Source organism: Amycolatopsis sp. NBC_01307 (assembly GCF_035975215.1).
In the GTDB taxonomy this organism is placed as follows: domain Bacteria; phylum Actinomycetota; class Actinomycetes; order Mycobacteriales; family Pseudonocardiaceae; genus Amycolatopsis.
In genome coordinates this window covers 1483201-1593320 of record NZ_CP108403.1, presented here as the reverse complement: position 1 = coordinate 1593320, position 110120 = coordinate 1483201, and the positions used below count along the sequence as shown (strand labels likewise).

Sequence of the window (110120 nt, the reverse complement as noted above, 5' to 3'; positions counted from 1 at the left end):
GTGCTCGTCGTCACCGAGGGCACCGGCTACGTCCAGCGCCGGGGCGACCCGGCCCAGCTGATCCGGGCCGGCGACACCGTCCGCGTCGCTCCTGGCGAATGGCACTGGCACGGTGCCACCGACACCACGTCGATGACGCACCTCGCCATCGAGGAACTCCCCGAAGACGGGACCACGGCGGAGTTCGCCGAGCCGGTGAGCGCCGCCGAACCCGTGGCCGTCCCGGCCGAGCCCGTCACGCGCACGCTCGTGCTGCAGCAGCGGCTCCCGGAACCGCGCGTGGTCGACTACGTCGAGCTGCGCCGCATCACCATCGCGCCGGACTTCGGCACCGGGCTGCACGTCCACAATGGACCCGTCTTCGGCAGCATCGAAACCGGCTCGGCCGTCTACCAGATCGACGGCGAGCCGGAATCGGTGCTCACGCCCGGGGACGTCTTCTACGAGCCCGAAGCGGCCCGCATCGCGCGCTTCGACGCGCAGGAGGACGGCGTCACGTTCCTGGCCTGCTTCCCCGTCGGGCCGGGCGAAACCCCCAGCCTGACCCCGCTCGGGAGCTGACCCGACGAACGGCGGGCCCGCACCCGGCTGCCGGTATACAACCGGGCGAAACACCCGTTAGCCTCCGCGCGTGAGGATCATGAGTGCGCTGCTCACCGCGTTGCTGGCCACCGGCGTCGCCGCCCCGATCTCCGCGCTGGCGCCGGATCCCGCCCACGCGGATCCGGCGCCCTGGGCCGGCCCGCTCAGCACCCGCGGCCGCTACATCGTCGACGCGGCGGGCAACCGGTTCAAGCTGAAGGCCGCCAACTGGCACGGCGCGAGCGGTACGTGGACCGGGTCGGGTGACGTCAGCGATCCGGCCAACCACCACGCCGGCGAGATCGCCTACCAGACGCCGCTCGGGCTGGACCGCGCGTCGATCGACACCGTCATCGACGGGCTCGCGCAGCTGGGTCTCAACAGCGTGCGGCTGCAGTTCTCCAACGCGATGATCCACGACGCGACGCCGGTGCCCGACCTGCCGGCCAACCCGGATCTGCGCGGCAAGACGCCGCTGCAGGTCTACGACCGCGTCGTCGAACGGCTGACCGCGCGCGGGTTCGCCGTGATCCTCAACAACCACACCACGACGTCGCGCTGGTGCTGCGGTCTCGACGGCAACGAGCGCTGGAACACCGCGCAGACCGAGCAGCAGTGGCAGGACGACTGGCTGTTCATGGCGCGGCGCTACGCCGCGAACAAGCGGGTGGCCGGCGCCGACCTGTACAACGAGGTCCGCCGCAACACCTTCGACGACCCCAACTGGGGCTGGGGCAACGACAAGGACTGGCAGCGCGCGAGCCAGCAGGTCGCCGACCGCATCCTGACCGAGGCGAACCCGGACCTGCTGATGATCGTCGAGGGCATCAACTGGACCGGCCTGCCGATCGACGGCTTCGCGCACGGACGGCCCACCCTCGAGCCCGCCCGGACGCTGTCGCACACGCTCGTGGACTCCGGGAAGCTGGTCTATTCCGCGCACTTCTACGGCTACACCGGGCCGAACCACTCCGGCGCGACCGGCATCGGCGAAACCCACGACCCGCGCTACCGCGACCTCTCGCCCCAGGACCTGCGTGACACCCTGTACCGGCAGGCGTTCTTCGTCGAGCAGGACACCGGCAAGCACTACACCGCGCCGCTGTGGATCAGCGAGTTCGGCGAGGGCCGCAACACCACCGACCCCGCGTCCCGCGCGTTCTTCGAGACCTTCGTGAACTACCTCGCCGAGACCGACACGGACTTCGCCTACTGGCCCGCGGTCGGCTTCCAGACCGGCGGCACGGGCGACGGCTGGTCGCTGCTCGCGTGGGACAGCGCCGGGAACCGCATCGACGTGCTCGACGGCCGGGACTGGCGCGGCCCGGCGTGGCAGCGGCTGGTGAGCGCGCCGTCGCGCACCGGGCCGATCCCGCAGGCCGACCACTGGTCGATGCTGAACCTGGACTACGGCGACTTCCAGGAATCCCGCGCGGTCCGCGCGCTACCGGACTGGAATCCCGGCGCGCGCAAGGGCGTCTGCCCCGACGGCCAGCGCCTCACCGGTCTCGCCCACACCGGCAACCGCGGCCTGTGCACGGGCACGCTCCCGGTGCCGTCCGGGTACGTCGTGACCCGCGACGAGTCCTTTGTGGACACCGACTGGGCGTCCGGCTACACCAAGCTGCAGTGCCCGGCCGACCACGCGGTGGTCGGCTACAGCGTGAAGGGTGCGGCGGTTTCGGCCGTGCTGTGCGGCAAGTCGGCGACCCCGCTGGGCCGCACCGGCCGCACGGTCTGGTTCGACCGCGGCGACAACCGCCCCTCCGGCGACCTCGGGGGCGACTTCGCCTCGGGCAGCTACAAGGGCCAGTGCGCCCCGGGCGAGTACGTCGCCGGGGTGGCCTACACCGGCCGCGTCGGCTCGAACCGGACGCCGGACGCGCTGCTCTGCCGCTCCTGAACCGGGGCCGGCTCAGTCGCCGTCGGGCACCGGTACCGGCTGCGCGTGCGGCGGCCGGAGGACGGCCCAGACGATCTTCCCGCCGGACTGCTTCGGCGACCAGCCCGCGGCGTGCGCGAGGTGCGCGACGAGCGGAAGCCCGCTGCGCGGCTTCGGCGTCCTCTTGCCGACCTGGGGCAGCGACACCGGACGCACGTCGTCGTCGGCGACCGCGACGGTGAGCCGGCCCAGCCGCAGCTCCAACCGCAACCGCGCCGGCGAATGCGCGTGTTCGGCGGCGTTCGCCACGAGCTCACCCGCCACCGTGACCGCCGGCTCCCCCAGCGAATCGATGTCCCAGTTGCCGCAGGTGTCGGTGACGAACGGGGCCGCCGCGCCCACACTGCGCGGTGAGGAGGGCAACCACAGTTCCGTGCGGCGACGCGGCGGCGGGTCGCCCAGCCCGGCCAGTGCGTCGAGCACGGTGGGCCGGACCGTCACGAAGCGCCGCATCGGGCCGTGCCGCGCGAGGGCCGCGTGCGCCGAGCCCGGGACGACCACCAGCGCCACCGTCGACCACTGCGAGATCCGCAGCCACACGGCGACGAAGACGCTGGTCAGGTGATCCTTGGTGATCGCGAGTGCCTCGAGGTCGACGATCACCGCACGGGGCTGGTCGGCCGCGCACTTGAGCAGCGCGTCCCGCAGCACCCCGTAGGTGCCGACGTCCAGTACCCCGGACGGGCGAATGATCGTCGCCCCTTGCCACTCGGACAGGTCCCAGTCGAGCGGGCTGTCCGCCTGCATGCCGTAGCTCGCCGCCTTGGATTGGTAGAGCCCGGAACGCACACCGTCCGTCCGTGCTCGACGGCTCGGATCGGAGGTGCGGAAACAACAACCGTACGTCGCCGCCAGCCGTCCGTGACCGCGAACGCCGCGGATTCACTCGATTCAGTGGTTGCAATTCTTGAATGCGTCTTTCTGTAACACCTGGGCGGCACCAATGGGCGTAATCCGGTGAGTGCCGCTCGGTAGGCTGCCGGAATGGGGTTCGGCGAGCGAGCACGCAGAGTGCGGGACGGCCGGCTGGCCCACGGTCAGCGCGTCGCGGCACTGTGTTCGTGCGTGCGCCTCTACCACCCGATCGGCCACCGGGCGACGTTGAGCTTCCTCGCCGAGCTCGCCGGCCCGTACCAGCGGCACGAGCGAGCCCTCCTGGACGCGTTGGCGGCGCTGGAAGCCGGCCGGGCGCAGTGGCGTAGCGCCGGTGCCGCCTACGCGGACTCGCGCGTGAAGCAGAAACGGCTCGGCCGCCGAGTGCCCACCGATCCGCCGCCGGGCAAGACCGGCCACTGGTACGCGGCGACGCCGGGCCTGTCACGCCGCGCGGCCGTGCACGCGCTGAAGCTGTGGGAGCCCGAACACGCCGCGGCGGACGAGGAGACGCGTTCCCTGGTGCGCCAGTGCGTCGCCACCGGCGGCCGCCTCACCGGCGAGCAGCTGGACACCGTGCTGCGCCGCCGGACCCGGGACGAGCCTTACGACGTCCGCTGGCCGATGACCCTCATGGCGTCCGCGGCCGGTGCACACCGGTTCGGCGCGCACTAGGAAACGTCCGTCAGCCGGAGGTGTGGCCGGCCTGCTTCTGGTTCATCTGGTGCGGGGCGGAAAGCCAGTCGTGCTGTTCGAGGCGCGCGTCCACCGGTTCTTCTCCTCGCCGCAGGGCTTCGATGTAGGCGCGGTCGGCGGCGAGGCGGCCCGCCACCTCGGCGCCCTCGGCGACGGCGCCGTGCCCGGGGACCACGACGTCGACCTGCCGGGACGCCTCGGCCAGCCGGTCGAGGGCCGCCTCGTAGGCGTTCAGCTGGTCGGGGCGGCGGGGGTCGAGCAGCGGGATCAGCACGTCGGAGAGCATGTCGCCGGCGAGCAGGACGCCGCGGTCCGCGAGCAGGATCGCGGCGTGGCCGATGGTGTGCGCCTGGTGCTCGAGGATCTCGCCCGGCACCGGGCCGCCGTCCGCGGGCAGCGGCGTGAGGAGCCCGATCAGCTCGAGCGGGATGCCCGTGGCGCTCTCCTCCGCCATCTTCTGCGCCCGCTCGCGGGCCTCACCCGCGACCTGGGCGCCGGCGGCGGTGGCGTAACGCGGGACGTCGCCGAAGCGGGAGTGCCAGAGCAGGTGGTCCCAGTGGGGGTGGGTCGAGAACCCGGCGACCACCGGCACGCCGAGCGCGTCCACGTCGTCGGCGAGCTGGTTCAGGTCGGCGCCGTCGATGCCCGGATCGACCAGGACCAGCCCGGTGTCCCCGCGCACGACGACGGCTTTGCTCCAGACCCACTCGCTCTGCCGGACCCAGACCCCGTCGGCCACCTGCTTCAGCATCGGGCCACTTTGTCAGATGTCCCCGGCCGGCGCGAGAAGCGACACCCTCCGGCGGTGGCAAACTGCCGAGGTGGACCTGGACGACGTGCGCGTGCGGCTGGTGGACCGGTTCGGTCCCGGGGCCGCGGGGTGGCTCGCCGACGTCCCCGCCCTCGCGGCCCGGCTGGCCGCCCGGTGGGGTCTCGGGCCCGGCGAGGTGTTCGCGAGCGGGGCCGCGTCCGTCGTCTTGCGCTGCCGATGGCCGGACGGGACACCCGCGGTGCTCAAGCTCAGTCCGGATCGGACACTGCTGACCAAGCAGGCGGAGATGCTGCGCGTGTTCGCGGCCTCGGGCCGGGTGCCGGCCGTGCTGGCCACCGACCCGGGAGCCGGGGCCATGGTGCTGGAGGAGATCCGGCCCGGCACCGAGGCCGAAGACCTGCCGCAGACGTCACTGCCCCGGTTGTGGGGCGAGTTGCTCGCCGCGCTGCACGCCGTGGCCCCGCCCGCGGACTGGCCGTGGGACCTGCGCGGCCGGTTCGACGAGTCCTTCGCCCGGATCGGCCGGAAACTGGCCGACCCGGCGATCGGCGCCCGGATCGGCCAGGCCACCTGGCACCGCGCGATCCGGCGCTGCGGGGAACTGCTGGACACGCAGCACACCGTCGTGTTGCTGCACGGCGACCTGCACCTCGGCAACGCCCTGGACGGCGGCCCGTCGCGCGGTCTGGTCGCGATCGACCCGAAGGCGTGCCTCGGCGATCCGTGCTTCGACGCCGTGGACTACGTGGTCGCCGGCGCCGGGCTCGAAGGGGTCGAGACCCGGTGCCGGCGGGTGGCGGCCGCCTGCGGGCTCGACGGCGACCGGCTCTACGCCTGGAGCCGCGTGGTCGCGCCGATGTTCGCGATCGCGCACCTCACCCACGACGGTCCGGAGCCGGTGATCGACGAGCTGCTCGCCTTGACCCGGTGAACCGGGCCGGTCAGAAGCCGGGGAACACGCGGCGCAGGTCGTCGAGCGTGACGCCGCCCTCGACGGTGACGCCCTTGTCGTAGGGCGCCTTGAGCCGGCCGTTGATCAGCCGGACGAACGCTTCCGCCGGGCCGTCGAACGTCGCGGTCGGTGCCTCCAGGTGATCCACCAGGGTGACGGCGTCGTCGATCACCAGCGCGCCGCCGGGGACCGCGACCGACACCGGGTCCGCGAGTTCGGCCGGCTTCGCGAGGAAGCCCAGCAGGAAGCCCACCGGCCCGGACAGGAGCTCGACGAGCACCTCGGCCGAGCCGGGGTCCACGCCGGTGTCCGGCTCGAAGGCCACGCGCACGTCCCACGAGTGGTTGGCCACCTCGTTGAACCGCATGCCCAGCGCGGTCAGCAGCGGGACCGGCTCCGGCCAGAAGCCGAGGTCGACGGTCAGCGACGAGCGCTGCTCGGGCGTGAGCGCCTCGACCGTGTCGAGCCAGCGGGCGTTGTGCTCCAGGAAACCCTCGGCCTGCGCTCGCGGCGCGGACGCGTCCCAGCGGGCCCAGATCGTCTGGTTGTCTTCGGCCGCCACGGTCTCCCCGGCGGCGCGGGCGATGGGCCCGCGGCCGATCTCCGCGCCGCTGCCGAGGTGGGAAAGCGCCTGGGCGACGGTCCACTCGGAGGCACCGCTGGTGGTGGCGAGCTGGTCGTCGGTGAGGCCGCCGACGAGGCCGGCGAGCGTGTCGTGCTCGGAGCGGAGGGCGGCGATGGTGCGGTCCACGAGTTGACTCATGCCACGCTCAACTCCCGAGGGGACGTGTGTGTTCCACTGATCACCGTTTCCGGTGAGGAAGCGCCGCTCGCCCGAGGAGGACGCGTGACAACGGGACGTGTGCTGGTGGTCGGACTCGATCCGGCCAAGCTCGACGGCTGGGACCCGGCGCCGGTCCAGGCGGCGATCGCCCGTGGCCGGGCGCGCTTCGTCGAGCACGGCGTCGAGGCCGACTGGTGCCTGCTGACGCTCGGCGACAACGCCGAAGAAACGCTCGTGACTGCTCTGACCGGCGCAGACTACGGCTGCGTGGTGATCGGGGGCGGCATCCGCACCCACGAACCGTTGCTCGGGTTCTTCGAGAAGGTGATCAACCTGGTCCGGCTGCACACTCCCGGCGCGGCCATCGCCTTCGACAGCACCCCCGAGGACTGCGTCGACGCCGCGCTGCGGTGGCTGCGCCGGCCGTGAAGTCCGGGGAGGCCGGTCAGTGCCGCTCGGCCGGCAGGCGGTCGCGTTCGGCCAGCATGATCGGGCGGACCTTGCGCATCCGGAGCCGGGTGTAGGCGATCATCGCCACCAGCACCGCGATCAACGGCACCTGCGACAACAGCAGCGAGTCCGTGATCTCCGCCGGTGAGAAGCTGTACACGATGATCACCCGCAGCACCGCGTCCAGCAGGAAACCCACGCCCCACACCAGCGTCACCGCGCGGATCGCCGCGCGGAAGGGCTCGGACACCGCCCAGCTGCGGTCGTAGGCCTCGACCGTTCGCGGGTCGCCCCGGGTGGCGAACGGCTTTCCGGCCTCGAACACCAGCGGGCGGCCCACGAACAGGCTGCCCAGCGCGTACACCCCGGCGACGCCGACGTAGAACGCCGGCTTCAGCAGCAGCACCCGCGGGTCGTCGCTGACGAACAGCAGGACCACCGACAGCGCCACCTCGACGACCACCAGGATGCCGAAGCCGTCGAGCTTGCCCCGGCGCACGGTCGTGATGATCGCGTTCACCATCGTGGCCAGGCCGCCGATGCCCAGCGCCCAGAACGGGCTGAGCCCGAACACCGTGTGCAGCAGCCAGTAGGCCACGACCGGCAGCACCAGGTCCAGTGCGAACGGTGCCAGTACGCGGATTCTCCCCTTCATCGGTTCTCCCCCGTTTTCACTCCGGCGAGCTGGTTGCTGCGGCGCACCACGGCCGTGGCGTACTCCCGCATTTCCGTTTCGTACGCGGCGATCGCGGTCAGCGGATCACCGCCGGCCAGCCCCGCCGCCAGCAGCGCCGCGTCCCGCAACGCCGTGTTCGCGCCGACCCCGCCCGACGGCGGCATCACGTGGATCGCGTCGCCGAGCACGGTGATCCGCCCGGCCGGCCATTCGGGGACCGGTGGCGACGTCCGGATCGGCGTGCGGAACGTCGCGGGCACGTCGGCGTGCTCCACGATCCGCACCAGCTCCGGGTGCCAGCCCCGGACGACGTCCTGCGCGAACCGGTGCAGCGCAGCGGGTTCCCGCTCCTGCGGCGCCGCGCCGACGACCGCCCACATCAGGTAGTCGTCGACGGGGGTCAGCTCCGGCGGGAAGACCGGGGTGCGCGCCCGGAACGCGGCGAGGGCCAGCGTCGCCGGGCCGCCGGCCACCGCGGTGAAGCCGTCGAAGAACCGGGCGGCCAGGTCCGGCAGCGCGGCCAGGGGCGTCCGGCCGTAGATGCAGCGCAGCCCGGTGTCGATCGGCGCGCTGCCGGGGGCGACCGCCGCCCGGACCGCGGAGTGCACGCCGTCGGCGCCGACCAGCACGTCGCCGCGGACCTCCCGGCCGTCGTCGAACCGGACGCGCACGCCGTGCTCGTCCTGGTCCGCGGCCGTTACCCGGTGTCCGAAGTGGACGTCCTGCTCGAGTCCGGTGAACAGGATCTGGCGCAGGGTCCGGCGGTTGACGGCGCTGTGCTCGCCGCCGGTGCCGACGTCGAACGTCGAGAGCACGGTCAGGTCGGTGCCGAGCGTGCTGATCCGGCCCGCGCCCGGCACCGACGACGTCGCCAGGTAGCGCCGGTACAGGTGCTCGGGCAGGCAGCGTCGCAGCGCTTCGCCGCCGTGGCCGTCGATGTGGATCCGGTAGCCCTGGTCGCGTTCGCCGAGGTCCGGGTCGCGCTCGAAGACGCTCACCCGCACCCCCGCCGCGCGCAGTCCCTGGGCGAGGCACAGGCCGCCGACGCCGGCCCCGGCGATCAGCACGTGCACGTCACTCGCCCCCGGTCCGCTGCTGCCACGGCCGGCCACCGGGCCGCTGGGTGCGGCGCTTGGCCTCGTCGACCGAGGTCTCAAGCCGGGTGAGCAGGCGGCCGAGCGTCCGCACGTCTTCGGCGTCCCACCCGGCCATGAAGTCGGCGAACCGGTCCAGCCCGATCCGGGTCAGCGCGCGGACCTCGTCCCAGCCGGCCTCGGTGAGCGAGATCAGGCAGGAACGCCGGTCGGCCGGGTCGGCCTCGACCGCGATGAGACCGTCGTCCTCCAGCGACCGCGTCTGCCGGGTGATCGACGACGGGTACAGGTCGAGCTCGGCGGCCAGCTCGGACGGCCGCACCTGCTGCTTGACGGCCGCCTGCTGCAGGATCGCCTGCCGGGTCGGGTCGATGGCCTTGTTCTGCGCGCGGCGCATCGTCTGGCCGATCCGCATCAGCGGGTAGACCACCTGCTCGAGGTCCTCGTAGTCGTGGGGCATGACCCCACGGTGCACTATTTGCGCCACGCAAACAAGTGGTTCGTGAGAAGTTCAGGAATGCCCCTGATCCGCTATCAGGGGCTTCAGGGCAGCCGCACGGCTTCGATCTCGACGTCGCTCAACAGCGCTTCGACCAGGGCCGACGGGCCGGCGACCTTGGTGGCCCACAGGTCGTAGTCGGTGCAGAGGCACCATGAGCGATCCTCGGCCCAGAGGTTGGCCGGACTGAAGTCGACCTCGGAATCGTCGTACAAACTCTCGGCGTCGCCGAGCGTTCCTGCCCGCACGTGAAGGTGCTCGAAGTCGGTCGCCCCGAGTGTCAGCGGGCTGTAGTAGGCCAGGCAGCGGGTGTTCGGGCCCGCGGGAGTGTGTTCGATGAGGATGCCGATCAGCCGCGTCCAGGTCTCGCGGTCCAGGCTGCCCTCGGCAGGCGGGATGATGCCGAGCGGCCAGCTGCCGTCCTTCCTGACCGAGGGGAAACAGCGGTACGACGGCAGCAGCCCCTCGGGGACGACGGGGTCGCCGGTGCGCTGCGCGAGTTCCGCCCAGCGCAGCCGCCGCCACCCGGCGCCGGGATGCTCGGCGCGACCCAGTCCGCCGCCGGTGGCCACACTCCCGGCTTCGAGGTCGACGCCGCCGATGACGCGGGGCCGGACGCTGCCGTCCGCGAGCCGCGCCTGGCGGTACTCGTGGTACGACGTCTCGGTCGGCCCTCGCTCGTGCTCGTACATGGCGTTGAGCACCCAGGCCGCGTCGGGCATCGCCGGCGGCATGAACCCGGTCAAGCCGTCGCCGCACCGCTCCCGCAACCAGTCGGTGGTGCCGGACGGGGCGAGCGGCCACGGGTTCACGTCCTCGGGCACGCAGTCACCCTACGGCTGCTCCGTCGGCCGGCTGGGCCTCACTCCTCGGCGAGGCCGTCGATCCGCCAGCCGGCCGGGGCCAGGTCGCGACGGGCGCGTTCCAGGCACTCCAGGTGCGCCTCCGCCTCAGTCTGCGGCGCGTCGTCCGCTGCGCCGGCTCGGCGAGACCCGTTCATGACCTCCGGCATCCGGCACCCCTTTTCGTTGCCCGACAAGGCCTTCCGATCACAGCACAGAGCACCGTAGCGCCCGGGTCTCACTATGAGACAGGGGGCACTGGCGCCGGCGTCGCCTGTTTAGCTATAGTGCTAGTCACCTAGTTAAATGGAGTTGCCGATGATCGAATTCCACCTGGACGCCCGGTCGGGCCTGTCCCCCTACCAGCAGCTGGTCCAGCAGGTGCGGCACGCGCTGCGCCTGGGCCTGCTGAACGAGGGAGACCAGCTCCCGAAGGTCAAGGACGTGGTCGCGAGCCTCGCGATCAACCCCAACACCGTGCTGAAGGCCTACCGGGAGCTGGAGCACGACGGCCTCGTCTCGGCGCGGCCCGGCGTCGGCACGTTCGTGACGGCGACGCTCGGCAACGGCGTGTCGTTCGCGGCGATCGGGCCGCTGCGCCGCGACCTCAACCGCTGGCTCTCCCAGGCCCGCAAGGCCGGTCTCGACGAAGAGAGCATCGAGGCCCTGTTGATGTCCACGTTTCGCGACTCCGCAAGAGAGGACATAGCGTGATCGTCCTGCGCGCCCAGGGACTGGGCAAGAAGTACAAGCGCGAATGGGCGTTGACCGGCTGCACGCTCGAGATCGAGGCCGGCCACGTCACCGGGCTCGTCGGCCCCAACGGCGCCGGCAAGTCGACCCTGCTGAACATCGCCGCCGGCATGCTCGAGCCGACCACCGGCACGATCGAGGTGTGCGGCGGGGTGCCCGGCAGCGGGCCCGACCAGCTGGCCAAGGTCGGGTACGTCGCCCAGAACACGCCCGTCTACCCGGGCCTGTCGATCGACGAGCACCTGCGGTTCGGCGCCCACCTCAACCCGCGCTGGGACGCCGCGCTCGCGACGAAGCGGATCGAACGGCTCGGGCTGGACCCGAAACAGCCCGCGGGCAAGCTGTCCGGTGGCCAGCGCGCCCAGCTGGCGCTGACCCTCGGCCTCGCGAAACGCCCCGAACTGCTGCTGCTCGACGAGCCGGTCGCCGCGCTCGACCCGTTGGCGCGCCGGGAGTTCCTGCAGGTCCTGATGGAAGCCGTCGCGGAGGACGGGCTGTCGGTCGTGATGTCCTCGCACCTGGTCAACGACCTCGAACGGGTCTGCGACCACCTCGTCGTGCTGGTGGCGTCCCAGGTCCGGGTGATGGGTGACGTCGACGAGCTGCTCGCCTCGCACCACCGCCTGTCCGGGCCGCTGCGCGACGTCGAGACCCTGCCCGCGGACCAGCACGTCGTCTCCGCGACGCACACCGACCGCCAGACCACGGTGCTCGTCCGCACCGAAGCGCCCATTCTCGATCCCGTGTGGACGGTCGGGCAGCTCAGCCTGGAGGACCTCGTCCTCGAGTACATGAGCAACCCGGCCGCCGCCCGTCCCGCCCTGGAGGTGCTCCGATGACCTGGTTGGCCTGGCGCCAGATCCGCGTCCCCGCGCTGGCGGTGTTCGCCGCTCTGCTCCTGATCGCCGTGATCCTCGCGATCACCGGTCCGGACCTGGTGGGCCGCACGAACTTCTCGGACCAGGACACGCTGTTCGGCGGCACGGTCCTCGCGCTGTACCTGCTGCCCGCGGTCATCGGCCTGTTCTGGGGCGCGCCGATGATCACCCGCGAGCTGGAGCACGGCACGCACAACCTGGTCTGGAACCAGACCATCACCCGCAAGCGGTGGCTCACGACCAAGCTGGTGGTCGGGGTGCCGGCCGCGATGGTGGCGGCCGGGGTGCTGAGCCTGGCGGTCACGTGGTGGGCGTCCCCGATCGACGCGCTCGCGAGCTCGGCGACCAACGGCGAAACGCTGTCCCGCATCTCGCCGGTGGTGTTCGCCGCGCGCGGCGTCGTCCCGGTCGGGTACGCGGTCTTCGCGCTCGTCCTCGGTGTCGCCGTCGGGATGGTGCTGCGGCGGACCGTCGCGGCCATGGCCGTCACCCTCGTCGTGCTCGCCGCCGTGCTGCTCGCCGTCCCCTTGTACGTGCGCCCGTACCTCCTGCCCGCGGTGCAGCAGGAGGTCTCGATCGGGAACTCGGCCATCAGGAACATCAGCGGGAACGGGTCCGGGGTGATCGAGGAGATCGGGGTGGAGACCCCGGCCGGCGTCTGGCTGCTGGCCGACGAAACCGTGGACCCGGCCGGGAACGTCGTCACGCCACTGCCCGACTTCGTGCAGAACTGCGTGCCGAAGCCGGGCGACCGGGGCGGCCCACCGGACCCGCGCGGCGTCGACGCCTGCATGGCCCAGCTGGACACCCGGGGCTACCACCAGCGCCTGACCTACCAGCCGGGCTCCCGGTTCTGGCCGCTGCAGTGGCTCGAACTGGCGTTGCTCCTCGCCCTGTCCGCGTTGCTCACCTGGTTCTGCTACCGGCGCATCCGCCACCTGTCCTGATCCGATCCTGCTGGGGGAACCATGCGCACACTCGTTGTCGCCACCGCTCTGGGCCTCGCGTTGTCCGCGACACCCGCCGCGGCGAGCACGACACCGCACCTGCCCAGACCGACCGGGTCACAGCCGGTCGGTGTCACCTCACTGTCGCTTGTGGACACTTCACGGCCGGACCCCTGGGTGCCGTCGGTGCCCTACCGGGAGCTGATGGTCTCCGTCTTCTACCCGGCGGCCTCGGCGCACGGGCCGACGAAGCCGTACATGACGCCGCTGGAGTCCGAACGCAACCTCGAGCGGGAGGGCATTCCCGGCCTGTCGCTGGACGCCCTGAGCACCGTGCGGACCAATGCCGTCGTCGACGCGCCGGCGGCCGGGCGGCGCCACAGCCTGCCGATGGTCGTGCTGTCACCGGGCTGGACGCAGCCCCGGGCCGTGCTCAGCGGCCTGGCCGAGGACCTGGCGAGCCACGGCTACGTCGCCACCGTCATCGACCACACCTACGAGAACCGCGCCACCACCTTCCCCGACGGCCACGTCACCGGCTGCGCCGCCTGCGACGTCGACGACCAGCCGGGGATCTGGGAGAAGGTGGCGGCGATACGGTCGGCCGACACGTCGTTCGTGCTGGACGAGCTGATCGGCCCGCACCCGAAGTGGCGTGGCAGCGCGCTGATCGACCCGCAGCGGGTCGGCATGGCCGGGCACTCCGCCGGCGGCGCCAACACCCTGCAGGCGATGCTCGCCGACCCGCGCGTCCGGGCCGGGATCGACATCGACGGCTCGACCCACGTCCCGCTGCCCGCGTCCGGGCTGTCCCGGCCTTTCCTGTTCCTGGGCAGCATGGACAACTACACCCCGGGCACGCCGAACCCGTACGACGACTGGGAAACCGACTGGCCGAACCTGACCGGCTGGAAGCGCTGGCTCATGGTGTCGGGCACGGTGCACAGCTCGTTCACCGACCTCGGTGTGCTGGCCGACCAGCTGGGCGTCGACATCGGCGCGTCGATCGAGGGGACCCGCGCGCTGGCGATCACGCGGGCCTACGTCGAGGCGTTCTTCGAGCAGCACCTGCGCTGCCGGCCCCAGCCCCTGCTGGCCGCGCCGTCGCCCGCCTTCCCGGAGGTGAGTTTCATCCGCTGACGGGGAGCGAGGGCCGGCCCCGGGCCTGGGGGCCGGGGCCGGCCCTGGCGGAGCTCAGCCGCCCAGCGCCGGGCCGAGCCAGCGGCGTACGAGCGCGCGCAGCTCATCGTCGGTGAGCGCGGGGGTCGAGGGGTACTGCAGGAACGACAGGAACAGCCGCATCAGGATCTCGGCCAAGCCTTGGAGGTCGTCGTCGGACCCGACGCCGGCGGCGGCCCAGTCGACCGGGACGTTGCGCAGGATCCCCGCCCCGGCCGAGAAGGCGAGCTGCGAGGTGACGCCGGCGGTGAAGTACTCGCCTTCGCCCGCCTGCAGGAGCAGGCCGAGGTAGGGCTCGCCGGGGACCGTCCGGACGGCGAACACCACCGCCTCCACGGCGGCTTCGGCGGCGGTCCCGAACGAGGCCAGGTGCCGCGCCATCCGCCCGGCGAACTCCTCGACGCCGGCCAGGCCCACGGCGCGGAGGATGTCCTTCAGGCCCGGGAAGTAGCGGTAGACGGTCTGCCGCGTCACCCCGGCCTCGGCGGCGACGTCGGAGAGGCTGGTCTTGGCGAGCCCGGCCCGGTCGAGGCAAGCCGTCGCCGCTTCGACGATCCGGCGGCGTGCCTCGTCTTCGGTGCCGGGCGGGTTGCCCCGCCAGCCGTGGTACCCCATGCGGTCCATCTTCCCCGAGCCGGAAGTCTCAGACGGGAGCAGGTCGGCGGGCGCGGTGGAGCGCGGTCAGCAGCAGGCCGGCCGCGGCGAAGCAAGCGAGCGCGTAGAGCCCGCTGCCGATCGGGGTGCCGTCGCCGGTGACGCCGCCGGCCGCGGCGAAGTACGCCGGCAGCGCGCGGATCCAGCACACGGCCAGGCCGCCCAGGTAGACGGCGGGGTAGATCCGGACGAAGGCGGACAGCGGCTCCGGCTCCCCCTGGCGCGTGAAGAGAATCCAGGCGCCCGCGGCCCAGAGCAGGGCCAGCTCGACGCCGAGGACCCAGGCCTGCGCGGTGACGTTCCCGGTGAACAGGCTCGACGGGAGGCCGCCGAGCGCCATCGTCAACGGCGTCAGGACGCCGGCCACCAGCACCCGCCACGCCAGCGACCATCCTCGTCGCGGACCGGTGCCGGCCAGCCGCACGACGAGGTAGGTCAGCCCGCCCATCGAGACCGAGGCGAACAGCAGCATGCTGGTCATCGGCACCGACGCCAGCGCGGGGTGGTTGACGAGGTCGTTGCCCGGGTTCCACGCCCACCACCTCAGCTGCGGGCCGAGCTGGTCGAAGACCTCGTAGAACAGCTGGCACACGAACGCGACGGCCACCGACGCGACCAGCGGGCCGCGGCGCCGGAAGACGCCGAGCGACCGCACCACTTCGTAGGCGAGCTGGCTGATCACCGGGTAGAACGCGACGATGTAGAGCGGCAGCCGGTCCCCCATGAACTGCACGGTGAACAGGTTGTGGGCGAAGATGAAGCCGTACACCTTGTCGAGGCCGAACCACTCCGGGAAGTACAGCGGCGGTTCCGTCACGAAGAGGTAGACCAGCGAAGCCCACCACAGCGCCAGGTTGACCGGGTCGCCGCCGCGGTACCGGCGCAGCGCGTGCACCAGCGCGAACACGGCGCCGCCGACGACGAGCACCTCCAGCAGCGGCATCGTCGGATCGGCGAGGTCCCAAGGCGCGCGCACCGAGACCACCGGCGAGACGTCGTGGCAGTCGAAGCCGAGGGCGCGGGTGACGGCCTCGGCGTCCGGTCCGCAGCCGTCGCTCACCGGGCGCCGGCCGGTGCCGCGGCCGGCGAGTAGTCCGTGGCCGGCGGCTCGGCCTGGGGGTCGAACCCGAAGGGCACCCGGTGCCGCCCGAGCGCCGCGCGGAGGCGGTAGCGCACGAGGCCGGCGAGCACCCGCGGGTTCCGCAGCATCTCCCCCAGCGACTCGTCGAGGTTGAACACCTTGGCGAAGTGCTCGTCGACCACTTCGTACTCCCGGGCGGCCCCGACGATGAGGCTGAACGCGGGCGCGGACAACGCCGCGACGATGCGCCGCCGCCACTCCGGCGGTTTCTCCGTGCCGACCGCGCACGCGTAACCCTGGTCCCGCGCCATGGCCAGGGACCACGGCACGCCGAGCAGCTTGCGCTGCGCGGCCAGGAACCCCGCCACGAACCCGGCGTCGAGCGTTCCGGCGCGGGAAAGGTGTTCGCGCAGCAGCAGGGCCGAGCCCGCCGCGGAGCTGATGCCCTGCGCGTAGAACGGGTTGAACGCGCAGATCGAGTCCCCGACGGACACCAGCCCCCGCGGCGGGCCGGGCAGCCGGTCGTAGCGGCGCCACTTGTTGCCCGTCGAGCGGGTCAGGTGCACCTCCGAGGTGGGCGCGCACCGGTCCATCGCGGCGGCGAACAACGGCGTCCGCACGCGGCGCGCCGTCTCGACGAAGGCGTCGGTGGTGCGCGGCATCTCGAGCCCCCACGAGCCCATGCACGCGATGACGCGGTCGCCCTCGATCGGGAAGAAGTTGACCAGGAAGTCGTGCTCGGCGGGGTGGTCGCCCTGGTCCGGCGTCGGCATGATCACCAGGTGCTGCCACCACCAGGACGCGGGCCGCTCGGCGGGCAGGTCGTACCAGCGTGAGGTGTAGGTGACCTTGGCGTCGAGCGTCCGCACCTCGACCTCGGGCCAGCCCGCCGCCACCAGCCACGCGCTGACGGAGGAGCCGCGGCCCAGCGCGTCGACCACGAGGTCGGCGGGCTCCTCGCCGCCGGCGGTGAGGGTGACCCCGGTGACCGCGCCGTCGTGGGTGGTCAGGCCGCTCACGGTGACGCCTTCGCGGATGACGACGTTCGCCAGGCCGCGCACCTTGTCGCGCAGCACGCGTTCGATGAGGATCCGCGAGCTGTAGATCATCGTCATGGCACTGCGCTTGCGGGCCGACCAGCCCGCGCCGTCGAGGTAGGCGGCGTCCAGGGACGGCATCAGGTGCAGTCCCCCGGCGGCGACGAGGTCGTCCTCGAAGCCGGGGAACAGCGCCCCGATCGCGCGCCGGCCCGAGTTCAGCAGGAAGTGCGGGTGCTTGCTCTGCGGCACGCCCCGGCGGTGCTCGGCCTCGGCGGGCAGCTCGTCGCGCTCCAGCACCAGCACCTGGTCGAAGTAGGGGGCGAGCGCCCCGGCGCTGCACAGACCGGCGGCGCTGCCACCGAGGACGACGGCCGTCTTGCCGAGCCGCATGCGGATCAACTCCCAGCGTCATTCATACAGATGGACGTCGAATGTATGAATGACGCCGGGTGCGTGTCAAGGGACCGGCGAACCCTCGACGTCGCGGCAGAAACGCAGCATCGCGTCCGCGAGCCGCTCGGGTGCCGCCATGGCCACGTAGTGCCCGACGCCGTCGAGCGTCACGGTCGTCACGTCCGTGGCGACCTGCCGCATCGTCGACGACAGGAACTCGCCCGGCCGTCCGCTGACGGTGAGCACCGGGATCCCGAGCTTCTCTTTCGCCAGCTCACGGATCTCGTCGCCTTCGCGGAGCATCGACCGGTAGAGACCGCTCGCACCCCGGAACGCGCCGGGCCGCTTGTACGTGCGGGCGAGCTCGTCGATGTCGGCGTCGGTGAACGCGTCCGGCGTGGCGTTGAGCGCGGGAATGGCGTACTCGGCGAGGAACTCCCGTTCGCGCCCGGCCAGCAGCAGCTCGGGGATCCCGGGCGCGACGAGCACGCCGATGTGCCAGGCGCCGCCGTGGGTGACGTCGGCCAGCGCTTCGACGCCGAACCCGGGCAGGCCGGTCTCGATGGCCGTGTAGCTGCGCACCAGCTCCGGACGCGTGGCCGCGAGCCGGAACGTCGTGCCGCCGCTGACGTCCTGCCCGGTCAGGTGAACGGGACCGAGGTCCAGTTCCGTGATCAGGGCGGCCAGGTCGTTCGCGGCGGTGACGCTGTCGTGGTCGTCGCCCGCGACGTCTGAGTCGCCGAACCCGCGGAGGTCGACCGCGAACACCCGATGGTGCGCGGCGAGCAGCGGGATCAGTTTGTGGAAGACCCACCAGGACTCGGGGAAGCCGTGCACCAGGAGGACGGGCGAACCGGTCGCCCCCGCGGTGACGTAGTGCAGTTCGGTGCCGTTGACGCGCACGCGGTGGTGGTCGACGCCGGGGAGGTTCATGGGGCTCCTTCATTGATGGACAAGCTGCTTGTCCAAGCTACAGATAGACAAGGCTCTTGTCCATGACGTCGGCTGTCTATGCTTTGCCCATGGAGCGATCCTCGGGTGCCGAGCTGGCGCTCCTGCTGCTGCGCGGGTTCCGGTCGATGGTGGACGACGTCTCGATGGAGCTGGCCGACCACGGGCACCCGAGGGTCCGCCCCGCCGACGAGTTCGCCCTGCGCGCGGTCGACAACGGCGCCGACACGGCGTCGGAGCTGGCGCGACACCTGTCGGTCACCAAGCAGGCGGCGGCGCAGCGGATCGCCATCCTCGAGGAGCTGGGCTACGTCGAGCGCGAAGCCGACCCGGCCGACGCCCGCCGCAAGCGCCTGCGGGTCACCCCCCACGGCCACGAGATGATGCGCATCGGCGGCACCCTGCTGGACGAGGTCCGCAACCGCTGGGCGGCGGAGATCGGACCGGCGGAGCTGGCGACCCTCGAAGCGCGCCTGACCCGCCTCACCGCGGGAACGACACCGGTCGTCGACGCGCCCGACTGAGGCGCCCGGACACCGCGGCGACGGAGCCGCACCAGAAGATCGCGATCGGTCCCAGGGCGCTTGCCGGGACGGACTCCGCGGTCGGCCATGGAGCGTGGCACGTTCACCATGTATCGCTGGACGGAACGAACTCCGGGTCGCGCGCGAAAGTGCTACTATTACGCCCGAAATCGTTCCTGTCAGCGAAACGATCCGGAATTCGAGGTCTCTCGGCTTGGCCGTCAACAGTACCGCCGGGCGCAAGCCCGCCGCCGCGTCGGACAACACTGGTACCGAGGCCGCCGCGCGGGTGGCCGATGTGTTGCTGCTCTTCACCGGCGGGCCCCGGTACCTGGGCGTCAGTGCGATCAGCCGCGAGCTGGATCTCTCCAAGGCCGTCGTCTACCGGATCCTGCAATCGCTCGTCTCGCGCGAGATGCTCGCCACCGATCCTGGCGTCGCCGGCTACCGGCTCGGGCCGGCGGCCGTCGCTCTCGGGGCTAGTGCTCTGCGCCGGTTCGACGCGCGTGTTGCCGCCACGCCCGTGCTGCGGCGGCTGCGCGAGGAGACCGGGGAAACCACCACGCTGTCCGGCCTGGTCGGTGACGAACGGGTGTACCTCGACCAGTTCGAGAGCCCGCGCGAGATCAAGATGACCGTGGAGCTGGGCCGGCGGTTCCCGCTGCACGCCGGTTCCTCCGGCAAGGTCATCCTCGCGTCGCTGGCCGAAGACCGCCGGGAAGCGTTGCTGCACCGGGAACTCCCCGCGCTGACCGAGCACACGATCACCACCGCCGAACAGCTGCGCAAAGCCCTCGCCGAGGTGGCCCGTGACGGCGTCGCCGTGTCGCTCGGGGAACGGCAGCCCGGCGCGGGGTCCGTCGCCGCTCCCCTGTTCGGGCCGGACGGCGAGGTGCACGGCTCCATCAGCATCTGCGGCCCGCAGTACCGCTTCACCCCCGACGCCGTGAGCCGCTACCGCGACCTCGTGCGCGAAGCCGCGGCGGAGATCCGGCAGAGCTGGGCCTGGCTGCAGGAGTCCGGCGGCCGGTAGGGAACCCACCGGCCGCCTCCGATCACTTGCCGCGCTTGAGGTAGCGGCCCACCGGGTCGCCCGCGATCTTGCCGTCGGCGAACACGTGGTTCCCTCGGACGAACGTGTCGGTCACCTTCGCCGTCATGTCGAAGCCCTCGAACGGCGTGTACTCCTGCGTCGACTCCGACTCCGCCGCGCGCACCGTCCAGCGGACGTCCGGGTCGACCAGCGCGAAGTCGGCGTCGAAACCCTCCGCGATCGTGCCCTTGTTCAGCAGGCCGTAGCGGCGTGCGGGGTTAAGCGACGTCAGCTGCGCGATCCGTTGCAGCGAAAGGCCCCGCTTGGTGCCCTCGCCGACCAGGCCGGGCAGCAGGTACTCGGCGCCACCGAAACCGGACTTCGCCAGGAACACGTCCTCGCGGTCCGAACCGAACTTCAGCTCGTCGCGGCAGCACGCGTGGTCGCTGACGACCCAGTCGACGTCGCCGGCCAGCACGTGCCGCCACAGTGCCTCGACGTCGTCGCGCTCGCGCAGCGGTGGGTTGACCTTGCCGCCGATGCCGGACGCGGTGTCGACGTCGGCCAGCAGGTGCCCGATCGTCACCTCGCGGCGGAAGTCGATGTGCGGGAACGCCTTCCCCATCGTCAACGCGGCCGAAAGCGCCTTCTCCGACGACAGGTGCAGCAGGTTGATGTTGGGCAGCCCGGTCTCGTGCGCCAGGTACGACGCGATGGTGACGGCGAGGCCTTCCGAGTGCGGCGGCCGCGACGCGCTGTAGGCCCGCAGGCCCGACAGCGAACCGTCCTGCTCCACCAGTTTTGTGTACGCCGTCATGATCTCGGCCGTCTCGCAGTGCAGCGAGAGCGACAGGTGCGGCGCGTACTCGGTCAGCACCTCGCGCGCCTGCTGGACCCCGCGCATCACGAACTCGAAGTGCGCGATGTCGTAGCGCTCGTCCGGCGGGATCATCAGGAAGTCGCTCTGGCTGGTGGAGCGCCCGTGCAGGCCGTGGCTGCCGTAGAACATGAAGATCTTGAACGACGTGACGCCGAATTCTTCGACCAGGTAAGGGATTTCGGAGATGTGCTGCGAGCTCATCGGTGCGAGGTGGAAGGCGTAGTCGACGTAGGCGTTGCCCTCGGACGCGCTGAGCACCTCGGGGAAGAAGTCGCGGTAGCTGCCGCCCTTGTTCAGGTAGTACTGGCCGGTGCGCATGTACGTCAGCGACGTCGTGACGCCGCCCTGCGCGCTCGCGCGGCTCTCGGTGCGGGTGTCGGTGGCCAATTCGTTGTAGATGCCCCAGTGCTGGTGCGCGTCGACGACGCCGGGGAAGGCCAGCAGCCCGCGGCCGTCGACGACGTGGGCGGCGTCGCCCGCGGGCAGGTCCGGCGCCACACGCGTGATCGTGCCGTCGTTCACGGCGATGTCCAGCAGTTCCGGCTCGGCCCCGTCGGCGTCGTCGGGCCGCACGACCCGGACGTTCTTCACGAGCAGTTCCGTCGTTGCCATGTCTCTCCTCAGCTTGCGGGGTCGGGGGTGCGGCGCCGGGCGACGTCGCCGGCGGCCAGGTAGGCCAGGCCGAACGCGGGCAGCAGGCCGTTGCCCGGCAGGTAGCCGGCAGCTCCGTGGCCGGAGATGCTCGCCGCGGCGCCACCGGCGGCGTACAGCCCGGGGATCGGGCGGTCCTGGGGGTCGACGACGTTGGCGTGCTCGTCGACCAGCAGCCCGCCCTGGGTGTGGAACAGCGCGGGCACGACGCGCACCGCGGCGTAGCGGCCCGACAGCGGACGTTCCCAGTTCGTGCGGCCGTGCTCGTCGTCGCGTTCGCCGCGGGCGATCGCGGCCGCGGTGGCGAGTTCTTCGGCCAGCGCGCCAGGTGGCAGGCCGGTTGCTTCGGCCAAGCCGGCGACGTCGTCGGCCCAGACCAGCGCGCCGGAGGCGACCGTGTCCCGGAAGTCCTGGAACGGCTGGCACTGCTCGAAGATCGTCTCGTCGAGCACGATCCAGCCGGTTGAGCCGGGACGCGCGGCCAGCTCGGCGGCGTACTCGGAATAGCCGCGAGTCTCGTTGCCGAAGCGGCGGCCTTCGAGGTCGACCAGGACCGCGCCGTGGATGATCGTCGCCCAGCCGACGAGCGTCCCGGCGTTGGCCGCGACCGCGCCGTGGCCCTGGTACGCGTCGAGGAACCCGGTGGCGGCGCCCAGTTTCCCGCCGATGCGCAGCGCGTCGCCGAGCGACTGGTCACTCCCCTGGTACAACGCCCCCGCGATCTCCGGCAGGTGCCGTTCGACGAGGTCCGCGTCGGCGCCGAAGCCATTGGTGGCCAGCAGGACCGCCCGGGTCGGGATCTCCTCCTCGGTCCCGTCGGGGTACCGGACGACGACCGCGCGGACACCGTCCACATCGGACAGAACGTCGGTCAGCCGGGCGGGCGCGAGCAGTTCGACGTTCTCGTGCTCGGTCACGCGCCGGGCGAGGTGGTCGATGACGCCGGAGCCGTGCCGGCCCGGGATCGAGTGGCAGCGGGGCACGGCGTGGCCGGGGTAGTTGAAGTCCGTGACCAGCGACAACGGCAGCCCGGCCGAGTCCGCGAGCCACTCGACCAGCGGCGCGCTCACCTCGGCCAGCGTCCGGGCCAGCCGTGGGTCGGCCTGGCCGTGCGTCTTGGCCATGATGTCGGCGACGAACTTCGCGGGTGAGTCGTCCACGCCCTCCGACGCCTGCCAGCGGGAGCCGGCGCCGGGGAACATCGCCGTGGACATCGAGGTGTTGTTGCCCCGCCGGAAGTGCTCACTCGCCTCGACCACGAGGACGGAGAGCCCGAGTTCGGCCGCGCGCAGGGCCCCGGCGAGGCCGCCGCCCGCGCCGGCGACGACGAGGTCGGGTCCGTCGGTCACGGCTGCTCCTCGACGGCCAGCAGCCGCATCGCCAGCGCCGTCGGGTCGACGATCCGCGCGGGCAGGTCGGCGGGTTCGACGTCGACGGCCGAGCAGCCGTTGATCACCGCCGTCGCCCCCAGTTCCGCCAGTTCGCGCACGGCGGTGCCGAGCGCGGCGTTCCAGGTCTCGGTCTCGGCGATGGCGGAGAACGGCAGGTCCAGCACGCGGATCCCGGCGAGGTACTCGGTCAGCCGGTAGGCGGCGATGCGCTTCGAAAACTCTTCGGCGATCGCCTCGTTGCGCACGACCGCGCCGAAGCGGACGCCCTTGGCGGCCAGGTAGGTGGCCGACAGCTTGAGCAGGCCGTGCACCGGCAACGCGGGTTCGGCGACGGCGTCGGGTACCGCGGGGTCCAGCACGCAGTCCGGGAAGGCCAGGTCCCAGCCGTCGCCGGCGGTCGCGAGCACGGCGGCGACGGCGTTCTCCGAGACGCGCATGGACGCGTCCGTGTCCAAGGTCTTCGGCGCCGCCGGGCCGACGTCCCGCAGCTCGATCTCCAGGCCCGGCGGCGCGAGCCGGTCGTAGCGTTCCTGGCGCCGCCGGATCTCCTCGGGCGGCAGGTGGATGGGCGTCACCGCGAGGGCACGCATCAGCTCAGCTCCTTCTCGTCGGTCCCGGCCAGCTCGCGCAGCGCCGCGCCGACGCGGGGCAGGCCGGGCAGGGCGTGGCCCAGCGCCGCGGCCCGTTCCACGACGTGCGCGGGCAGCCATGACTCGAGCAGACCGGCCAGGTCGGGCTCGGTCAGCGGGTGGTGGTCGGCGTCGCCGACCGGGTTGGGCACCTCGCAGGTCAGCGAGGCGCCGTCGTCGAAGGCGACGGTCACGCGGGCGGCGCGCTCGTCCGGCAGGCGCGCGGTGAGGTCGGCCGCCTCGACCAGGCGTACGCGGCTCGCCAGGGCCCGCACGTCGGCGTCGTCGAGCGGGCTGGCCGGCCCGACCTCGCCGGTCAGCGCGGCGGTCGCCACCACGAACGGCGTGGAGAACATCGCCGAGAGCCGGTTGGACCAGTCCACATCGGACAGTCCGGCGCCCAGGACGTGGGTCTCCACCAGGACGTGCGTGATCCCGTCGGCCCGGAACGCCGGGTGCGCACGCAGTTCGAGCACGGCGTCGGCGGCGGGGTGGGTGAAGGAGCACGACGCGTGGCGCTTGAAGTAACCCCGCGAGATGTCCCAGCGCGTGCCGAGGTCCGCGGTCAGCTCGGCCGGCTCGAACTCGCCCAGCACCGTGCCGAGGGAGAGCGCGGCCGTGCCGGTGGTGCGGGCCATCCCGGCCACGGCCATCCGGGCGGCGGCGAGCCCGGACGTCGCCGAGGCGCCGAGCCACGCGTTGCGCACGGGGTTGCCCTGGGTCGCCGAGTCGAAGTGCCCGGCGATGCCCATTCCGGCCGCGGTGTCGATCGCGGCCGCCACCGCGCCGGGCGGGAGGCCGAGCAGCCGGGCACAGCCCGCCGCCGCGCCGGGCACGCCCCAGCTGCCGTGCGGGTGCGCGCCCGGGCGCAACGTGGTCGCGCGGCCGAACCGCGCGGCGACCTCGTAGGCGGCCAGCAGCGCCGCCGCCGTGTCCGGGCCCGTGCTGTCCAGTTCGGCCGCCAGCGCCAGCACCGCGGGGAAGCCGTGGGCGGCGGGGTGGCCCTTGGCGTACTTGTGGCCCTCGTCCAGTTCCAGCGAGACGAGCGCCACGGCGTTGAGCCAGGCCGCCGCGTCCGTCGTCACCAACCGTCCGCCGCCGATCAGCGGCGCCGGGCCGGGCGGCGCGTTCCAGGCGTCGGCCAGCGCCCGCTGTTCCGGCAGGGAAGCACCCAATGCGGTGACGCCGACGACGTCGAGCAGGACGAGGGAAAGCCGGTCCAGCACCGCGGCCGGGACGCCCGTGACGTCCAGTTCGGACACCCAAGCACCGAGGTCCGCGGTGGCGGAAGCGGCTCGTTCACGGTTCACAGTCCCAGGTACGCCTTCCTGACCCGGTTGTCGCCGGCGAGCGCGGCGCCGGTGCCTTCCAGCACCGTCGATCCGCTCTCCAGCACGTACGCGCGGTCCGCGATGGCCAGCGCCTGCTTCGCGTTCTGCTCGACCAGCAGCACCGCCACCCCGCTGTCCCGGATCCGCCGCACCGCCTCCAGCACGGTCCAGGTCAGTTTCGGCGAAAGCCCGGTCGACGGCTCGTCGAGCATCAGCAGCCGCGGCCCGGCCATCAGCGCGCGGCCGATCGCGAGCATCTGCTGCTGGCCGCCGCTGAACGTCTGCGCGGTCTGCGTCCGGCGCTCGGCGAGCACCGGGAACAGCTCGTAGACCTCGGCCAGCGACGTCGCGGCCTGCGCGGGCGTGCGGGTCCACGCGCCCATCCGCAGGTTCTCCTCGACGGTCAGCGTGCCGAACAGCGCCCGGTCCTCGGGCACGTGCACCAGGCCGTCACGCACCAGCTGGTCCGGGCGGCGACCGGCGGTCGGCGCGCCGTCGAGCGTGATGGTGCCCGACAACGGCTTGAGCTGGCCGCAGATGCTCCGCAGCGTCGTGGTCTTGCCGGCGCCGTTCGCGCCGACGAGCGCGACGATCTCGCCGGCGTCGAGGCGCAGGTCGACGTCGTGCAGGATCCGCATCCGGCCGTACCCGGCGCACACCTTCTCAAGCGTCAGCATGGGTCGGCTCCTCACCCAGGTAGGCGTCGATGACGCGCGGGTCGCTGGTGACCTCGGCGGGCGAGCCGACGGCCAGCACGCGGCCCTGGTCGAGCACGAGCACCCGGTCGGCCAGCCGCATCACCGCGGCCATGATGTGCTCGATGAACACCAGCGTGACGCCCTCCTGCTCGCGCAGGCCGGCGAGCAGGTCGAGCACCGGCTCGCGCTCAGCCGGGACCAGCCCGGCGAGCACCTCGTCGAGCAGCAGCACCTTCGGCCGCGTCGCCAGCGCGCGGGCCAGTTCGAGGCGCTTGAGCCCGGCGGTCGGCAGGTCGGTCGCGGCGCGGTGGGCCCACGGCCCGAGGCCGACGCGCTCGACGACGTCCAGGGAGTGCTCCCGCAGCGCCTTGGCGCTCAGCCGGTGGTGCTGCGCGGCCAGGCTGACGTTCTGCGCCACCGTCATGCTCGCGAACGGCCGCATCAGCTGGAAGGTGCGCACCATCCCGGCGCGGGCGATCCGGTCGGGCGCGAGGCCGGTGACGTCGTCGCCCGCCAGCCGCACCCGGCCGGTGTCCGGCGGCAGCGCCCCGGAGATCACGTTGAACAGCGTGGTCTTGCCCGCGCCGTTGGGCCCGATGACGCCGAGGATCTCGCCCTCGGCCACCTCGACGTCCACATCGGACAGTGCGTGCACCCCGCGGAACGCCTTGCCGACGCCGCTCACCTCGACGATGCTCATCGTCGCCACCTCGCCGCGAGAGTGCCGACGATCCCCTTGGGCAGCAACCGCACGATGAGGATCACGAGCACGGCGTACAGCACGACGTCCAGGCCGCTGCGGCCCTGCAGGAAGTCCAGGAAACCCGGTGGGGTGCGCAGCAGCGTCGCCGTGACGTCGGTGAGCGAGCCGATGATGATCGCGCCGACCACCGGGCCCCACACCGTGCCGATGCCGCCGATGACCACGGGCACGATCGCCTGGATCGAGATCGCCGAGCCGAACCCGAGATCGGGGTTCACGAACAGGTAGTACTGCGTGTAGAACGCGCCGGCCACGGCGGTGATCGCGGCCGACAGCGCGACCGTCATCAGCTTGTGCCGCAGCACCGGGGCGCCGAGGGACGCGGCGGCCAGCTCGTCGTCGCGGATCGCCGTGACGTACCGGCCGGCGCGGGAGTGCAGGAAGCCGATGCTGATCGCGACCGCCGCCCCGGCCAGGAAGAGCGCCACCCAGAAGTACGCGGGCGAGTCGGCCGGGAACTGGATCTGCCACAGCGACGAGCCCTGGATCAGCGGCACGCTGTAGCCGACGGACTTGTTGGCGAACGCGCTGCTCGTGACGATCAGCCGCAGCATCTCCGCGAACGCGAAGGTGGCCAGCGCGAAGTACGCGCCCTGCAGCTTGTAGCGGAAGGAAAAGTAGCCGATGACCACCGCGACCGCGGCGGCCACCGCCATCCCGGCCAGCATCCCGATCCACGGCGACACGTTGTGCTTCACCAGCAGGTACGCGCTGGTGTAGGCACCGAGGCCGAAGTAGGCGGCGTGCCCGAAGCTGAACATCCCGCCGAAGCCGCTCATGATGTTCCAGCCGACGGCCATCAGCAGGAAGATCAGGATCCGCACGGCGACCGCGCCCTGCGCGGCGGGCAGGATCAGCGGCAGCGGGATCGCGACCACCACGAGGATGGCGAGGATCGCGAACTGCCGGTTCTGCGGCCGCAACGGCGGTGCTTTGACGACTTCCGCGTTGCTCGGCGGGGCGATCGTGATGGTGCCGACAGCGGATGATTCGCTTGCAAGCTCGCTCATGCGCGCCTCCCGAACAAACCTTGCGGGCGGAGGAACAGCACCAGCACGAACACCACGAACACGCCGAGCAGGGAACTCTGGCCACCGAGGTAGATCGTCGTGAGCTGTTCGACCAGCCCGATCAGCAGGCCGCCGACGAGCGCGCCCGCGACGTTGCCCATGCCGCCGAGCACCACGACGACGAACGCGGTGATGTTGAACTGGTCCCCCAGCGTCGGCGTCACCGTGACGAGCGGGCCGGCGAGCACCGCCGCGGCACCCGCGCACGCCGTGCCGATCGCGAAGGTCAGCGTGTGCATCCGGCGGACGTTGATGCCGACCAGTGCCGCGCCCGGAGCGTTCGCGGCGACCGCGCGGATCGCCGTGCCCAGCCGGGTGCGCCGCAGCAGCCAGTACAGCAGCCCGCCGAGCACGACGGCGCCGAGGAACGCGTACAGCCGCGAGCCCGCGACCACCGCGCCCAGCAAGGAAAACTGGAAGTCTCCGGGCAGCGTGATGGTCTTGGGCTCGGCGCCGAAGAACATCTGCAGCCCGTTCTCCAGCAGCAACGACAGGCCGAGCGTGATGAGCAGCTGGTTCTCCAGCGACCGCCCGCCCGCCCCGGACAGCAGCCCGCGGTGCACGGCCGCGCCGAGCAGGAACAGCACCGGGACGGCCACGACGATCGTGAGGTACGGGTGCAGTCCGGTGGCCTGCACCACGCCGAAGGAGATGAACATCGCGACCGCGAGGAACGCGCCGTGGGCGAAGTTCACGATGTCGAGCACGCCGAAGATCAGCGTCAGCCCCATCGCGATCAGGCCGTAGAGCCCGCCGGTCAGGATGCCGGTGACCACCGACTGCCAGACGACCAGGCCGCTGCCGGACTGCAGCAGCGCGACGACGACCGCGAGCACGAGGATCGCGGCGACGATGCCGGCGCGGCGGAGGAAACCCTTGTCCACCTGGGCTTTCCGGTCGGGAGGTGCGGTTTCGGGGACGACGGCCGCCCCGGTGCCGAGTTCGGTCATGGGCGCCACGCCACCCTGTAGTCGGGCCGGGATTCGGCTTTTTCGGGGGGATAGACCTGCTGGACGCGCCCGTCCCGGACCTGCATCAGCACCGGGAAGGCGTTGCGGTTGTCGCCGTTGGGGGCGAACTGGATCGGCCCGCGGCCGACGGTCAGCGGCGACACCTGGGCGGCGGCGATCGCGTCCCGGACCTTCTCCGGGTCGGTGCTGCCGGCCTGCTCGACGCCGTGCGCGATCACCTGGACCGCGTCGTAGGACAGGACCGCGCCGGTGCGCATCGGGTCGCCGTACTGCTTCTGGTACTGCTCGCGCAGCGCGACGGTCTCGGGGTTGGTCGCGTCGTAGTGGTAGTTGGTGCTGAAGTAGAGGTTGCCGAGCGCGGCCGCGTCGGTGACGAACTTCGGCTGGTCGTACGCGCCGTTCGAGACGCCCCAGACCGCGTTGAGGTCCGGCTTCACCGAGGCGATCGCCTTGGCCGCCAGCAGGCTGTCGCGGTAGTAGCCCGCGACGGCCAGCACGTCCGCGCCGGACGCCTTGACCTGGGTGATCTGCGCGGTCAGGTCGCTGACGGTGGTGGCGTCGTAACTGATGTTCGGCCCGACGCCGATGCCGAGCTGCTTCGCGGCCGCGGTGAAGGCGTCGGCCGCGCCGGTGCCGAAGTCGCTCTGCTCGTGCAGGAACGCGACCTTGCGGACGGGCTTCCCGGCCTGCTCCGAAACCGCTTTCAGGTACTGGGCGGCGGCCGTCGCGATCGCGTTGCTGCCCGGCTGGACGCGGAACGAGTACTGGTAACCGTGGGCGAAGATCGCGTCGGAGGCGGTCACGTCCATCACGAACGGCACCCGGTTGCGTTCGGCCACGACGGCGACGTTGGTGCTCACGGCGCTCTGGTAGGTGCCGACCAGGCTCACCGCGCCGGCCGAGATCAGCCGCTGCGCCTCGCTCTGGCCGATGTCGGCCTTGCCCTGGGTGTCGCCGGTGACCAGCTCGACCTTGCGGCCGCCGAGCGAGGAGATGCCGCCGGCGGCGTTGATCGCGTCGACCGCCAGCTGCGCGCCGCGGCGCATCTGCAGGCCGTCGACCGCGTTCGAGCCGCTGACCGGGTGCAGCGCGCCGATCTTCACCGGGCCCTCGTCCCGCCCCGCGGCCGCGCCGCCGGCCCCCATCGGCGCCGAGCCCCCGCACCCGGTCGCGAGCAGGGCGCACGCGCCGAGCGCCGCGACGAGTTTTCGTGCGGACATGTCACCTCTTCCCGCTGGAAGGGCTGTCGTTCCGCTAAGCGAAACGCCAGATTTGCTGTCGGTCATCGTGACACCCGGCCCGACGTCTGGTCAACATCTGCGCATAACTTGACGTACGCGCGTGATCAGTGCGAACTTGGAGAACACGGAGAGACGTCACCACGAAACACGACGTTCACAGTTGTTCCCCCCGGCGAAACGGGCACCCACTCCCGGGCCGCCGGACGAGAAAGGCAGGTACGCCCCATGACGGGCGCTTTGTCAGGGATCCGGGTGCTCGACACCGCCACCCTGTTCGCCGGCCCGCTGGCCGCGACGCTGCTGGGCGACTTCGGCGCCGAGGTGATCAAGATCGAGCACCCGAAGGGCGACCCGGTCCGCAGCCACGGCGCGCAGCGTGACGGCGTCGGCCTCTGGTGGAAGATGCTCGGCCGCGGCAAGAAGGCGATCACCCTCTACCTCGGCTCCCCCGAGGGCCAGGAGATCTTCAAGAAGCTGGTGGCCGACGCCGACGTCGTCGTGGAGAACTTCCGCCCGGGCACGCTGGAGCGCTGGGGCCTGGGCTACGACGTGCTGCGCGAGATCAACCCCGGCCTGGTGCTCACACGCGTGACCGGGTTCGGCCAGATCGGCCCGTACGCCAAACGCCCCGGCTTCGGCACGCTCGCCGAGGCGATGAGCGGGTTCGCCGCGATCACCGGCGAGCCCGACGGCCCGCCGACGCTGCCGCCGTTCGGCCTGGCCGACGGGATCGCCGCGCTGACCACCGCCTACGCCGTGCTGACCGCGCTGCGGGCCCGCGACCAGACCGGCCGCGGCCAGGTCGTCGACCTCGCCATCATCGAGCCCATCCTCACCCTGCTCGGGCCGCAGATCATCGCCTACGACCAGCTCGGCACGCTGCAGCCGCGCACCGGCAACCGCTCCACGAACAACGCGCCGCGCAACACCTACCGCACCCGCGACGGCAGCTGGGTCGCCATCTCCACCAGCGCCCAGTCCATCGCCGAACGCGTGATGCGGCTGGTCGGGCACCCGGAGCTGATCGACGAGCCGTGGTTCGCGTCCGGCTCGGAACGCGCGCAGCACGCCGACCTGCTCGACGACGCCGTCGGCTCGTGGATCGCCGACCGCGACCGCGACGACGTCGTCAAGGCGTTCGAGGAGGCCCAGGCCGCCGTCGCGCCGATCTACACCGCCGCCGACGTCATGGCCGACCCGCAGTTCGCCGCGCTGAACAGCATCGCCACCGTGGAGGACGACGAGCTGGGGCCGGTGAAGATGCAGAACGTCCTGTTCCGGCTGTCGGAGACGCCCGGGCACCTCACCTCGGCCGGGGCGCCGCTCGGCGCGCACACCGCCGAGGTCCTCGGTCGCTACGGCGTCGGCGAGCCGGAACTGGCCGCGCTGCGCGAAAAAGGCGTCATCAAGTGATCCGCAGCTGGCTCTACGTCCCGGGTGACCGGCCGGACCGGATCACGAAGGCCCTGGCCGGCCCGGCGGACGCCGTCATCATCGACCTCGAGGACGCCGTCGCCGCGGCCGCGAAGGACGACGCCCGGCGGAACACGCTGGCCGCGCTGGACGACGGCGCGACCGCGTTCGTCCGGATCAACGCGCCGGGCACCCCGGCCGGTGAGGCCGACATCGCGGCGCTGGCCGGGTCCACCCCCGCGGGCGTCCGGGTGCCCAAGTGCGAGGACCCGGGCGAGCTGCGCCGGGTCGCCGACGCGCTCGGCGTGCCGGTGTACCCGGTGCTGGAATCGGCGCTGGGCGTGGAGAACGCGCTGGTCATCGCCACCGCGCACCCGCTCGTCGCCGGGATCTCCCTCGGTGAAGCCGACCTCGCCGCGGATCTGCGCGTCGCCGGCGGGGACGCGTTGACCTGGCCGCGGTCCCGGGTGGTCGTCGCCGCGCGGGCGGCCGGGCTGCCGAGCCCGGTGCAGAGCGTCTGGACCGCCGTGCGCGACCTCGACGGCCTGCGCGCGAGCACCGAAGCCGGGCGGCGAGCCGGGTTCTTCGGCCGCTCGGTGATCCACCCCGCCCAGATTCCCGTGGTGCACCAGGCTTTCGCGCCCGACCCGGCCGAGACGGCGTGGGCGAGCGAGCTGCTCGACCGGCTCTCGGAGGCCGGGACGGCCGCCTGGATCGACCACAACGGACAGTTCGTCGACGCCGCGATCGTGGCGCGCGCCCGGTGGGTGCTCGCGCTCGCGGAGGCGGAAGAAAAGGAAGGCCAGCACTCATGACACGACCCCAGGATCCGCTGCTGTCGGCGATCGCCGGCGGGGTCCGGCTGATCGAGCTCGGGCAGCCGTTCTTCACCGGCATGCCCTGCTCGCCGAACCACCCCGGGTTCCGGATGACGCTGATCCGCCGCCACGGCGACATGCGCCGCCCGGACGGCGGGTCGGCCGCCAACGAGATCATCGTGACCGGCGGGCACGTCGGCACCCACATCGACGCGCTCTCGCACGTCAGCCACGACGGCAAGCTCCACGGCGACGTCGACGCAGCCGTTGCCCAGCAGGGCGGCGTGTTCCGCACGCACGGCGCGGAAAACCTGCCCGGCCTGCTGCGGCGCGCGGTGCTGCTGGACATCGCCGCGGTGCACGACGTCCCGACGCTGGAGCCGGGGTACGGCGTCACGGCCGAGGACCTGGACGCGGCGGCGAAACGCGCCGGCACCGAGCCGGGCGCGGGCGACGTCGCGCTGATCCGCACCGGCTGGGCGCGGAACTTCGATGACGCGACGACGTACATGGGCAAGGAGACCGGCGTTCCCGGCGCGACGACGTCGGCGGCGGAGTGGCTGGCGGCACGCGGCGTTGTCGCGACCGGCGCGGACACGACCGCCTACGAGCAGATCCCGGCCGGGGCCGGGCACGCCGTGCTGCCGGTGCACCGGATCCTGCTCGTCGAGTCGGGCATCTTCATCCTGGAGCACCTGAACCTGGAGGCCGTCGCGGCCGAAAGCCTGCACGAGTTCGCGTTCGTGCTGGCGCCGCTGCGGATCGTCGGCGGCACCGGCTCCCCCGTGCGTCCCCTCGCGGCGGTGACGGCGTGAGCGCGACGATCGTCCAGCAGCTGGCCTCGTTCGCGACGTCGGTGCGGGCCAAGGGCCTGCCGCCGGAGCTGCGGGACGACGCCGCGCGGCGCGTCCTCGACGTCCTCGGCAACAGCCTGGCCGCGACGTCGGAGCGTCCCGCGGCGGCCGTCGGCGCGCTGGTCCGGGAGTGGGGCGGCACCGGCCGGGCGACGGCGATCGGCACCGGCGACCGGCTGCCGGAACCGAGCGCGGCGCTGCTGAACGGCACCCTCGCGCACTCGCTCGACTTCGACGACACGCACCTGCCGTCGGTGCTGCACCCGTCGGCGACGGTGGTGCCGGCCGCACTGGCCGTCGCGGAGTCACGCGGGGCGACCGGGGCCCAGCTGCTCGACGCGATCGGCGTCGGCGTCGAGATCACCGTCCGGCTCGGGATGGCGGGCTACGACGAGGAACTGGGCAACTCCGTGTTCTTCGAACGCGGCCTGCACGCGACGGCGATCTGCGGCGCCCTCGGCGCGGCGGCGGCCGCGGCGATGCTGTCCGATGTGGACTCCGAAGGGATCACGGACGCCATCGGCATCGCGGCCAGCATGGGCTCGGGCCTGCTGGAGGCGAACCGCACGGGCGGCACGGTGAAGCGGATCCACTGCGGCTGGGCGGCTCACGCGGCCGTGGCGGCGGCGGGCCTGGCCCGCCACGGCATCACCGGCCCGCCGACCGTCCTCGAAGGCCGGTTCGGCCTGCTGCAGGCGTTCTGCGGCGATCAGTCCGATGTGGACGCGATCGTCGACGGCCTCGGCGAGCGCTGGGAGCTGCCGGGGATCTTCTTCAAGCCGTACCCCTGCAACCACTTCACGCACGCGGGCATCGACGCGGCCCGGCGGCTGCGTTCTCTGGGTGTCGACCCGGCCGAGATCGTCGCTCTGGAGCTGGGCGCGCCGACGTCGGTGCTGCGCACGATCGCCGAGCCGCGCGCGGACAAGATCCGCCCGAAGTCGGGGTACCACGCGGCGTTCTCGGGCCCGTACACGATCGCGGCGGGCCTCCTGGGCGGCGGCGGGCTGGGCGTCTTCCACGACGACTTCACCGACGAGGCCGCGGCGGACCCGGCACGCCTGGCCCTGGCGGCGAAGGTGGAGTGCGTCCCGGACGCGAGGTGCGACGAGATCTTCCCCCACCAGTTCCCGGCGGTCCTGCGGGTACGCCTGCGTGACGGCCGCGAACTGGAGGAACGGGTCGACGCCAACCGCGGCGGCCCGCAAAACCCGCTGTCGGCGGAAGAGCTGGCAACGAAGTTCCGCCTGAACGCGGCCCGAGTGCTCCCGGAGGAGGTCAGCACGCGCGTCACCGAGCTGACGTACGGCCTGGCGGAGCTGGCCGACCTCGGCGAACTGACCGCACTCCTGCGCACCTGACGGTCGTGAGTGGTAATGAGGGTTCTAACCCGCATTACCACTCACGACGGGTCTGGGTCAGCGCCAGCCGAGCGCCGGGGCCACGTGGGTCAGGATGCTCTCCAGCACGTGGGCGTTGTAGTCGACGCCGAGCTGGTTCGGGATGGTCAGCAGCAGCGTGTCCGCGGCCTGGACGGCTTCGTCCTCCTTCAGCTCGCGGATCAGCTCGTCCGGCTCCGCGGCGTACGAACGGCCGAAGATCGCGCGGGTGTTCTCGTCGATCATGCCGACCTGGTCGCGGGAGTTCCGGTCACGGCCGAAGTAGGCGCGGTCCAGGTCGTTCGTCAGCGCGAAGATGCTGCGGCTGACCGACACCCGCGGCTCCCGCGCGTGGCCGGCTTCCTTCCACGCCTCGCGGTAGACCTCGATCTGCTTGCGCTGCTGGACGTGCAGCGGCTCGCCCGTCTCGTCGTCCTTCAGCGTGGAGCTCTGCAGGTTCATGCCCAGCTTCGCGGCCCAGACGGCCGTCGCGTTCGAGCTCGAACCCCACCAGATGCGCTCGCGCAGACCCTCGGAGTGCGGCTCGAGCCGCAGCAGGCCCGGCGGGTTGGCGAACATCGGACGCGGGTTCGGCTGCGCGAACCCCTCGCCTTCGAGCAGCTTGAGGAAGACCTCGACGCGCTCCCGGGCCATGTCGGCTTCGGTCTCGCCCTCGGCCGGGGCGTACCCGAAGTAGCGCCAGCCCTCGATCACCTGCTCGGGGGATCCCCGGCTCACGCCGAGCTGGAGCCGGCCGCGCGAGATGAGGTCGGCGGCGCCGGCGTCCTCGACCATGTACAGCGGGTTCTCGTAGCGCATGTCGATCACGCCGGTGCCGATCTCGATCTTCGACGTCCGCGCGCCGATCGCCGAGAGCAGCGGGAACGGGCTGCCCGCCTGCTGCGCGAAGTGGTGCACGCGGAAGTACGCGCCGTCGACGCCCAGCTCCTCGGCCGCGACCGCCAGGTCGATCGACTGGTGCAGGAAGTCGGCGGCCGACCGGGTCTCGGAGTGCGCGCTCGCCGACCAGTGGCCGAACGAGAGAAAGCCAATCTTCTTCACGCAGCTCCAAGCGTTCGAGAGCCCGGTTTGATTCCCCCGGGTAATCTGCGTCGCATGACTGGTGACGCCGAGACCCGCGCCCGGATCGAGGAGCACTGGACGGCCTCCGAGCGCGGGGACGTCGACACCGAGCACGCGATCTACGCCGTCGACGCGGTCCTCGACTACCCCCAGTCCGGCGAACGCTTCCGAGGCCGCGCCAAGATCCAGGCGCAACGCGGCGGCCACCCCGCCGAACGGCACTTCACCATCGGCCGGATCTCCGGCGGCGGCGACTTCTGGGTGAGCGAGTGCGTGATCACCTACGACGGCGCGGCCACCCATTCGGTGAGCGTCATGGAGTTCACCGGCGGGTTCGTGACGCACGAGACGCAGTACTTCGCCGACCCGTTCCCGGCGTCACCCGCCCGGGCCGAGCTGGCCGAGCCCATCCCGGGCCGCGGCTGACGTCCGGGCCCGGACGTGGGCGCGTTCGCCCTGCGGTCCGAACAGGACGAGCGTCTCGACGGCCCGGCCGTCGGCCGAGCCGAGCCAGTGCGGCAGCGCCGTGTCGAACTCGGCGGCCTCGCCGGCGGGCAGGACCAGGTCGCGGTCGCCGAGCACCAGCCGCAGCCGGCCGTCGAGGACGTAGACCCACTCGTAACCGCCGTGCGTCTGCGGTGCCGGCTCGGCGGGTTCGCCGCGAGCCGGGATGAGCATCTTGAACGCCTGCAGTCCGCCGGCCCGGCGGGTCAGCGGGACGAACGTCATGCCGTGGCGGCGGATCGGCCGCAGGTGGATCCGCGGGTCGCCGGTGCGGGGCGCGCCGACCAGGTCGTCCAGCGGGACGCCGTAGGTGCGCGCCAGCGGCAGGAGCAGCTCCAGGGTCGGCCGGCGGCCGCCGCTTTCCAGCCGCGACAACGTGCTCTCCGAGATCCCGGTCGCCGCCGTCAGGTCGGCCAGGGTGAACCCGCGTTGCCGGCGCAGCACCCGCAGCCGCGGACCGACCGCGTCCAGCACCTCGTCGTCGATGTCGGCCATGATCGCCATCTTGCCGGAACGGCAAGTTTTCGTGCTCCCGGCGGCACCGCCGGGTGACGGTGGGGGCATGAACGTACGTTTCTGGGACGACCACTACCGGACACCGCAGGCGGAGCGCGTGAACCCGCTGCTCGCCGAGATCGCCGGCCCGCTGCCCACCGGTGACGCGCTGGACCTGGGCTGCGGCGCCGGCGGCGACGCGCTCTGGCTGGCCCGCCGGGGGTGGCGGGTGACGGCCGTCGACCTGTCCGGCGTCGCCGTCGAATCCCTGCGGGACCGGGCCGAGGGCCTGTCCGTGACGGCGGTGCGCGTCGACCTGGCCGAAGCGTTCCCCGAGGGCACCTTCGACCTCGTTTCCGCGCAGTACCTGCACACGCCGTTCCCGCTGCCGCGTGAGCGGGTGCTGCGCCGGGCCGCCGAGGCACTGCGGCCCGGCGGGCGGCTGCTGGTCGTCGACCACGGGTCCGCCGCGCCGTGGTCGTGGAGCCGTGAGGCGGGCGTCCGGACCACGCTCGACCTCGACCCGGCGCGGTGGTCGGTCGAGCGCGCGGACAGTCCCGAGCGCCTGGCGACCGGGCCCGCCGGCGAGACCGCGACCGTCACCGACCACGTGCTGCTCGTCCGGCGGACGCGATGACGCGCGACGCCGGGCCACCGGCCACCGGGGCCACGGAAGTCCAGGTGCTGGTGGGTTTCCTCGACTACCTGCGTGCCGCCGTGGCCGCCAAGGCCGAAGGCGTGCCCGAACCGCAGGTCCGCTCCCCCGGCGTCGCGTCGGGCACGAACCTGCTCGGCCTGGTCAAGCACCTCACGCACGTCGAGGCCCACTGGCTGCTCGGCGTCGCCGTCACCGACTGGCCGGCGACCTTCCGGCCGAAGCCGGCCGAAACCGCCGGAGAGATCCTCGCCGCCTACCGCGCGACCACGGCGCGGGCGAACGCGGTGATCGCCGGCTGGGACGACCTCGGGGCGCCGGGGCCACGCCGCGCGTCCCGGCGCTGGACGTTGACCCATCTGGTCGAGGAGACCGGCCGCCACGCCGGGCACGCCGACATCCTGCGCGAGCTCGCCGACGGCACGACCGGCCGTTGAGCCTTGTGGTCCGGACCACACCACCCCTACGGTCGGAAACTCACCGGCAACTCTGGAGGGTCCCGTGCGGGTGTTCGGCGCAGTCCTGATGGTGAGCGCGCTCCTGCTGTCCGGGGCCGCCGCGGCGGACGCGAGCCCGTCGCCGATCACCTGGGGCGCCTGCCCCGACGACCCGGACAGCCCGGCGCCACCGGACGGCGAGTGCGGCACGCTGCGGGTGCCGCTCGACTGGAACCGGCCCCACGGCCCGTCGATCGACCTGGCGGTGGCCCGGCACCGGGCCACCGACCCGGCGCACCGGATCGGCGTGCTGCTGGCCGACGCCGGCGGTCCCGGCTCGTCGGGCGCGGAGTTCGCGCTGGCCACGAGCTACTTCAGCCCCGAGGTCCGGGCCCGATTCGACACCGTGGGCCTCGACCTGCGGGGCACCGGGCGCAGCGCGTTCATCCGGTGTGACGACACGGGCACCCCGCCGAGCGACGAGCCCGCGAACCGGGCCGAGTTCGACGCCCTGCGCCAGTACAGCCGGCAGGCGGTCGCGGACTGCCGCGCCGCCAACCTGCCGGTCTTCGACCACGCCGACACCTCCGTCAACGCCCAGGACCTGGACGCCCTCCGCCGCGCCCTCGGCGAGGACAAGATCAGCTTCCACGGCATCTCCTACGGCACGCTGCTCGGCCAGCAGTACGCCGAGAAGTACGGCGAGCACGTCCGCGCCCTGGTGCTGGACAGCTCCATCGACCACAGCGTCGACCTCCGGCACTTCGTGGGCGACCGCGCCACCGCCGCGGACGAGCTGTTCGGGCAGTTCACCGCGTGGTGCGACCGGACGGAAACCTGCGCCTTGCACGGCCAGGACGTCCGGGCGACCTGGGAACGGGCCTTCGCCAATGCCGGGACGCCGTTGCGCGACGGGGTGTTCTCGGACATGTACGGCCCGAACTGGGACGACGCGGCGCAGCTGATCGCCGACGCGGCCGCCGGCCGGCCGGCGATGACGACCCAGTTCGAGTACAACTACCGGTCGATCCGGCCGGCCGTGGTCTGCCAGGACTTCGACCTCCGGATCCGGGACTTCGCGCAGTACTCGGCGGTGCGCGCCGAAGAGCTGCGCCGGGGGCCGATCATGCGCGGCAGCCCCCTGGGCCACGAAGAGGCGACCGCGTGCCTCGGCGTCACCGGCCCGCCCGCGAACCCGCCGCACCGGCTGGACATCGCGCGGGCGCCCCAGGTCCTGCTGCTGAACGCCCGCTACGACCCGGCGACGCCGTACGCCTGGGCGCGCAACATCCACCGCCAGGCTCCGGCGAACACCACGCTGGTGACCTACGAGGGCTCGGGCCACGGCGTCTACCCGCGCAACGCCTGCACGCGGTCGGTGACGGACGACTACCTGCTGACGCTGAAGACGCCGCGGCACGACGTCAGCTGCCCGGCCTGATCGGTCATTCCGGGCGGCAGGCGTGGTCGCACGGCGCCTCGGCGTTCGCGATGACGGTGTCGAGCTTGTCCCGGGCCCGCGCCAGCTCGGTCAGCTGCCGGTCGATGCGCTCCCGTTCGGCGACGAGCATGTCGAGCGCCTCGGGCGTCGTCTTCCCGGTCTCGACGCACGGCAGGATCGTGAGGATCGACTTGCTGGACAGCCCCGCGGCGTAGAACTGCTGGATCAGCCAGACCAGGTCGGCCCCGCGGTCGGAGTAGTGGCGGTGGCCGCCGGAGCTGCGTTCCGGCACGAGCAGGCCCTGCTCCTCGTAGTACCGCAAGGCCCGGATGCTCACGCCCGCCTTCGCGGCCAGTTCCCCGATCCGCATCGCCGCTCCCTCCCGGAGTGATCTGCCGCACTCGACGTTGAATCTCACGTCCACGTGAGGTTCTAGCGTAACAGGGAACCTCACGAAGGAGAGCGATTCCTGTGACGCACACCCTGTCCCGCCCGCTCGTGCTCGGCGACCTCACCGTCCCGAACCGCGTCGCGATGGCGCCGATGACCCGCGCGCAGTCACCCGGCGGCGTACCGACCGAGCAGCTCGCCGCCTACTACGCCCGGCGCGCGGCCGGCGGCACCGGGCTGATCATCACCGAAGCCAGCTACGTCGGGCACCCGTCGTCCGGCGAGCACGACCAGGTGTCACGCCTCTACGGCGACGCGGCCCTGGCCGGCTGGACCCGGGTCGTCGACGCCGTCCACCAGGCCGGCGGCGTGATCTTCCCGCAGCTCCAGCACGTCGGGATGACCCGCAAGGGGGCCGCGGTGCCGCACCCGGACGCCCCCGCGATCGGCCCGTCCGGCGTGCCCGTGTCCGGGGACGGCAGCCCCGGCGAGCCGGGCCGGACGATGACGCAGGGCGACATCGACGACGTCGTCCGGGCGTTCGCCGAGGCCGCCGTCACCGCCGAGCGGCTCGGCTTCGACGGCGTCGAGCTGCACGGCGCCCACGGCTACCTGATCGACCAGTTCCTCTGGGCGGGCACCAACCACCGCACCGACGCCTACGGCGGCGACCTGCGCGCCCGGACCCGGTTCGCCGCCGAGGTCGTCGGCGAGATCCGCCGCGCGGTCTCCCCCGGTTTCCCGATCGTCGTGCGGCTGTCCCAGTGGAAGATGAACGACTTCACCGCCCGGATCGCCGAGAGCCCCGAGGAGTTCGGCGTCATCCTCGGCGCGCTGGCCGACGCGGGCGCGGACGCCTTCCACGCGTCGACCCGCCGCTACTGGCAGCCGGCCTTCGACGGTTCCGACCTCAACCTCGCGGGCTGGGCCAAGAAGCTGACCGGCAAACCGGCCATCACGGTCGGCTCGATCGGTCTGGACACCGAGTTCACGTCGAGCGCCTCGGCGTCCGCGACCGGCATCAAGGACGTCCTGCACCGCTTGGAGGCCGACGAGTTCGACATGATCGCCGTCGGCCGCCCATTGCTGGGGGACCCGGAGTGGGCGACGAAGATCGTGACCGGCCGCGAGGAGGCCATCACGCCGTTCTCGCCGGCGGCGCTGGGCGTACTGCACTAGCCGACAGGCGCCCCGATGGTGGTGAAGGTGCTGAGCGTGCCGAGCCCGTCCTTCCGGCCGCGCCGGCCGGTGAGCGCTTGGTTGCGCGCGTTCGGGTTCGGTGCCGCCGAGGTGATCATCGGCGGGCCGATCGGGTCCTCGGTCTCCGAGAACGTGTTCTCGTGCATGACGTTCTCCCCTTCGAAGTGACCTTCGGGAACGCCTCGGGCACGGCCGGCCCCGCGGCGTCGAGCGTGCGGCGCTAGTCGGCGCGCAGGCTGATGGTGGGCAAGGTGGTGAGCGTGCCGAGCCCGTCGTTGCGGGTCCGCCAACCGGCGAGCGCCTGGTTGCGGGCGTCCGGGTTCGGCACCACCGGGCCGATCATCGGCGGGCCGATCGGGTCCTCGGTCTCCGAGAACGTGTTCTCGTGCATGACGTCTCGCCTTCCTCGGCCGATGCTCAGTCGGTGCGCACGCTGATGGTGGTGGTTTGGATGAGCGTGCCGAGGCCGTCCTTGCGAACCCGGCGGCCGGTGAGGGCCTGGTTGCGCGCATCCGCGCCGGGCAGCCCCGAGGTGATCATCGGCGGGCCGATCGAGTCCTCGAACTCCGGGACCGTGTTCTCGTGCATGACGTCCTGCCCTTCCGGGGTCGCGATCAGGAACGTCTCGCACACGCCGGCGGGCCGCGGGCGGTTGAGCCGCGCAGCAAGGCCCCACCCGGATGGCGTAAACGCGGGTCGGCGCGCCGAGGGGGAGGGAGCGCGCCGACCCGCGGGCACGACGCTACCGAGTACCGGCGCCGTCCGCGCGCTGTTCGGCCAATTTCGTGGTCCGGAGCCGCTTCGGCTCCTTGTTCGGGAAGTGGATCAGGTCAGCGCAGCGGCTCGAGCGCCTTCGCCAGCGGCTCGAGCACGGCCGGGGTGTGCGGCGGCGGCAGGTAGACGATCGCCAGGTCGAGGCCGGCTTCACCGAGGGCTTCGGCTTCGGCGGCGACCTTGGCGTAGTCGGCGTCCGGGCCGAGCCGGACGTGCGAGGACAGCGTGATCTCGCCCGGGTCGCGGCCGATGTCCGCGCAGTGGCGGTGCAGCACCTCGCGCTTGTGGGCGAACTCCTCGGGCGTGCCGCCGACGAAGTTCCAGTGCTGGGCGTACTTCGCGGCGGTGCGCAGGGTGCGCTTCTCGCCGCTGCCGCCGATGCAGATGGGCGGGTGCGGCCGCTGGACGCCCTTCGGCTCGTTGCGCGCGTCCGTCAGCTGGTAGTACTGCCCCTGGAACGTCGTGGTCTCCTGGGTCAGCAGCCCGACGAGCACCTCGCAGCCCTCTTCGAACCGGTCGCTGCGCTCCCTGACTGTGCCGAGCTCCATGCCGTACGCGCCGGACTCCTCCTCGTTCCAGCCCGCGCCGATGCCGATCTCCAGCCGGCCGCCGGAGACGATGTCGAGCGTCGCGGCCATGTTCGCGAGCAGCGCGGGGTGGCGGTAGTGGATCCCGCTGACCAGCGTGCCCAGCCGCAGCCGCTTCGTGGCCTGCGCGAGCGCGGTGAGCGTGACCCACCCTTCCAGGCACGGACCGGTCGAATCGGAGAAAATGGGATAGAAGTGATCGAACGTCCAGCCGGACTCGAACAGCTCGATCTCATCGGCGGCCTGCCACACGGCGAGCATGTCCGCCCAGACGGTGTCCTGGGGCGAGGTCTTGATGGCGAATCGCATGATCACGAGCGTAACCCTGGAGTTCCTCCAGGACAGGTCATCGCGGGCGGTCACAGCCGATGCACGGCTTTTGTCGGACCCCGTCGCTAGGCTCCGTCGCGTGACGACGGGGGACGCCGGGTACGGCGACATCGCGAAGGACATGGCCGCGGCGCTGCGTGCGGGCGCGGGCGAACTGTGGTCGGCTGCCACCCTGCAGTTGCGCCACACGGGTGGCTCGGTTTCGTGCACCGCGTGGAGTGACGTGCGGGAGAGCTTGCGCGTCGACTACACGTCGATCGCGCGGCGGCTGTTCGAACGGCCACCGGCGGTGCTGGAGGTCAGGCTGGCCGCCGGCGGCGAGTACGTCTTCACGGCCCGGCCGGACATCGCGGCCGTGTCACCCGGGCGGCTGGTGTTCGACGAGGCGTTCCGCTACCCCGGGCACCCCCTGCCCGGCCTGCCCCGGCCCGCGGTGCCGACCGGAGCGCCGACGGACCCGGCCGTGCTCGCCGAGGTCACCCGGCTCGCCGGGGAGTTCGCCGAGCTGTACGCCGGGATCAAGGGCACTCCCCCGCCGTGGCCGCCCGGGCGCACCGAGGCGGACCTGGCCGCCGCCGAGGCGCGGATCGGCGTCCGGCTGCCCGAAGACCTGCGCGCGCTGTACCTGCTGGCGGACGGCGACCCGGAGGAGACCGGGCTGCTGAGCCCGTATTCCTACGACTCCCTCGACCAGCTCGTCGGCAACTACACCGAAGGCGATCCGGGTTCGTACGGCTGGGAAGACGACGTGGAGGACGACGGCGTCGTGTTCGAGACGGTGCCGTTCGGCCGGGTGAAACGCCTGTCCCGCAACGACTCGTGGGTCACCTTCGGCGGCGACCGCGCGATGAACTACCTCGCGGTGGACCTCGACCCGGCCGAGCGGGGCCACGCCGGCCAGGTCCTCGAGTACGGCCGGGACATCTACGGCCCGCTGCGGTACGTGTCGGCGTCGCTGACCGCCATGCTCACCGAGGTCGTCGAGACACTGCGGGCCGGGAAGTACGAGGATCCGGGCGAGCAGTACCTGTTCGCCGAAACCAGCCTCCGCGACGGCGGGGAACGCTCCTACAGCGAGGTCATCTCCAGGGCGTCGGAGCTGAGCCTGCCCGCGGTGGTGGCCGGGCTGCGCGATCCGGAGCTGGTCCAGGAGGTCTACCTCAACGACCCCGCCGACACCGACCTCGCGGTGTTCGAGCCGCTGACGTCGCTGCGGATGCTCAAGGTCAACCGCGCGGCGGCGGTGACCCCGTCGATCGGCGGGCTCGGGGCCTTGGAGTCGCTGCGGATCAGCGGCGGCCGCGTCGATCTCGGCGTCCTGGCCGGGCACCCGGTGCTGTGGGACCTCCAGCTGGAGGAGATCCGGTTGCCGCTCGACCTCGCGGTGCTGACCACCCTGCCCCGCCTGACTCGGCTCAACCTGTCCGGCTCGGCGGTGCCGGACCTGGGCCAGGTCTGCGATCTGCCTGGCTTGCGAGTGCTCAAACTGGACGGCGACCAGGTGCGTCGCCTGCTCGACGCGGGCCGCCCGCTGCCCCGGCTCGCCGCGCTGCTCGTCACCGGCCGCACGACGCTGCCGGAGATGGCCGGACTGCGCCAAGCCTTCGGTGGCGGCGACTCGACGGGAGAAGTCGTCGAGATCTCCGCCGTTCTGTCCTGAGTGGACGGACGCCTGCCGGTGTCCGCCCACCCGGGGAACAGAGCCGATCAGCTGTGCGACACGGTCAGCCCGTAGAAGGCGACCTTCGCACCCTTCGTCGTACTGTCCGAAGAGGACTGGTTGTAGGAACCGGCCTTGAAGTACTGCTTGTACGCCTTGAACGACGAGGGGATGCTGTAGTGCGTGGTGCTGCCGTTCACCGTCAGGTCGATCGTATTGCCGCCGGAGATGCCGATCGTGTAGGTCCACGTCTTGCCGATGGCCACGTGACCGACGGTGTGCGGGGTCTGGCCGCCGTCGGGCGAGTTCTCCGTGCCCAGCACGATGTCGCCGTTCGAGTGGTAGTACAGCTCGAGCAGCGGCTTCGTCGACGAACCGCCGGTGCCGAGGTGGACCTGGCCGACGCAGACGTTGGACGTCACCGACACCACGCGCAGGGTGGCGTTCAGCTTGTGCGATCCGCTCAACGACCAGTTCGCCGCGGAGCCGCTCTTGTTCATCTCACGCAGCTCGGATCGCGCGTAATTCGAGTTGGGTGTGGTGACGCCTTTTTCCGGCGCCCAGAATGTCATCGCGCCATCGCGCGTGTCGGTGTAGAAGTAGGAGTCCTGGAATCCGCTCGAGCCCTGCAGCCGGGACGACGAGATCGTCGTCGGCGAACCCGGCGAACCCACCGGCTCCTGCAGCTGCCAGGTCGAGAGGTCGAAGTTGCCACCGGGGGCAACTCCCGGGTTGGCCATGGGGACCAACGCGATTCCGCTGACTTCGGCACTGGGGAATGCCTCGGCGGAAATCGCGGTCCCGGCCAGCAATGCCGGGATCGCGAGAAAGGTGAGCATAGCGCGCACACGCATGGTGGCGTCCTTTCACGGCGAGCAGCGAAGCGGGGAGAGGACTTCGCTCACTCATTTGTTCACGTATGTGTTTGTTCACGTATGTGAATAAATGCGTTTCCGAAAAGAGAGTAACGATGAAGGAGATTAAGTTCGGTGTTGCTCGCTGTCAAGGTGAGGTTCACATTGAGTGGGACACTCACTTCCCGCGGTGGACGCAGAGCGGGCCGGTGCGGGGCAGCGCGATGCGCGCGCGGAAGGCCCGCGCGACCGGGCCGTCCGGCACCGGCGCCGTCCACGTGTAGCCCGGCGCGCGGAAGAGGGTGGCGCTCACCAGGGTGCGCCCGTACCCGAGCCGGCGGTGGGCGGCCTCGACGTGGACGTCGTCCAGTGTGGCCGTGCGGCACGGCGAACAGGACGTGAGCGACGCCGTACCGGTGGCCCGCCCGTCGAGGCGCAGTTCGATCTTCCCCGTCGCCGACCCGGCGGCGGGCGGGACCGCGACGAGGACCAGGCCGTCCTGCGGCGCAGCGCCCGGCGCGTGCTGGACCTTCACGTCGAGGTGCGCCCACTCGGCGAGCCGGCGTTCGCCCGGATCGGGCGCCTCCTGCTTGCGGCAGGTTTCGCAGAGCGTGGTGTGCAGCCGGTAGCGGGGGCTGTGACTCTTGATCATCCCGAACAGCGCGAGGTAGTGGCCGCGCAGGCACACCACCGGCGGCGCCGCGGTCGCCGGGCGCACGGGGAGGAGCTCGCCGTACTCGCCGCGAGTCCCGGACGCCGGCCCGCCGACGGTCGCCCGGCTCACCGGAAGTCACGCGACGGCCCGGTCGCCATCGAGAGGTCGAGCCGTTCCAGCCGGTCCGCGACGAGCGTGACGACGCCTTCGGCCGCCTGCACCTGCCCGCGGACCAGCAACGCCGCGCTGGTGCGGGCGACGAGGCGCTGCCGGCTCCAAAGTCCGGGTGAGACGAGGACGTTGGCCATGCCGGTCTCGTCTTCGAGGTTGAAGAACGTGATCCCGCCCGCGGTCGCCGGCCGCTGCCGGTGGGTCACCGCTCCCCCGACCCACACACGCGTCCCGTCCTTCGCCCGCGCCAGGTCGGCGACCGTCAGCGCGCCGCGCTTGTCGAGGTATTCACGCAGGTACTGCACGGGGTGGCTGTCCGGCGAGACGCTCGTGGCCCACAGGTCGGCCGCAGTGACCTCGAACCGGGTCATCCCGGGCAGGGCGGGCGCGTCCAGGCCGGGCGCGAGGCCGGGCAGGTGCCCGGGCCGGGTCGCGGCGGCGGCCCCCGCGGCCCACAGCGCCTGCCGCCGATCGGGGGTGAAGCCGCTGAACGCGCCGGCCGTGGCCAGGGCTTCGACGGCGGTCTTCTTCAGCTGGACGCGGCGGGTGAGGTCACCGATCGACGCGAACGGCCCGTTCGCGTCGCGCTCGGCGACGATCGCTTCGGCGACGTCGTCGCCGAGGTGGCGGACGCCGGCGAGCCCGAGCCGGAGCGCAACGGCGCCGGTGCTGTCCGGCTCGGGTTCGAGGGTGGCGTGGGCGAGACTGGCGTTGATGTCCGGTTCCCGCACCAGGACGCCGTGGCGGCGGGCGTCGGCGACCAGCGACTGCGGACTGTAGAAGCCCATCGGCTGCGCCCGCAGCAACCCCGCGCAGAACGCGGCCGGGTAGTAGAGCTTGAACCACGCCGACGCGTAGACCAGCAACGCGAACGACATCGAGTGCGCCTCGGGGAAACCGTAGCCGGAGAACGCGTGGATCTGCTCGAAGATCCGCGTCGCCAGCTCACGATCCAGGCCGTTGGCCTCACACCCGGCGAAGAACCGCGCCATCAGCGCGTGCATCTTCGCACTGGATCGCTTGGCGCCCATGGCCCGGCGCAGCTGGTCGGCCTCGGCGCCGGTGAAGGACGCGACGTCGACGGCCATCTGCATCACCTGCTCCTGGAACAACGGCACCCCCAGCGTCCGGTCGAGGGACCCGGCCAGCAGCGGGTGCGCGTGCTGCCACTGCTCCTCACCACGCCGCCGCCGGATGTAGGGATGGACGGAGCCGCCCTGGATCGGGCCGGGCCGGATCAGCGCGACCTCGACGACCAGGTCGTAGAACTTGCGCGGCCGCAGGCGAGGCAACGTCGCCAGCTGCGCGCGGGACTCGACCTGGAACACCCCGACCGCGTCGGCCTCACAGAGCATGTCGTAGACGGCCGGATCGGCCAGGTCGAGCTTCCCGATGTCCACAGTGGACCCGTGGTGCTCGGTGACGAGGTCGATCATGTAGTGCAGCGCCGAAAGCATGCCGAGGCCGAGCAGGTCGAACTTCACCAGGCCGACACTGTTGCAGTCGTCCTTGTCCCACTGCAGGATGCTGCGGTCGGCCATCGTGGCCCACTCGACGGGGACCACTTCGGACACCGGCTGCTTCGAGATGACCATGCCGCCGGAGTGGATCCCGAGGTGACGCGGGAAGTCCTCGAGCCGCGCCGCCAGGTCGAGGACGTCGTCGGGGATGTCGCCGGTGGCTTGCTGTTTCGTGGCGGTGACGCCGCCCCAGCGGTCGACGAGCTTGCCGTAGGCGTCCTGCTGCCCGACGCTGTGGCCGAGGGCTTTCGCGGCGTCGCGGATCGCCGACGGCGCCCGGTAGGTGATGACGTTCGCGACCTGCGCGGCGTGGAACCGCCCGTGTTTCTCGTAGACGTACTGGATGGCCTCCTCGCGCCGGTCGGACTCGATGTCGATGTCGATGTCCGGCGGCCCGTCCCGCTCCGGCGCGAGGAAGCGTTCGAACAGCAGGTTCCACTTCACCGGGTCCGCGTGGCAGATCCCCAGCGCGTAACAGACCGCGCTGTTGGCGGCGGATCCCCGGCCCTGGCACAGGATGTTCGCCTGGCGGCAGAACCGGACGATGTCCCACACCACCAGGAAGTAGCCCGGAAACTCGAGCTGTTTGATGACGTCGAGTTCGTGGTCGAGCTGGGCGTAGGCCTTCGGGTTGTCCTCGCGGCGCCCGTAGCGCGTGATCGCGCCGGCCCAGGTCAGGTCGCGCAGGAAGGACATCTCGTCGTGGCCGGGCGGGACGTCGAACGGCGGCAGGTCCGGCGCGACCACCTGCAGGTCGAACGCGACTTCGACGCCCAGCAGCGCGGCCCGGCCGACGGCGCCGGGGTAGCGGTGCTCGAAACGGCGTCGCTGTTCCATGCCCGACCGCAGGAACGCCTGCCCCGACGGCGGCCGCCACCCGTCCAGCTCCTCGGCCGACCGCCGCGCGCGGACCGCGGCCACTATCTCGGCCACGACGGCGTCGTCGGGGCGGGCGTAGTGCGCGTTGTTCGACACGATCGTCGGCAGCCGCAGGTCGGCGGCCATTTCGGCGAGGACGTCGTTGGCGGCCGAGTCGTGCGGGAGCCGCTGGTCGATCAGCTCGACGGCGACGTGGCCGCGCCCGAACCAGCCGGCCAGCCGGGTCAGCTCGGCGCGCGCGGCGGCGGGGCCGCGCTCGGCGAGGGCGCGGCGGACGGCGCCTTTGCGGCAGCCGCTCAGGACCACGACGTGCCCGGCCAGCTCGTCGACCAGGTCCTCGACGTCGTAGATCGGGCGGCCCTTCTCGCCGCCGGCGAGCTGGGCACGGGAGATCACCCGGCAGAGCCGGTGGTAACCCTCCTGCTGCCGGGCGATCACGAGCAGGTGCGATCCGGCCGGGTCCGGCGCACCCCCTTGCGGCGCCGGGAGGTCGAGGGACAGCTCGGCGCCGAAGCCGACGCGGACGCCGAGCTCGCGGGCGGCGTCGTTGAACCGGACCGCGCCGTACATCCCGTCGTGGTCGGTCAGGACGAGGGCGTCCAGTTCGAGGCGCGCGGCCTCCTCGACGAGGGTCTCGGGGTGGGAGGCGCCGTCGAGGAAGCTGAAGTTGGAGTGGACGTGCAGCTCCGCGTACGGCGCCCGGAGCCGCTCGCCGCCGTCGTCACGGCTGCGGCGGTGCTGCAGATCTGCCGGGGCGCCGGAGTAGCCGTCACGCTTGCGCGACCACGCGGGTGAGTCGCCGCCGTCTCCGATCACCGGAGCGCGGCCTGAGGCGACCCGCTCGACCTCGGACCACGGCACGTTCGGGTTGTTGAACGCCAACGCCAGCTCCCCACGACACGAGTTCGCTGCGGGGAAGTCAGCGACTACTGTTCGAACACACGTACGACTCTCGTCCTTGATCCTGGGCCGGGAAGCGCGCGCTGTCAACTCGGCGTGACATCGATAACCGCAGGTAGACGGTCCGGTGAGGGCTGTGATCGAGGGCGTCGGGGCGCTGTTACCCTGAGTTCGCGACCACCCTCACCGGTGGCCGCGCGGCGGTGGGGCCCGCCGTACCCGAACCGCGGCGATCCGGCCGCCAACGGTCCCTACCTGAACCACGCCGTACGAGGCCGCCCTCGTGCCCCGATCAGGTAGGAGCCTGCCCGCCGTGCCCCACTCCGAGCCCGCTTCCCCGCCGCGGCGCCGTCACCGCCAGACCGTCGCCGTCGTCGCGGCCGGCGGGGTGCTCGGGGCCTGCGCCCGCTACGGCGCCACCCTGCTGTGGCCCACCGTGTCCGGCGGGTTCCCGTGGACGACGTTCTGGATCAACGTCACCGGCTGCGCGGCCATGGGCGTCCTGATGGCGGTCATCACCGCGATGCCGGCGGCCCACCCGCTGGTGCGGCCCTTCCTCGGCACGGGCGTCCTGGGCGGCTACACGACGTTCTCCACCTACGCGGTCGACGCCGAGCACCTGCTCGACGGCGGCCACGCCCTGACCGCCCTGCTCTACCTCGTGGCCACGGTCGTCGCGGCCGTCGCCGCGGTGTGGGCGACGGCCGCGCTCACCCGCCGCGCCTTGAGCCTCGGGAGCCGCTCGTGAACTGGCTCATGGTCATCGCCGGCGCCCTGGTCGGCGCCCCGCTGCGCTACCTGACCGACCGCGCCGTCCAGGCCCGCCACGACACCGGCTTCCCGTGGGGCACGTTCACGGTGAACGTCATCGCCTGCACGGTGCTGGGCTTCCTGACCGGCGCCGCCACCGCGACGACCGTCCCCCAGCCGCTGCAGCACCTGATCGGCCCGGGGTTGTGCGCCACGCTCAGCACGTATTCGACGTTCTCCTACGAAACGCTCCGGCTGGCCGAGACCGGGGCGAAGTTCTCCGCCGCCGCGAACGTCATCGCGAGCGTGCTCGCCGGGCTTGGCGCGGCTTACCTCGGCACGGCGGTGGCCCAGGCGATGTTCGGGTGAGTCAGTCGTGAGCAAGCCCGCCGGGCTCAGTCAGTCGTAGCTGCCCTCGACCGTCCACTGTGGAGTGCCGCCGACGGTGACGGTCAGCAGCAGGGCGACCTCGTCGGTCTCGTCCTCGACCACCACCTGCAGCCGCGCCAGGCGGCGGCCTCCGGTCGTCAGCGCCGGGTGGTGCAGCCATGGGCCGGCCCAGGCGAGTACCGGCCGCGGGGATCGGCCCTCGACGGCGACGGTTGCCGGCGGGGCGGTCAGCTCGCCGCGATCGGTGCAGGCGACGACGGCGCCGCGGTCGTCCAGCACCCGGGCCGGGTGGGCCGCGAGGACGGCCGGGGACGGCGCCGGCAGCCGTCCCGGCCAGGGCGCGTCCGGCGAAACCGGCGTCCGCGGGTCGCCCCACGGGATGAGCCGCACGCGCTCGGCGGGGCCGCGGCCGCCGTCCAGCAGCGGGGTGACGACGGCGTCCGGGCCGAGCAGGCCCTGGATCCGGACCAGCGCGCGGGCCGCGCGTTCGGCCGCGTCGGCGTCCCGGCCCATCGACCCGAGCTGCAGCTGCAACGCCTGCCCACCGACGACCTCCTCCGGGTCGAGGCGCAGCCGGACGATCCCGGCGGTGGGCCGGCCGTCGCGGGCGGTGAGCCAGCCTTCGCACTGCCACCGCACGCGGTCCGCCGTCGCCCGCGCGGTCAGCGGCTCGGCGCAACGCCAGACGCGGACCCGTTCCTCGCCCGCCTCCGTCACGGCCACGATCGCCAGCCGCGTGCACGCCATCCCGTGCCGCGCCAGCCCGGCGAAGAACCGCTCCCCCAGCGTCTTCGCGACGAACGCGGCCTCGTCGACGCGTTCCAGCGGGTGCTCGAACTCCTCGGTGATCGACAGCTCCGGCGGCAGGGCCCGCCGCAGCGGCGGCCGCTCCGACAGCCCGCGCGCCAGCCGGTGCGCGGTGATCGCGTCGCGCGGGAAGCGGCCCGCGACGTCCCGCTCGGTCAGCGCGGCGAACGCGCCGAGCGTCCGCAGCCCGAGCCGCTTGAGCAGGCCGACCAGCTCGCCGCGGTCGTCGCCGGGCTGGTTCAGCTCGGCGATCGACAGCGGCGCCAGGAACGCGGCCGCCCCGCCGGCCGGCACGAGCGCGGAGCGGCGGGCGGCCAGCGTCGCGGCGAAGAGGCCGTCGGAGATCCCGACCTGACACTCCACGCCGGCGTTCGCCGACACCTCGTCGAGCAGCAGCTCGGCCAGGGCCTCCTCGCCGCCGAAGTACCCGGCCGCGCCGGTGACGGGCACCGCGACGATCCCCGGCCGCACGACCTCCACGCCCACGGCCTGCCCCTCGACGGCGGCGGCGACCGGCTCGAACAGCCGCGCGTCCCGTTCCGGATCGTGCTGGTGCACCGCGAGATCCGGGCAGCGGGACTGCGCGTCGCGGCGGCGCATCCCCCGCACGACGCCGTGCTGCCGCGCGACCGCGGAACAGGCGACGACCCGGTTGGCGGAGAACACCGCGGCCGGCGCGAGGGGCGGCGTCCCCACGACGGCCCCGGCGGCGACAACCGGCCAGTCCGGGCACCACAGCACCAGCAACCGCGGCGCATCACTCACCCGGCGGCCACCGGAACGCCGCGACCCGATCCCGAGCGGCACCCGCGACCGTCGAACCGCCGCGCACCAGCCCGGTCGGGACGCCATCCGAACCCGGCCGAGTGACCTGGCCGCGCGGTCGGTGTCCGAGCCTCGCCAACCCACTCGCCGAGCGGCCTCGGTGCGCGCGATCGCTTGGCTACCAAAGAAACCCCGCAAAACGGCCGGGTCGCGCACCGCCTGCACCGGCGATCACTTGGCTTCGGCAGCGCATCACTCACCGCGCACTCGTTTGGTCTCCGCCGAAACCCCGCACAACGGCCCGGCCGCACACCGCCCGCCCCACAACCCCAGCGATCATCTGGCTGCAGCCGCGCACCACACACCGCGCACTCGCTTGGCCGCCAACAAAACCCCGCACAACGACCTGGCCACGCACCGCCCACCCCGCAACCCCGGCGATCACCTGGCTGCGGCAGCGCAGCACTCACCGCGCGATCGCTTGGTCGCCAACAACACACCGCACACCGGCCCGGCCACGCACCGCCCGCCCCGCAACCCCGACGACCACTCGGCCGCGCACCACTCACCGCGCATTCGCTAGGCCACCAACGAAACACCGCACCGGGCGCGCGGCAGGCCACCCCGTTCACCTGGCCACCTCGACCAGCCGCCACCTCGCCGGGGGCTCGCCCGGTGCGACCGCGCACTCGTCTGGTCTCCACCGACACACCGCACACCGGCCCAGCCGCACACCGCGGCGACCACTTGAGTGCAGCAGCGCACCACTCACCGCGCACTCGCTAGGTCGCCAACGAAACACCGCACCGGGCGCGCGGCAGGTCACCCCGCTCACCCGGCCACCTCGACCAGCCGTCGTCCGGCCGGGGGCTCGCCCGGCGCGATCGCGCCTCCGGGGCCCGGCAGTTGCAGCGCCACCGTCTGCGGGCGGGCCGCCGCGCCGCGGCCTTGGCTGGTTGCCGTGATGTCGCGTGCCCGTAGGTGGCCGTGGCCGTCCGTGGTGGCTCCTCGCCAGTGGCGCCGGGAGACGCGCAGTTCGAGGTCCACGCTCGGCCAGGGGCCGGCCGCCAGCAGGACCGCGCCTCGGTTGCGGACCCGGCCCGCCAGGCGGCGGGCCACCTGGGGTTGGACGCCGCGGGCGACCGCTGGGCCGACCACCACCAGGTCGAACCCGTCCACCAGGGCCGACAGCACCGCGACCACCTCGGCGCCGGGCCGGGGCACCAGCGCGATCCGGTCGAGGTCGACGCCGAGTTCCGCGGCCGCCGCCAGGCCGAGGTCCGGCAGCCCGGCCACCGCCGCCCACGAGCCGGCCCGCGTCGCCTCGGCCAGCAGCGCCAGCACCAGTGACGTCGACCCCGCGACCGACACCGTGCTGCCGCGCCGCAAGCCGCCGGCCGGGAACAGGCCGGCGAGCGCCGGGGTCAGCGGCAGAGATTCACCCGGCTGGGTGACGTCCGGATGCGGCTCGCGCAGCTGCGAAGCCACCCGGACGCCGGGGATGGACGTGAGCGCTTCCGGTACCGCCACCGCCGCTCACCTCCAGCACCACGAACCCGTACCGGAGACACCCGCAAGGGACCCGCGGGCGAACCCAGGACAACTATCGAACACCTGTTCGCATCCTGCGAGACGGCAGCGGCCACTGTCAAGTCGAGCGCGTCAGGAGAGACTTTCGGCCCACTCCCCGACCGTCGCGACGTCGCCGCGGCGGGCGAAGAGCTGCGTGACGAGGACGTCGTGCAGCTCGGGGCTGGGGTCGACGCACGCGTCGGACAGCACCGTGACGCCGTAGTCGAGGTCGGCGGCCTGCAGCGCGGTGGACAGGACGATGCCGCTGGTGGCGATCCCGGTCAGGACGAGGTGGCCGATGTCCTGGGCGCCGAGGATCTGGTGCAGGTTGTTGCCGGCGAACGCGCTGACGCGGTTCTTGTACACGACGATCTCGCCGTCGAGGGGCGCGACGCCGGGGTGGATGGCCGCGCCCTCGTCGGCCGCGGTGTACTTGCCGGCGGGCACGGCGCCGAACATCCGGTTGCGCGGGTGGACGTCGGCGTGGTCCGGCCGCAGCCGGAGCGCGACGTGGATCACCGGGACGTCGTGACCGCGCGCCGTTTCCAGCGCCCGCGCGGCGCGCGGCAGGTAGCCGTCCGGGACGCGCGCGAGGTGGGTGTTCTGGAGGTCCATGGCGAGCAGGGCGGTGCGGGACAAGGTCGGGCCTTTCTTGCTGGACAAGGGGAATCAGACGTGGCGCAGGCCGCGGTCGGCGACCGTGATCAGCAGGAACAGGACGCCGGCCCCGAGCATCACCCAGGCCAGGGTGTGCATGCCCGCGGTACTCGCGTGCGGGCCGAAGGCCACCGCCGTCGTGGCAGAGGCGACCATCGAACCGACGTAGGCGAAGGTGCGCAGCAGCCCGGCCGACGAGCCGGTGCGCTCGGGATCGGCCTGGTGGTACACGGAGTTCTGCAGCGCCAGGCTGACCGCGCCCTGCGGGATGCCGAAGACCACGGCGATCAGCAGCAGCATCCACAGTGGACTCTCGCCGGTGAGCATCAGCATCAGCACGCAGGCGGCGATCTGCGCCAGCGCGCCGGCCAGGAGCTTGCCCCGCACGCCCCGGCGCCGGCCGGTGGTGATCGAAATGACGATCGCCACCAGGAACATCGGGATCTGCACCAGCCCGGCGTAGAACGGCGAGAGCCCGAAGCCCTCCTCCGTCCACTGCGTGAAGCCGTAGAGGAAGGCGTAGGAGACGATGTAGGCGACCAGCGCGCGCCCGTAGGTGGCCAGCAGCGGCGCGTTGCCACCCAGCACCCGCAGGTCGATGAACGGGATCGCCGCCCGCAGCTCCCGCACGGCGAAGGCGGCACCGGCCGCGACGGCGAGCACCAGCAAGTACCAGCTGCTCAACCGCAGGTTCATCAGGAACAGCAGCAGCGCCACCAGCATCACGGCGAACAGGCCCATGCCCGGCAGGTCGAGCCGGGCGGTCCAACGTTCCCGCGTGGACGTCTCCCGCGCGCGGGGCAGCCGCAGCAGGCCCAGCACGACCGCCGCCGCGGCCAGCGGCACGTTGAGCGCGAAGGTGGCGCGCCACCCGCCGAGGCCGATCAGCAGGCCGCCCAGCAGCGGGCCGATGACGGCGATGGTCTGGTTGGCCACGGCCAGCGCCGTCAGCACGCCGGCGGGGTTGTCCTCCCCGGTGCGCTCGGCTTCGCTGCGCAGCAACGCCATCGCGGCCGGGTAGCCGGCGCACGTGCCGAAGCCGAGCAGCACCCGCGCCGCGATCAGCACGCCGAGGCCCGGGGCCACGGTCCCGATGACACCCGCGACGCCGACCAGGCTCGTGCTGATCAGGAAGAGCTTGCGCGGGCCGAAGATGTCGATCAGCCGGCCCACGATCGGCTGGCCGAGCGCCGTGGCCAGGTACAGGGCCGAGACGAGCCACGCGGTCTGCGAGGGCGGGGCGCCGAGCGCCGCGCCGATCGGGACGAGCGCGACGGCCATGATCGTGGAGTTGACGGGGTTCAGGATCGACCCCAGCAGCATCGGCGGGATCAGCCCGCGGTCGAAGCCGGTCTTCGCGGCTTCCGTGGTCCGGTCGTCCGTGGTCCGGTCGTCCGTGGTCCGGTCGTCCGTGGTCCGGTCGCTCACGGTCCGGTCACTCATGGACGAGCCGATCCAGCACGGCCATCGCGGCCAGGACGGTCTGCCGTTCCTCCTCCGTGCACTCCTCCTGCAGCCGCGCGGCGAGCCACTCGCCACGAGCCTGCCGGCCCGCCTCGACGTGCCGGCGCCCCTTGGCCGTGACGGTGACCAGCAGGCGGCGGCCGTCCCGGGGGTCCGGCCGCCGCTTGACGAGGCCGAGGTCGAGCAGCGCGGCGACCGTCGAGGTCATCGACTGGTGCCGCACCCCGTCCGCCGCGGCGAGGTCGCTGGTGGTGCGGCCGTCGCTGTCGGCCAGCCTGGTCAGCACCGTGGCCTGCGACAGCGTGACGTCACCGGGATCCGAGGCGCCGGCGATGCCCCGCCGCAGCCGCCGGATGACGGCGCGGACCCGCTGTGACGCCTCGACGGCCGACGGAGACAGTTGATCACCCATGCCCGTCACCGTAACCGCGGCAGCGGGAAATGTACAGTCAGGCTGTACAGTTACCTGTATGTCTCGCCGGTCACACCGGCGGACCGAACCCGTCGTCCCTCACGTGATCGAAGACGTGATTCGCGTGATCGGAGACGGAACTCGCGTGATCAGGACCGGATCCGACGTGATGGGGGCCGGAACTCGTGAGTTCCGGCCCCCATCACGCGAGTTACGTGCCCAGTCACGCGAGTTACGGGTCACACCACCGTGACGCTCGACGTCAGGGTGGCGGCCGAGCTGGTGCCGACGTAGACCTCGATCTTGCCCGGCTCCACCCGGAACTTGGCCGCGTTGTCGTAGAAGCCGACGTCTTCGGGGGTGAGGGTGAACGTGACCGTCGTCGACGCGCCCGCGGGCAGCGTCACCCGCTGGAAGCCGCGCAGCCGGCGGACCGGCTGGACGATCGAGGCGACCGGGTCGCGCACGTACAGCTGGACGACCTCGTCGCCGGCGCGGCCGCCCGTGTTGGTCACCTTGGCGCTCACCTGGATCCGGCCGCCGCGGGCCGGCAGCCGGGTGTCCGACAGGCGCAGGCCGTCGACGCGGAACGTCGTGTACGACAGGCCGAAACCGAACTCGTAGAGCGGGCCGGACTCCAGGTCGAGGTACTTGGACGTGTACTTGTTCGCCGGGTCGGCCGGGCGACCGGTGTTCTCGTGGTTGTAGTAGATCGGGATCTGCCCGACCGCGCGCGGGAAGCTCACCGGCAGCTTGCCGCCCGGGTTCACGGTGCCGAACAGGACGTCCGCGACCGCGTTGCCGCCCTGCACGCCCGGCGCCCACGCCTCGAGGATGGCGGGCGCGTTGTCGTGCAGGTACGGGATCGTCAGCGGCCGGCCGTTGACCAGCACCACCACGAACGGCTTCCCGGTGTCCTTGATCGCGGCCACCAGCTGCTGCTGGACGCCCGGCAGGTCGATGTTGCTGCGCGCCGCCGCTTCACCGCTCATCGCGGCCGTCTCGCCGACGACCACGACGGTGACGTCGGCCGCACGGGCCGCCTGCTGCGCGGCGGCGAACCCGCCGGTGTCGGTCCCTTCGACGGCGCAGCCGGCGGTGAACGTCACCGCCGCCCCGGGTGCCGCGGCCTTGATCCCGTCGACCACGGTCACCGGCGGTGTCGTGGCCGCGCCGGTGCCGAGGCCCGACCAGGTGCCGTTGAGGTCGTAGGTCGCGTTGCCCAGCGGGCCGACGACGGCGACCGAGCCGACGGTCTTCGCCAGCGGCAGCACCGGGCCGTCGTTCTTGAGCAGCACCATGCACCGCCCGGCCGCCTGCCGTGACGCGGCGAGCGCGGCCGGCGACGGCGCCTTGACCTCGACGGCTTCGTCGGCGTACGGCCGTTCGAACAGGCCCAGCTTGACCTTGACCAGCAGGATCCGGCGGACGGCGTCGTCGATCTGGTCGCGCGTGATCCGCCGCTGCGCCAGCAGCTGCTGGCCGTACTGCACGTAGTTCGTGCTGACCATCTCCATGTCGACACCGGCCGGCAGCGCGGCCGCCGCGGCGTCGGCGCCGTCACCGGCGAGCCCGTGCAGGATCAGCTCCTGGACGCCGGTGTAGTCGCTGACGACGAACCCGCGGAAACCGTAGGCGCCCTTGAGGACGTCGTGCAGGACGTAACCGTTGCCGTGCGCGGGGACACCGCTGATGGTGTTGAAACTGGCCATCACTGTCGCCACACCGGCTTCGACGGACGCCTTGAACGGCGGGAGGTAGAAGTTGTGCAGCCGCTGCAGCGAAACGTCGACGGTGTTGTAGTCGCGCCCGCCTTCGGCCCCGCCGTAGGCGACGAAGTGCTTGGCGCAGGCGGCGAGGCGGTCCGGCGACGAGTAGTCGTCACCCTGGTAACCGCGGACCTTCGAGACGGCGAGTTTCGTGGCCAGGTAAGGGTCTTCGCCGTACCCCTCGGCGATGCGGCCCCAGCGCGGCTCGTGGGTGACGTCCATCATCGGCGCGTACGTCCAGTGGATGCCGCTGCGCCGGGCCTCCTTCGCCGACACCGACGCGTCCGCGCCCGCCACGGCGGGGTCGAAGCTCGACCCCTGGGCCAGCGGGATCGGAAAGTTGGTGGTGTAACCGTGGATGACGTCCAGGCCGAAGATCAGCGGGATCCGCAGCCGGGTCTGTTCGACGGCGATGTGCTGCAGCGCGTTGAGCTTCGCCGCGCCGACCACCGAGAAGACGCCGCCGAGCTGACCGGTCGCCAGCGCCGTGCGCGCGTCGGTCTCGTTGCCGAGCAGCTGCAGCTGGCCGAGCTTCTCGGCGAGGGTCATCTTCTTGAGCAGACCCTCGACACGGTCGTTGCGCTCCGGCCGGGCGGCGACGGGATCGGCGGCGGCGGGTGGCGCGAGCAGGCTGCTCGACGCGACACCACTGGCGGCGAGGAGGCCGCCGACCCCGGCGAGCAGGCTGCGCCGGTTCACTCCGTCTGTCGTGGTCGGACGATCGGTCTGTTCCATGGCGGGGACCCTTTCGCGAGCGAAACCGGCCAATCAGGATAGACACGTTCCCGCCCGCCCGGGCGCGTCAATTCGGCCGGTCGCCGCGACCGCGGGTCAGGCGATCCAGACCGTCTTGGCGTTGACGAACGTCCGCGGCCCGAACGACGCCAATTCGCGGCCGTACCCGGAGTTCTTGGCGCCGCCGAACGGGACTTCCGGCGTGGACTGGGTGAACTCGTTGAGGTACATCATCCCGGTCTCGACCTCGGTCACGAACCGCTCCTGCTCCCCCGGGTCCGCCGTCCACGCGCTGCCGCCGAGGCCGAACGGCGAGTCGTTGGCGACGCGGATGGCGTCGTCGACGTCGCGGACCCGCCAGATCAGCGCCACCGGGCCGAAGAACTCCTCGTGGTGGCCCGGCGAGCCGTCCGGGATGTCGGCCAGCACGGTCGGCGGGTAGTAGTGGCCCGGGCCGTCCAGGGGTTTCCCGCCGGTGAGCAGCCGGGCGCCGGCCTGGACGGTGTCGCTCACCTGCTGGTGGATCGTCTCGACGGCGTCGGCCGAGGACAGCGGGCCGAGGTCGGTGTCGTCCTTCATCGGGTCGCCGACCGTCAGCGCCGCCATCTTCTCGGTGAACTTCCGGGTGAACTCCTCGGCGACGTCCTCGTGGACGATGAACCGCTTGGCGTTGACGCAGGACTGGCCGTTGTTCAGCGTCCGCGAGCCGACGCCGGCTTCGACGGCTTTGTCCAGGTCCGCCGAGGGCATCACGATGAAGGCGTCGGCGCCGCCCAGTTCGAGCACGCTCGCCTTGACGTTGCGGCCCGCGGCCGCCCCGACCTCACGGCCCGCCGGCTCGCTGCCGGTCAGCGTCACCGCGCGGACGCGCTCGTCGCCGATCACGGCCTCGATCGCCGAGGACGGCACGAGCAGCGTCTGGAACACGCCCTCGGGGAAACCGGCGCGGCGCAGGACGTCTTCGATCGCCAGCGCGCACTGCGGGACGTTCGACGCGTGCTTGAGCAGGCCCACGTTGCCCGCCATCAGCGCCGGCGCGGCGAACCGGAAGACCTGCCAGTACGGGAAGTTCCACGGCATCACGGCGAGCACCGGCCCGAGCGGCTCGTACCGGGTGAAGACCTTCGCGCCCTCGACCGGCCAGGGTTCGTCGGCGAGCATCTCCGCGCCGTGGTCGGCGTACCAGCGACAGCCCTTCGCCGACTTCTGCACCTCGGCGACGGCGGCGGCGTGGGTCTTCCCCATCTCGAGCGTCGCGAGGCGGCCCAGCTCGTCCGCCTCGGCCTCGAGGATGTCCGCGGCCCGGCGCAGCAGCGCGGCGCGGTCGCCGAACGACGTCTTCCGGTAAGCGCGGAAGGCCTCCGCGGCGAGCGCCAGCTTGCCGTCCAGCTGCTCCTCGGTGAGCGCGTCGAACTCCCGGACCCGCTCGCCCGTCGCCGGGTTGACCGTCGCGATGGCCACAGTGCACTCCTCGCTCGTCGAAAGATCGTTCTCCGAAGATCGTCGAGCTTCGCGTACCCGCGCGAGGAGCACGGGAAACGCCGGTCACCCGGCGTGGCGTCCACCTCGCGCACCTGCTCCGCGAGCGGCAATACCCGGCCGCCTGACCGGCGTTACCCGGTGACGTCGGCGGTGCCCAGCACCGCCAGCCACTCCCGGGCGGCGGCGAGGCTGTGCTGCACCTGCAGGAGGTGGTCCAGCCCGAGCACGGCGATCGGGCGCAGGACCGCGCGCTGGTCGCTGACGAGCACGCACGGGATGCCGGCCGCGTGCGCGTCGGCCGAGGTCGTGAGCAGCACGCGCAGGACGCGCGCCGAGCAGAAGGCCACCCGGCTCAGGTCGATGACCAGCGCCTGCGGCCGCAGGGCGACCTCGTCGGCGAGGCGGCCGAGCAGGTGCTCGGCGACACCGCCGTCGAGATCACCGGTAGCGGCCACGACCGTCGAGTCGTAGGTGGTCGTCACGGTGAGCGTCGAAGTGCTGCGGTGGAAGCGGTCCAGGGGATCGCGCATGATGGCTGTCACCTCCGTGGCGGACGGCGACTCCGCGGACCGAGCCGTCGCCGCGAGGCCGGTGCGGGGGCACCGGCGAATGGGACAACGGCTACTCGGCTGAACCGTGGACATCCGGGATGTACCCGGATCGGGTGAGCTTCAAGCATCACGAACGCCCGGGCAGCGGCACCGCCCACACGACCCGGGTGCCGCCTTCGGCCGGGCGCTCCACGCGGAAGGACCCGCCCGCTTCCGCCGCGCGCTGCTCGAGGTTGCGCAACCCGCTGCGCGCCACGGCTTCCGGCATCCCGATCCCGGTGTCGGAGACCTCGACGACCAGGTCGCCGTCCAGGGACACGGTGATCGTCAGCTCGGCGGCGCGCGCGTGCCGCAGGACGTTGCTGACGGCCTCGCGGACGACGGCCTCCGCGTGCTCGGCCAAGGCCGCGGGCACCCGGTCGAACGCGCCCGAGAGCCGCACGGTGGTGCGGATCGCGGAGTCGGCCGTCGTGTCGGTGATCGCGTCCTGCAGCCGCGCCCGCAGGCCCCGCACGGCGCCCGGTTCGGCGTGCAGGTCGAAGATCGCGCCGCGGATCTCCTCGATGACGTCCTGGAGCTGGTCGATGTGCTGGGTGAGCCGGACGACGACCGCGGGCGAGTCCGTGCGGCGGCGGGTGCCCTCGATGCCGAGGCCGACCGCGAACAGCCGCTGGATGACCTGGTCGTGCAGGTCGCGGGCGATCCGGTCGCGGTCGACGACGACGTCGAGCTCGCGGCGGGCGGCCTGGCTCTCGGCGTCGCGCAGGGCGAGGGCGGCCTGGTCGGCGAAGGCGGAGACGATCTGGAGCTCGTGCTCGTCGAACGTCGCCGCCCCGGGCGCGCGGATCGCCAGGAGCACCCCGGCGGTGGACTCCCCCGACCGCAGCCGCACCGCCAGCGCCGGCCCGAGGTCGACGCCCAGGCCGTCGGCCAGGTCGAACGCCAGGCTCGGCACGCTGCGCGGCACGTGGTCGGCCAGCACCGCGCCGGACGTCGACCCGTCGAGCGGGATCCGGCGGCCGGTCAGGGCGTCGGCGTCCGGGCCGGCGCACACCGTGACGACGAGGGCGCCGCCGACGTCGGCGGGCAGCGCGATGAGCGCGTCGTCGGCGCCGGTGAGCTCGACCGCCCGGCTCGCGATCAGGCGCAGCACCTCGTGGACGTCGGTGCCGCCCAGCAGCTCGGCGGCGATCTCCCCGGTGGCCTCCAGCCACCGCTGCCGGCTGCGGGTCTGCTCGTGGAGCCGCGCGTTGTCGACGGCGATCCCGGCCGCCGCCGCGAGCGCCACGATCGCCCGTTCGTCGTCGGCGGTGAACGGCCGCTCGCCGCTCAGGTACAGCCGGCCGAGCACCTCGCCGCGGACGAGGAGGGGGACGCCGAGGAAGGTCCGCATCGCCGGGTGCCCCGGCGGGAACCCGGCGGTGCCCAGGTCGGCCCGGCGCACCGGATCCCGGCCCGCCACGAGCGCGCCGAGCAGCCCGTGGCCGGCGGGCGGCGGGCCGATCCGGTCGCGGGTGGCGTCGTCGACGCCGGTGACGGCGAACCCGGTCGTCCGGCCGTCCTCGTCGAGCAGGGCGAGGGCGCCGTACCGGGCGTCGACCAGCCCGGCCGCAGCCGCCACGATCCGGCGCAGCGTGGTCTCGAGCTCCAGCCCGGCGGAGAACGCGAGGACGGCCGCCGGCAGCGCGGCCATCCGGTCCCGGCCCGACACACTTCGTTCGGGCATGCCCCCACCCTCGCACAGCCACCGGGACCGCGACGGGATCCGGCCGAACCGCAACCGACGACCTTCGCCCGGCCGCCGGAGGCCGTTCGGCACTTGGCCCGCCCCCGGCCGTGGCGGACGGTGTGCGGGAAGCGTCATCCCGGGTACCCACAGTTCGGAGCCGTCCATGAAGACCGGTGTCATGCCCGTCGGGCACCTCAGCGCCAGCCAGGTGCGATCCGTCCTGCTCTCGGCGACGGCTCCCCCGCCGCTGCGGAACTCCCGGCCCTGGCGGTTCCAGTGCACCCCGGACTCCATCGAGCTGTACGCGAACCCGCTCACCGGCAACGACAGCGACCAGCGCGAACGGCTCCTGGACTGCGGCGCGGCCCTGCTGAACCTCCGGCTGGCGATCAAGGCGCAGGGCAGCCACGCCGACGTGCGGCTGTTCCCCACCGCCGGCCGGCCCGAGCTGCTCGCCATCGTGCGGCCGCACGGGTACGAGACGATCTCCCCGCACGACGAGGAGCTCGTGACGGCCATCGCCGACCGGCACAGCAACCGCCGTCCGTTCACCGCCGCCGTCGTGCCGTCATCGGTGCAGCGGCAGCTGCGCCGCGGCGCCGAGATGGAACGCGCGTGGCTGGCCACCGTCACCGCCGACCAGGTGCCGCAGCTGCGCGAGATCATGCGCCGCTCGGAACTCCCGCCGGCGGCACCCGGGCCCGGCAGCGGCACGGACCTCGACGTCGAACCCGAGCGGCTGGTCGTGGTCATCGGCTCGCTGCACGACACCGCGCTCGCCCGGCTCCAGGCCGGCCAGGCCATGCAGCGGGTGCTGCTGACGGCCACCGCCGCCGGGATCTCGGCGTCGCTCTCCTCCCAGCCGATGGCGGCGCCGGCGACCCGGCGCGAACTGCGGCAGCTGATCGGCGGCGGGCTCTGGCCCCAGATCATGCTGCGCCTCGGCCACGGCACCGCCGTGCCGGTCTCCGCGCAGGCGCTGCTCGAAGACGTCGTGATCAGCGACGAGCACCCGTTCGCCGCTAGCCGCCCGGACGGCGCTGCCCGCCGTGGAGCCCGGTGACGAGCACCGCGGCCTGGGACCGCCGCTCCAGCCCCAGTTTCGCCAGCAGCCGGGACACGTAGTTCTTGACGGTCTTCTCCGCCAGGAACATCCGCTCGGCGATCTGCCGGTTGGTCAGGCTCTCCCCGAGCAGGTCCAGCAGGACGAGCTCCTGCTCGCTCAACCCGGCCAGCGGGCCCGGTTTCCCGGTCGTGGCCCGCAGTTCGGCGACGAGCGCGGCGACCGCCCGGCCGTCCAGCAGCGTCTCGCCCGACCCGACCCGGCGGATGGCGTCGACCAGCTGCAGCCCCTTCACGTCCTTGATCACGTACCCCTCGGCCCCGGCGAGGACCGCGTCGACCATGGAATCCGCGTCGGTGAAGGAAGTCAGCATCAGGCACCGCAGGCCGGGCAGCGCCGTGCGCAGGTCCCGGCAGAGCTCGACGCCGTTGCCGTCGGGCAGCCGGACGTCGAGCACCGCCACGTCCGGGCGCAGCGCGGGGATCCTGGCCAGTGCTTCGGCGACGGAAGAGGCCTGCCCGACGACGGTGAGGTCCGGTTCGTCGTCGACGAGCTCGGCGACGCCGCGCCGCACGAGCTCGTGGTCGTCGACCAGGAAGACGGTGATGACGGGCCGGTCGTGCCGAGTGCGGTCATCCACCGCCCCAGGCTACGCCCGCGCGCCGAACGACCCCGGAAGAAAGGGTCCCGCGACTCTAGGCCGCGCGCCGCGCGGGGGAAACGCTGGAGCTATGACACAGATCCAGCACAGGCCTGATCACCAGCTCAAGACCGCGGTGACCGATGAGCTCGCCTGGACCCCCAGCGTCAACGCCGAAGAGATCGGCGTGGCCGTCACCGACGGCGTCGCGACCCTCTCGGGACACGTCGGCACGTACCCGGAGAAGGAAGAGGCCCTGCGCGCGGCCACCCGCGTCCACGGCGTGACCACGACCGCGGACAAGATCCTGGTGCGCCACGGCACGGACATCCCGGAGGACGCGGACCTCGCCCGGGAGGCCATGATCGTGTTCGACCGCCGCACCGTCGTCGTGCCGAAGGACTCGGTGCAGGTCGAGGTGCGCGACCAGGTCATCACCCTGCGCGGCTCGGTCGACTGGCAGTACCAGCGCGAAGCCGCCCGCCGCGCGGTCTCCTCGCTCCCCGGCATCAGCGGGGTGCGGAACCTGATCACCCTGAAGGCGTCGACGTCGATCTCGCCGGCCGACATCAAGCTGAAGATCACCGCGGCGCTGGCCCGGCACGCGCCGGGCTTCGCGCAGCACGTCGAGGTCGGCATCGACGACGGCCAGGTCACCCTGACCGGCGAGGTGCTCACCCCCGCCGAACGCCGGTCGGCCGAGCAGACCGCCTGGTTCGCCCCCGGCGTCACGTCGGTCGACAACCAGGTGAAGCTCTCGGGCTGAACCACCCTCCGCACAGCAGTCGACTCTGGAGCACCATGAACGTTCTCGTGATCGCCGTCATCGTCGTCGTCGTGCTGATACTGCTGGCTTCCTCGGTGCGGATCGTCAAGCAGTACGAACAGGGCGTCCTGTTCCGGCTCGGCCGGGTGCTGGGCGTGCGCGAACCGGGGCTGCGGCTGATCATCCCGGTCATCGACGTCCTGCGTCGCGTGCCGTTGCGGATCATCACCATGCCGATCCAGTCCCAGGGCATCATCACGCGGGACAACGTGAGCGTGGACGTGTCCGCCGTCGCCTACTTCCGGGTGCGGGACGCGGTGAAGTCCGTCGTCGCGATCGAGAACGTCTACGCCGCGATCGACCAGATCGCCCAGACGACGCTGCGGAAGGTCGTCGGCCGGCACACGCTGGACGAGACCTTGTCCGAGACCGACAGCATCAACGTCGACATCCGGAGCATCCTCGACGTCACCACGCTCGACTGGGGCGTGGAGGTGACTTTGGTGGAGCTGAAGGACATCCAGCTGCCGGACACGATGAAACGGGCCATGGCCCGGCAGGCCGAAGCGGAACGCGAGAAGCGCGCCAAGATCATCAGCGCCGAAGGCGAGTCCCAGGCCGCGGCGGCCCTCGGCGAGGCGTCGGACACGATGATGGCGCACCCGCTCGCGCTGCAGCTGCGCAACCTGCAGAGCCTGGTGGAGATCGGCGTGGACAAGAACACGACCGTTGTCTTCCCCGCTCCGCTGATGAGCACCATCGGTGAGCTCGGGGCCTTCCTGGCCCGCGAAACCGCCGCCGCGAGCCGGCCGAACCCGGCCGTCACCGCCGCGATCGTGCCGCCCCCGGCCGCCGTGAACGGCGCACGGGCCGACGGGAACTGATCGCGGCCGGCCCCCGGACTCCGCAGTGTTCTGTGCGAAAAGGACAGGACACTGTGGACCCGGGCCATTCCGACCGATCCGCACACAGGGCCGGGAAGCCGAGCGGTACCTCGGGCCGGCCCGAGAGGAGACGCCATGACCACCGCGACCCCACCGGCGCGCGCCCTGCTCCCCGACGGCGAGATCGCCTGGGTGCGCAAGCTGGAAGCCGCCGACACCGCGGCCGTCCTCGCGCTGCGGGCCCGGCTCGCCGACCGCGACCGGCACCTCCGGTTCTTCGGCCTCGGCGAGACCGGGCTGACCGACCTCGCGGCGCAGCTGTCCCGCAACGCCGGGGTCGGGCACACCGCGATGGGCTGCTTCCTGCACTCCCGGCTGGCCGGCGTCGCCCGCTACAACATCCTGGCCGACTCCGCCGAGGCGGCGGTCGTCCTGGTCGTCGACGGCGGCGCGCGGGCGCTCGGCGTGGCGACCCTGCTGCTCGAACAGCTCGTCGTCGCGGCGGAGCACGAAGGCGTCCGCGCCCTCGTCGTCGACGTCGGCGCGGAGAACGCGAAGCTGCTCGGCGTCTTCGCGGCCCTGGGCATCCCGTGCCGGCCCGGCGCCGACGCTTCACGGCCGGGAGCCCCGGCGTGAAGCCGGGCCCGCCGGTGGCCGCGGCGCACCGCGACGACGACACCGCCGAGACGTCACCGTCCGACGTCGCGGCCGTGCAGCGCTGGGAAGTCGAAGGCGGCCGGATCCCCGCCAAGGAGGAGCCGGCCGACGCGTAGCCCGTCAGTCGGTCTTGGGGGCCTCCGGAGTGGCCTCAGGGCCGTCGAGGCGTGCGTGCAGTCGTTCGCGGATCTCGTCCGGGGTGTAGGCGCGCCGCCGGCGCTCCTGCCGGGCGACGACCACTCCGGTCGCGGCCACTCCGACGAGCCCGGCCAGGCCCACTGTCTTCCACCAGCGCATCGGCCTAGGCTACTGCCCGTGCCGGGCACCGAGCTGGATCTCGACGAAGCAGTAGCCGTGACACGCACCGGCGACCTGTGGTTGTTCCGCGGCCGGTCGGCGGCCGACCGCACCATCCGCGTGGTCACCAACAGCCCGGTCAACCACGTCGGCATGGCCGTGGTGATCGAGGACCTGCCGCCGCTGATGTGGCACGCGGAGCTGGGCCGGTCGCTGCCCGACGTCTGGTCGGGCACGCACCAGCGGGGTGCCCAGCTGCACGACCTGAGCCGGGCGGTGCAGGTGTGGGCGGAGAAGTACCACCAGCGGGTCTGGCTTCGCCAGCTCGTCCACCCGGTCACCGCGGAGATGGAGGACGCGGCCCTGCGCACGGTCGCCCGCCTCGACGGCACGCCGTTCCCCTCGACCGCGCGCCTCGCGTCCCGCTGGCTGGGCGGCCGGGTGCCGTCCTGGAAGCGGGAGGGCCGGGAGCCGCGGGAGGTCGACCTCGAGTCGGGGTACTGCGCGGAGATCGTCGCGGTCACGTACGAGGCGATGGGCCTGCTGCCGAAGGGTCGCCGCCCCAACTGGTACGACCCGGGCCGCTTCTGGAGCGGCGACCACCTGGAACTCGACGACGGCGCCGAACTGGGCGACGAGATCGCGGTACGCCTTCCGGGCTGACCGATGGACTTGTCGCGGAATCTCGTTCGGCAGAAGGGGCTCACGGCGCAGCACTCCAACACTTCTGCCTCGGCTCCGCGTCGTGCTGGGCGAGAGAGATCGCCATGCGCCGGCCGAGCTGGTCATCCCTTGTGGACTTACCGCTGAACCTTGTTCGGCAGCCGCGGCTCACGATGCAGCAACTCCAACTCCAACGCCTCCGACTCGGCCTCCTCACCGAACCGGGCTGGGCGGGCTGGTCTGGGCGACGAGATCGCGGTACGCCTCCCGGGCTGACCGGTGGACTTGTCGCGGAACCTCTTTCGGCAGACACGGCTCGCGGCGCGCCTCCCGGACCGACCGTCCCTTGTGGACTCAGCGTGGGACTTCCGTCGGCAGCCGCGGTTCGCGGTGCAGCAGCTCCAGCGCCTCCGTCTCGGCCACCGCGCCGAACTTCCGGTAGCTGTTGCGCACCGCGTGCACCCACGTCGGCGTCCGGAGGCAGACCACCTGGTCCACCTCGCGGGCGAGCCGGTCGAGGACGCGGGCCGGGGCGACCGGGACGGCCAGCACGATGCGGCCGGCCTGGCGGGCGCGCAGGACGCGGATCGCCGTGTGGGCGGTCGTGCCGGTGGCGGCGCCGTCGTCGGCGAGGACGACCGTGCGGCCGGCGATCGGGGCCGGGGCCACGGTGTGGCGGTAGACGGCGACCTGCCGGGCCAGCTCGGACCGCGCGCCGCCGGCCAGGCGGGTCAGCTCGTCGGCGGTGACGTCGAACCGTTTGATGGCCTCGTGGTCCGAGACGAGCAGGCCGCCCTCGCCGACCGCGCCGAGGGTGGTCGCCGGCGGGCCGTCGTACTCGATCCGGCGCGTCAGCAGGATGTCCAGGGGCACGCCGAGGACGTCCGCGATCTCGCCGCCGACCACCAGCCCGCCCGCGGACAGGCCGAGGACCACGGCCGGGTGCCCGCGCAGCGGGCGCAGCCGCAGGGCCAGTCGCTCGCCGGCTTCCCGGCGATCACGGAACCGCATGGCCACTCCCGTCGAAGGCTGGTCCCAGCATCACCCGGCGGGCCCCGGCGCACGAGGGCCGTTGGTCACCGGGGCGCGCCGCGTTCGGCACCCGGCGGACCGCGACGCGGGGCGAGGACCGCTGGTGCCGTGTAGCGTGGGTGGCGTCCGAGAGCACCTCGTGCGCGAGTGGTCGAGCCCGTGCCGTCCTCGGCTCCCAGCCCCGGCCGGTGAACCGGCCCGGAAGGTTCCACAATGGACAGTCACAGCCCCGACGAGCCCGTCCGGCCGGGCGCGCTCGTCAAACCCCAGGACGAGCGGTACGGCGGCCTGTTCCTCGAACCGCCGTCGCCGCCGCCCGGTGACGAGGAGCCGATCAGCGACGATGATCCGCCTTCGCCGGGGCCAGCACGAGCCGCGGGTCGAGGTCGTGGTCGGCCAAAGCCCGGGCGACGTCGCTGAGCCGGCGGTTGTTGCGGCGGGCGTAACCGCGCAGGGCCGCGAACGCCGCGTCCATGCTCAGCTGCCCGCTGATGGCGAGCACCCCTTTCGCCTGTTCGATGATCACCCGGCTGTTCAACGCCGTCTGCAGCTGCTCGGACAGGATCTCGCCCTGGCGCAGGGCGCGTTCGTGCAGGATGCCGATGGTCGCGGTGTCGGCCATCCCCTGCGCCAGCGCCACGTCGTCCGCCGACAGCTCGCCCGGCCGGGGCCCGAAGAGGTTCAGCGCCCCGATCGTCTGCTTGCGCAGCCGCAGGGGCAGCGCGTGCACGGACGCGAAGCCCTCCCGGGCCGCCTCTGCCGCGAACCGCGGCCAGCGCGCCGCCTGCGCGGCGATGTCGGCCACCAGCACCGGTGCGCTGCCGGTGAAGCAGTCGACGCACGGGCCTTCGTCGATGTTGAGCTGGAACAGTTCGAGCAGGCGCGCCTGCTCGGTGGACGACGCGAGCACCTGCAGGCCACCGCGCTCGTCCACGAGCGTCAGCCCCGCGGCCGTGATGTCGAGCAGCTCCACGCATTCCACCACCATCGTGTGCAGCAGATCCGCGACGTCGTAGTCGTCGACCAGCGTGTCGGCCAGCGCGACGAACGCCCGGATCACCTGCCGTTCACGGTCGGGCATCTCCACCATCTCCTCGTATGCCGGCGGTCACCAGGGTGCTCCTCACCGGAACTCCCCGTCCAATCCCAGCCGCCCGGTCACGACGTCGGTGGCGACGTCGAGCAGGGGCCGGCCGTGCCCGAACGCGTAGGACCGCAGCCGGGCCAGCGCCGCGGAAGCGGGCAGGTCGAAGTACGCGATGAGCATGCCGGTGGCCTGGTGCACCTCCCGGTAGCGCATCCCCGCCCCCGCCATCCACCGGCCGTCCCCGTCGAGCCAGCGGTCGCCACGGGCCTGCAGCCCCGACAAGGCGAGCGCGGCGACGTCGGCGACCTGCAGGGCCGTCGACAGTTCGCCGGGCAGCAGGGAACCCGGGGTCGCGCGGTAGGTGTCGAGGGTCGCCACCCGGACGGCCCCGATCTGCACCGGGAAGGTGAACAGCGCGGCCACCGGGTGCGTGCCGGCCTCGGCGGCGAACGTCGGCCACGCGGGCGGCAGCCCGGCCGCGAGATCCGGCACCAGGACCGGCCCGCCGACGGCGTACGCCTCGAAACACGGCCCCTCGCCGAGGGAGAACTGCAGTTCCGCCAACGCGGCGCTCACGGCGTCACTGGCGTAGACGACTTCCCGGTGCCCGGCGTCGACGGTCACCGACACGGCGGCGCCGTCCACCGGCAGCAGCCGCACGCAGGCCCGGCACACCCGGCCGACGACGTCGACCCCGGAACCGCTGCCGTGCTCCCGCAACGCGGCCAGCACCCCGGCGCGCAGCACCTCGACCTCAGCCACCGCGCGCCACCCGCGGTGCCCCGTCCCGGTGCGGCATGGCGTCCTTTCCGTGCATGAGTCCATTGAGGACGGTCAGCTCCGGGTGGTCAGGTAGGGGCCGGGATCGCCGCCGGCGCGGGCGCCGCTGTCGAGCCAGCGGCGGAAGCCGCGGCCGTCACGGCGTTCGATCTCGTCGAGGAACTCCTGCCGCCGTTGCACGACCAGGCGGCGCGCCGGCTCGTCGGTGGCCAGGACCAGCTGGTAGTAACTGCGCCGCCAGGCCACGCACAGCTCCTCCGTGCCCATGTCGGCGACCAGCGTCGACGACGCGGGGAGCGTGACCGCCGCGAGGACGTCGTGCGGGTTCGCCACCGGCGTCGCGCGCGCCCGTGGCCGGTGGTGGTTCCCGGCCCACAGCCCGGAGACGGCGAACAGGAGCAGCGCGGCCGTCGTGAGGCCGCCGCCGAACGCGGCGAGCAGCCCGGCGATCACCAGGCAGACCGTGACGAACGTGGCCGCGGCGGCCACGCCGAGCGGCAGGTCGGGCCCGTGCATCCCGATCTGGCGGCCGCGCCGCAACCGGGGCGCGCCGACCGCGACGAGGATCCCGGCGCCGAGACCCACCAGGCTCCAGCCGATGAGGGCGTCCGCCGAGGTGTGCGCCGCGCCGATCACGGCCAGGACGCAGACCGGGACGAGCAGGACCACCCCTGCCACGCGTGCCACCATGGTGCGCCTCGCCGTCCGGTCGGACGCGGGCCGGCGGGCCCGCGCCGCGGAAACCACGATGCCGGGGTCCGGGGCGTCGACCTCACTATAGCCCCGGGAGCAGCGGGAAACGGGCCGAGCGGCCCGCGTCGCGACCGGACCGCGTTGTCCCGGACCCGGCCGCCGACCCCGGCTGCCGGCCGGCCGAAAGCCCGGCCGGGCAACAAAAGCCCCCCGCGACGGCCGGCCAGGACGGCGACGGCCCCGGGCAGCGAACCACTCGGCTGGCCGAACCCCGCCGGCGCCGGCGCCCCTACGCTGGGAAGAACCGCGCCCCGGACCCCGGCGACCGATGACGGTGCGCCGCTCGCGCACCGGGAGTGAAAGCGGGCACCGGTGGACGACGAGCAGACCGATCCGCACCCGGCGGGGAGCGGGCACCGGGCCTGGCCCACACGTCACGGCGGTGGCTACCCGCTCGGCTGGCACGTCCGCTACCGGTTCCGCGGCCGCGTGGGCCGCGCGCGGTCCGCCTCGTGCGCGACACCGGTGTGGCACGAGCGGCTCGGGACCGTCGCCGGGCGCAGCCTCCGCGACGAGCACACCAGCACCACCTGGGTGCCGGTCCGCCCGCAGGGCTGCGCCACCGACACGCCGGTCAGCCTGGTCCGGGCCACCGACATCCTCGACGCGCGCCCGCCCGGTCCGCCCGACCGGGACCGGACCTGAGCTCCCACCCGTTCGCCAGCCCAGCCCGCCCGCGCGGAGGACTACATTGGCGGATCCGGGTGCCGGTGCACAGTCGGCGGCCCGGCACCGCCCCGGCCCCCGGCGGCAAGCACCCACGTGGCCGACCGAAGGGGCCCGCAATGACAGGAACACCGGACGCGATGACCGCGGATCCGTTCAGCCTCGACGACGGGCAACGGCGCCGGGCCACCCGCGTGGTCGCGTCGAAAGCACACGACGCCGCCGACTGCGGGCTGCTGCTCGCCGTCCTCGGCCTCAGCCCCGCCGACGGCCTCCCCGCGGTGGACGTCCCGGCGCAGGCGACGGAACCGACGCACTTCCTCGGCCGGCGGCCGCACACCGCACAGCCGCGGAGGCGGTGAGCGGACGCCTTCGCCCGGTTATCGCGGCGCCGCGATCGCCGCGGCCCGGGACGCGTGGACGACCAGGCGTTCGTGCGTCCTGGTGAGCTCCAGGGGCCGCCACGTCGCGCGGGTCGTGGAGACCAGCCGCAGGTCGGTGGCCGGCCCGGCCCGGTGGTGCGCGTCGAGCAGCACCTCCAGCCCGGTGGTGTTCAGGAACCGGACGAGGGACAGGTCCACGACGACCCGCCGCGGTGTCCGGGCGAGGGCCTCGTCGAGGGCGTGCCGGAGCATGGGCGCGGTGCTGAGGTCGATGTCGCCGACCACGGCGACGACCAGCGTCCAGCCGGACCGCTCCACGGTGATCGCCAGGTCGTGGTAACGCGGCACCGGCGGCTCACCGCCACCGGAGGCGGTGAAGACCGCGTGGATGACACTGTGTCCGTCACGGTGGCCACGGTTTCCGGGGACCGGCGGCGACGCCGGTGCGGATTCCGGCCGCGGACGGCGGGGGCGGGGGAAGTCGAAGACGTTGAGTTTCACGATCGGAGCTCCTGACCGGCCGCGCCGGTGCTCACCGCGGCCGCCTTCGGTGGGTTCGTCGCGAGGCGGGGACTGGGCGCTCCGGCGCTGGTACGGCTGAATCATACCCCGCGACCGGGCGCGGAAGAGTCCTTTGAGGACAGTCGACCGTGGTGGCCGACGCCCGCCACGCACGATCCGGATCGGCTCGGGGTGTCCTCTCGACGGCCCGCCGTTCCCGATCCATCGTCCGTGCCGGGGACCGGCGGCGCCCAGGGTCACAAGTCCCCGGATCGGGAGGCGAAGGAAACCTTTTCCGGCGCGTAACCCGTTCGGGGGACTTTCGCGGCAGGTGAAACAACGCTGCCTAGACTTGCCGGACTGCCCCGGACCTCGGCTCCGCAGTCGCCCCACGCTCGCGTGGGTGGCGCCGGAAAGCGAGGAAAACGCGATGACACCAGGAATCCCGCCGGCGAGCGCGGCCACCGGTCCAGGCCACCGGCCGCGGCGGCAGATCGCCTACAGCGTCGGCCGGTGGCGCGTCACCTACTCGGGTAAGGATCCGGCGTCGCCCCGCACCGGAACCCTCGCCGGCCGGCCCCGGTACCGGCCCGCCGGCACCATCGTCGTCCCGGTGATCGCCGACGACGGGCCCGCGTACGCGGTGAGCTGGATCGAGCAGCGGGACATCCTCGACGTCTCCGGCCCGGCAGGCTGACCGGCGCACTGTCCCTTGTGGACAGCGTCGGCCGTCACCGGGTAACCGGGGCGTGCTCCGCGCTCCGCTCCCCCGCCGCCGGGCCGGTCACCGGTTCCGTCAGCAGGCCCGCCAGCTCGTCGACGACGGCGGTGAGACCACCGGCGGCCGCGGTCGCGCGTTGCCGGGCGGCGCCGCCGGCCAGCACCGGGGGCAGCAGCGCGTCGACCGCCAGGACGTCCCCGGTGTCCTCCAGCGCCGGGCGGACCCGGCGCAGCAGGGCCGCCAGCAGGGTGCGGGCGGGCACTGGGGACGTCCTGCCGATCGTGTCGATCCCGTGCCCGTGGATGCCGTAGCGGGCGGCCGACCACAGGGCGCCGGCGGCGAGCTGGCCGTCGACCTCCGGGGCTTCGCGGCCGTGGGAGAGGTCGTCGAGCGCGGCGCGGACCAGGCCGCGGACGAGGGCGGCCTGCAGCAGCGCGCCGTCCGGCGCCGCCGCGACGTCGGCGACCCGGACCTCGACCGTCGCGTACCGCGGTGAGGGCCGGGCGGCCCAGAACGTCATGCGCTCGTCGACCAGGACTCCGCAGTCGACGAGCTGGTCCAGGCACCGCTCGTAACCGGCGAAATCGCCGAAGCGCGGCGGCACCCCGCCGCCGGGGAACCGGGCCTGGTCGATCGTCCGCCAGCTCGCGTACCCGGTGTCGCGGCCGTGGTGGAACGGCGAGTTCGCGGACAGCGCCAGCAACGTCGGCAGCCACGGGCGGAGGTGGTCGACCACCGCGACGGCCAGGTCGCCGCCGGGCACGCCGACGTGGACGTGACAGCCGCAGGCCTCGTAGTCCGCGAACGCCCCCTGGTAGGTCCCGGCGACGAGCCGGTACCGGTCGTCGCCGGTGGACAGCACGGGCCGCGGCCCGGCCAGGACCGGCGTGCCGACGCCGACCGCGGCCACCCCTTCCGCCGCCGCCGCGCGCGCGAGCGCCGCGCGGCTCGTGACCAGCGACCGGGCCGCGTCGGCCAGGCTCGTCAGCACCGGGGTGACCGCTTCGACCTGGGACTCGTACAGCTCCGGCTTGATCCCGCCGGCGTCGCCGTCCAGCCGGGCGAGCACCGCGGCCGCCGTCGGCACGGGACGCCGTGACCCCGTGTCGACGAACAGGAACTCCTCCTCGACGCCGATCGTGGTGCCCGGGCCGCGGGCGGTCATCGGGCGCCCGCCGGTTGGGCTCCGGGGCGCCGGGGTACCCGCCGCCGATGAACCACGAACCCGCCCCGGCGACCATCACGCCCTACGAAGACGGGCCGCTGCTGGTCCGCGGCGACGTCGAAATCCGGTCGCAGGACGGCGAAGTCCTGCGCCCCGGCGGCACCGTCGTCGCCCTGTGCCGGTGCGGCCGCTCGGCCGTGAAACCGTTCTGCGACGGGACGCACAAGGTGCCCGGCCGCGGAAAGTGACCTCACGCCGCACCGGAGAGCGCGCGGGTGCGCAGGCTCGGGGACCCGGCCGCCCAGCGGTCCAGCAGCCGCGCCCCGAACTCGGCCTCCACCGCCAGCGCGCACGCGGCCCCGAACAGGACGTCCCCGGCTTCCGGGTGTTCCGCGACGTAGCCGCCGCAAAGGTCGTGGGCCGCGATCTGCTCGTGCACCGCGTCGGCCTCGACGTGCTCGTCGAAGAAGCGGGTCACCGCCGAGGCGGCGCAACCCGTTGCCGTAGCGGCGGTTCGGCAGCGACGACGTCATCTCGAACGCCGCGAGGTGCCCGAGCGCGGCGCCGAGCCAGCGCCGGTTCATCCCGAACAGGGACATCAGGTTGCTCACCGCCAACGTGACGGCCGGCACGTCGTCGACGAAGTGGCCGTAGGTGTCGTCCAATCCTAGTGACCGCATGGTCGTGCGGAACAGCTCCGAATGCATGCGTTCCACGCGCCCGCCGCCGTACTCGTCGGCCTGGATCTCGACCAGTGCGGCCTTCGCCCGCCCGCTGAGGCGCGGGATGGCCCAGCTGTGCGGGTCGGCCTCCTTGAGGTGGTACACCGACCGGTGCGCGACGAACTCGCCGAACTGCGCGGCGGATACCTTGCGCTGCAAGAACTTCGCCAACGGCGGGCCGTTGTCGGCGGCGACCAGCCGGGCCAGCGCCCGCGGGACGTCGGCGGGGTCGGCGGTGACCGGCGCGACGAGGTCGGTCAGCCCGGCCAGCCACCGTCTTTCGAGGTCCTTCCGGAGGGCGTGGAGCGCGAGCCCGCCGTCCTGGTCCGGTTCGAGGTCGTCGAAGCCGCGGTAGCCGAGCTCGTAACAGATCCACAGGGACAGCTGCAGGTCCTCGTCGTGCACGGCCGGCTGTGCGGGCCCGTGGTCGAGGTCCTCGACCGGGGTCGCACCGCGCAGGAGGCGGACGACCTGCTCGCTGACGGGCCCCCGGGTGGCGGGCAGGCGCATCTGACCTCCAGATAGGTGCAGGAAATCTGCGGATACCCCGTGACCGCGCACCCCACGCCTCGGCGGGGGCGCCGACCTGAGCGCGACCGTCGCCGGCCGGGTGCCGGCGTGGCCGGATGGTCGGCCTTGCCCAGCGGGCTGCTGGGTGCCGGCCAGGCCGTCTTCAGCGCGTTGACCAACATCCTGATCCTGGTGGTCGCGGTGATCCTGGGCGGCGCGCTGCTGGGCGTGGTCGGCGGTTCTGCTGCTCCTGCGCGAGGTGCTCCACCCCCGGCTGGACCGGGCGTGGGTGTCGAGGACCACAGTATTTAGCTAACCTAGTTAGTAACTTCTTCAGTAGTCTTCTTGTCATGACTTCCTGGCACGTCGACGCCCCTGGCGTGGGCAACGCGGTGATGGAGCGCCTCCAAGAGGTGGGCGCGCTGACACGCGTCATCGAGAAACGGCTCAGCGGCGCCCTGGGCGTCAACCCGACGGACCTCGCGGCGATGGAGCACCTCACCAGCGAAGGCCCCTTGACCGCGAAGGAGCTCGCGGACCGGCTGCGGGTCTCGACGGCGGCGAGCACGCACATCGTGGACCGGCTCGAGCAGGCTGGGCACATCACCCGCCGCCCGCACGCCACCGACCGCCGCAAGGTGCTCGTCGAGCCGGTGCCGGAGTCGATGACGCGGATCTTCGGGCACCTGCACCCGCTGCTCAGCGGCGTCGAGGACCTCGTCGGGGCGCTGAGCCCCGGCGAACGGGACGTCGTAGAGAACTTCCTGGCCGGTGTCGTACGGATCTACGCCGGAACCGCCGATTCCCTGGGGAGCACCTCATGACCGAGAAGAAGACGATGTGGTGGCTGCTGGCCACGGTCCTCGTCGTCGAGCTGATGGACCTGCTCGACTCGACGATCGTCAACGTGGCGGGCCCGGCGCTGGAACGCTCCCTCGGGGCGAGCCCGGTCGGGCTGCAGTGGGTGATCGGCGGGTACGCCCTGACGCTCGGCGCGGGGCTCGTGCTCGGCGGGCGGCTCGGCGACCGCTACGGCAGGCGGCCGATGTTCCTCGTGGGCCTCGCGGCCTTCGCGCTCGCGTCACTGCTGTGCGCGCTCGCGCCGAGCATCGGGCTGCTGATCACCTTCCGGCTGATCCAGGGCGTCGCCGGGGCGATGATGCTGCCGCAGGGGCTGGGGATCCTGCGGGACAACCTCACGCCCCGCGACCTGACCAAGGCCCTCGCCGTCTTCGGCCCGGTGCTCGGGCTCGGCGGCGTGCTGGGCCCGGTGCTGGGCGGCGCGCTCGTCGACTGGGACCTGTTCGGCCTCGGCTGGCGGCTGGTGTTCCTGGTCAACGTGCCGATCGGGCTCACGGCGTTCGTGCTGGCCCGGCGACTGGTGCCCCACGGCGGCCGGACCCGGGGCCTGCGGGTGGACGTCGCCGGGGCCGCGCTCGTCGCCGGCGCCTCCGCGCTGCTGGTCCTGCCGCTCAACGAGGGCCAGTCGTCGGGGTGGCCACTGTGGACGTGGCTTTCCCTGGCCGCCGCGGCGCTCGGCTACGTCGCGTTCGCCCTGTGGCAACGCCGGATCGTGCGCCGGGACCGCACTCCCCTGGTCACCCCGACGCTGTTCGGGAAGTCCGCCTTCACCGTCGGGCTGGTCGCGATCGCGCTGTTCTTCGGTGGGCTGATCGGCACCCAGCTGGTGCTGACGTTCTTCCTGCAGCTCGGCGAGGGCTTCACCGCCGGGCAGGCCGGGCTGGGCAACCTCCCGATCGCGCTGGGCACCGCCGTCGGCGGCGGCATCAGCGGCGGGCTGCTGGCGGCCAAGCTCGGCCGGCGCGTCCTGCAGGCCGGGGCGGTCGTCCAGCTGGCCGGGGTCGCCTGGCTGTGGTTCGCCCTGGCCGGCGACGGCGCCTTCACGATCTGGCGGATCGTGCCGGGCAGCGTCGTCACCGGAATCGGCGCGGGCATCGTGATCGCGGCGGTCTTCAACACGGTCCTCGGCGCGGTCGCCGACGACGAGGTCGGCTCCGCCTCCGGCGTGCTGTCGGCGGTCCAGTCGATCGGCGGCTCGGTCGGCGTCGCGGTGTTCAGCACGGTGTTCTTCGCCGGCGCCGTGGCCGGCCGGGTAACCGAGAGCTTCCGCGACGCCCTCGTGGTCCAGGCGGTGGTCATCGGGCTGTTCCTGCTGATCTCACCACTGTTCCCCCGCCGAGCCCGCCCCGACGACGTCGACCTGCCCGCGGAGCCGGCCGCGGAAGCGCCGGCCGGTCCAATCACCAGGTGACGGGCAGTTCGTGCAGTCCGTAGACGACGTGGAACGCCCGGAACCCGATCTCCTCGTAAGGCACCGCTAGCGACAGCTCCGGGAACCGCCGCAGCAGGGCGGGGAACGCGATCTTCAGCTCCATCCGCGCGAGCGGTGCGCCGAGGCAGTGGTGCACGCCGTGGCCGAACGCTACGTGGCGGGCCACCTCGCGGGTGACGTCGAGACGTTCGGGATCGTCGGTGAGTGCCGGGTCGCGGTTGGCGGCGGGCAGGGCCAGCACCAGCTGCTCGCCGGCGGGGATGGTGTGCCCGGCGATCTCGACCTCGGTCGTCGTCGTGCGTGGGACGCCGGAGTGCACGATCGAGAGCCAGCGCAGCAGTTCCTCGATCGCGGGCTCGACCGCGGCCGGGTCGTCGCGCACCAGGGCCAGCTGATCGGGGTGCCGCAGCAGCGCCAGGGTGCCGAGGCCGAGCATGTTGGACGTCGTCTCGTGGCCGGCCACCAGCAGCAGTGACGCGATGCCGATCAGCTCGGCGGTGCTCAGGTCGGCCCCGTGCGTGCGCACCAGCATGCCCAGCATGTCGTCGCCCGGCTCGGCCTGGGCCTGCGCGACGAGCCCCGCCATGTACTCGCGGCTTTCGCGCTGGATCTTCATCCGCTCCTCGACCGGCAGCGACGCGTCGAGCAGCCGGCCGGTGCGGTGCTGGAACTCCGCGCGGTCGCTGTAGGGCACGCCGAGCAGCTCGCAGATGACCAGGGACGGCACCGGCAGCGCGAAGTGCGCGACGAGGTCGCCCGGCGTGCCCGCGCGTTCGAGGTCGTCCAGGGCGGCGCCGACGATCTCGGTGATCCGCGGCTCCAGCCGCCGCATGCGCCGCACGGTGAACTCCGACGTCAGCATCTTGCGCAGCCGGGTGTGCTCGGGCGGGTCGAAGCCGAGCATCTGCCCGGCCCGCAGCTCCTCGAGCTCTTCGGCGCTGATGTCGGGCATGCCGGGCGGGCGCATCCGCCGCGTCATCGCGTTGCTGAAGCGCGTCGAGTCGGCCAGCACCTCACGGACGTCGTCGTACCTGGTCACGAGGTACGCGGACAGCCCGAACGGGGTCGTGACGCGGGTGATGCCGTCGCCGTCGCGCACCCGCGCGAGCTCCGGGACCGGATCGAACCGGACTCGCCGCATGTGCAGGGGCATTTCCGGCGCCTCGGTCATTTCCCACCCGCTTCGTCGTCGATCGCGTTGCCTCAGCTTGCCACGATCCTCCAGAACGTTTCGCGTTCGCGCGCGCTCAGCGGCACCCTCGGCACGTCGGCGTCCGGGCGTGGGAGCGGGACGACGGTGCCGATGTCGTACGGCCCGGCCGGGGGTGTCAGCACCCAGCCGAACGCGGTGAAGGCCCTCGCGAAGGCCCGGAGGATGCGCATGGCCACCCCTTTCCCGCCGGCGAGCCGGATGCGGGTCATTGTCGGCGCGGCGGCGGGCGCCGGACAGGCCGTCCACATCCTGAACGCGCGTGCGGCCGGGTTCCGGAGCCGATACCTGTGGAAGGGAACGAAAAGGGGGGTTCATGACCAGCCTGCACCTCGCGGTGGAACTCGACGGCGACGGCGCGCGGGTGTCTCCGCGCGCACTGGCCGACGCCGTCACCGCCGCCGAATCCAGCGGCTTCTCGCTGGTCACCTTCGACGACTCGCCGCTCCCGCCCGGCGGCGGTTTCCGGCTCGACGCCACCGGCCGCGCCGCCTACGTCTCGACCCTGACCGACCGGGTCGGGCTCGCGGCGACGTCGAACGTCACGACGGCCGAGCCGTTCCACCTGGCCGCCCAGCTCGCGAGCCTCGACCACGCTTCCCGCGGCCGCGCCGCCTGGATCGTCGCCGCGGACGGCTCCGCCGAAGCCCTCGCCACGATCGGCGGGAGCAAGCTCGACCCGGCCGCGCTGCACCGCGAAGCCGCCGACGTCGTCGAAGCCGTGCGGCGGCTGTGGGATTCCTGGGACGACGACGCCGTCGTCAAGGACGTCGCGACCGGCCGCTACCTCGACCCGGACCGGGTGCACCACGTCGACTTCACCGGCGCCACGTTTTCGGTCAAGGGCCCGCTGATCACGCCGCGGCCGCCGCAGGGGCGGCCGGTCGTGCTCGCGCCCGACGACCTCGCGGAGGCGGTGCGCCCCGACGTCGTGCTGATCGGCGGCACGGGACTCGAGGACGTCCGGCGCCGCGCCCAGCGGGCCCGCGAGTCCGGCGCGCCGCTCGTCTTCGCCGAGGTGGAGGTCCTGCTCGACACCGATGTGCCCGCCGGCCGCCGGCCGCACGATCGGCTGCGCTACACCGGATCCGCGGCCGGCCTGACCGAGCTGCTGGGCTGGCTGGCCACGAGCGTCGACGGCGTCCGGCTGCACACGACGGACCTTCCCCGGCTGATCGAGGAGGTGCTTCCGGCCTTGCGCAAGGAAAATCTGCTCGTCCCGCCGGAACCCGGGGCGACGCTGCGCGCGTCGCTCGGCCTGCCGCGCCCGGCGAGCGTGTTCGCGGCGGGTGCCGCATGAGCGCCCGGCTGCACCTCGGGGTGTTCTACACCGGCGTCGGCCCGCAGTTCCTGTGGGACGACCCGGCGAACGCGGACCACACCGCGATCGAGACCTACGTGTCGGTCGCGCGGACCCTGGAGCGGGGCCTGTTCGACGCCTTCTTCCTCGGCGAAGGCCTGCGGGTGCGGGAGAACCGCGGCCGGGTGCACGCGCTGGACGTCGCCGGCCGCCCGGACGCGATCACCCAGCTGAGCGCGCTCGCCGCGGCGACGAGCCGGATCGGCCTGGTGGCGACGCAGAACACGACGTACAACTTCCCGGCCGACCTCGCCCGCCGGCTGTCCACATTGGACTTCCTCTCCGCCGGCCGGGCAGGCTGGAACATCGTCACCACGGACAACGCCTGGACCGGCGCCAACTTCCGCCGCGGCGGCTGGCTCGACCACGACCGCCGCTACGAGCGGGCGGAACAGTTCGTCGAAGCGGCCCTCGCGCTGTGGTCGGCGACCGGCCCGGTCGCCCGGCACACGGACCTCGTCGGCCTGCGGGCGACGCCGACCGTGCCGCCGAGCCCGCAGGGCCGGCCGGTGCTGTTCCAGGCCGGGGACTCCGCCGGCGGCCGGGAACTCGCGGCGAAGTACGCGGACGTCGTCTTCTCGGCCAACACGGCCTACGACAAGGCGCTCGCCTACGCCGAGGACCTGCGTGCCCGGCTAGCCCGCCACGGCCGCCCGGCCGACGCCGTCCGGATCCTGCCCGGGGCGACGGTCGTCCTGGGCGACACCCCGGCGGACGCGGCGGAGCGCGCGGAGGACATCCGGCGCCGGCAGATCTCGCCGCAGCGCGCGGTCGCGTTCCTGGAGCAGTACTGGGGCCGGGACCTGTCGGGCTACGACCCGCACGGCCCGCTCCCCGACGTCGAGCCGAGCGACGGTGAGCTGGACCCGTCCCGCGGCACGATCTCGATCGCCGACCGCACCGGCAAGCTCGACCGGATCCGGCAGTGGCGCGAGCTGGCCGAGGCGAAGAAGCTGTCCATCCACCAGCTCGTCCTGGAGGTCCAGCCACGCCAGCACGGCTTCGTCGGCACGCCGGGCCAGGTCGCGGACGAATGGGCGCGCTACGTCCGCACCCGCGCGGTCGACGGCTTCAACATCAGCCCCCACCTGGTCCCGGCCGCCCTGGACGACATCGTCGACCGGCTGGTCCCGGAATTGCAGGACCGCGGCGTGTACCGCACGGAATACGAAGGGACGACGCTGCGGGAGCACTTGGATCTAGCGTAGCTGCCGCCAGGCTTCCCGGCGCAGCCGTTGCGCGTCCGGGTCGGCCACCGGCGCCGCCGACAGCAGCCGGCGCGTGTAGGCGTGTGCCGGTGCCGTCAAGACCTCCTTGGTCGGGCCCTGCTCGACGACGTGGCCGCGGTGCATCACCGCGACGCGGTCGGCCAGCTGCTCGATCACCGCGAGGTCGTGGCTGATGAACAGGCATGCGAACCCGAACTCGTGCCGCAGCTCGCGCAGCAGGTCCAGGATGCGGGCCTGGATGGTGACGTCGAGGGCAGACGTCGGCTCGTCGGCGACCAGCAGGTCCGGGCGCAGCGCCAGCGCCCGCGCGATGCAGGCGCGCTGGCGCTGCCCACCGGACAGCTCGTGCGGGTAACGCGTGCGCAGGGACGGCGACAGCTGGACCGCCGACAGCAGCTCGGCGACCCGTCCGTCCACTTGGGACGACGGCACCGCCTTGTGCAGCCGCAACGGCGTCGCGACGCTCTCCCCCACCGTCGTGCGCGGGTTGAGCGAGGACAGCGGGTCCTGGAACACGACGCCGATGCGCCGCCGCAACGCCTTCGCGGCCCGGCCGCGCGCCCGGGTGATGTCGACGTCGCCGATGTGGACCGCCCCGGCCGTCGGCGCGAGCAGGCCGGTGACCGCGCGGGCGACCGTGCTCTTCCCCGAACCGGACTCGCCGACCAGGCCGAGGACCTCCCCCGGCTCGACGTGCAGGCTCACGCCTTCGGCGGCGTGGACGGCCATCGCCCGGAACCGGCCGCGGTAGGTGACGGCGAGATCTTCCACGCGCAGCAACGGTTTCTCGGCCGGGACGTCCGGAACCGACGCCACCGCCGGGTGTTCGGCCGCCGCGACGTGCCCCGGCGAGATCTCGATGTCGGCCGCCAGCGCCCGCTGGAGGCCGGTCGTCGCCGCGGTGCTCAGCGAGACGACCGAGCCGAGCAGCTGGCGCGTGTAGGCCTCGGCGGGCGCGGTGAAGACCGTCCGGACGTCGCCCTGCTCGACGACGACGCCGTCGTGCATCACCACGACCCGGTCGGCGAGGTCGGCGACCACGCCCATGTCGTGCGTGATGAGCAGGATCGCCGTGCCGAGCCGGGAGCGCAGGTCCCGCAGCAGCTCGAGGATCTCGGCCTGGACGGTGACGTCCAGGGCCGTGGTCGGCTCGTCGGCGATCAGCAGCTTCGGGTCGTTGGCCACGGCCATGGCGATGACGACGCGCTGCAGCTGCCCGCCGGACAGCTCGTGCGGGTAGGAGCGGAACCGCTCGCGGGGCGCGGGCAGCCCGACCAGGCCGAACAGCTCGATCGCCCGTTCGCGGGCCGCCGCGGGGGTCAGCGGCTGGTGCGTGCGGATCGCCTCGACGAGCTGGTCGCCGATGGTGAACACCGGGTTGAGCGCGCTCATCGGCTCCTGGAACACCATGCCGACGTCGCCGCCGCGAACCTCCCGCAGCTCGGCCGGGGCCATGGCGTAGAGATCGCGCCCGGCCAGCTCCGCGCGTCCGGACACCTTCGCCGTGGGCGGGAGCAGACCGAGCAGGGACATCGCGGTGACCGTCTTGCCCGAGCCGGACTCCCCGACCACCGCGACGACCTCGCCCGCGTGGACCTCGTAGCCGACCCCGCGGACGGCTTCGACGTCCCCGAAGGAGACCGCCACGTCATGCAGCCTGAGGAGTCCGGCTCCGGTCACTGGACGATCCCGAACTTGCGGTAGTCGACGTAGGCCGGGAACTTGCCGATCTCGACGTCGCCGACGTTCGACCCGTGCAGGAACGAGTTGCGGTTGTAGAGCAACGGGACCACCGGCGAGTCGGCGAGGATCTTCTTGTCCAGCGCCGCCCACTTCTTGCCGGCCTCGGCCGGGTCGATGGTGGCCTGCGCCTCGGCGATCAGGCGGTCGACGTCGGGGTTGCTGTAGCGCGACTCGTTGTACCCGCCGTTGCCGATCTCGGTCGACTGGAACAGCGGCTGGATGTTCGCGTTGGCCGACGGGATGTCCGGCTGCCACGAGGTGAGCGTCAGGTCGTAGTCCGACAGGCCCTTGGTGTCCACTTCGGACGTGTAGGTGTCCTCGTCGAGCGGCTTGATCGTCACCTTGATGCCGGCCCGCGCCAGCGACGCCTGGATCGCCGCGGCCTTCTCCGGGTAGCCGTTCTCGTTGTGCGTGGCGAGAACCAGGCCGTCGAGCCCGTTGGGCAGGCCCGCGTCCGCGAGCAGCTGCTTGGCCTTCGCCGGATCACCGGACGGCGGCGCCGGGTAGAGGTCGTACTGTTCGCGGCCCTGCAGGCCGGGCGTGATCAGCGTCGTGGCGACGTCGCCGGCGAGCTGGGCGTTGCCCGCGCTGGCCACCTGGTAGGCGGCCTTGTCGACGGCGTACTGGAACGCCTGGCGCACCTTCGGGTCCACCAGCTTGCCGCGCTGGGTGTTGAGCGAAAGGTACGACAGCGCCCCGGATTCCGACGTGACGAGCCGGGCCTTGGCCGACGGGCTGCCCTGGATCTGCGCCAGCTGGGCCGGCGAGGCGAAGGACATGCCGAAGGCGTTGCGGTCCTTGCCCGTGTCGTCGATCAGGCGCTTGGAGATGACGCTGGTGTCCTGCCCGAGCTCGAAGTCGACGGTGTCGGCGTTCGCCTTGCGCGTCGGGTCGGTCGCGCGGTCCCAGTTCGGGTTGCGGACCAGCTTCGCGGACTTGCCGCGCTCGTAGCTCTGGATCTGGTACGGGCCGGACGCGATCGAGTGGTCACCGTAGTTCGCCTCGGCGCCCTTGCCCTTCGGCACCGGCGAGAACGCCGGGGTGCTGGCGACCCAGTTCCAGTCGCCGTACGCGCGGGCGAGGTGGAAGACGATCGTCTTGGCGTCGGGCGTCTGGATGGAGTCCAGCTCCTTGCCGCCGTCGAACGGGCCCTTGTACGCCAGGCCCGGCGAAAGCAGGTCCTTGTGGTAGGACAGGCCACCGGAGAACGCGGGCGCGAACGAACGCTCCAGGCCCCACTTGACGTCCTCGGACTTGATCGGCGTGCCGTCGCTGTACTTCAGGCCGTCCTTGAGGGTGAACGTCCACGTCTTGCCGCCGTCGCTGGGGCGCCCGGTGTCGGTGGCCAGGTCCGGCACGACCGTGGTGTCCTTGCCCGGCGCGACGTCCCACGACGTCAGCCGCCGGTGGACCAGCCCGAGCGTGGTCACGACGAGGTTGGAGCTCTTCGCCGGGTCCCAGGTGATCGACGGCGCGTCGTTGAGCAGGACCAGGTCCCCGCCCGGCTTGACGGAACCGCCTTGGGTGGCGGGCGTGTCGTTGGCCCCGCACGCCGTCAGCAGCAGGACGGCGGCGCTCACCCCCGCGGCAAACCGCAGCTGTGACAACCGGGGCTTCGCCCCGAGCCGGGGGCTCCGCCACCCGGAGCCCCCGAAAAGCTGCCCATGTCCCCGTTTCATCGATTCCCCTTCAGACGAGGCGGGCTCGCGGATCGAGCGCGCCATAACAAAGATCGACCAGGAAGTTCAGGAAAGTCACCAGCAGCGCGGAAAACAGCGTCACGCCCAGCAGCACCGGGAGGTTGAGCGACGCGATCGCGTCGACCAGCAGCCGCCCGACCCCGGCCATGCCGAAGATCCGCTCGGTGATCACCGTGCCGGCCAGCAAAGCGCCGAGGTCGACGCCGAACACCGTCACCACGGGCAGCAGGACGTTGCGCAGCGCGTGCCGGCCCACCACCTTGCGCTCGGTGAGGCCCTTCGCCCGCGCGGTGCGGATGTAGTCCTCGCCGAGGGTCTCCAGCATCTGCCCGCGGGTCAGCCGGGCGTAGATCGCGGCGTGCAGGAACGCGAGCACCAGCCACGGCAGCACGAGGTGCCACGCCCACTGCGCGGGATCCTCGGTCAGCGGCACGTACCCGTTCTTCGGCACGACGTCGAGAGCGAACGCGAAGATCGTGATGCCGATCATCCCGGCCAGGTAGGCGGGCATGGACACCCCGGCCATCGCGGCGGCCATCGTGATCCGGTCGACGGCGGACCCGCGGCGCAGCGCCGAAAGCACGCCGAGCCCGACGCCGAGGACGATCCAGATCACGGCCGCGCCCAGCGCCACCGAGAAGCTGACCCCGATCCGGCCGCCGATCTCGCTGAGGACGTCGACGCTGTTCTGGAAGTCGTAACCGAAACACGGTGCGGTGCAGTGGATCGCGGAGACGCCGGTGCCGAACGTGCGGCCGCCGAAGATGCCGCCGAGGAAGTCGAAGAACTGCTGGTACCACGGGCTGTTGTAGCCCATGAACTCCCGCGCCATCGCGAGGCTCTCCGGCGAGCACGGGCGGCCGCAGGCCATCCGGGCCGGGTCGGCGGGCAGGACGTAGAAGACCACGAACGTCACGAAGGCGACGACGAACAGGACCAGCAGCATCCCGGCGAACCGGGTCGCGACGAAGCGGGCGGTGCGCATCAGGCCGCGCCCCCGGACCGCGGGTCGAGCGCGTCGCGGATGGCGTCGCCGACGACGTTGAACGCCAGCGTGATCAGGAACAGCAGCAGGCCGGGGAAGACGAGGTACATCGGGTCCGTCTCGAAGAAGTCGATGGCCGTGCTGATCGTGCGGCCCCAGCTCGGGGTCGGCGGCAGCACGCCGACGCCGAGGAACGACAGCGCGGCTTCGCTGCCGATCATCGACGGGATGGACAGGCTGGCCACGACGATGATCGGCGCCCACAGGTTGGGCAGCAGTTCCTTGGTGAACACGTGCCACGGCCCGCCGCCCATCACCCGCGCCGCGGCGACGAAGTCGCGTTTGCCGAGGGTGAGGGCCTGGGACCGGACGATCCGCGCGACGCGCGGCCAGCCGAAGAGCCCGAGGACGACGACCAGCGTGAACTGCCGCGGGAAGTCGACCGGCAGCACCGCGCCGAGCGCGATCATGAAGATCAGGTACGGGAAGCCGAGGATGACGTCGGCGGTCCAGGTGACCAGCCGGTCCCACCAGCCGCCGAGGTACCCGGCGCTGACGCCGATCACGACACCGAGCGCGGTGGCCAGCACGGTGGCGCCGAGCCCGACGAGCAGCGACGTCCGCGCGCCGTGGGCGGCGAGCGCGAAGAGGTCGACACCGGTCAGCGGCTCGACCCCGAACCAGTGCGCGCCACTGACGCCGCCGAGCGTCCCGGCGGGCAGCCCGGTCGGGCCGAGGGTGGCGATGTCCGGGTTCAGGCTCTGCCCTTCGGCCAGCACGAACAGATCGGCCGCGGCGGCGAGCAGCACGATGAGGACGATCAGGACCGCACAGGTGGAGGTCCACCACCCGGAACGGACGGCACGCCACACAGCGGACGGCAGGGAACGCGCCGCGACGGGCGAGACACCGCTGGCGGGTGTCGGCGGAGGGTTGGCCACAGCACCTTCAAGTTCAGCCGATCGAGTGACGATCAGGGACCTTAAGGAAGTTCGCGGTGATCGCCCCACTGTCTCACGATCTGGACGGGAAGTAACCCGCACTTGCGGTGGTTTCGCGCCGGTTTGGTGGTCGATGACCGATTTTCTGTCCACCACGCGGACGTTGTCAGGCGCGGGTCCCGCCTCCGCGACGCGGCCCGGGCCGCCTTGGGTGCGTCAGACACACCGAAGGCCACATTGGGGCGAATCCCGAGCCCCGCACCGAAGCCGCATACAGGCGTCAACGTCAGGCGGGTGCCTCGCCGAGCAATGCCCGCCGCGATCGCACTCCCGTCTTCTGCATCGCGCGGGCCACGTGGTGCTCCACCGTTCGCTGGGACAGGTGCAGCGTCTCCGCGATCGCCCGGTTCGTCAGGCCGCCCGCCGCCAGCTCGGCTATTTCGTGCTCTCGCGGGGAAAGACCGTCGTGGTAGGACGGGCGGCCTCGGTGGCGGCCCGGCGGGACCTCGGCCGCCCTCAGGCGGCCGCGGACGCGGGTGGCGTCCCACGCCGCACCGAGGCGGGTGAACGTGTCCAACGCCGGGGCGAACCGGCCGGCGCCCTCCTGCGTCAGGGCCGCCGGGTAGGGCGCGGGCAGGCGCGCGAACAGGGCCGACGCTCGCTCGTACAGGCCGCTCGCGGCCGGATCGTCCGTGTGGTCGGCCAAGAGGGCCCGGGTCCACAGCAGTGCGGCGGCCGCCGCCGGGCTGTCGTGGCCGCGCAGGCCCCGGCCGAACTGCGCCACCGCCGCGACGGCCCGGTCGTGGTGGCCGGCGGCGAGCCACGCCTGCACGGCCGCCGGGGCCAGGCGGGCCGCCCAGACCCAGATGTCCTTCGCCGCGATCGACTCCCAGGCTTCCTCCACCGCCGTCACGGCTTCGGCCGTCCGGCCCTGGGCCAGGTCCATGCGCGCCCGCGCCGCGATCGCCGTCGCGTCGTACGGCACGAACGCGAACCCGCCCCGCGCGGGCCAGATCTCCTCGGCTTCCGCCCAGTCACCCCGGGCGAGGGCCAGCTGGACCAGCACCAGCCGCGCGTCGGCCTGGACACCCGCGTCCGACAGGCTGCGCCGGCTCCGGTCGGCGAGCCCGTCCCACGCGCCGCGCTCGAAGTCGAACAACAGCCCGGTGCCGCGGTCGCACTGTTCCAGGAACGGCGAACCCAGCACGGCCGAGCACTGCCGCGCCCGGTCCAGCAGCGCCCCGGCGCCGCGGAAGCGGCCCGCGAAGACCGCGGCGACGGCGGTGTTCGTCAAGCCCCGTGCGAGGTATTCGTTGTGCCGCACCTCGAACTCCGCCCGCGGCGCCCGTGGCCGGCCGGGGCACCGCCGCCCGCACGCCACATCCAGGGTGATCCGCGTCGACTCCACCGCCGCCCGCGACGTCTCGTCACCGGCCCGGGTGGCAACGTCCTCCGCGCGGGCCAGCCAGGTCTCGTGGTCGGCGCGGGCGGCACCGGCCTGGAACGGGTTGGCGAGCGCCGTCATGGCCCGCACGAGCAGCGCCGGCCGGTCCCGCAGCTCCGCCGCGGCCCGTTCCAGCTCGGCGCGGCCCTCGGCCTGGTTGAGCTGGTTGTGCAGCAGCAGCCCCAGTTCGAGGCGGATCTCGCCGCGCACGCCCGGCGCGAGGCCCGTCTGCCCGACGATCTCCCGCAGCACGGCCACCGTGCGTGGCGACGGCAGCGTCAGCACGGCGTTGCGCGACACCCGCAGCGCCAGCCGGGCCCGCACGTCCTCGGCGATCTCCGTGGACGCGAGCACCGGCCGCACGGTGTCGATCACCGACTCGGGGTCGCCGAACGCGGCCGGGTCGCTCGCGGCGCGTTCGACCGCGCGCAGCCAGCCCCGCGGGGACGCGCCCCGGCGCCGGTGCTCGGCGACGTGCACCCACGGCACCGGCCGTCGCCGGCACAGGACGTCCGCCGCCCGCAGGTGCAGCCGCCGCCGCTGCGCCCCGCCCAGCCGCGCGCGCACGGCGGCCGCGGCGAGCGGGACGGCGAAGTCGCACGAGCCACGCTCGTCTTCGGTGAGCAGCGCGGCGGCCACGGCCTCGGCGACCGCCCGCTCGCCGTCGCCGGGCGCGAGACCGGCCGCGCTGCCCAGGTCCGCGCCGCTCGCCGGGCCGCCGAGCACGGCAGACACCGCGGTCACGGCCCGGGCGTCCGGCGACAGCGCCGCCAGCCGGCCGGCCGTCAGCTGCGCCAGCCGGGCCGGGACGCCGGCCGCGTCGACGTCGGCGAGCGAGAACGGCTCCCCCGGTGCGCCGGCGTCGACCAGCAGGTCGAGCAGGTCGGCCACCACCTGCGGGTTGCCGCCGGAGAGCCCCGCGATCCGCGCCACGACCTGGCGCGAGCAGCGCTGCGGGCCCAGCCGGTCGAGCACGACGTCGCGGACGCGGTCGCCGTCCCAGCCGGCCAGGTGCTCGTGGCGCACCACGACGGCCGACGGCGGCGCGAGTCCCGCGCCCAGCGGCAGCGCGGGGTCCGCGAGTTCCTCCGGACGCGCGGTGACGACCGTGACGCAGCCGCCGCGCGCGCGTTCCACCCAGTCGCGCACCAGCGCCACGAACCCGGCCGGCGCCCGCTGGACGTCCTCCACCACCAGCAGCGCGGGCACCTCGCGCGCCAGCCGGTCGCGCCACTCCCGGACGTCGTCGCGCAGCGCCGGGTCGGGCGGCGGGCCGACGCCGGACGCGGACCGCACGACGAGGCTCCCGGCCGAGGTGAACGACAGGTCCAGCGACGACACCGGCGCGGCGCGCGCGAGAGCGACCAGGCCCGCGGCCCGGACGGTCTTGCCCGTGCCCGCGGCCCCGGTGACGTGCAGCAGCAGCGGCCGGGCCTGGTCCCCGGCGAGGGTCCGCCGCACGGCCTCGGCCACGAGGTCGCCCGGCGCCGTGGGCGGGCTCATCGGCGCAGCCTAGATCGGCCGCGACACCCGCGCACCGAACGAAAGGCGGGGAATTGATTGGGTATCCGTAGTTCCGCCGGCGCGCATGGTCACCGGCCGGACGGCGGTTCAGGATCGGTCCCGCAGCGTCCCGGGGCCGGCGGAAGACCCCGTCCCCCCGATCCGCGACCGGGCGGCCCCGGACCTGCCGGCACGACGACGTCACCGCGATCCGTGCCCGGGTGCGGTGCCCGGTCCCGAGCCGGGCACCGCACTCCCTCTCCTCCCCTTCTCCTCTTGGAGCACGTCCATGAAACGCATGGCACTGGGCCTCGGCCTGAAACGCGCCGCCGTCCCCACCCTCGCCCTGTGCGCGACCCTCACGCTCGTCACGGCTCCGCCGGCGTCGAGCCTCACCGCCCGGCCCGGCGTCCCGGCCACCACCACCGCGGCCCACCCGTTCGGCCCGGCCGCCGACATCGGCACCGCGGTGGCACCGGCGAAGGCCGCCGTGGACGTCCTGCCGGTGACCCGCTCCTGCACGACGTCGCTGCGGATCCGCGCCCAGGCCATGACGGCCGCCCAGCTGTCCGCGACCTGCACGAGCCTCACCGGGCAGGACGGCTACTTCCACCGGCTGGTGAGCGACAGCGGGCCGGTGGCCGGCGACCAGAACACGTCGCTGGAGGTCGACGTCTTCAACTCGCGGGCCGACTACCAGTACTACGCGCCGTCGATGTTCGGCGTCAGCACCGACAACGGCGGCGTCTACCTCGAGGGCAACCCGGCCGCGACGGGCAACCAGGCCCGGTTCGTCGCCTACCGCGACGACACGAAGCCCGCGTTCGAGATCAAGAACCTCAACCACGAGTACACCCACTACCTCGACGGCCGGTTCGACCTGTACGGCGACTACCAGGCCAACATCGCCACGCCGACGCAGTGGTGGATCGAGGGGCTGGCCGAGTACGTCGGCTACGGCAACCGCGGCGTCTTCAACAGCCAGGCCGCCACCGAAGCGCCGAGGCGGACGTACGCGCTGAGCACGGTCTTCGACAACGCGCCCGGCAACGACCAGACCCGCACGTACGTGTGGGGCTACCTGGCGGTCTGGTACATGGTCGAGAACCACCCGGCCGACGTCACCAAGCTGCTCGGCTACTACCGGACCGGCGCCTGGACGGCCGCGCGCACCTTCCTCAAGCAGACGATCGGCACCCGCTACGACACCGACTGGTACCGCTGGCTGCTGACGTGACGAACCGGTTCGGGCACGCCGGGCGAACCGGCGTGCTTGAACCGGCCGCGGAGTGGGTACCTCCCGGCGTTGCCGAACCACGAGGGGGACCCGGGTGACGTCCGACGACAGGTACGAAAGCCCACTCACCGCCCAGGCCGCGGTGCACTGCGACATGAGCCTGACCGACCGGGACGACCTGCCGCAGGCGCACCAGTGGACCCGCGCCGTGCTGGAGGGCCAGCTGCCGGGCATCGACCAGGACCGCGTCGTCGACGTGCTGCTCGTGCTGGACGAGCTCGCCTCGAACGCGCTGCTCCACGGCGCCGGCCGCCGCCGGATCGGGCTGACCGTCGACGAGGAGCACGCGCTGCTCGAGGTCGTCGACGAGAGCACCCGCCCGGCCATCCCCGACGGTGGCCTCGGGCTGCAGCTGGTCAAGTCGGTCAGCGCGGGCTGGGGCCAGCAGATCCGCGACGGCCGCAAGACCGTGTGGGCGCGGGTCGCACTGAGCTGAGCGCGCTCACGCGCTCGGGACGACGGTCGCGCCGAGGGTTCAGCCCAGGATCGAGCGGCCCAGCCCGGTCAGCACCGCGTCGTCCTGCGGCGTGTGGACGCGGCTGCACAGCACGTCGCGGTAGTGCCGCTGCAACGGGTTCCCGTGCGTCAGGCCGGGGTTTCCCGCCAGCGCCACCGCCTGCTCGACCGCCTCGATGAGCAACCGGGTCGCCAGCACCTTGGCCACACCCGCGTGGGCGATGGCGTCGGGAGCACCCTCGTCCACCCGGGCGGCCAGGCCGAAGAGGATCTCCTGCGCGCCCGCGATCCGGGCGGCGATCTCCCCCACCCCGGTCTGGAACCGCGGCAGCGTCGACAGCGGCTTGCCCAGCCCGCTCGGGACGCGTTCGCGCAGGAACCCCGTGAGCCACTCGAGAGCGTTGCGGGCGACGCCGAGGTAAAGCGCCGGGAGGGCCAACGGAAACGTGAGCACCGGCGGCCGCTGGGTGTCCGGTGTGGACAGTCCGGCCGTGGCACCGGAAGGTACCGGGACGTCCGTGAACACGACGTCGTGGCTCGCGCTCGCTCGCAGGCCCAGGTGGTCCCACGTCGGCTCGATCGTGATGCCCGGGGCGTCCGCGCGGATCAGGAAGCCGCCGACGCGGGGTTCAGGCTCGTCGGTGCGGGCCCAGACGATCATCCAGCGCAAGCCGACCGAGCCCGTCGAGTAGATCTTGCGGCCGGTCAGGCGCCAGCCGTCCGCTGTACGGCGGGCGATCGTCGCCGGCAGGCCGCCGCGGGTCGGTGAGCCCAGTTCGGGCTCGACGCGCAGCGCGTTGATCAGCACCGGCCGCTCCGCCGACTCCGCCAGCACCTCGCGGTAGACGTCGTCGGGCCACGACGGCGCGGTCGCCTGGCCGGCGTGGACGAACAACGTCATCGCCGTGACCAGCGCGACCGACGGGTCGCCGCGGCCGAGTTCGGCCAGCAGCCTCGCCGTGTCGAGCACGCCCGCGCCCGGGCCGCCGTAACGCGGGTGCACGGTCGTCGTCAGCAATCCCGCCGCGTGCACCAGGTCGACGCCCTCGTGCGGGAACGTCGCCTCGCGGTCGTGCTCGCCGGCGCGCGCGGCCAGCCCGGCGACGATCGAGGGCAACGCGGCCAGGTCGGGCGCGGGCACGGTGGCGACGCTCGTGGTCACGAGTTCCTCCGGAGGGGTCGGGTGCGGCGAGACGATAAGCCGCCCGGCGCAGCGAAGACCAGTAGCGTCCAGCAATTGGACACCTGGAGATGACCAATTGACAGCAGCGGTGCTCGTGCCGTTCCCTGACGCCTGCGTTTGTCTTGCGGCGAAAGGAAAGCAGATGCCCGTCGAGTTCGTCGGCATGATCGGCACCCGGGACGCGAGCGAGACCCGGCCGGCCAAGGGGCCGGTCATCGACCCGGCCTACGTCCGGCGGTTCGCCCGCGCCCACGAGGACGGCGGCTTCGACCGCGTGCTGATCGGCTACGGCGCGGGCTGGCCGGAAGGCCAGCAGGTGGCGGCCTACGCGGCCGCCCACACCGAGCGCCTCGGCCTGCTCATCGCCCACCGCCCCGGGTTCGTCGCGCCGACGCTCGCGGCGCGCGCGTTCGCCACCCTCGACCACTTCAGCGGCGGCCGCGTCGCCGTGCACACCATCACCGGCGGCAGCGACGTCGAGCAGGCCCGCGACGGCGACTACCTCGGCAAGGACGAGCGCTACGAGCGCACCGACGAGTACCTGGAGATCCTCAAGCGCTCCTGGACGTCGGGCGACGCGTTCTCCCACCACGGCAAGCACTACCGGCTCGACGACTACACCCCGCAGGTCCGGCCGCTGCAGAACCCGCGGATCCCGGTGTACTTCGGCGGTTCCTCGGCAGCCGCCTACCGGGTCGGCGGCAAGCACGCCGACGTCTTCGCACTTTGGGGCGAGCCCCTGAAGGAGACGGCCGAGCAGATCGCCGCCGTCCGCGCCGCGGCCAAGGCCGCCGGCCGGCACACCCTCCCCGGGATCAGCGTGTCGTTCCGCCCGATCCTCGGCCCCACCGAGGACCTCGCCTGGGAACGCGCGCAGCGGATCCTCGACACCATCACCGCCTCCGGCGCGGCGAAGGCGGCCCGCGAGTGGCGTGACGGCGGCACGCCGACCAACGTCGGCAGCGTCCGGCTCCTGGCCGCGGCCGCGAAAGCCGACCGCCACGACCGTGCACTGTGGACACCCACGGCCACGGCGACCGGCGCCGCGGGCAACTCCACCGCGCTCGTCGGCACCCCCGAAACGGTGGCCAAGGCGCTGCTGGACTACGTCGACATCGGCGTCACCACGCTGCTGATCCGCGGCTACGACCCGCTGGACGACACGATCGACTACGGCAGGCACCTGCTGCCGCTGGTCCGTTCGGAGCTCGCCCGCCGCGGGCGGCAGCCGGCCGCGGCGGCCGCCGTATGACCCTGGCCGAAGCGATCCGCTGGGCCCCGGCCGAGGGCGTCCCGGTCCGCGGCACGGTCGCGCTGCTGCCCGGGCGGGGCGAGCACCCCGCGCACTACGCCCGGCTCGGCACGCGGCTCGCCTTCGACGGCTACCGCGTCACCGTGCCCGAAGCCGACCTCCCGGTGAAGGTCACGGCGGGCCCGGGTCCCGTCGTGCTGCTCGGCCACGACACCGGTGCGATCCGGGCCCTCGACCTCGCCGCGAAACTGCCGGTCGACGCGGTGATCGCCAGCGGGCTCCCGCTCGGCGGTTCCACCGGCTGGGACGACGAGCTGGACGCGCGGACCGCGTGCCCGGTCCACCGCGCCCTGCTCGACGCCGACGACCGGTTCGCCCGCGGCGAGCTGCACACGCCCGTCGCGAGCCCGCTCGCGGAGCCCGCGGTGCCCGTCCTGCTCCTGCACGGCGAGGCCGACAAGGTCGCCGGCCCCGAGGCCGCGCGGGCGTACGCGGCGAAGCTGCCGGAGAGCCGGTTCGTGCTCGTCGGCGGGGGCCGGCACGACGTGCTCAACGACGTCGACCACCGCAGCGTCGCGGCCGAGATCGTCCAGTTCCTGGAATGGCTGCGGGCCGGAACGGGCACACCGGCGCTGGTCCGGGGATGATGGCGGGCATGCGCATCTCGGCCAGGGCGGACTACGCGATCAGGGTCCTGCTGGAGCTCGCCGCGGACACCACGCGGCCGATCACCTGCGAAGCCGTCGCGTCCACCCAGGACATCCCGGCGCGGTTCATCAAGGCCGTGCTGCGCGACCTGCGCCAGGCCGGGCTGGTCCGCAGCCAGCGCGGCTGCGAGGGCGGCTACTGGCTGGCCAGGGCCGCCGCGGAGATCACCGTGCGGGACGCCGTCGTCGCGGTCGACGGCGAGTTCCTGAGCGTGCGCGGCGAGCCGCGCCCGGCGCTGGCCTACCACGGGACGGCCGCCGGGCTCACGCCGTTCTGGTCCGGGCTCGAGGCCGGCCTGGCCGCCATCCTGCGCGCGACGACCATCGCCGACCTGCTCACCGACGCGGCCGCCGAAGCCGTCACCTGAAGGGACCCCGATGACCGACCTCTGGCACCAGCCCCTGCGCCACATCCGCGGCGCGGACCTCACCGGCGACACCGACCAGACCACCGGGATGAAGCGCCTGGAGGCGATCTCCGGCAAGACCGTCGGGTCGCAGAAGGTCTGGATGGGCGAGACGCACGTCGCGCCGGTGACCAACTCCGGCGACCACCACCACGGCGAAGCCGAGACGGCGATCTACGTCAAGTCCGGCCACCCGGTGTTCGTCTTCGCCGACGGTGACGAGGAAATCCGCCTGGAGACCGGGCCCGGCGACTACATCTTCGTGCCGCCGTACGTGCCACACCGCGAGGAGAACCCGACCGACGAAGAGGCGGTCGTGATCATCGCGCGCAGCAGCCAGGAAGGCATCGTGGTCAACCTGCCGAGTCTCTGGTCCCCGGTCGACGTCCCCACGGATTGACCCGTGGCGCTCGAAGTCGTCGAGTACACCGACCCCGCCTGCCCGTGGGCGTGGGGTTCGGAGCCGAAGTTCCGCTGGCTGCGCGGAAACCTCCCCGGCGCCCGGTGGCGCCGGGTGTTCGGCATCCTCTTCGACGACGACGAGGACCCGGCGCCGGATCCGGCCGCCGAGGCCGCCTGGTACGCGAAGTTCATCGACGGCGTCACCGAGCACACGGGCGCTCCGAAGGCGCCGCACCTGGCTTGGGTGGCGCGGACGAGCTGGCCGGCTTCCCTCGCGGCGAAAGCCGCGGAGGCCCAAGGGGAAACCGTCGCCGACGACGTCCTGAGCCGGCTGCGCGAGACGACGTTCGTCCTCGGCACCCCGGCCGACGAAACCGATCGCGTGCTCGCCGCCGTCAACGGTGTCCCCGGCCTCGACCTCGCGGCGTTGCACGCGGCCATGCTGAGCGACGCCGTCCGCCGGGCCGTGCGCGAAGACTGGCGTGAAACCCGGAACCCGTGCCCGGAAGTCCTCGACATCACCGCGCCCGGACCGCACAGCGGCCGCGCGAAGCACCTCGAGCACCACGTCCGCTACGCCCTGCCGACGCTGACCTTCGCCGGCCCCGGCGGCCGGTTCGTCGTGCCCGGCTGGCGTCCGCTGCGGGAGTACGCCGACGCCGTGCGCGCGGCCGGCGGCGGCACGCTCGACTGTCCACTGTAGAGCTTTCCCGGCTCGTGGGAACCCGCCCGGGAGCGTTGACTCTCCCCGGCCGCCGAGCAGAATAGACACATGCCGGTGACCATTTGGTCCGCGCCACCGGCTTTTCCTCCGGCGACACCGTTTTGGGGAGTTCCCGCATGCCTTCGAAACCCCGGCTCGCGCTGCTACTGCTGGCCGCCCTGCTCGGCCTCGCCACGCTCACCGCGTGCGGATCGTCCACATCGGACGCTTCCGGTGAGGTGGTGCTGCGCGTCGGCGACCAGACCGGCGCCACGCAGTCCCGGCTGAAGGCCGCCGGCCTGCTCGACAACCTGCCGTACAAGATCGAGTGGTCGCAGTTCGCCGCGGCCGTCAACCTGCACGAGGCCCTGCGCGCCGACGCGATCGACATCGGCGGCGCCAACGACTCCCCCACCGTCACCGCGATCGCCGGCGGCTCGAAGATCAAGGTCGCCGCGGCCTGGAGCAACGGCGGCAGGGGCACCTACATCCTGGTGCCGAAGGACAGCCCGATCCGCACCCTCGCCGGCCTCAAGGGCAAGCGGGTCTCCCCGACCACCCGCGGCAGCGTCGCGCACTACCTCGTGATCGGCGCGCTGAAGCAGGCCGGGCTCTCCGACAAGGACGTCACGCTCAACTTCCTCGCCCCGACCGAGGCGAACTCCGCCTTCGCGACCGGCAGCATCGACGCCTGGGCCACCTGGAGCGTCTACGCCGCCCGCGCCCGCGGCGAGCTCGGCGCGCGCGTGCTGTCCGACGGCGCGGGCATCAACAGCGGCCTCAACGTCCTGTCCGCCACCGACACCGCGCTCGCCGACCCGCGCAAGCGCACCGCGATCCAGGACTTCGCGAGCCGCGTCGACAAGGGCTACGCCTGGTCCAAGGACAACCCCGACGCGTTCGACAAGTGGTACGCCGGGTTCGCGCACCAGCCCCTGGCCGTGGCGACCCAGGTACGCCCGGACGAGACGACCTACCAGCGCATCCCGGTCGACGCCGCGCTCGCCGGCCAGCTGCAGAAGACGTACGACACCTGGGTCCAGCAGGGGTTGTTCCCGGGTGGCAAGGACTTGAGCAAGTACATCGACTCCGGGATCGATCCGCGGTGACGCGCGCCGTGGTCGTCCCGTCGGCGGCGCTTCCGGCGAGTACGCGCGCCCGCAGCCGCGGGTTCCCGTACCGCGCCGCGTCGTGGCTGACGCCGGTCGCCGTGCTCGCGCTCTGGGAACTGCTGGCGCGGCTGGGCGTCCTGCCGAAACAGGTACTCCCGGCGCCGAGCAGCGTCCTGGCCAAGGCCGGCGACCTGCTCGCCGACGGCGAGCTCACGACGAACCTGCTGGCCAGCCTGCAGCGCTCGGCCACCGGGTTCGCCATCGGAGCGAGCACCGGCGTCGCGCTCGGGCTGCTCGTCGGACTGTCCAAAGTGGCCGAAGCGCTGCTCGACCGCAGCATCCAGATGGTGCGCGCGGTCCCGTTCCTGGCCATCCTGCCGCTGGTCATCGTCTGGTTCGGGATCGGCGAGGCCGGGAAGATCTTCCTGATCTCGCTGGGCTCCGCCGTCCCGCTCTACCTGACGACCGTGCTCGGCATCCGCCAGATCGACCCGAAGCTGCTGGAGATGACCGACGTCGTCGGCCTCGGCCGCACGGCGCAGATCCGCTGGGTGGTCCTGCCCGGCGCGCTGCCCTCGATCCTGGGCGGGCTGCGGCTGTCGCTCACCGCGGCCTGGCTCGCCCTGGTCATCGCCGAAACCCTCGGCGCCGACGCCGGGCTCGGGTTCATGGCCACCAACGCCCGGGAGTTCCTGCAGACCGACGTGATCGTCCTCGTCGTGATCATCTACGCCGTGATCGGGATCCTCTGCGACCTCGTCACCCGGCTGCTCGAACGCCGCCTGCTGCGCTGGCACCCCACCTACGCCCGCCTGACCGCCTGAGGAATCCGCCATGACGCTTTCCCGACGCACCTTCCTGACCGCGGCCGGTCTGGCCGCCGTAGCCGCTCCGCTCGCCGCGTGCGCCACCGGCTCGGCCGGCGGCGCCACCCAGGGCAAGGTCCGGCTGACCTACAGCACGATCTCGCTGCCCAAGGCCCGCGGCGTGCTGGAGAAGACGCTCAAGGACCAGGGCCTCACGGTCGAGTGGGTCGGGCCGTTCCCCAACCACGCGCCGACGCTGCAGGCCGTCGTCGGCGGCACCGCGGACTTCAGCTTCGGCGGCAGCACCACCCCCGCCGACCAGGCGATCCTCTCCGGCGCCGACCTCGTCTACGTCGCCTGGGCCGCGTCCACCCCGCGCACCACGGCGATCGTCGCCGGGGCGAACACGGGGATCCGGAAGGTCACGGACCTCGTCGGCAAGACCGTCGCGGTCAACAAAGCCGGGCTCGGCGAGTTCCTTCTTGTTGCCGCGCTGGAGAAGTACCAAGTGCCACGCGAGTCCGTGAAGGTCACCTACCTCAACCCGCCCGAGGCGTCCGCCGCGTTCGGCGCCGGGAAGATCGACGCCTGGGCCATCTGGCAGGGCTTCCGCGAGATCGCCGAGGTGCAGTACGGCGCCAAGGCCATCTTCGTCGACGGCGACGAGCTGGACTTCCAGATCGACTTCACCAGCTACCTCGTCCGCCGCGAGTACGCCGAGCAGAACGCCGACACGATCCGCAAGGTGATCAAGGCGTTCCAGGCCGACCAGGACTGGCAGAACCAGAACTACAAGCAGTCCCTGGACATCGGCAACGCCGTCTCCCACTACCCGCAGGCGGTGCTGGACAAGATGGCGTCGCACAACGTCCAGACGAAGCTGAAGTTCGTCGACGACGACGGCATCGCGCAGCTGCAGCGCGGCGCGGACTGGCTGACCCAGCGCAAGATCCTCACCGGCCCGATCACCGTCGCCGACCACTCGGCGAAGCTGTGAGCACCGCCGTGCGCGTGCGCGCGCTGACCAAGAGCTTCGGCGACCGGACCGTCCTCAACGGACTCGACCTCGACATCGCGCCCGGCGAGTTCGTCGCGCTGATCGGCGAAAGCGGCTGCGGCAAGACGACGTTGCTGCGGCTGCTGGCCGGGCTCGACGAGCCCGACGGCGGCGACCTGGCCGCGCCGCCCGAGCGGGCGGTGGTGTTCCAGGAGCACCGGCTGCTGCCGTGGCGGCCGGTGTGGCAGAACGTGGCGGTCGGCCTCCCCCGCGCCGGGGCGCGTGACGCCGCGACCCGGGCGCTGGCCGAGGTCGGCCTGACCGGGCACGCCGACGCCTGGCCCGCGACGCTGTCCGGCGGTGAGGCCCAGCGCGTCGCCCTCGCCAGGGCGCTGGTCCGCGAGCCGCGCCTGCTGCTGCTCGACGAGCCGTTCGCCGCCCTCGACGCGCTGACCCGGATCAAGATGCACGCCCTGGTCCGGCGGCTGGTCGCCGTCCACCGCCCGGCTGTCCTGCTGGTCACCCACGACGTCGACGAGGCGATCCTGCTCGCCGACCGCGTCGTCGCGCTGCGCGAAGGCCGGCTCGCCGCCGAACACCGCGTCGCCTTCGACGGCGAACGCACCCGCCGCAACCCCGAGTTCGAGCAGCTGCGCTACCGGCTGCTCGCCGAGCTCGGCGTCGCTGCCGACGCCGAGCTGGCGGAGTCGCGATGAGCGGCGACCTCGATCTCGCCGCCGACGTGCTCGTCGTCGGCGGGGGCCTCGCCGCGACCTGGACCGCCTTGGCCGCGGCCCAGGCCGGCGGGGCCGTCGTCCTCGCGGACAAGGGATACTGCGGCACCAGCGGCGTCACCGCCACGGCCGGGGTGACGCACTGGTTCGTGCCGCCGGAGCGCCACGAAGAGGCGGTCGCGCAACGGCACGCGCACGCCGGCGGGCTCGCGGACCCCGAACAGGCGCTGCGCGTCCTGCGCACCACCTGGGAGCGGCTGCCCACGTTGGACAAGTACTACCCGTTCCCGGTCCGCGACGGGCAGCCCGACCGCACCAACAACGTGCGCGGCCCGGAGTACCTGCGCGCGATGCGCGGGCTGATCCACCGGGCGGGCGTCCGGATCCTCGACCACCACCCGGCGCTGGAACTGCTGCTGCGCCCGGACGGCTCGGCGGGCGGCGCGGCCGGAGTACGCCGTCAGGCCGGGGGCAGCTGGCGCGTCCGGGCGGGCGCGGTGGTGCTGGCCACCGGCGGGACGGCGTTCCGCTCGAACCTGCTCGGCTCGCGCGGCAACACCGGCGACGGGCACCTGATGGCCGTCGAGGCCGGGGCGCGCCTGTCGGGCCTGGAGTTCTCGAACTACTACACCCTCGCCCCGGCGTACTCGACGATGGCGCGGTCGATGTCGTACCTCTTCGGGACCTACACCGACGTCGACGGCGCCGAGATCGCGCTGCCGCCGGGCCCGGACCGCAACCGCGTCCTCGGCGCGGCCCTGCTGCGCGGGCCGGTGTTCACGACGCTGGACCGGACGCCGGAGTGGGTGCGCCGGAAGATGCCGGTGGTGCAGCCGAACTTCCTGCTGCCCTTCGCCCGGCGCGGCATCGACCCCTACACCGACCGGTTCGAGGTCACGCTGCTCGGCGAAGGCACGATCCGCGGCGTCGGCGGCCTGGTCGTCACCGGCCCGGACTGCACCACCGACGTGCCCGGGCTGTTCGCGGCGGGTGACGTCGCGAGCCGGGTGCCGGTGGTCGGCGCGATCTCCGGCGGCGGCTCGCCGAACTCCGCGTGGGCCGTGTCGTCGGGCACCTGGGCCGGGCGGGCCGCGGTCCGGCACGCCCGGTCGGCCGGCTCGGCGCCGCTGCACGCGGTCGGCCGCGCGGGGATCCGCCCGAGCGGCCGGACGGCCACCGTGGACACCGCCGGCGTGGTCGACGTCGTGCGCGAGGAGCTGAACGCCTACGACAAGAACATGTTCCGGGACGAGCCGGGTCTCCGTGCCTCTCTGTCCACATTGGATCCCTTGTGGACGATCGTCGAGGGCGGCCTGACCGGAACCGGCCGCGACGCCGTCACGGCCCGCGAAACCGCGTCGCTGGTGGCCATGGGCCGCTGGGTCAAGAAGGCGGCCCTGCGCCGGCCCGAGACCCGGGGCATGCACTGGCGCACCGACGACCCCGCCTGGAAGGAGGCCGTCGCGTGATCGAACTGGTCCTCGCCGACCGGTGCATCGAGTGCGACAAGTGCGTGCAGGTCTGCCCGACCGACGTCTTCGACGCCGTCCCCGACGCACCACCCGTCATCGCCCGCCAATCCGACTGCCAGACGTGCTTCCTGTGCGAGCTGTACTGCCCGGTCGACGCGCTGTTCGTCGACCCCGACTGCCGGACGCCGGTGTCGGCGGACGAAGAAGCCGTCCGGGGCACGGACTGGCCCGCCCAGTACCGGCGCGACTCCGGCTGGGGCCGGGCGCGCCGCACCCACCCGAACGAGAGCTGGCGGATGGGCGACATCTTCGCCACCGCCCGCGCCTTAGGACAGGAGACCCCGTGAGCGTCGAATTCATCGGCTACGCCGCCGGCCGCCAGGCCAGCGAGATCGTCGCGCCCGAGGGCCCGGTCATCCAGCCCGGCTACCTGCGCGAGGTCGCCCGCGCCCACGAGGCCGCCGGCTTCGACCGCGTGCTGATCGCCCAGTCCGCCAGCAGCCCGGACGGGTTCGTGCTCGCCGACCAGGTGCTCGCCGCCACCGAGCGGCTCGGCGTGCTGCTCGCCCACCGGCCCGGCTTCGTCGCGCCCACCCAGCTGGCCCGCAAGTTCGCCACGCTCGACGCGTTCCACCCCGGCCGGATCGCCCTGCACGTGATCACCGGCGGCGACGACGCCGATCAGGCCCGCGACGGCGACTTCACCGACAAGCCCACCCGCTACCGTCGCACCGACGACTTCCTGTCCGTGGTGCGGAAGACGTGGGACTCGGCCGAGCCGTTCGACCACGAAGGCGAGTTCTACCAGGTCCGCGGCGCGCGTTCGGACGTCCGCCCGGACGCCGGCATCCCGGTCTACTTCGGCGGCGCGTCGGGCGACGCCATCCGCGTCGGCGCGAAGCACGCCGACGTCTACGCCTTCTGGGGCGAGCCCCTGGCCGGGATCGCCCAGCGCATCGAAGAGGTGCGGACCGCCGCCGCGCCGCACGGGCGCACCCCGGCGTTCAGCGTCAGCCTCCGCCCGATCCCGGCGGCGACCGAAGCCGAGGCCTGGGACCGGGCCCGCGACATCCTGCGGCTCACCCAGGACCGCGTCAGCGAGTTCAAGGGCGTCCGCGACTCCACCGCCGCCGTCGGCTCGCAGCGGCTGCTCGAAGCCGCGGCGACTGGCGAGGTCCACGACGAGCGGCTGTGGACGGCGGTGGCCAAGACGACCGGCGCGGCCGGGAACTCCACCGCGCTGGTCGGCAGCTACGAGCAGGTCGCGGACTCGCTGCTGGACTACCTCCGGCTCGGTGTCGGCACGCTGCTGATCCGCGGGTTCTCGCCGCTGGCCGACGCGCGGGACTACGGCACGCTCGTGCGGTTGGTCCGCGAGCGCGCCGACGCCGTTACCGTCGGGGCATGAGGCCGAGCACGTCGCACTGGGGTGCGTTCTCCGCCGAGGTGACCGGCGGCCGGCTGCGGGTGGTCCCGCACCCGGCCGACCCGGCGCCGTCACCGCTGCTGGGCAACCTGGCCGCGGCGCTGGACCACCCGACCCGCGTCACCCGGCCCGCGGTGCGCCGCGGCTGGCTGGAAGACGGTCCCGGACCCGATGAGCGGCGCGGGCGCGACGAGTTCGTCGAGGTGCCGTGGGACGAGGTCCTCGACCGGCTCGCCGCCGAGCTCGACCGCGTCCGGGGCGAGCACGGCAGCCAGGCGATCTTCGGCGGCTCGTACGGCTGGGCCAGCGCCGGGCGGTTCCACCACGCGCAGAGCCAGCTGCACCGGTTCCTCACCACGATCGGCGGCTACACGTCGTCCCGCGAGAGCTACAGCAACGGGACGTCGACCGTGCTGCTGCCGCACGTCGTCGGTGACGCGCACGCCGTGCTGCGCCAGGCGTCGAGCTGGCCGACGATCGCCGAGCACACCGAGCTGATCGTGGCCTTCGGCGGGGTGCCGGAGAAGAACGTGTTCGTCACGCCCGGCGGCGTCACCGAGCACGGGACGCCCGGACACCTCGCCCGGCTGGGCGCCCGGGTCGCGCTCGTGAGCCCGCTGCGCGACGACCTAGCGTCCACAGTGGACGCCCGCTGGTACCCGATCCGGCCGGCGACGGACACGGCGTTGATGCTGGGTCTCGCACACACGTTGGTCGTCGAAGGCTTGCACGACCGGGACTTCTTGGCCCGGTACTGCGTCGGGTACGCGACCTTCGAACGGTACCTGCTGGACACCGGCAAGGACGCGCGGTGGGCGAGCGGGATCACCGGGATTCCCGCCGCCGACATCGTCGCGCTCGCCCGGGAGATGGCCGCGCACCGGACGCTGGTCACGGTGACGTGGTCGCTGCAGCGCATCGAGCACGGCGAGCAGCCGGTGTGGGCGGGGATCACCCTGGCCGCGATGCTCGGGCAGATCGGCCTGCCGGGCGGCGGGTTCGGCCACGGCTACGGCTCGATGGGCGACGTCGGCGACACCGGCCCGGAGGTCCGGACGCCGTACCTGCCCCGGGGCGTCAACCCGGTGAAGGAGTTCATCCCGGTCGCCCGGATCGCGGACCTGCTGCTGCACCCCGGTGCGGCCTACGACTACAACGGCGAGGTCCGGCGGTACCCGGACACCCGGCTCGTCTACTGGGCGGGCGGCAACCCGTTCCACCACCACCAGGACCTCAACCGGCTGCGGCGCGCGTTCACCCGGCCGGACACGGTGGTGGTGCACGAACCGTTCTGGACGGCCACCGCCCGCCACGCCGACGTCGTCCTGCCGGTCACGACGACGCTGGAGCGCGAGGACCTGGGGTCCGGGCGCCGTGACACGCACCTGATCGCGATGCACCGGATCGCCGAGCCCGCCGGGCAAGCGCGTGACGACTACGCGATCTTCGCGGGTCTCGCGGCCCGGCTCGGCGTCGCCGCTTCCTTCACCGAAGGACGCTCGCCGCGGGAATGGCTGGAACACCTCTACGAGGGCTGGCGGCTTTCTTCCGGTGCGCCGCCGTTCGCCGAGTTCTGGTCGGCCGGCGAACTGCGGCTCCCGCCGGGGCCGACGCACCACACGCTGCTGGCGGACTTCCGCGCCGACCCGGTCGCCCACCCGCTGAAGACCCCCAGCGGCCGGATCGAGATCACGTCGGCCGTCGTGGCCGGCTTCGGGTACGACGACTGCCCCGGGCACCCGGTCTGGTTGCCACCACGGGAATCCGGGCCGTTGTGCTTGATCGCGAACCAGCCGCACACGCGCCTGCACAGCCAGCTCGACGGCGGCGACGTCAGCCGCGCGGGCAAGGTGGCGGGCCGCGAGGCGATCCGCCTCAACCCGTCCGACGCCGAGGCACGGGGCATCGTCACGGGCGACGTGGTCCGGGTGTTCAACAAGCGCGGCGCGTGCCTGGCGGGCGCGGTCCTGGACGACGCCCTGCGCCCGGGCGTGGTCCAGCTCCCGACGGGAGCGTGGTTCGACCCGGTCGAGAACCACCCCACGGGCCCGCTGTGCGCCCACGGCAACCCGAACGTCCTGACGGCGGACATCCCGTCGTCCCGGCTGTCGCAGGGCTGCGCGGGCCAGCACGCGGCGGTGGAGATCGAGCGGTTCGAGGGCCCGGTCCCGGAGGTCACGGCGCTACAGCCACCACACTTCACACCACGATGACCTCCGCGGAGCTGTCGAAGCGGTAGCCGACCCCGCGGACCGTCGTGATCGGGGCCGGCTCCGGCTCGAACTTGTGGCGCAGCTTGCGGACGTGGACGTCCACCGTGCGCTCGCCGCCGTGGTGGGGCACGCCCCAGACCTCCGTCAGCAGGGTGCGGCGGCTGAACACCACGTCCGGGTGGCGGCCCAGGAACAGCAGCAGCTCGAACTCCAGCCGCGTCAGCTCCAGCGCTGTCCCACGGACCAGGACCCGTCGCGAGCCCGCCTCGATCCGGACGGCCGGGCGGCGGGTCGCCAGGTCCACCACCTGTGCGTCCGGGCGCTCGTCGAACCGGACGCCGAGAGTGTCCTCAAAGGACTCCAGCAGCCGCGCGGTGAGGCCGGCCGCGTGCCCCGGGTCGATGCGGATCCGGACGGCCACGGTCAGCTCGACCGCCGGCCGGGCTTCGTCGGTCCGGACTTCGTCCGTCCACGCTGTCATGCGGGCATTCTGGACACCCGCCCCCGCGTCCGGCCAGCACGTCCAGGGAGCGGAACGGACCGAGACGACGAACGGATCAGGCCAACACAGCCTCGGCGACCCCGCGGAGGGTGCCGATCGGGTCGTCGCCGAGGGGGTAGATACCGACGTGGTCCGCGCCCGCATCCAGGTGCGCGCGGACACCCGCGACGATCGTGGCGGGCCCGCCGTGCAGGACAAGCGCGTCGATCAGGCGGTCGCTGCCGTGGCCGGCGAAGTCGTCGTCGGTGAAGCCGAGCCGGCGGAGGTTGGCGACGTAGTTGGTGACCACCAGCGCCGTCCCCGGCGGGGCGGAGCGGGCAGTCGCGCGGGCGCGGTCGACGTCGTCGTCCAGCAGCACGAAGTGCCCGGGCAGCACCAGCTTCCCGGCGCCGAGGGCGGCCCGGGCCCGCCGGGTGTGCTCGGTGGTGATCATGCACGGGACGGTCCCGGCGGTGCGCTCACCGGCCAGCCGCAGCATCTTCGGGCCGAGGGCGGCCAGCACCACCCGGTCGGCGGGCACCCCGGCCGCAGTCAAGGTGTCCACATAGGACGCCAGTTTTTCGTACGGCGACGCGTATCCGGTGTCGACCTCGCGATGCCCGATGCCCACGCCGAGCAGGAACCGATCGGGGTGCCGAGCCACGATCCGGTGGTAGGACGCGGCGACGGTCGCCGCGTCGGCGGTCCAGACGTTCACCACGCTCGTCCCGACGGCCAGCCGGGTGGTCGCGTCGAGCAGCTCCTCCACCAGCTTCAGGTCGGCCGGCGGCGAAGCGTCCAGCCACAGCGTGCCGTAACCGGCGTCCTCGAGTTCGGCGGCCCGTTCCGGGGACACCTCGTGCTCGCGCAGGTGGGCGCCGAGCAAACCCAGATCGATACTCATGGGACGACTTCAGCACCGCGCCCCGCGGCGAACCAGGTCCAGTGCGCACGCGCAGCGATAAGATGTCCTTATCGTCGCAGGTGGGAGGATCAGTGGAACTGAGGGCGTTGCGATACTTCGTCACCGTCGCCGACGAGCTGCACTTCGGCCGGGCCGCCGAGCGGCTGCACATCGCGCAGCCCGCGGTCAGCCAGCAGATCGCCCGGCTGGAACGCGAGCTGGGCGTCCGGCTGTTCGACCGCTCGCCACGCCGGGTCCAGCTCACGGCGACCGGCCGTCGGGTGCTCGACGCGGCGCGGGCCGCCCTCGCGGCCGCCGACCAGGTCCGGCTCGCCGCCACGACGGCCGCGGGCACGATGCGGATCGGCACGGCCGCCGGGTTCACCACGCGGCTGGAGCGCGGCATCGACGCGTTGCGCGAAGCCGGCTCGCCGTTCGACGTCGTGCTCGTCGACCTGCCGCTCGACGCCCGCCTGAACGCGCTGCGGCAGGGCGAGCTCGACGTCGCGCTGGCCCGGGGCGTGCTCTCGGCCCCCGGGCTCAAGGTGCTGCCGACCTGGACGGAACCGCTGTTCGCGGTGGTGTCCCGGCAGCACCCGGCCGCGGACCGGACGGTCGTCGGCATCACCGAACTGGCCGAGAGCGTCCTGCGGCTCCCCTCGCGACAGCACGACCCGCCGCTGCACGACGCCCTCACCGCCGCGCTGCGCGACGCCGGCGTGAGCCCCCGGCTCGGCCGGCCGGTGGGCACGACCCAGGACACGATCGTCGAGGTCGGCTCCGACCCGGGCAGCTGGGCGGTGCTACCCGCCGGGCAGGTCGCCGAGATCGGCTCGACCCGCGTCAGCGCGATCCCGCTCAAGCCGGCCATGACGATCACCGGCAGCGTCGTCATCCCCGCCGACCTCCCGACCGAGTGCGCCGCAGCCCACGTCGAGGCCTTCCGCGACGCGGTGACGACCTGACGCCTTTCGCGTCGCCGCCGTCCGGGTGCCGGGCCGGTCACGGCCTCGGGGCGCCGGCCACCGGTCGTTCCCGGCCACCCGCCCCGGCCCGACCATCCTGGCCGGACACTCCCGCGGCGGCGCGGTGATCACGAACGCCGCGACCGGTAAAGGCGCTCGGCTCCATCGCGGCTTACGTTTCGGTGCAAGGGGAATCGGCCGACTGCCGTTCCGGTAGACCGGGAGCATGGCCGCGTCGCAGCGCCCGTGGCCGCACCCGGCGAGCTGTCCGGTGCCCCGGCTGACGATCCCGTCCTGGTACCTGATCGCCCGACCCGGGGCTCAACGCCCTGAAGGGCACCCCCAGGGACCACACGTCCCTGAGGGTGCCCTTCAGGACATCCGGACCCCAGCCGCGCGCGCCCGTCGCGTCTTCAGGAAGGTTCGTTCCGTTTCGTTGGTGGCCAAGGAGATCGCCGCGTCGTAGGCGGTGATCGCCTCCGGTGTGCGGCCCAGGCGGGTGAGCAGGTCCGCGCGGGTGGCCGGCAGCAGGTGGTAGCCCGGCAGGTCCAGCTCCTCGATGGTGGCGAGGGCCAGTGCCGGGCCGTGGACCTCGGCGACGGCGACCGCGCGGTTGAGCGCCACGATCGGCGTCGGCGTGTGCTGCTGCAGCTGGTCGTAGAGGGCCAGCACCTGCGTCCAGTCGGTGGCCGGGCCGTCCGTGTGCACGGCGTTGATCGCGGCCTGGATCTGGTACGGCCCCGGCTGGTTACGACGCAGGCACCGGCGCACCAGGTCGTGTCCTTCGGCGATCAGCTCGTGGTTCCACCGCGAGCGGTCCTGCTCCGCGAGCACCACCAGCTCCCCCGCCGGCCCCACCCGCGCCGGCCGGCGGGCTTCGGTGAGCAGGAGCAGCGCCAGCAGCCCGATCACCTCGGGCTCGTCCGGCATCAGGTCGGCGAGCGCCTGCGTCAGCCGGACGGCCTCCAGGCACAGGTCCGTCCGCAGCAGCTCCCCCGCCGTCGAGGTGTACCCCTCGTTGAACACCAGGTACAGCACGGTGAGCACCGAGCCCAGCCGCTCGGGCAGCTCCGCGGCGCCGGGTACCCGGTACGGGATGCCGGCGTCGCGGATCTTCTTCTTCGCCCGGACGATCCGCTGCGCGACGGTCGCCTCCGGCACCAGGTAGGCCCGCGCGATCTCCGCCACCTCCAGCCCGCCGAGCAGGCGCAGCGTGAGCGCGGTCCGCGCGAGCGGCGACACCGCCGGGTGGCAGCAGGTGAAGATCAGGCGGAGCTGGTCGTCGCGCACGGGTCCGGCCTCCTCCGGCTCGTCGGGCTGGTGCAGCAGCAGGGCCTGCGCGTGGCGGGCCTCCCGGGTGGATTCCCGGCGCAGGCGGTCGATCGCGCGGTGGCGGGCGGTGGTCACGATCCACGCACCGGGGTTGGCCGGCGGCGCCTCGGCCCACTTCACGGCGGCGACGGCGAACGCGTCCTGGACGGCCTCCTCGGCGAGCCCGATGTCCCCGAGCAGCCGCGTCAGCGTGGCCACGCACCGGCCGTACTCGGCCCGGTAGACGCTGTCGAGGTCCATCCGCGCTCAGTCCTGCGAAAAGTCGTCGAACGGGCGCACCTCGATCGGCTGCCCGCAGGCGAGCGCGCACCTCCCGGCCCAGGCCAGCGCCTGGTCGAGGTCGGCGCACCGGATCACCCAGAACCCGCCGAGCTGTTCCTTCGTCTCGGCGAACGGGCCATCGGTGATCGTGGTCGTGCCGCCGCCGGGGCGGACGACGGTCGAGGCGTGCGAGGGCTTCAGCCCGCCGACGAACACCCACACCCCGGCGGCCTTCATGTCGTCGACGACCCGGCCCGTCCGCGCCATCTGCGTCCGGGTCTCTTCCTCGGTCTCCGGCACGCTTTCGTCGAGCTGGACGGCGAGCAGGTACTGCGTCATGGCGAAACTCCTAAACGGACACGCGGTGGGCGAGGTCGGCCAGGTGGTGCAGCGAGTCGATGAGGTGCGCGGGACCGAACGGCGGGAACCGGATGCCGCGCTCCCGGACGAACCGCGGCACCCCCGACCAGTCGTAGGTGAGCGTGACCTCGGTGCCGGTTGGGCCGCGCGGCGTCAGGTCGTAGCGCCAGATCCAGCCGCCGTACTCCACCTCGCCGTCGCCCTTGGCGGACCCGGTGAGCCAGCCGATGGCGCGCGGCGCGTCGAGCACCGCGACCTTGTTGACGACCTGATAGTCGCCGTCCGGGTGGCCGGAGTGGTGCATGTCCATCCGGAAGATCTGCCCCACCGCGGTCAACGGCGCCTGTTCGACGGGCTCCCGGACCCAGCCGGTGCCGTCGATCGCGGCGTGGGCCGCGGGGTCCGCCAGCACGGCGAACACCGTCGCGGCGGGCTCGGCGATCGTCAAGGTGGCACTCACGCTTTCGTGGTTCACGGCGGTCACGCCCGCGCGGCGGGGGTGCGGCGGGCGACGGCCGGGATGACGATCGCGGCGGCGACCACGTGGGCCAGCATCAGCAGCACCTTCGTGCTCGCCGGCGCGTCCGCGAGCACGTCCGGGACCAGCGACAGCGCGGTGAGCGCGAGCGTGGTGCGGAGGAACACCGCGCGCGGGTGGCGCACCGTGCGGGCCAGCACCAGGGCGAGCAGCACGCCCACCGTGGAGAAGACGGCGGTCAGCACGGCGAACCCGGTCACCGGGATCGGCGCACCGGCGACCACGGCGCCGATGCCGGCGAACTCGGCCGCCGCGGCCAGGAGCGACGTCGCCGCGGTGGCGGCGGCCACGGCGGTCAGACCGCCGGTGAGCAGGGACTTCGCGGGAGTGACGGTGATGACGGACATCGCGGGCCTCCGGTGTGGGGGCGACCGGCCCGGTGCCGGTCTCTCACTGGGGCGACGAACGACCGCGGCCCCATTCGACATCGCCGCGAAAGAAATCTACTTCGGGCGCAGGGCGTCGACGACGAGGTCGAGCAGCCGCCCGATCCGCTCCGGGTCGCGGTCCTCCACCGTGGACAGGAAGATCCCGAGCACGATCAGCGTGAAGTCTTCGGGGTCGGCGTCGGCGCGGAAGACGCCGGCCGCCGCCCCGGCGGTGAGGATCGTGCCGATCGCGCCGGTGATGCGCTTGCGCGTCACCGGGGTGGCGATGCGCCCGGACGCCACCCCGGCGCGGAAGACGTCGCCCATGCCGCGCTTGGTCTGGAAGAAGGCGGCGTAGCGGTCCAGCCAGGCGCGCAGGGCGGCCTCGGGCGGGAGCTTGCCGAGCAGCGCCGGGGCGCTGGTGGCGACGTCGTCGAGCTCGGCGGCGTAGACGGCTTCGACGAGGGCTTCGCGGGTCGGGAAGTGCCGGTAGAGCGTGCCGATCCCGACGCCGGCCTCGCGGGCGATCGCTTCGAGCGCGACGGGGCCGTCGGCGCCGGCGAAAGCGGCCTGCGCGACGGCGACGAGCTTCTCGCGGTTGCGGCGCGCGTCGGAGCGGACCGGGCGGTCGGCGGCGGCCGGATCGGGTGACGACAAAACGGAGGCACCTCCGGTTGTGCTACGGTCGACTTAACGGAGGTTCCTCCGCTTCGCCATCATCGCACGACTGACGGGATGCCCATG

General features: G+C 72.8%; 119 protein-coding genes and 1 pseudogene (2 of these 120 only partly in view). 56 read left to right on the top strand and 64 right to left on the bottom strand.

The window, feature by feature from the left end; all coding sequences use genetic code 11:
* Together OG439_RS06790 and OG439_RS06785 are read left to right on the top strand one after the other, a co-directional pair.
* Positions 1–561, top strand: partial view of a (R)-mandelonitrile lyase gene (locus tag OG439_RS06790; RefSeq protein ID WP_326948500.1) — the 3' portion only. It extends 174 nt beyond the left edge of the window; 561 of the gene's 735 nt are visible here — the last part of the coding sequence; its start codon lies off the left edge, out of view; its stop codon occupies positions 559–561.
* Between the two features lie 79 nt (positions 562–640).
* Positions 641–2485, top strand: coding sequence for a glycoside hydrolase family 5 protein (locus OG439_RS06785; protein ID WP_326951500.1), 1845 nt, complete (start codon positions 641–643; stop codon positions 2483–2485).
* A gap of 12 nt (positions 2486–2497) precedes the next feature.
* Here OG439_RS06785 and OG439_RS06780 read toward each other — a convergent pair whose 3' ends face one another.
* Positions 2498–3313 carry a hypothetical protein gene (locus OG439_RS06780; RefSeq protein WP_326948499.1) on the bottom strand — a complete coding sequence of 272 codons (816 nt, stop codon included), beginning with the start codon at positions 3311–3313 and terminating at the stop codon, positions 2498–2500.
* A 195-nt stretch (positions 3314–3508) separates the two neighbouring features.
* Here OG439_RS06780 and OG439_RS06775 point away from each other — a divergent pair, with 195 nt between their 5' ends.
* On the top strand, positions 3509–4072 hold the full coding sequence (locus OG439_RS06775) for a hypothetical protein (protein WP_326948498.1): 564 nt from the start codon (positions 3509–3511) through the stop codon (positions 4070–4072).
* A gap of 10 nt (positions 4073–4082) precedes the next feature.
* On the opposite strand, the gene OG439_RS06770 is transcribed toward OG439_RS06775, so the two are convergent.
* Entirely contained in the window at positions 4083–4844 is a 762-nt protein-coding gene (locus tag OG439_RS06770) for an MBL fold metallo-hydrolase (protein WP_326948497.1), read from the bottom strand.
* A gap of 70 nt (positions 4845–4914) precedes the next feature.
* Between OG439_RS06770 and OG439_RS06765 the strand changes: the two genes are divergently transcribed.
* Positions 4915–5796 (top strand): aminoglycoside phosphotransferase family protein, encoded by an 882-nt coding sequence (locus tag OG439_RS06765; RefSeq protein WP_326948496.1) that lies wholly within the window; start codon positions 4915–4917, stop codon positions 5794–5796.
* A 10-nt stretch (positions 5797–5806) separates the two neighbouring features.
* Here OG439_RS06765 and OG439_RS06760 read toward each other — a convergent pair whose 3' ends face one another.
* On the bottom strand, positions 5807–6580 hold the full coding sequence (locus OG439_RS06760; protein ID WP_326948495.1) for a maleylpyruvate isomerase family mycothiol-dependent enzyme: 774 nt from the start codon (positions 6578–6580) through the stop codon (positions 5807–5809).
* 84 nt (positions 6581–6664) lie between these two features.
* Here OG439_RS06760 and OG439_RS06755 point away from each other — a divergent pair, with 84 nt between their 5' ends.
* Positions 6665–7030, top strand: a complete 366-nt coding sequence (locus tag OG439_RS06755) for a hypothetical protein (RefSeq protein WP_326948494.1) — start codon at positions 6665–6667, stop codon at positions 7028–7030.
* 16 nt (positions 7031–7046) lie between these two features.
* On the opposite strand, the gene OG439_RS06750 is transcribed toward OG439_RS06755, so the two are convergent.
* The 5 genes from OG439_RS06750 to OG439_RS06730 form a co-directional block, all read right to left on the bottom strand.
* Entirely contained in the window at positions 7047–7706 is a 660-nt protein-coding gene (locus tag OG439_RS06750) for a VC0807 family protein (RefSeq protein WP_326948493.1), read from the bottom strand.
* Positions 7703–8800, bottom strand: a complete 1098-nt coding sequence (locus OG439_RS06745) for an FAD-dependent oxidoreductase (protein WP_326948492.1) — start codon at positions 8798–8800, stop codon at positions 7703–7705. Before OG439_RS06745 ends, OG439_RS06750 begins: the two co-directional genes overlap by 4 nt.
* A 1-nt stretch (position 8801) precedes the next feature.
* A complete protein-coding gene (locus tag OG439_RS06740) occupies positions 8802–9281 on the bottom strand; it encodes a MarR family winged helix-turn-helix transcriptional regulator (RefSeq protein WP_326948491.1) in 480 nt (159 codons plus the stop codon).
* Between the two features lie 83 nt (positions 9282–9364).
* On the bottom strand, positions 9365–10144 hold the full coding sequence (locus OG439_RS06735) for a hypothetical protein (RefSeq protein WP_326948490.1): 780 nt from the start codon (positions 10142–10144) through the stop codon (positions 9365–9367).
* A 38-nt stretch (positions 10145–10182) separates the two neighbouring features.
* The gene (locus OG439_RS06730) at positions 10183–10332 is read right to left on the bottom strand and encodes a hypothetical protein (protein WP_326948489.1); all 150 of its coding nucleotides are present in this window, start codon (positions 10330–10332) and stop codon (positions 10183–10185) included.
* A gap of 148 nt (positions 10333–10480) precedes the next feature.
* Between OG439_RS06730 and OG439_RS06725 the strand changes: the two genes are divergently transcribed.
* The 4 genes from OG439_RS06725 to OG439_RS06710 are packed head-to-tail and all read left to right on the top strand — an operon-like array spanning position 10481 to position 13880.
* Complete coding sequence (locus OG439_RS06725) at positions 10481–10876, top strand: GntR family transcriptional regulator (protein ID WP_326948488.1); 396 nt, start codon at positions 10481–10483, stop codon at positions 10874–10876.
* Complete coding sequence (locus OG439_RS06720; RefSeq protein WP_326948487.1) at positions 10873–11754, top strand: ABC transporter ATP-binding protein; 882 nt, start codon at positions 10873–10875, stop codon at positions 11752–11754. Before OG439_RS06725 ends, OG439_RS06720 begins: the two co-directional genes overlap by 4 nt.
* A complete protein-coding gene (locus tag OG439_RS06715; protein WP_326948486.1) occupies positions 11751–12740 on the top strand; it encodes an ABC transporter permease subunit in 990 nt (329 codons plus the stop codon). The genes OG439_RS06720 and OG439_RS06715 overlap by 4 nt, the downstream gene beginning before the upstream one ends.
* Positions 12741–12761: 21 nt before the next feature.
* The gene (locus tag OG439_RS06710) at positions 12762–13880 is read left to right on the top strand and encodes an alpha/beta hydrolase family protein (RefSeq protein ID WP_326948485.1); all 1119 of its coding nucleotides are present in this window, start codon (positions 12762–12764) and stop codon (positions 13878–13880) included.
* A gap of 54 nt (positions 13881–13934) precedes the next feature.
* Here the strand turns inward: OG439_RS06710 and OG439_RS06705 are convergent, their stop codons facing one another.
* The 4 genes from OG439_RS06705 to OG439_RS06690 all read right to left on the bottom strand — a co-directional run bounded on the left by OG439_RS06705 (position 13935) and on the right by OG439_RS06690 (position 18020).
* The gene (locus OG439_RS06705) at positions 13935–14534 is read right to left on the bottom strand and encodes a TetR/AcrR family transcriptional regulator (RefSeq protein ID WP_326948484.1); all 600 of its coding nucleotides are present in this window, start codon (positions 14532–14534) and stop codon (positions 13935–13937) included.
* A gap of 28 nt (positions 14535–14562) precedes the next feature.
* Positions 14563–15633, bottom strand: coding sequence for a hypothetical protein (locus OG439_RS06700; protein WP_326948483.1), 1071 nt, complete (start codon positions 15631–15633; stop codon positions 14563–14565).
* Positions 15630–17084: an FAD-dependent oxidoreductase gene (locus OG439_RS06695; protein WP_326948482.1), complete on the bottom strand. Its 1455-nt coding sequence runs from the start codon at positions 17082–17084 to the stop codon at positions 15630–15632. The genes OG439_RS06700 and OG439_RS06695 overlap by 4 nt, the downstream gene beginning before the upstream one ends.
* Positions 17085–17150: 66 nt before the next feature.
* On the bottom strand, positions 17151–18020 hold the full coding sequence (locus OG439_RS06690) for an alpha/beta fold hydrolase (protein ID WP_326948481.1): 870 nt from the start codon (positions 18018–18020) through the stop codon (positions 17151–17153).
* 89 nt (positions 18021–18109) lie between these two features.
* Between OG439_RS06690 and OG439_RS06685 the strand changes: the two genes are divergently transcribed.
* The gene (locus OG439_RS06685; protein ID WP_326948480.1) at positions 18110–18562 is read left to right on the top strand and encodes a MarR family winged helix-turn-helix transcriptional regulator; all 453 of its coding nucleotides are present in this window, start codon (positions 18110–18112) and stop codon (positions 18560–18562) included.
* A 214-nt stretch (positions 18563–18776) separates the two neighbouring features.
* Entirely contained in the window at positions 18777–19595 is an 819-nt protein-coding gene (locus OG439_RS06680; protein ID WP_326948479.1) for an IclR family transcriptional regulator, read from the top strand.
* Between the two features lie 22 nt (positions 19596–19617).
* Here the strand turns inward: OG439_RS06680 and OG439_RS06675 are convergent, their stop codons facing one another.
* From OG439_RS06675 to OG439_RS06635, 9 genes are read right to left on the bottom strand one after another with little or no spacing between them, the layout of a single operon-like run.
* A complete protein-coding gene (locus OG439_RS06675; protein WP_326948478.1) occupies positions 19618–21087 on the bottom strand; it encodes a dihydroorotase in 1470 nt (489 codons plus the stop codon).
* A gap of 8 nt (positions 21088–21095) precedes the next feature.
* Complete coding sequence (locus OG439_RS06670; RefSeq protein WP_326948477.1) at positions 21096–22475, bottom strand: FAD-dependent oxidoreductase; 1380 nt, start codon at positions 22473–22475, stop codon at positions 21096–21098.
* On the bottom strand, positions 22472–23107 hold the full coding sequence (locus OG439_RS06665) for an aspartate/glutamate racemase family protein (protein ID WP_326948476.1): 636 nt from the start codon (positions 23105–23107) through the stop codon (positions 22472–22474). The genes OG439_RS06670 and OG439_RS06665 overlap by 4 nt, the downstream gene beginning before the upstream one ends.
* Positions 23107–24456, bottom strand: a complete 1350-nt coding sequence (locus OG439_RS06660) for an MmgE/PrpD family protein (RefSeq protein WP_326948475.1) — start codon at positions 24454–24456, stop codon at positions 23107–23109. The genes OG439_RS06665 and OG439_RS06660 overlap by 1 nt, the downstream gene beginning before the upstream one ends.
* Complete coding sequence (locus OG439_RS06655) at positions 24453–25154, bottom strand: ABC transporter ATP-binding protein (RefSeq protein ID WP_326948474.1); 702 nt, start codon at positions 25152–25154, stop codon at positions 24453–24455. The genes OG439_RS06660 and OG439_RS06655 overlap by 4 nt, the downstream gene beginning before the upstream one ends.
* A complete protein-coding gene (locus tag OG439_RS06650; RefSeq protein WP_326948473.1) occupies positions 25141–25875 on the bottom strand; it encodes an ABC transporter ATP-binding protein in 735 nt (244 codons plus the stop codon). Before OG439_RS06650 ends, OG439_RS06655 begins: the two co-directional genes overlap by 14 nt.
* Positions 25872–26948: a branched-chain amino acid ABC transporter permease gene (locus OG439_RS06645; RefSeq protein ID WP_326948472.1), complete on the bottom strand. Its 1077-nt coding sequence runs from the start codon at positions 26946–26948 to the stop codon at positions 25872–25874. Before OG439_RS06645 ends, OG439_RS06650 begins: the two co-directional genes overlap by 4 nt.
* Entirely contained in the window at positions 26945–27958 is a 1014-nt protein-coding gene (locus OG439_RS06640) for a branched-chain amino acid ABC transporter permease (protein WP_326948471.1), read from the bottom strand. The genes OG439_RS06645 and OG439_RS06640 overlap by 4 nt, the downstream gene beginning before the upstream one ends.
* The gene (locus OG439_RS06635; RefSeq protein WP_326948470.1) at positions 27955–29199 is read right to left on the bottom strand and encodes an ABC transporter substrate-binding protein; all 1245 of its coding nucleotides are present in this window, start codon (positions 29197–29199) and stop codon (positions 27955–27957) included. The genes OG439_RS06640 and OG439_RS06635 overlap by 4 nt, the downstream gene beginning before the upstream one ends.
* A gap of 246 nt (positions 29200–29445) precedes the next feature.
* Between OG439_RS06635 and OG439_RS06630 the strand changes: the two genes are divergently transcribed.
* The 4 genes from OG439_RS06630 to OG439_RS06615 are packed head-to-tail and all read left to right on the top strand — an operon-like array spanning position 29446 to position 33666.
* Positions 29446–30633 carry a CaiB/BaiF CoA transferase family protein gene (locus OG439_RS06630; RefSeq protein ID WP_326948469.1) on the top strand — a complete coding sequence of 396 codons (1188 nt, stop codon included), beginning with the start codon at positions 29446–29448 and terminating at the stop codon, positions 30631–30633.
* Positions 30630–31448 carry an HpcH/HpaI aldolase/citrate lyase family protein gene (locus OG439_RS06625; protein WP_326948468.1) on the top strand — a complete coding sequence of 273 codons (819 nt, stop codon included), beginning with the start codon at positions 30630–30632 and terminating at the stop codon, positions 31446–31448. The genes OG439_RS06630 and OG439_RS06625 overlap by 4 nt, the downstream gene beginning before the upstream one ends.
* Entirely contained in the window at positions 31445–32266 is an 822-nt protein-coding gene (locus OG439_RS06620; protein WP_326948467.1) for a cyclase family protein, read from the top strand. Before OG439_RS06625 ends, OG439_RS06620 begins: the two co-directional genes overlap by 4 nt.
* Entirely contained in the window at positions 32263–33666 is a 1404-nt protein-coding gene (locus OG439_RS06615) for an MmgE/PrpD family protein (RefSeq protein WP_326948466.1), read from the top strand. Before OG439_RS06620 ends, OG439_RS06615 begins: the two co-directional genes overlap by 4 nt.
* Positions 33667–33723: 57 nt before the next feature.
* Here the strand turns inward: OG439_RS06615 and OG439_RS06610 are convergent, their stop codons facing one another.
* Positions 33724–34746: an LLM class flavin-dependent oxidoreductase gene (locus OG439_RS06610; protein ID WP_326948465.1), complete on the bottom strand. Its 1023-nt coding sequence runs from the start codon at positions 34744–34746 to the stop codon at positions 33724–33726.
* A 54-nt stretch (positions 34747–34800) separates the two neighbouring features.
* Between OG439_RS06610 and OG439_RS06605 the strand changes: the two genes are divergently transcribed.
* Positions 34801–35193 (top strand): nuclear transport factor 2 family protein, encoded by a 393-nt coding sequence (locus OG439_RS06605; protein ID WP_326948464.1) that lies wholly within the window; start codon positions 34801–34803, stop codon positions 35191–35193.
* Here OG439_RS06605 and OG439_RS06600 read toward each other — a convergent pair.
* Complete coding sequence (locus tag OG439_RS06600) at positions 35146–35766, bottom strand: helix-turn-helix domain-containing protein (RefSeq protein ID WP_326948463.1); 621 nt, start codon at positions 35764–35766, stop codon at positions 35146–35148. The genes OG439_RS06605 and OG439_RS06600 overlap by 48 nt on opposite strands.
* Before the next feature lie 67 nt (positions 35767–35833).
* On the opposite strand from OG439_RS06600, the gene OG439_RS06595 reads away from it, so the two are divergent.
* The 3 genes from OG439_RS06595 (at position 35834) to OG439_RS06585 (ending at position 38299) form a co-directional block, all read left to right on the top strand.
* Complete coding sequence (locus tag OG439_RS06595; RefSeq protein WP_326948462.1) at positions 35834–36403, top strand: class I SAM-dependent methyltransferase; 570 nt, start codon at positions 35834–35836, stop codon at positions 36401–36403.
* On the top strand, positions 36400–36858 hold the full coding sequence (locus tag OG439_RS06590) for a DinB family protein (RefSeq protein WP_326948461.1): 459 nt from the start codon (positions 36400–36402) through the stop codon (positions 36856–36858). Before OG439_RS06595 ends, OG439_RS06590 begins: the two co-directional genes overlap by 4 nt.
* A gap of 64 nt (positions 36859–36922) precedes the next feature.
* Positions 36923–38299, top strand: coding sequence for an alpha/beta hydrolase (locus OG439_RS06585; RefSeq protein ID WP_326948460.1), 1377 nt, complete (start codon positions 36923–36925; stop codon positions 38297–38299).
* Positions 38300–38303: 4 nt separating this feature from the next.
* Here OG439_RS06585 and OG439_RS06580 read toward each other — a convergent pair whose 3' ends face one another.
* A complete protein-coding gene (locus OG439_RS06580; RefSeq protein ID WP_326948459.1) occupies positions 38304–38669 on the bottom strand; it encodes a MerR family transcriptional regulator in 366 nt (121 codons plus the stop codon).
* 101 nt (positions 38670–38770) lie between these two features.
* Here OG439_RS06580 and OG439_RS06575 point away from each other — a divergent pair, with 101 nt between their 5' ends.
* Positions 38771–39868 carry an NADH:flavin oxidoreductase gene (locus tag OG439_RS06575; protein WP_326948458.1) on the top strand — a complete coding sequence of 366 codons (1098 nt, stop codon included), beginning with the start codon at positions 38771–38773 and terminating at the stop codon, positions 39866–39868.
* Here OG439_RS06575 and OG439_RS06570 read toward each other — a convergent pair.
* The 4 genes from OG439_RS06570 to OG439_RS06555 all read right to left on the bottom strand — a co-directional run bounded on the left by OG439_RS06570 (position 39865) and on the right by OG439_RS06555 (position 41559).
* The gene (locus OG439_RS06570; RefSeq protein ID WP_326948457.1) at positions 39865–40035 is read right to left on the bottom strand and encodes a hypothetical protein; all 171 of its coding nucleotides are present in this window, start codon (positions 40033–40035) and stop codon (positions 39865–39867) included. The two genes, OG439_RS06575 and OG439_RS06570, sit on opposite strands and share 4 nt — an antisense overlap.
* Positions 40036–40109: 74 nt before the next feature.
* Positions 40110–40280 carry a hypothetical protein gene (locus OG439_RS06565; protein WP_326948456.1) on the bottom strand — a complete coding sequence of 57 codons (171 nt, stop codon included), beginning with the start codon at positions 40278–40280 and terminating at the stop codon, positions 40110–40112.
* A gap of 26 nt (positions 40281–40306) precedes the next feature.
* A complete protein-coding gene (locus OG439_RS06560; RefSeq protein ID WP_326948455.1) occupies positions 40307–40522 on the bottom strand; it encodes a hypothetical protein in 216 nt (71 codons plus the stop codon).
* Positions 40523–40719: 197 nt separating this feature from the next.
* Positions 40720–41559 (bottom strand): LLM class F420-dependent oxidoreductase, encoded by an 840-nt coding sequence (locus OG439_RS06555; RefSeq protein WP_326948453.1) that lies wholly within the window; start codon positions 41557–41559, stop codon positions 40720–40722.
* A 100-nt stretch (positions 41560–41659) separates the two neighbouring features.
* On the opposite strand from OG439_RS06555, the gene OG439_RS06550 reads away from it, so the two are divergent.
* Positions 41660–43240, top strand: a complete 1581-nt coding sequence (locus OG439_RS06550; protein ID WP_326948452.1) for an SMI1/KNR4 family protein — start codon at positions 41660–41662, stop codon at positions 43238–43240.
* A 47-nt stretch (positions 43241–43287) separates the two neighbouring features.
* On the opposite strand, the gene OG439_RS06545 is transcribed toward OG439_RS06550, so the two are convergent.
* The 3 genes from OG439_RS06545 to OG439_RS06535 form a co-directional block, all read right to left on the bottom strand.
* A complete protein-coding gene (locus OG439_RS06545; RefSeq protein WP_326948451.1) occupies positions 43288–44094 on the bottom strand; it encodes a polysaccharide lyase family 7 protein in 807 nt (268 codons plus the stop codon).
* A 178-nt stretch (positions 44095–44272) separates the two neighbouring features.
* Positions 44273–44878: a GNAT family N-acetyltransferase gene (locus tag OG439_RS06540; protein ID WP_326948450.1), complete on the bottom strand. Its 606-nt coding sequence runs from the start codon at positions 44876–44878 to the stop codon at positions 44273–44275.
* Positions 44875–48201 carry an error-prone DNA polymerase gene (locus OG439_RS06535; RefSeq protein WP_326948449.1) on the bottom strand — a complete coding sequence of 1109 codons (3327 nt, stop codon included), beginning with the start codon at positions 48199–48201 and terminating at the stop codon, positions 44875–44877. The genes OG439_RS06540 and OG439_RS06535 overlap by 4 nt, the downstream gene beginning before the upstream one ends.
* 331 nt (positions 48202–48532) lie before the next feature.
* Here OG439_RS06535 and crcB point away from each other — a divergent pair, with 331 nt between their 5' ends.
* On the top strand, positions 48533–48967 hold the full coding sequence (crcB, locus tag OG439_RS06530; RefSeq protein WP_326948448.1) for a fluoride efflux transporter CrcB: 435 nt from the start codon (positions 48533–48535) through the stop codon (positions 48965–48967).
* Complete coding sequence (locus tag OG439_RS06525) at positions 48964–49338, top strand: fluoride efflux transporter FluC (RefSeq protein WP_326948447.1); 375 nt, start codon at positions 48964–48966, stop codon at positions 49336–49338. Before crcB ends, OG439_RS06525 begins: the two co-directional genes overlap by 4 nt.
* Before the next feature lie 30 nt (positions 49339–49368).
* On the opposite strand, the gene OG439_RS06520 is transcribed toward OG439_RS06525, so the two are convergent.
* From OG439_RS06520 to OG439_RS06480, 9 genes are all read right to left on the bottom strand, one after another.
* Positions 49369–50931 carry a DNA polymerase Y family protein gene (locus OG439_RS06520; RefSeq protein WP_326948446.1) on the bottom strand — a complete coding sequence of 521 codons (1563 nt, stop codon included), beginning with the start codon at positions 50929–50931 and terminating at the stop codon, positions 49369–49371.
* Positions 50932–51762: 831 nt separating this feature from the next.
* The gene (locus OG439_RS06515) at positions 51763–52461 is read right to left on the bottom strand and encodes a hypothetical protein (protein ID WP_326948445.1); all 699 of its coding nucleotides are present in this window, start codon (positions 52459–52461) and stop codon (positions 51763–51765) included.
* A gap of 132 nt (positions 52462–52593) precedes the next feature.
* The gene (locus tag OG439_RS06510; RefSeq protein WP_326948444.1) at positions 52594–53142 is read right to left on the bottom strand and encodes a cysteine hydrolase family protein; all 549 of its coding nucleotides are present in this window, start codon (positions 53140–53142) and stop codon (positions 52594–52596) included.
* Between the two features lie 30 nt (positions 53143–53172).
* Positions 53173–54603 (bottom strand): MFS transporter, encoded by a 1431-nt coding sequence (locus OG439_RS06505; protein ID WP_326948443.1) that lies wholly within the window; start codon positions 54601–54603, stop codon positions 53173–53175.
* Positions 54596–55036 carry a MarR family winged helix-turn-helix transcriptional regulator gene (locus tag OG439_RS06500; protein ID WP_326948442.1) on the bottom strand — a complete coding sequence of 147 codons (441 nt, stop codon included), beginning with the start codon at positions 55034–55036 and terminating at the stop codon, positions 54596–54598. The genes OG439_RS06505 and OG439_RS06500 overlap by 8 nt, the downstream gene beginning before the upstream one ends.
* Positions 55037–55275: 239 nt before the next feature.
* The gene (locus OG439_RS06495) at positions 55276–57504 is read right to left on the bottom strand and encodes a glycoside hydrolase family 3 N-terminal domain-containing protein (RefSeq protein WP_326948441.1); all 2229 of its coding nucleotides are present in this window, start codon (positions 57502–57504) and stop codon (positions 55276–55278) included.
* A 132-nt stretch (positions 57505–57636) separates the two neighbouring features.
* Positions 57637–59001: an NAD-dependent succinate-semialdehyde dehydrogenase gene (locus OG439_RS06490; protein ID WP_326948440.1), complete on the bottom strand. Its 1365-nt coding sequence runs from the start codon at positions 58999–59001 to the stop codon at positions 57637–57639.
* A gap of 152 nt (positions 59002–59153) precedes the next feature.
* Positions 59154–59552 carry an STAS domain-containing protein gene (locus OG439_RS06485; protein ID WP_326948439.1) on the bottom strand — a complete coding sequence of 133 codons (399 nt, stop codon included), beginning with the start codon at positions 59550–59552 and terminating at the stop codon, positions 59154–59156.
* Between the two features lie 148 nt (positions 59553–59700).
* Positions 59701–61299 carry a GAF domain-containing sensor histidine kinase gene (locus OG439_RS06480; RefSeq protein ID WP_326948438.1) on the bottom strand — a complete coding sequence of 533 codons (1599 nt, stop codon included), beginning with the start codon at positions 61297–61299 and terminating at the stop codon, positions 59701–59703.
* 166 nt (positions 61300–61465) lie between these two features.
* On the opposite strand from OG439_RS06480, the gene OG439_RS06475 reads away from it, so the two are divergent.
* On the top strand, positions 61466–62365 hold the full coding sequence (locus OG439_RS06475; protein WP_326948437.1) for a hypothetical protein: 900 nt from the start codon (positions 61466–61468) through the stop codon (positions 62363–62365).
* Here the strand turns inward: OG439_RS06475 and OG439_RS06470 are convergent.
* A complete protein-coding gene (locus tag OG439_RS06470; RefSeq protein ID WP_326948436.1) occupies positions 62325–63005 on the bottom strand; it encodes a response regulator transcription factor in 681 nt (226 codons plus the stop codon). The two genes, OG439_RS06475 and OG439_RS06470, sit on opposite strands and share 41 nt — an antisense overlap.
* A 91-nt stretch (positions 63006–63096) precedes the next feature.
* On the opposite strand from OG439_RS06470, the gene OG439_RS06465 reads away from it, so the two are divergent.
* The 4 genes from OG439_RS06465 (at position 63097) to OG439_RS06450 (ending at position 65428) form a co-directional block, all read left to right on the top strand.
* A complete protein-coding gene (locus tag OG439_RS06465) occupies positions 63097–63771 on the top strand; it encodes a BON domain-containing protein (protein WP_326948435.1) in 675 nt (224 codons plus the stop codon).
* A gap of 35 nt (positions 63772–63806) precedes the next feature.
* Positions 63807–64655, top strand: a complete 849-nt coding sequence (locus tag OG439_RS06460; RefSeq protein ID WP_326948434.1) for a slipin family protein — start codon at positions 63807–63809, stop codon at positions 64653–64655.
* A 135-nt stretch (positions 64656–64790) separates the two neighbouring features.
* Positions 64791–65291, top strand: coding sequence for a GNAT family N-acetyltransferase (locus OG439_RS06455; RefSeq protein ID WP_326948433.1), 501 nt, complete (start codon positions 64791–64793; stop codon positions 65289–65291).
* A complete protein-coding gene (locus OG439_RS06450) occupies positions 65288–65428 on the top strand; it encodes a hypothetical protein (RefSeq protein ID WP_326948432.1) in 141 nt (46 codons plus the stop codon). Before OG439_RS06455 ends, OG439_RS06450 begins: the two co-directional genes overlap by 4 nt.
* A gap of 4 nt (positions 65429–65432) precedes the next feature.
* On the opposite strand, the gene OG439_RS06445 is transcribed toward OG439_RS06450, so the two are convergent.
* Positions 65433–65609 (bottom strand): hypothetical protein, encoded by a 177-nt coding sequence (locus OG439_RS06445; RefSeq protein WP_326948431.1) that lies wholly within the window; start codon positions 65607–65609, stop codon positions 65433–65435.
* A gap of 18 nt (positions 65610–65627) precedes the next feature.
* On the opposite strand from OG439_RS06445, the gene OG439_RS06440 reads away from it, so the two are divergent.
* Complete coding sequence (locus OG439_RS06440) at positions 65628–66272, top strand: hypothetical protein (protein WP_326948430.1); 645 nt, start codon at positions 65628–65630, stop codon at positions 66270–66272.
* 354 nt (positions 66273–66626) lie between these two features.
* Here OG439_RS06440 and OG439_RS06435 read toward each other — a convergent pair whose 3' ends face one another.
* The 4 genes from OG439_RS06435 to OG439_RS06420 form a co-directional block, all read right to left on the bottom strand.
* Positions 66627–67283, bottom strand: a complete 657-nt coding sequence (locus OG439_RS06435; protein WP_326948429.1) for a phosphoribosyltransferase — start codon at positions 67281–67283, stop codon at positions 66627–66629.
* 355 nt (positions 67284–67638) lie between these two features.
* Positions 67639–68385: a GAF and ANTAR domain-containing protein gene (locus OG439_RS06430; RefSeq protein ID WP_326948428.1), complete on the bottom strand. Its 747-nt coding sequence runs from the start codon at positions 68383–68385 to the stop codon at positions 67639–67641.
* A gap of 42 nt (positions 68386–68427) precedes the next feature.
* Positions 68428–69153, bottom strand: a complete 726-nt coding sequence (locus OG439_RS06425) for a GAF and ANTAR domain-containing protein (RefSeq protein ID WP_326948427.1) — start codon at positions 69151–69153, stop codon at positions 68428–68430.
* Between the two features lie 72 nt (positions 69154–69225).
* Positions 69226–69849 carry a hypothetical protein gene (locus OG439_RS06420; protein ID WP_326948426.1) on the bottom strand — a complete coding sequence of 208 codons (624 nt, stop codon included), beginning with the start codon at positions 69847–69849 and terminating at the stop codon, positions 69226–69228.
* Between the two features lie 387 nt (positions 69850–70236).
* Between OG439_RS06420 and OG439_RS06415 the strand changes: the two genes are divergently transcribed.
* Both OG439_RS06415 and OG439_RS06410 read left to right on the top strand, forming a co-directional pair.
* Positions 70237–70569, top strand: coding sequence for a hypothetical protein (locus OG439_RS06415; protein ID WP_326948425.1), 333 nt, complete (start codon positions 70237–70239; stop codon positions 70567–70569).
* 140 nt (positions 70570–70709) lie between these two features.
* Positions 70710–70952, top strand: a complete 243-nt coding sequence (locus OG439_RS06410) for a hypothetical protein (RefSeq protein WP_442792286.1) — start codon at positions 70710–70712, stop codon at positions 70950–70952.
* A gap of 18 nt (positions 70953–70970) precedes the next feature.
* On the opposite strand, the gene OG439_RS06405 is transcribed toward OG439_RS06410, so the two are convergent.
* Positions 70971–71474, bottom strand: a complete 504-nt coding sequence (locus OG439_RS06405) for an STAS domain-containing protein (protein ID WP_326948424.1) — start codon at positions 71472–71474, stop codon at positions 70971–70973.
* Positions 71475–71904: 430 nt separating this feature from the next.
* On the opposite strand from OG439_RS06405, the gene OG439_RS06400 reads away from it, so the two are divergent.
* On the top strand, positions 71905–72171 hold the full coding sequence (locus tag OG439_RS06400) for a hypothetical protein (RefSeq protein ID WP_326948423.1): 267 nt from the start codon (positions 71905–71907) through the stop codon (positions 72169–72171).
* Positions 72172–72205: 34 nt separating this feature from the next.
* Here the strand turns inward: OG439_RS06400 and OG439_RS06395 are convergent, their stop codons facing one another.
* Entirely contained in the window at positions 72206–73360 is a 1155-nt protein-coding gene (locus OG439_RS06395) for a carboxylate-amine ligase (RefSeq protein ID WP_326948422.1), read from the bottom strand.
* Positions 73361–73407: 47 nt separating this feature from the next.
* On the opposite strand from OG439_RS06395, the gene OG439_RS06390 reads away from it, so the two are divergent.
* A complete protein-coding gene (locus OG439_RS06390) occupies positions 73408–73608 on the top strand; it encodes a CDGSH iron-sulfur domain-containing protein (RefSeq protein WP_326948421.1) in 201 nt (66 codons plus the stop codon).
* 2 nt (positions 73609–73610) lie between these two features.
* Here the strand turns inward: OG439_RS06390 and OG439_RS06385 are convergent.
* Positions 73611–74187, bottom strand: a pseudogene (locus OG439_RS06385) (iron-containing redox enzyme family protein).
* Positions 74188–74193: 6 nt separating this feature from the next.
* Between OG439_RS06385 and OG439_RS06380 the strand changes: the two are divergent.
* The 4 genes from OG439_RS06380 (at position 74194) to OG439_RS06365 (ending at position 76864) form a co-directional block, all read left to right on the top strand.
* Entirely contained in the window at positions 74194–74607 is a 414-nt protein-coding gene (locus tag OG439_RS06380; RefSeq protein ID WP_326951824.1) for a hypothetical protein, read from the top strand.
* 93 nt (positions 74608–74700) lie between these two features.
* The gene (locus tag OG439_RS06375) at positions 74701–74904 is read left to right on the top strand and encodes a hypothetical protein (protein WP_326948420.1); all 204 of its coding nucleotides are present in this window, start codon (positions 74701–74703) and stop codon (positions 74902–74904) included.
* 38 nt (positions 74905–74942) lie between these two features.
* Entirely contained in the window at positions 74943–75416 is a 474-nt protein-coding gene (locus OG439_RS06370; RefSeq protein ID WP_326948419.1) for a MarR family winged helix-turn-helix transcriptional regulator, read from the top strand.
* A complete protein-coding gene (locus OG439_RS06365; RefSeq protein ID WP_326948418.1) occupies positions 75413–76864 on the top strand; it encodes an MFS transporter in 1452 nt (483 codons plus the stop codon). Before OG439_RS06370 ends, OG439_RS06365 begins: the two co-directional genes overlap by 4 nt.
* On the opposite strand, the gene OG439_RS06360 is transcribed toward OG439_RS06365, so the two are convergent.
* Positions 76854–78056 (bottom strand): cytochrome P450, encoded by a 1203-nt coding sequence (locus OG439_RS06360; RefSeq protein WP_326948417.1) that lies wholly within the window; start codon positions 78054–78056, stop codon positions 76854–76856. The genes OG439_RS06365 and OG439_RS06360 overlap by 11 nt on opposite strands.
* A 32-nt stretch (positions 78057–78088) precedes the next feature.
* The gene (locus OG439_RS06355; protein ID WP_326948416.1) at positions 78089–78268 is read right to left on the bottom strand and encodes a hypothetical protein; all 180 of its coding nucleotides are present in this window, start codon (positions 78266–78268) and stop codon (positions 78089–78091) included.
* A gap of 143 nt (positions 78269–78411) precedes the next feature.
* Between OG439_RS06355 and OG439_RS06350 the strand changes: the two genes are divergently transcribed.
* A complete protein-coding gene (locus OG439_RS06350; protein WP_326948415.1) occupies positions 78412–79395 on the top strand; it encodes an LLM class flavin-dependent oxidoreductase in 984 nt (327 codons plus the stop codon).
* Positions 79392–80663, top strand: coding sequence for an LLM class flavin-dependent oxidoreductase (locus OG439_RS06345; protein ID WP_326948414.1), 1272 nt, complete (start codon positions 79392–79394; stop codon positions 80661–80663). The genes OG439_RS06350 and OG439_RS06345 overlap by 4 nt, the downstream gene beginning before the upstream one ends.
* Here the strand turns inward: OG439_RS06345 and OG439_RS06340 are convergent.
* From OG439_RS06340 to OG439_RS06320, 5 genes are all read right to left on the bottom strand, one after another.
* Positions 80655–82364, bottom strand: a complete 1710-nt coding sequence (locus OG439_RS06340; protein ID WP_326948413.1) for an ABC transporter ATP-binding protein — start codon at positions 82362–82364, stop codon at positions 80655–80657. The genes OG439_RS06345 and OG439_RS06340 overlap by 9 nt on opposite strands.
* Positions 82361–84007, bottom strand: a complete 1647-nt coding sequence (locus OG439_RS06335; RefSeq protein WP_326948412.1) for an ABC transporter substrate-binding protein — start codon at positions 84005–84007, stop codon at positions 82361–82363. The genes OG439_RS06340 and OG439_RS06335 overlap by 4 nt, the downstream gene beginning before the upstream one ends.
* Positions 84008–84116: 109 nt before the next feature.
* On the bottom strand, positions 84117–85112 hold the full coding sequence (locus OG439_RS06330) for an ABC transporter permease (protein WP_326948411.1): 996 nt from the start codon (positions 85110–85112) through the stop codon (positions 84117–84119).
* A complete protein-coding gene (locus tag OG439_RS06325) occupies positions 85112–86053 on the bottom strand; it encodes an ABC transporter permease (RefSeq protein WP_442792285.1) in 942 nt (313 codons plus the stop codon). Before OG439_RS06325 ends, OG439_RS06330 begins: the two co-directional genes overlap by 1 nt.
* A gap of 286 nt (positions 86054–86339) precedes the next feature.
* Positions 86340–89000, bottom strand: coding sequence for a LuxR C-terminal-related transcriptional regulator (locus OG439_RS06320; RefSeq protein ID WP_326948410.1), 2661 nt, complete (start codon positions 88998–89000; stop codon positions 86340–86342).
* A 289-nt stretch (positions 89001–89289) separates the two neighbouring features.
* Between OG439_RS06320 and OG439_RS06315 the strand changes: the two genes are divergently transcribed.
* Both OG439_RS06315 and OG439_RS06310 read left to right on the top strand, forming a co-directional pair.
* Entirely contained in the window at positions 89290–90237 is a 948-nt protein-coding gene (locus OG439_RS06315) for a collagenase (RefSeq protein ID WP_326948409.1), read from the top strand.
* Between the two features lie 94 nt (positions 90238–90331).
* A complete protein-coding gene (locus OG439_RS06310) occupies positions 90332–90733 on the top strand; it encodes an ATP-binding protein (RefSeq protein ID WP_326948408.1) in 402 nt (133 codons plus the stop codon).
* A 39-nt stretch (positions 90734–90772) separates the two neighbouring features.
* On the opposite strand, the gene OG439_RS06305 is transcribed toward OG439_RS06310, so the two are convergent.
* Positions 90773–91915 (bottom strand): acyl-CoA dehydrogenase family protein, encoded by a 1143-nt coding sequence (locus tag OG439_RS06305; RefSeq protein WP_326948407.1) that lies wholly within the window; start codon positions 91913–91915, stop codon positions 90773–90775.
* 163 nt (positions 91916–92078) lie between these two features.
* Here OG439_RS06305 and OG439_RS06300 point away from each other — a divergent pair, with 163 nt between their 5' ends.
* The 13 genes from OG439_RS06300 to OG439_RS06240 all read left to right on the top strand — a co-directional run bounded on the left by OG439_RS06300 (position 92079) and on the right by OG439_RS06240 (position 104167).
* Complete coding sequence (locus OG439_RS06300) at positions 92079–93188, top strand: LLM class flavin-dependent oxidoreductase (RefSeq protein ID WP_326948406.1); 1110 nt, start codon at positions 92079–92081, stop codon at positions 93186–93188.
* A complete protein-coding gene (locus tag OG439_RS06295) occupies positions 93185–93835 on the top strand; it encodes an alpha/beta hydrolase (protein ID WP_326948405.1) in 651 nt (216 codons plus the stop codon). Before OG439_RS06300 ends, OG439_RS06295 begins: the two co-directional genes overlap by 4 nt.
* An 8-nt stretch (positions 93836–93843) precedes the next feature.
* Complete coding sequence (locus tag OG439_RS06290; RefSeq protein WP_326948404.1) at positions 93844–94263, top strand: RrF2 family transcriptional regulator; 420 nt, start codon at positions 93844–93846, stop codon at positions 94261–94263.
* A gap of 10 nt (positions 94264–94273) precedes the next feature.
* Positions 94274–94702 carry a cupin domain-containing protein gene (locus OG439_RS06285; protein WP_326948403.1) on the top strand — a complete coding sequence of 143 codons (429 nt, stop codon included), beginning with the start codon at positions 94274–94276 and terminating at the stop codon, positions 94700–94702.
* 3 nt (positions 94703–94705) lie between these two features.
* Positions 94706–95407, top strand: coding sequence for a DsbA family protein (locus OG439_RS06280; RefSeq protein ID WP_326948402.1), 702 nt, complete (start codon positions 94706–94708; stop codon positions 95405–95407).
* Positions 95408–95544: 137 nt separating this feature from the next.
* The gene (locus OG439_RS06275; RefSeq protein ID WP_326948401.1) at positions 95545–96516 is read left to right on the top strand and encodes an ABC transporter substrate-binding protein; all 972 of its coding nucleotides are present in this window, start codon (positions 95545–95547) and stop codon (positions 96514–96516) included.
* The gene (locus OG439_RS06270) at positions 96513–97343 is read left to right on the top strand and encodes an ABC transporter permease subunit (RefSeq protein ID WP_326948400.1); all 831 of its coding nucleotides are present in this window, start codon (positions 96513–96515) and stop codon (positions 97341–97343) included. Before OG439_RS06275 ends, OG439_RS06270 begins: the two co-directional genes overlap by 4 nt.
* 10 nt (positions 97344–97353) lie before the next feature.
* Positions 97354–98322, top strand: coding sequence for an NrtA/SsuA/CpmA family ABC transporter substrate-binding protein (locus OG439_RS06265; protein WP_326948399.1), 969 nt, complete (start codon positions 97354–97356; stop codon positions 98320–98322).
* Complete coding sequence (locus tag OG439_RS06260) at positions 98319–99038, top strand: ABC transporter ATP-binding protein (RefSeq protein ID WP_326948398.1); 720 nt, start codon at positions 98319–98321, stop codon at positions 99036–99038. The genes OG439_RS06265 and OG439_RS06260 overlap by 4 nt, the downstream gene beginning before the upstream one ends.
* A complete protein-coding gene (locus tag OG439_RS06255; RefSeq protein ID WP_326948397.1) occupies positions 99035–100525 on the top strand; it encodes an FAD-binding protein in 1491 nt (496 codons plus the stop codon). Before OG439_RS06260 ends, OG439_RS06255 begins: the two co-directional genes overlap by 4 nt.
* The gene (locus tag OG439_RS06250) at positions 100522–100875 is read left to right on the top strand and encodes a ferredoxin family protein (RefSeq protein ID WP_326948396.1); all 354 of its coding nucleotides are present in this window, start codon (positions 100522–100524) and stop codon (positions 100873–100875) included. Before OG439_RS06255 ends, OG439_RS06250 begins: the two co-directional genes overlap by 4 nt.
* Complete coding sequence (locus OG439_RS06245; RefSeq protein ID WP_326948395.1) at positions 100872–101936, top strand: LLM class flavin-dependent oxidoreductase; 1065 nt, start codon at positions 100872–100874, stop codon at positions 101934–101936. Before OG439_RS06250 ends, OG439_RS06245 begins: the two co-directional genes overlap by 4 nt.
* Positions 101933–104167: a molybdopterin-dependent oxidoreductase gene (locus tag OG439_RS06240; protein ID WP_326948394.1), complete on the top strand. Its 2235-nt coding sequence runs from the start codon at positions 101933–101935 to the stop codon at positions 104165–104167. Before OG439_RS06245 ends, OG439_RS06240 begins: the two co-directional genes overlap by 4 nt.
* On the opposite strand, the gene OG439_RS06235 is transcribed toward OG439_RS06240, so the two are convergent.
* Both OG439_RS06235 and OG439_RS06230 read right to left on the bottom strand, forming a co-directional pair.
* Positions 104154–104648, bottom strand: coding sequence for a winged helix-turn-helix domain-containing protein (locus OG439_RS06235; protein WP_326948393.1), 495 nt, complete (start codon positions 104646–104648; stop codon positions 104154–104156). The genes OG439_RS06240 and OG439_RS06235 overlap by 14 nt on opposite strands.
* A 76-nt stretch (positions 104649–104724) precedes the next feature.
* Positions 104725–105552 carry a TIGR03620 family F420-dependent LLM class oxidoreductase gene (locus tag OG439_RS06230; RefSeq protein ID WP_326948392.1) on the bottom strand — a complete coding sequence of 276 codons (828 nt, stop codon included), beginning with the start codon at positions 105550–105552 and terminating at the stop codon, positions 104725–104727.
* 92 nt (positions 105553–105644) lie between these two features.
* On the opposite strand from OG439_RS06230, the gene OG439_RS06225 reads away from it, so the two are divergent.
* Positions 105645–106517 (top strand): LysR family transcriptional regulator, encoded by an 873-nt coding sequence (locus OG439_RS06225; protein WP_326948391.1) that lies wholly within the window; start codon positions 105645–105647, stop codon positions 106515–106517.
* 372 nt (positions 106518–106889) lie between these two features.
* Here the strand turns inward: OG439_RS06225 and OG439_RS06220 are convergent, their stop codons facing one another.
* The 5 genes from OG439_RS06220 to OG439_RS06200 form a co-directional block, all read right to left on the bottom strand.
* Entirely contained in the window at positions 106890–108089 is a 1200-nt protein-coding gene (locus OG439_RS06220) for an RNA polymerase sigma factor (protein WP_326948390.1), read from the bottom strand.
* A 6-nt stretch (positions 108090–108095) separates the two neighbouring features.
* Positions 108096–108449: a YciI family protein gene (locus OG439_RS06215; RefSeq protein ID WP_326948389.1), complete on the bottom strand. Its 354-nt coding sequence runs from the start codon at positions 108447–108449 to the stop codon at positions 108096–108098.
* Between the two features lie 10 nt (positions 108450–108459).
* A complete protein-coding gene (locus OG439_RS06210) occupies positions 108460–108930 on the bottom strand; it encodes a polyketide cyclase (protein WP_326948388.1) in 471 nt (156 codons plus the stop codon).
* 20 nt (positions 108931–108950) lie between these two features.
* Complete coding sequence (locus tag OG439_RS06205; protein ID WP_326948387.1) at positions 108951–109355, bottom strand: DUF6069 family protein; 405 nt, start codon at positions 109353–109355, stop codon at positions 108951–108953.
* 96 nt (positions 109356–109451) lie between these two features.
* Positions 109452–110033 carry a TetR/AcrR family transcriptional regulator gene (locus tag OG439_RS06200; protein ID WP_326948386.1) on the bottom strand — a complete coding sequence of 194 codons (582 nt, stop codon included), beginning with the start codon at positions 110031–110033 and terminating at the stop codon, positions 109452–109454.
* A 78-nt stretch (positions 110034–110111) separates the two neighbouring features.
* Between OG439_RS06200 and OG439_RS06195 the strand changes: the two genes are divergently transcribed.
* Positions 110112–110120: the 5' portion of an aldo/keto reductase gene (locus OG439_RS06195; RefSeq protein WP_326948385.1), read on the top strand. The gene runs 897 nt beyond the window's last position; 9 of the gene's 906 nt are visible here — the first part of the coding sequence; its start codon is at positions 110112–110114; its stop codon lies beyond the right edge, outside the window.

Bases quoted from the DNA above. Each gene is read 5' to 3' on its own strand.
- OG439_RS06785 (WP_326951500.1), top strand. From the start codon at position 641: ATGAGTGCGCTGCTCACCGCGTTGCTGGCCACCGGCGTCGCCGCCCCG.
- OG439_RS06775 (WP_326948498.1), top strand. From the start codon at position 3,509: ATGGGGTTCGGCGAGCGAGCACGCAGAGTGCGGGACGGCCGGCTGGCC.
- OG439_RS06770 (WP_326948497.1), bottom strand. From the start codon at position 4,844: ATGCTGAAGCAGGTGGCCGACGGGGTCTGGGTCCGGCAGAGCGAGTGG.
- OG439_RS06760 (WP_326948495.1), bottom strand. From the start codon at position 6,580: ATGAGTCAACTCGTGGACCGCACCATCGCCGCCCTCCGCTCCGAGCAC.
- OG439_RS06750 (WP_326948493.1), bottom strand. From the start codon at position 7,706: ATGAAGGGGAGAATCCGCGTACTGGCACCGTTCGCACTGGACCTGGTG.
- OG439_RS06740 (WP_326948491.1), bottom strand. From the start codon at position 9,281: ATGCCCCACGACTACGAGGACCTCGAGCAGGTGGTCTACCCGCTGATG.
- OG439_RS06730 (WP_326948489.1), bottom strand. From the start codon at position 10,332: ATGCCGGAGGTCATGAACGGGTCTCGCCGAGCCGGCGCAGCGGACGAC.
- OG439_RS06725 (WP_326948488.1), top strand. From the start codon at position 10,481: ATGATCGAATTCCACCTGGACGCCCGGTCGGGCCTGTCCCCCTACCAG.
- OG439_RS06715 (WP_326948486.1), top strand. From the start codon at position 11,751: ATGACCTGGTTGGCCTGGCGCCAGATCCGCGTCCCCGCGCTGGCGGTG.
- OG439_RS06710 (WP_326948485.1), top strand. From the start codon at position 12,762: ATGCGCACACTCGTTGTCGCCACCGCTCTGGGCCTCGCGTTGTCCGCG.
- OG439_RS06705 (WP_326948484.1), bottom strand. From the start codon at position 14,534: ATGGGGTACCACGGCTGGCGGGGCAACCCGCCCGGCACCGAAGACGAG.
- OG439_RS06695 (WP_326948482.1), bottom strand. From the start codon at position 17,084: ATGCGGCTCGGCAAGACGGCCGTCGTCCTCGGTGGCAGCGCCGCCGGT.
- OG439_RS06690 (WP_326948481.1), bottom strand. From the start codon at position 18,020: ATGAACCTCCCCGGCGTCGACCACCACCGCGTGCGCGTCAACGGCACC.
- OG439_RS06685 (WP_326948480.1), top strand. From the start codon at position 18,110: ATGGAGCGATCCTCGGGTGCCGAGCTGGCGCTCCTGCTGCTGCGCGGG.
- OG439_RS06675 (WP_326948478.1), bottom strand. From the start codon at position 21,087: ATGGCAACGACGGAACTGCTCGTGAAGAACGTCCGGGTCGTGCGGCCC.
- OG439_RS06665 (WP_326948476.1), bottom strand. From the start codon at position 23,107: ATGCGTGCCCTCGCGGTGACGCCCATCCACCTGCCGCCCGAGGAGATC.
- OG439_RS06655 (WP_326948474.1), bottom strand. From the start codon at position 25,154: ATGCTGACGCTTGAGAAGGTGTGCGCCGGGTACGGCCGGATGCGGATC.
- OG439_RS06650 (WP_326948473.1), bottom strand. From the start codon at position 25,875: ATGAGCATCGTCGAGGTGAGCGGCGTCGGCAAGGCGTTCCGCGGGGTG.
- OG439_RS06645 (WP_326948472.1), bottom strand. From the start codon at position 26,948: ATGAGCGAGCTTGCAAGCGAATCATCCGCTGTCGGCACCATCACGATC.
- OG439_RS06640 (WP_326948471.1), bottom strand. From the start codon at position 27,958: ATGACCGAACTCGGCACCGGGGCGGCCGTCGTCCCCGAAACCGCACCT.
- OG439_RS06635 (WP_326948470.1), bottom strand. From the start codon at position 29,199: ATGTCCGCACGAAAACTCGTCGCGGCGCTCGGCGCGTGCGCCCTGCTC.
- OG439_RS06630 (WP_326948469.1), top strand. From the start codon at position 29,446: ATGACGGGCGCTTTGTCAGGGATCCGGGTGCTCGACACCGCCACCCTG.
- OG439_RS06620 (WP_326948467.1), top strand. From the start codon at position 31,445: ATGACACGACCCCAGGATCCGCTGCTGTCGGCGATCGCCGGCGGGGTC.
- OG439_RS06605 (WP_326948464.1), top strand. From the start codon at position 34,801: ATGACTGGTGACGCCGAGACCCGCGCCCGGATCGAGGAGCACTGGACG.
- OG439_RS06600 (WP_326948463.1), bottom strand. From the start codon at position 35,766: ATGGCCGACATCGACGACGAGGTGCTGGACGCGGTCGGTCCGCGGCTG.
- OG439_RS06595 (WP_326948462.1), top strand. From the start codon at position 35,834: ATGAACGTACGTTTCTGGGACGACCACTACCGGACACCGCAGGCGGAG.
- OG439_RS06590 (WP_326948461.1), top strand. From the start codon at position 36,400: ATGACGCGCGACGCCGGGCCACCGGCCACCGGGGCCACGGAAGTCCAG.
- OG439_RS06580 (WP_326948459.1), bottom strand. From the start codon at position 38,669: ATGCGGATCGGGGAACTGGCCGCGAAGGCGGGCGTGAGCATCCGGGCC.
- OG439_RS06570 (WP_326948457.1), bottom strand. From the start codon at position 40,035: ATGCACGAGAACACGTTCTCGGAGACCGAGGACCCGATCGGCCCGCCG.
- OG439_RS06565 (WP_326948456.1), bottom strand. From the start codon at position 40,280: ATGCACGAGAACACGTTCTCGGAGACCGAGGACCCGATCGGCCCGCCG.
- OG439_RS06555 (WP_326948453.1), bottom strand. From the start codon at position 41,559: ATGCGATTCGCCATCAAGACCTCGCCCCAGGACACCGTCTGGGCGGAC.
- OG439_RS06545 (WP_326948451.1), bottom strand. From the start codon at position 44,094: ATGCGTGTGCGCGCTATGCTCACCTTTCTCGCGATCCCGGCATTGCTG.
- OG439_RS06505 (WP_326948443.1), bottom strand. From the start codon at position 54,603: ATGAGTGACCGGACCGTGAGCGACCGGACCACGGACGACCGGACCACG.
- OG439_RS06500 (WP_326948442.1), bottom strand. From the start codon at position 55,036: ATGGGTGATCAACTGTCTCCGTCGGCCGTCGAGGCGTCACAGCGGGTC.
- OG439_RS06485 (WP_326948439.1), bottom strand. From the start codon at position 59,552: ATGCGCGATCCCCTGGACCGCTTCCACCGCAGCACTTCGACGCTCACC.
- OG439_RS06480 (WP_326948438.1), bottom strand. From the start codon at position 61,299: ATGCCCGAACGAAGTGTGTCGGGCCGGGACCGGATGGCCGCGCTGCCG.
- OG439_RS06475 (WP_326948437.1), top strand. From the start codon at position 61,466: ATGAAGACCGGTGTCATGCCCGTCGGGCACCTCAGCGCCAGCCAGGTG.
- OG439_RS06465 (WP_326948435.1), top strand. From the start codon at position 63,097: ATGACACAGATCCAGCACAGGCCTGATCACCAGCTCAAGACCGCGGTG.
- OG439_RS06460 (WP_326948434.1), top strand. From the start codon at position 63,807: ATGAACGTTCTCGTGATCGCCGTCATCGTCGTCGTCGTGCTGATACTG.
- OG439_RS06455 (WP_326948433.1), top strand. From the start codon at position 64,791: ATGACCACCGCGACCCCACCGGCGCGCGCCCTGCTCCCCGACGGCGAG.
- OG439_RS06445 (WP_326948431.1), bottom strand. From the start codon at position 65,609: ATGCGCTGGTGGAAGACAGTGGGCCTGGCCGGGCTCGTCGGAGTGGCC.
- OG439_RS06435 (WP_326948429.1), bottom strand. From the start codon at position 67,283: ATGCGGTTCCGTGATCGCCGGGAAGCCGGCGAGCGACTGGCCCTGCGG.
- OG439_RS06430 (WP_326948428.1), bottom strand. From the start codon at position 68,385: ATGCCCGACCGTGAACGGCAGGTGATCCGGGCGTTCGTCGCGCTGGCC.
- OG439_RS06410 (WP_442792286.1), top strand. From the start codon at position 70,710: ATGACAGGAACACCGGACGCGATGACCGCGGATCCGTTCAGCCTCGAC.
- OG439_RS06400 (WP_326948423.1), top strand. From the start codon at position 71,905: ATGACACCAGGAATCCCGCCGGCGAGCGCGGCCACCGGTCCAGGCCAC.
- OG439_RS06395 (WP_326948422.1), bottom strand. From the start codon at position 73,360: ATGACCGCCCGCGGCCCGGGCACCACGATCGGCGTCGAGGAGGAGTTC.
- OG439_RS06390 (WP_326948421.1), top strand. From the start codon at position 73,408: ATGAACCACGAACCCGCCCCGGCGACCATCACGCCCTACGAAGACGGG.
- OG439_RS06370 (WP_326948419.1), top strand. From the start codon at position 74,943: ATGACTTCCTGGCACGTCGACGCCCCTGGCGTGGGCAACGCGGTGATG.
- OG439_RS06365 (WP_326948418.1), top strand. From the start codon at position 75,413: ATGACCGAGAAGAAGACGATGTGGTGGCTGCTGGCCACGGTCCTCGTC.
- OG439_RS06360 (WP_326948417.1), bottom strand. From the start codon at position 78,056: ATGACCGAGGCGCCGGAAATGCCCCTGCACATGCGGCGAGTCCGGTTC.
- OG439_RS06355 (WP_326948416.1), bottom strand. From the start codon at position 78,268: ATGCGCATCCTCCGGGCCTTCGCGAGGGCCTTCACCGCGTTCGGCTGG.
- OG439_RS06350 (WP_326948415.1), top strand. From the start codon at position 78,412: ATGACCAGCCTGCACCTCGCGGTGGAACTCGACGGCGACGGCGCGCGG.
- OG439_RS06345 (WP_326948414.1), top strand. From the start codon at position 79,392: ATGAGCGCCCGGCTGCACCTCGGGGTGTTCTACACCGGCGTCGGCCCG.
- OG439_RS06330 (WP_326948411.1), bottom strand. From the start codon at position 85,112: ATGCGCACCGCCCGCTTCGTCGCGACCCGGTTCGCCGGGATGCTGCTG.
- OG439_RS06320 (WP_326948410.1), bottom strand. From the start codon at position 89,000: ATGAGCCCGCCCACGGCGCCGGGCGACCTCGTGGCCGAGGCCGTGCGG.
- OG439_RS06315 (WP_326948409.1), top strand. From the start codon at position 89,290: ATGAAACGCATGGCACTGGGCCTCGGCCTGAAACGCGCCGCCGTCCCC.
- OG439_RS06300 (WP_326948406.1), top strand. From the start codon at position 92,079: ATGCCCGTCGAGTTCGTCGGCATGATCGGCACCCGGGACGCGAGCGAG.
- OG439_RS06295 (WP_326948405.1), top strand. From the start codon at position 93,185: ATGACCCTGGCCGAAGCGATCCGCTGGGCCCCGGCCGAGGGCGTCCCG.
- OG439_RS06290 (WP_326948404.1), top strand. From the start codon at position 93,844: ATGCGCATCTCGGCCAGGGCGGACTACGCGATCAGGGTCCTGCTGGAG.
- OG439_RS06285 (WP_326948403.1), top strand. From the start codon at position 94,274: ATGACCGACCTCTGGCACCAGCCCCTGCGCCACATCCGCGGCGCGGAC.
- OG439_RS06275 (WP_326948401.1), top strand. From the start codon at position 95,545: ATGCCTTCGAAACCCCGGCTCGCGCTGCTACTGCTGGCCGCCCTGCTC.
- OG439_RS06265 (WP_326948399.1), top strand. From the start codon at position 97,354: ATGACGCTTTCCCGACGCACCTTCCTGACCGCGGCCGGTCTGGCCGCC.
- OG439_RS06255 (WP_326948397.1), top strand. From the start codon at position 99,035: ATGAGCGGCGACCTCGATCTCGCCGCCGACGTGCTCGTCGTCGGCGGG.
- OG439_RS06240 (WP_326948394.1), top strand. From the start codon at position 101,933: ATGAGGCCGAGCACGTCGCACTGGGGTGCGTTCTCCGCCGAGGTGACC.
- OG439_RS06235 (WP_326948393.1), bottom strand. From the start codon at position 104,648: ATGACAGCGTGGACGGACGAAGTCCGGACCGACGAAGCCCGGCCGGCG.
- OG439_RS06230 (WP_326948392.1), bottom strand. From the start codon at position 105,552: ATGAGTATCGATCTGGGTTTGCTCGGCGCCCACCTGCGCGAGCACGAG.
- OG439_RS06220 (WP_326948390.1), bottom strand. From the start codon at position 108,089: ATGGACCTCGACAGCGTCTACCGGGCCGAGTACGGCCGGTGCGTGGCC.
- OG439_RS06215 (WP_326948389.1), bottom strand. From the start codon at position 108,449: ATGACGCAGTACCTGCTCGCCGTCCAGCTCGACGAAAGCGTGCCGGAG.
- OG439_RS06205 (WP_326948387.1), bottom strand. From the start codon at position 109,355: ATGTCCGTCATCACCGTCACTCCCGCGAAGTCCCTGCTCACCGGCGGT.